107 protein-coding genes and 6 pseudogenes (2 of these 113 cut by a window edge) are annotated in these 111,464 nt (G+C 66.9%); 50 read left to right on the top strand and 63 right to left on the bottom strand.

The features are described 5' to 3' along the window. The 8 genes from DTA15_RS33445 to DTA15_RS33410 form a co-directional block, all read right to left on the bottom strand. Window positions 1-505 carry the 5' portion of a hypothetical protein gene (locus DTA15_RS33445; protein WP_006485363.1) on the bottom strand. Its footprint begins 95 nt before the window's first position, so 505 of the gene's 600 nt are visible here — the first part of the coding sequence; its start codon is at window positions 503-505; the stop codon falls past the left edge of the window. Beyond that, entirely contained in the window at window positions 502-1,113 is a 612-nt protein-coding gene (locus tag DTA15_RS33440; protein WP_006485414.1) for a transglycosylase SLT domain-containing protein, read from the bottom strand. Before DTA15_RS33440 ends, DTA15_RS33445 begins: the two co-directional genes overlap by 4 nt. A 2-nt stretch (window positions 1,114-1,115) precedes the next feature. Continuing rightward, a complete protein-coding gene (locus DTA15_RS33435; protein ID WP_006485400.1) occupies window positions 1,116-1,463 on the bottom strand; it encodes a putative holin in 348 nt (115 codons plus the stop codon). A gap of 66 nt (window positions 1,464-1,529) precedes the next feature. After that, complete coding sequence (locus DTA15_RS33430; RefSeq protein WP_006485403.1) at window positions 1,530-1,754, bottom strand: hypothetical protein; 225 nt, start codon at window positions 1,752-1,754, stop codon at window positions 1,530-1,532. A 64-nt stretch (window positions 1,755-1,818) separates the two neighbouring features. Then, entirely contained in the window at window positions 1,819-2,355 is a 537-nt protein-coding gene (locus tag DTA15_RS33425; RefSeq protein ID WP_006485413.1) for a hypothetical protein, read from the bottom strand. Then, window positions 2,336-2,524: a hypothetical protein gene (locus DTA15_RS33420; protein WP_006485386.1), complete on the bottom strand. Its 189-nt coding sequence runs from the start codon at window positions 2,522-2,524 to the stop codon at window positions 2,336-2,338. The genes DTA15_RS33425 and DTA15_RS33420 overlap by 20 nt, the downstream gene beginning before the upstream one ends. A gap of 72 nt (window positions 2,525-2,596) precedes the next feature. Next, entirely contained in the window at window positions 2,597-3,379 is a 783-nt protein-coding gene (locus DTA15_RS33415) for a hypothetical protein (protein ID WP_006485360.1), read from the bottom strand. Continuing rightward, a complete protein-coding gene (locus tag DTA15_RS33410; RefSeq protein WP_012493766.1) occupies window positions 3,376-3,792 on the bottom strand; it encodes a helix-turn-helix domain-containing protein in 417 nt (138 codons plus the stop codon). The genes DTA15_RS33415 and DTA15_RS33410 overlap by 4 nt, the downstream gene beginning before the upstream one ends. 127 nt (window positions 3,793-3,919) lie before the next feature. Between DTA15_RS33410 and DTA15_RS33405 the strand changes: the two genes are divergently transcribed. Beyond that, a complete protein-coding gene (locus DTA15_RS33405; protein ID WP_006485399.1) occupies window positions 3,920-4,162 on the top strand; it encodes a DNA-binding protein in 243 nt (80 codons plus the stop codon). A gap of 48 nt (window positions 4,163-4,210) precedes the next feature. Here the strand turns inward: DTA15_RS33405 and DTA15_RS33400 are convergent, their stop codons facing one another. Continuing rightward, the gene (locus DTA15_RS33400; protein WP_012493768.1) at window positions 4,211-4,447 is read right to left on the bottom strand and encodes a hypothetical protein; all 237 of its coding nucleotides are present in this window, start codon (window positions 4,445-4,447) and stop codon (window positions 4,211-4,213) included. A 120-nt stretch (window positions 4,448-4,567) separates the two neighbouring features. Here DTA15_RS33400 and DTA15_RS33395 point away from each other — a divergent pair, with 120 nt between their 5' ends. The 13 genes from DTA15_RS33395 (at window position 4,568) to DTA15_RS33335 (ending at window position 12,653) form a co-directional block, all read left to right on the top strand. Then, window positions 4,568-5,047, top strand: a complete 480-nt coding sequence (locus DTA15_RS33395; protein WP_012493770.1) for a hypothetical protein — start codon at window positions 4,568-4,570, stop codon at window positions 5,045-5,047. Further along, on the top strand, window positions 5,044-5,346 hold the full coding sequence (locus tag DTA15_RS33390; RefSeq protein ID WP_006485394.1) for a helix-turn-helix domain-containing protein: 303 nt from the start codon (window positions 5,044-5,046) through the stop codon (window positions 5,344-5,346). The genes DTA15_RS33395 and DTA15_RS33390 overlap by 4 nt, the downstream gene beginning before the upstream one ends. Window positions 5,347-5,356: 10 nt before the next feature. Beyond that, window positions 5,357-5,569, top strand: a complete 213-nt coding sequence (locus DTA15_RS33385; protein WP_012493771.1) for a hypothetical protein — start codon at window positions 5,357-5,359, stop codon at window positions 5,567-5,569. Window positions 5,570-5,579: 10 nt separating this feature from the next. Beyond that, the gene (locus DTA15_RS33380) at window positions 5,580-6,533 is read left to right on the top strand and encodes a hypothetical protein (protein WP_006485380.1); all 954 of its coding nucleotides are present in this window, start codon (window positions 5,580-5,582) and stop codon (window positions 6,531-6,533) included. Window positions 6,534-6,550: 17 nt separating this feature from the next. Continuing rightward, window positions 6,551-8,350, top strand: coding sequence for a DDE-type integrase/transposase/recombinase (locus DTA15_RS33375; RefSeq protein WP_006485354.1), 1,800 nt, complete (start codon window positions 6,551-6,553; stop codon window positions 8,348-8,350). Beyond that, window positions 8,347-9,561, top strand: coding sequence for an AAA family ATPase (locus DTA15_RS33370; protein ID WP_006485392.1), 1,215 nt, complete (start codon window positions 8,347-8,349; stop codon window positions 9,559-9,561). Before DTA15_RS33375 ends, DTA15_RS33370 begins: the two co-directional genes overlap by 4 nt. A 1-nt stretch (window position 9,562) precedes the next feature. Beyond that, complete coding sequence (locus tag DTA15_RS33365) at window positions 9,563-9,892, top strand: hypothetical protein (protein WP_006485359.1); 330 nt, start codon at window positions 9,563-9,565, stop codon at window positions 9,890-9,892. 68 nt (window positions 9,893-9,960) lie between these two features. Continuing rightward, on the top strand, window positions 9,961-10,350 hold the full coding sequence (locus DTA15_RS33360) for a nucleoside triphosphate pyrophosphohydrolase family protein (RefSeq protein WP_006485368.1): 390 nt from the start codon (window positions 9,961-9,963) through the stop codon (window positions 10,348-10,350). Window positions 10,351-10,472: 122 nt separating this feature from the next. Then, window positions 10,473-11,090: a DUF3164 family protein gene (locus tag DTA15_RS33355; protein ID WP_006485364.1), complete on the top strand. Its 618-nt coding sequence runs from the start codon at window positions 10,473-10,475 to the stop codon at window positions 11,088-11,090. A gap of 63 nt (window positions 11,091-11,153) precedes the next feature. Then, window positions 11,154-11,426 (top strand): HU family DNA-binding protein, encoded by a 273-nt coding sequence (locus tag DTA15_RS33350; protein ID WP_006485362.1) that lies wholly within the window; start codon window positions 11,154-11,156, stop codon window positions 11,424-11,426. A gap of 93 nt (window positions 11,427-11,519) precedes the next feature. Then, window positions 11,520-11,861 (top strand): DUF2528 family protein, encoded by a 342-nt coding sequence (locus DTA15_RS33345; RefSeq protein WP_012493773.1) that lies wholly within the window; start codon window positions 11,520-11,522, stop codon window positions 11,859-11,861. Further along, window positions 11,845-12,285: a gp16 family protein gene (locus tag DTA15_RS33340; RefSeq protein WP_006485388.1), complete on the top strand. Its 441-nt coding sequence runs from the start codon at window positions 11,845-11,847 to the stop codon at window positions 12,283-12,285. The genes DTA15_RS33345 and DTA15_RS33340 overlap by 17 nt, the downstream gene beginning before the upstream one ends. Beyond that, window positions 12,282-12,653: a Mor transcription activator family protein gene (locus DTA15_RS33335; RefSeq protein WP_006485401.1), complete on the top strand. Its 372-nt coding sequence runs from the start codon at window positions 12,282-12,284 to the stop codon at window positions 12,651-12,653. Before DTA15_RS33340 ends, DTA15_RS33335 begins: the two co-directional genes overlap by 4 nt. Window positions 12,654-13,009: 356 nt before the next feature. On the opposite strand, the pseudogene DTA15_RS33330 reads toward DTA15_RS33335, so the two are convergent. Then, window positions 13,010-15,169, bottom strand: a pseudogene (locus DTA15_RS33330) (ATP-binding protein); the annotation flags it as partial. A 398-nt stretch (window positions 15,170-15,567) separates the two neighbouring features. Here DTA15_RS33330 and DTA15_RS33325 point away from each other — a divergent pair. Beyond that, on the top strand, window positions 15,568-16,488 hold the full coding sequence (locus DTA15_RS33325; RefSeq protein WP_006485986.1) for a helix-turn-helix domain-containing protein: 921 nt from the start codon (window positions 15,568-15,570) through the stop codon (window positions 16,486-16,488). Window positions 16,489-16,512: 24 nt separating this feature from the next. Here the strand turns inward: DTA15_RS33325 and DTA15_RS33320 are convergent, their stop codons facing one another. After that, on the bottom strand, window positions 16,513-17,547 hold the full coding sequence (locus DTA15_RS33320; RefSeq protein WP_006485987.1) for an MBL fold metallo-hydrolase: 1,035 nt from the start codon (window positions 17,545-17,547) through the stop codon (window positions 16,513-16,515). Window positions 17,548-17,764: 217 nt separating this feature from the next. On the opposite strand from DTA15_RS33320, the gene DTA15_RS33315 reads away from it, so the two are divergent. After that, window positions 17,765-18,670 carry a LysR family transcriptional regulator gene (locus DTA15_RS33315; RefSeq protein WP_006485988.1) on the top strand — a complete coding sequence of 302 codons (906 nt, stop codon included), beginning with the start codon at window positions 17,765-17,767 and terminating at the stop codon, window positions 18,668-18,670. Between the two features lie 28 nt (window positions 18,671-18,698). On the opposite strand, the gene DTA15_RS33310 is transcribed toward DTA15_RS33315, so the two are convergent. The 6 genes and pseudogenes from DTA15_RS33310 to DTA15_RS33285 form a co-directional block, all read right to left on the bottom strand. Continuing rightward, window positions 18,699-20,156, bottom strand: a complete 1,458-nt coding sequence (locus DTA15_RS33310) for an alginate export family protein (RefSeq protein ID WP_012493774.1) — start codon at window positions 20,154-20,156, stop codon at window positions 18,699-18,701. Window positions 20,157-20,170: 14 nt separating this feature from the next. Next, window positions 20,171-21,124 (bottom strand): VOC family protein, encoded by a 954-nt coding sequence (locus DTA15_RS33305; protein ID WP_006483423.1) that lies wholly within the window; start codon window positions 21,122-21,124, stop codon window positions 20,171-20,173. Window positions 21,125-21,289: 165 nt separating this feature from the next. Next, window positions 21,290-21,571: pseudogene (locus DTA15_RS33300) on the bottom strand (DoxX family protein); the annotation flags it as partial. Between the two features lies 1 nt (window position 21,572). Then, on the bottom strand, window positions 21,573-23,462 hold the full coding sequence (locus DTA15_RS33295) for an amidohydrolase (protein WP_012493776.1): 1,890 nt from the start codon (window positions 23,460-23,462) through the stop codon (window positions 21,573-21,575). Between the two features lie 19 nt (window positions 23,463-23,481). Then, on the bottom strand, window positions 23,482-23,649 hold the full coding sequence (locus DTA15_RS33290) for a DUF1427 family protein (protein WP_006484386.1): 168 nt from the start codon (window positions 23,647-23,649) through the stop codon (window positions 23,482-23,484). 168 nt (window positions 23,650-23,817) lie between these two features. Then, window positions 23,818-24,504, bottom strand: a complete 687-nt coding sequence (locus DTA15_RS33285) for a hydrolase (protein ID WP_006498490.1) — start codon at window positions 24,502-24,504, stop codon at window positions 23,818-23,820. A gap of 306 nt (window positions 24,505-24,810) precedes the next feature. Here DTA15_RS33285 and DTA15_RS33280 point away from each other — a divergent pair, with 306 nt between their 5' ends. Next, entirely contained in the window at window positions 24,811-25,089 is a 279-nt protein-coding gene (locus tag DTA15_RS33280) for a XapX domain-containing protein (protein WP_006484374.1), read from the top strand. Between the two features lie 158 nt (window positions 25,090-25,247). Further along, window positions 25,248-25,903, top strand: a pseudogene (locus DTA15_RS39310) (LysR family transcriptional regulator). On the opposite strand, the gene DTA15_RS33270 reads toward DTA15_RS39310, so the two are convergent. After that, window positions 25,857-26,594 (bottom strand): YoaK family protein, encoded by a 738-nt coding sequence (locus DTA15_RS33270; RefSeq protein WP_006484378.1) that lies wholly within the window; start codon window positions 26,592-26,594, stop codon window positions 25,857-25,859. The pseudogene DTA15_RS39310 and the gene DTA15_RS33270 sit on opposite strands and share 47 nt — an antisense overlap. Further along, window positions 26,576-26,812 carry a DUF1427 family protein gene (locus DTA15_RS33265; RefSeq protein ID WP_006484380.1) on the bottom strand — a complete coding sequence of 79 codons (237 nt, stop codon included), beginning with the start codon at window positions 26,810-26,812 and terminating at the stop codon, window positions 26,576-26,578. Before DTA15_RS33265 ends, DTA15_RS33270 begins: the two co-directional genes overlap by 19 nt. A gap of 303 nt (window positions 26,813-27,115) precedes the next feature. On the opposite strand from DTA15_RS33265, the gene DTA15_RS33260 reads away from it, so the two are divergent. Continuing rightward, window positions 27,116-27,991, top strand: a complete 876-nt coding sequence (locus tag DTA15_RS33260; RefSeq protein ID WP_006484390.1) for an alpha/beta fold hydrolase — start codon at window positions 27,116-27,118, stop codon at window positions 27,989-27,991. 41 nt (window positions 27,992-28,032) lie between these two features. Beyond that, window positions 28,033-29,175 (top strand): FAD binding domain-containing protein, encoded by a 1,143-nt coding sequence (locus DTA15_RS33255; RefSeq protein ID WP_012493777.1) that lies wholly within the window; start codon window positions 28,033-28,035, stop codon window positions 29,173-29,175. Here DTA15_RS33255 and DTA15_RS33250 read toward each other — a convergent pair. From DTA15_RS33250 to DTA15_RS33225, 6 genes are all read right to left on the bottom strand, one after another. Next, complete coding sequence (locus tag DTA15_RS33250; RefSeq protein WP_012493778.1) at window positions 29,103-29,372, bottom strand: hypothetical protein; 270 nt, start codon at window positions 29,370-29,372, stop codon at window positions 29,103-29,105. The two genes, DTA15_RS33255 and DTA15_RS33250, sit on opposite strands and share 73 nt — an antisense overlap. Then, window positions 29,369-29,647 (bottom strand): DUF4148 domain-containing protein, encoded by a 279-nt coding sequence (locus DTA15_RS33245; protein ID WP_006484383.1) that lies wholly within the window; start codon window positions 29,645-29,647, stop codon window positions 29,369-29,371. The genes DTA15_RS33250 and DTA15_RS33245 overlap by 4 nt, the downstream gene beginning before the upstream one ends. 173 nt (window positions 29,648-29,820) lie before the next feature. Continuing rightward, entirely contained in the window at window positions 29,821-30,570 is a 750-nt protein-coding gene (locus tag DTA15_RS33240; protein WP_006493844.1) for an amino acid ABC transporter ATP-binding protein, read from the bottom strand. Then, the gene (locus DTA15_RS33235) at window positions 30,557-31,207 is read right to left on the bottom strand and encodes an amino acid ABC transporter permease (protein ID WP_006484388.1); all 651 of its coding nucleotides are present in this window, start codon (window positions 31,205-31,207) and stop codon (window positions 30,557-30,559) included. The genes DTA15_RS33240 and DTA15_RS33235 overlap by 14 nt, the downstream gene beginning before the upstream one ends. Continuing rightward, window positions 31,204-31,890 (bottom strand): amino acid ABC transporter permease, encoded by a 687-nt coding sequence (locus DTA15_RS33230; RefSeq protein WP_006484385.1) that lies wholly within the window; start codon window positions 31,888-31,890, stop codon window positions 31,204-31,206. The genes DTA15_RS33235 and DTA15_RS33230 overlap by 4 nt, the downstream gene beginning before the upstream one ends. Window positions 31,891-31,979: 89 nt before the next feature. Next, the gene (locus DTA15_RS33225) at window positions 31,980-32,786 is read right to left on the bottom strand and encodes a transporter substrate-binding domain-containing protein (protein WP_006484387.1); all 807 of its coding nucleotides are present in this window, start codon (window positions 32,784-32,786) and stop codon (window positions 31,980-31,982) included. A 471-nt stretch (window positions 32,787-33,257) separates the two neighbouring features. Between DTA15_RS33225 and ansP the strand changes: the two genes are divergently transcribed. Next, a complete protein-coding gene (gene ansP / locus DTA15_RS33220) occupies window positions 33,258-34,748 on the top strand; it encodes an L-asparagine permease (protein ID WP_012493779.1) in 1,491 nt (496 codons plus the stop codon). A 71-nt stretch (window positions 34,749-34,819) separates the two neighbouring features. Here the strand turns inward: ansP and DTA15_RS33215 are convergent, their stop codons facing one another. The 3 genes from DTA15_RS33215 to DTA15_RS33205 form a co-directional block, all read right to left on the bottom strand. After that, on the bottom strand, window positions 34,820-35,125 hold the full coding sequence (locus tag DTA15_RS33215; protein WP_006484373.1) for a DUF4148 domain-containing protein: 306 nt from the start codon (window positions 35,123-35,125) through the stop codon (window positions 34,820-34,822). A 180-nt stretch (window positions 35,126-35,305) separates the two neighbouring features. Further along, window positions 35,306-35,704, bottom strand: coding sequence for a type II toxin-antitoxin system VapC family toxin (locus DTA15_RS33210; RefSeq protein ID WP_006484379.1), 399 nt, complete (start codon window positions 35,702-35,704; stop codon window positions 35,306-35,308). After that, window positions 35,701-35,946, bottom strand: coding sequence for an AbrB/MazE/SpoVT family DNA-binding domain-containing protein (locus DTA15_RS33205; RefSeq protein WP_012493780.1), 246 nt, complete (start codon window positions 35,944-35,946; stop codon window positions 35,701-35,703). Before DTA15_RS33205 ends, DTA15_RS33210 begins: the two co-directional genes overlap by 4 nt. 208 nt (window positions 35,947-36,154) lie before the next feature. Here DTA15_RS33205 and DTA15_RS33200 point away from each other — a divergent pair, with 208 nt between their 5' ends. From DTA15_RS33200 to DTA15_RS33190, 3 genes are read left to right on the top strand one after another with little or no spacing between them, the layout of a single operon-like run. Continuing rightward, the gene (locus DTA15_RS33200; RefSeq protein WP_012493781.1) at window positions 36,155-39,394 is read left to right on the top strand and encodes an efflux RND transporter permease subunit; all 3,240 of its coding nucleotides are present in this window, start codon (window positions 36,155-36,157) and stop codon (window positions 39,392-39,394) included. A gap of 53 nt (window positions 39,395-39,447) precedes the next feature. After that, entirely contained in the window at window positions 39,448-40,866 is a 1,419-nt protein-coding gene (locus DTA15_RS33195) for an efflux RND transporter periplasmic adaptor subunit (RefSeq protein ID WP_012493782.1), read from the top strand. 31 nt (window positions 40,867-40,897) lie between these two features. Further along, window positions 40,898-42,439, top strand: a complete 1,542-nt coding sequence (locus DTA15_RS33190; RefSeq protein WP_006489714.1) for an efflux transporter outer membrane subunit — start codon at window positions 40,898-40,900, stop codon at window positions 42,437-42,439. On the opposite strand, the gene DTA15_RS33185 is transcribed toward DTA15_RS33190, so the two are convergent. From DTA15_RS33185 to prnD, 3 genes and pseudogenes are all read right to left on the bottom strand, one after another. Then, complete coding sequence (locus tag DTA15_RS33185; RefSeq protein WP_006489719.1) at window positions 42,417-43,877, bottom strand: heavy metal sensor histidine kinase; 1,461 nt, start codon at window positions 43,875-43,877, stop codon at window positions 42,417-42,419. The genes DTA15_RS33190 and DTA15_RS33185 overlap by 23 nt on opposite strands. Continuing rightward, window positions 43,874-44,551: a heavy metal response regulator transcription factor gene (locus DTA15_RS33180; RefSeq protein ID WP_006489720.1), complete on the bottom strand. Its 678-nt coding sequence runs from the start codon at window positions 44,549-44,551 to the stop codon at window positions 43,874-43,876. Before DTA15_RS33180 ends, DTA15_RS33185 begins: the two co-directional genes overlap by 4 nt. 256 nt (window positions 44,552-44,807) lie before the next feature. Then, window positions 44,808-45,223, bottom strand: a pseudogene (prnD, locus tag DTA15_RS33175) (aminopyrrolnitrin oxygenase PrnD); the annotation flags it as partial. A gap of 185 nt (window positions 45,224-45,408) precedes the next feature. Here prnD and DTA15_RS33170 point away from each other — a divergent pair. Continuing rightward, window positions 45,409-45,689: pseudogene (locus DTA15_RS33170) on the top strand (LysE family translocator); the annotation flags it as partial. 27 nt (window positions 45,690-45,716) lie between these two features. Here the strand turns inward: DTA15_RS33170 and DTA15_RS33165 are convergent. Beyond that, window positions 45,717-46,994 (bottom strand): ATP-binding protein, encoded by a 1,278-nt coding sequence (locus DTA15_RS33165; protein ID WP_006489729.1) that lies wholly within the window; start codon window positions 46,992-46,994, stop codon window positions 45,717-45,719. Continuing rightward, window positions 46,978-47,727: a response regulator gene (locus DTA15_RS33160; RefSeq protein WP_006489715.1), complete on the bottom strand. Its 750-nt coding sequence runs from the start codon at window positions 47,725-47,727 to the stop codon at window positions 46,978-46,980. The genes DTA15_RS33165 and DTA15_RS33160 overlap by 17 nt, the downstream gene beginning before the upstream one ends. A gap of 325 nt (window positions 47,728-48,052) precedes the next feature. Here DTA15_RS33160 and DTA15_RS33155 point away from each other — a divergent pair, with 325 nt between their 5' ends. The 6 genes from DTA15_RS33155 to DTA15_RS33130 all read left to right on the top strand — a co-directional run bounded on the left by DTA15_RS33155 (window position 48,053) and on the right by DTA15_RS33130 (window position 57,697). Continuing rightward, window positions 48,053-49,309 carry an efflux RND transporter periplasmic adaptor subunit gene (locus tag DTA15_RS33155; RefSeq protein ID WP_006489739.1) on the top strand — a complete coding sequence of 419 codons (1,257 nt, stop codon included), beginning with the start codon at window positions 48,053-48,055 and terminating at the stop codon, window positions 49,307-49,309. A 12-nt stretch (window positions 49,310-49,321) separates the two neighbouring features. Beyond that, on the top strand, window positions 49,322-52,519 hold the full coding sequence (locus tag DTA15_RS33150; RefSeq protein ID WP_006489726.1) for an efflux RND transporter permease subunit: 3,198 nt from the start codon (window positions 49,322-49,324) through the stop codon (window positions 52,517-52,519). Further along, on the top strand, window positions 52,516-53,943 hold the full coding sequence (locus DTA15_RS33145) for an efflux transporter outer membrane subunit (RefSeq protein WP_006489740.1): 1,428 nt from the start codon (window positions 52,516-52,518) through the stop codon (window positions 53,941-53,943). Before DTA15_RS33150 ends, DTA15_RS33145 begins: the two co-directional genes overlap by 4 nt. A 358-nt stretch (window positions 53,944-54,301) precedes the next feature. Continuing rightward, window positions 54,302-55,228 (top strand): ribokinase, encoded by a 927-nt coding sequence (gene rbsK / locus DTA15_RS33140; RefSeq protein WP_006489721.1) that lies wholly within the window; start codon window positions 54,302-54,304, stop codon window positions 55,226-55,228. A 40-nt stretch (window positions 55,229-55,268) separates the two neighbouring features. Next, window positions 55,269-56,642, top strand: coding sequence for an L-fucose:H+ symporter permease (fucP, locus tag DTA15_RS33135; RefSeq protein WP_006489743.1), 1,374 nt, complete (start codon window positions 55,269-55,271; stop codon window positions 56,640-56,642). A gap of 2 nt (window positions 56,643-56,644) precedes the next feature. Then, window positions 56,645-57,697 (top strand): aldose 1-epimerase family protein, encoded by a 1,053-nt coding sequence (locus DTA15_RS33130; RefSeq protein ID WP_006489722.1) that lies wholly within the window; start codon window positions 56,645-56,647, stop codon window positions 57,695-57,697. A gap of 70 nt (window positions 57,698-57,767) precedes the next feature. Here the strand turns inward: DTA15_RS33130 and deoR are convergent, their stop codons facing one another. Continuing rightward, on the bottom strand, window positions 57,768-58,538 hold the full coding sequence (deoR, locus tag DTA15_RS33125) for a DNA-binding transcriptional repressor DeoR (protein ID WP_006491525.1): 771 nt from the start codon (window positions 58,536-58,538) through the stop codon (window positions 57,768-57,770). A 146-nt stretch (window positions 58,539-58,684) separates the two neighbouring features. Between deoR and deoC the strand changes: the two genes are divergently transcribed. The 3 genes from deoC (at window position 58,685) to DTA15_RS33105 (ending at window position 61,761) form a co-directional block, all read left to right on the top strand. Further along, window positions 58,685-59,365, top strand: coding sequence for a deoxyribose-phosphate aldolase (gene deoC, locus DTA15_RS33120; protein ID WP_006489735.1), 681 nt, complete (start codon window positions 58,685-58,687; stop codon window positions 59,363-59,365). A 433-nt stretch (window positions 59,366-59,798) separates the two neighbouring features. Further along, the gene (locus tag DTA15_RS33110; RefSeq protein WP_006489741.1) at window positions 59,799-60,710 is read left to right on the top strand and encodes a phytanoyl-CoA dioxygenase family protein; all 912 of its coding nucleotides are present in this window, start codon (window positions 59,799-59,801) and stop codon (window positions 60,708-60,710) included. A 184-nt stretch (window positions 60,711-60,894) separates the two neighbouring features. Beyond that, complete coding sequence (locus DTA15_RS33105; protein WP_012493784.1) at window positions 60,895-61,761, top strand: DUF2071 domain-containing protein; 867 nt, start codon at window positions 60,895-60,897, stop codon at window positions 61,759-61,761. 8 nt (window positions 61,762-61,769) lie between these two features. Here DTA15_RS33105 and DTA15_RS33100 read toward each other — a convergent pair whose 3' ends face one another. Next, complete coding sequence (locus tag DTA15_RS33100; protein ID WP_408580150.1) at window positions 61,770-62,717, bottom strand: ATP-binding protein; 948 nt, start codon at window positions 62,715-62,717, stop codon at window positions 61,770-61,772. Between the two features lie 26 nt (window positions 62,718-62,743). After that, window positions 62,744-63,652 (bottom strand): DMT family transporter, encoded by a 909-nt coding sequence (locus tag DTA15_RS33095; RefSeq protein WP_006489731.1) that lies wholly within the window; start codon window positions 63,650-63,652, stop codon window positions 62,744-62,746. A 90-nt stretch (window positions 63,653-63,742) separates the two neighbouring features. Between DTA15_RS33095 and DTA15_RS33090 the strand changes: the two genes are divergently transcribed. After that, complete coding sequence (locus tag DTA15_RS33090) at window positions 63,743-64,543, top strand: AraC family transcriptional regulator (protein ID WP_006489734.1); 801 nt, start codon at window positions 63,743-63,745, stop codon at window positions 64,541-64,543. A gap of 14 nt (window positions 64,544-64,557) precedes the next feature. On the opposite strand, the gene DTA15_RS33085 is transcribed toward DTA15_RS33090, so the two are convergent. After that, complete coding sequence (locus tag DTA15_RS33085; protein WP_006489736.1) at window positions 64,558-65,043, bottom strand: anthrone oxygenase family protein; 486 nt, start codon at window positions 65,041-65,043, stop codon at window positions 64,558-64,560. A 2-nt stretch (window positions 65,044-65,045) separates the two neighbouring features. After that, window positions 65,046-65,870 (bottom strand): Rossmann-fold NAD(P)-binding domain-containing protein, encoded by an 825-nt coding sequence (locus tag DTA15_RS33080; RefSeq protein WP_006489730.1) that lies wholly within the window; start codon window positions 65,868-65,870, stop codon window positions 65,046-65,048. A gap of 94 nt (window positions 65,871-65,964) precedes the next feature. On the opposite strand from DTA15_RS33080, the gene DTA15_RS33075 reads away from it, so the two are divergent. Continuing rightward, window positions 65,965-66,630, top strand: coding sequence for a TetR/AcrR family transcriptional regulator (locus DTA15_RS33075; protein ID WP_006489724.1), 666 nt, complete (start codon window positions 65,965-65,967; stop codon window positions 66,628-66,630). 71 nt (window positions 66,631-66,701) lie between these two features. Here DTA15_RS33075 and DTA15_RS33070 read toward each other — a convergent pair whose 3' ends face one another. From DTA15_RS33070 to DTA15_RS33055, 4 genes are all read right to left on the bottom strand, one after another. Next, window positions 66,702-67,556: a 3-hydroxybutyryl-CoA dehydrogenase gene (locus tag DTA15_RS33070; RefSeq protein WP_006489742.1), complete on the bottom strand. Its 855-nt coding sequence runs from the start codon at window positions 67,554-67,556 to the stop codon at window positions 66,702-66,704. Between the two features lie 38 nt (window positions 67,557-67,594). After that, complete coding sequence (gene bktB / locus DTA15_RS33065) at window positions 67,595-68,788, bottom strand: beta-ketothiolase BktB (RefSeq protein ID WP_006481441.1); 1,194 nt, start codon at window positions 68,786-68,788, stop codon at window positions 67,595-67,597. 49 nt (window positions 68,789-68,837) lie between these two features. Further along, window positions 68,838-70,466 carry an electron transfer flavoprotein-ubiquinone oxidoreductase gene (locus DTA15_RS33060; RefSeq protein ID WP_077181413.1) on the bottom strand — a complete coding sequence of 543 codons (1,629 nt, stop codon included), beginning with the start codon at window positions 70,464-70,466 and terminating at the stop codon, window positions 68,838-68,840. Between the two features lie 81 nt (window positions 70,467-70,547). Beyond that, a complete protein-coding gene (locus DTA15_RS33055; RefSeq protein WP_006489733.1) occupies window positions 70,548-72,338 on the bottom strand; it encodes an acyl-CoA dehydrogenase in 1,791 nt (596 codons plus the stop codon). Window positions 72,339-72,541: 203 nt separating this feature from the next. Here DTA15_RS33055 and DTA15_RS33050 point away from each other — a divergent pair. Then, window positions 72,542-73,905, top strand: a protein-coding gene (locus DTA15_RS33050) for an IS3-like element ISBcen10 family transposase (protein ID WP_085964415.1) whose coding sequence is annotated in 2 segments (ribosomal slippage) — window positions 72,542-73,004 and window positions 73,004-73,905 — 1,365 coding nt in all. Because the reading frame shifts where the segments join, the coding sequence is not laid out codon by codon here. A gap of 88 nt (window positions 73,906-73,993) precedes the next feature. Here DTA15_RS33050 and DTA15_RS33045 read toward each other — a convergent pair. Continuing rightward, the gene (locus DTA15_RS33045) at window positions 73,994-74,830 is read right to left on the bottom strand and encodes an AraC family transcriptional regulator (protein ID WP_006483249.1); all 837 of its coding nucleotides are present in this window, start codon (window positions 74,828-74,830) and stop codon (window positions 73,994-73,996) included. 69 nt (window positions 74,831-74,899) lie between these two features. Here DTA15_RS33045 and DTA15_RS33040 point away from each other — a divergent pair, with 69 nt between their 5' ends. Then, window positions 74,900-76,141, top strand: coding sequence for an FAD-dependent oxidoreductase (locus DTA15_RS33040; RefSeq protein WP_227743127.1), 1,242 nt, complete (start codon window positions 74,900-74,902; stop codon window positions 76,139-76,141). 219 nt (window positions 76,142-76,360) lie between these two features. Here the strand turns inward: DTA15_RS33040 and DTA15_RS33035 are convergent, their stop codons facing one another. Continuing rightward, window positions 76,361-77,521: an AraC family transcriptional regulator gene (locus tag DTA15_RS33035; RefSeq protein WP_006498528.1), complete on the bottom strand. Its 1,161-nt coding sequence runs from the start codon at window positions 77,519-77,521 to the stop codon at window positions 76,361-76,363. Then, a complete protein-coding gene (locus DTA15_RS33030) occupies window positions 77,521-79,155 on the bottom strand; it encodes an AMP-binding protein (RefSeq protein ID WP_006484291.1) in 1,635 nt (544 codons plus the stop codon). The genes DTA15_RS33035 and DTA15_RS33030 overlap by 1 nt, the downstream gene beginning before the upstream one ends. A 289-nt stretch (window positions 79,156-79,444) precedes the next feature. On the opposite strand from DTA15_RS33030, the gene DTA15_RS33025 reads away from it, so the two are divergent. Together DTA15_RS33025 and DTA15_RS33020 are read left to right on the top strand one after the other, a co-directional pair. Further along, window positions 79,445-80,236, top strand: coding sequence for an HAD-IIB family hydrolase (locus DTA15_RS33025; RefSeq protein ID WP_006484297.1), 792 nt, complete (start codon window positions 79,445-79,447; stop codon window positions 80,234-80,236). Window positions 80,237-80,354: 118 nt separating this feature from the next. Beyond that, complete coding sequence (locus tag DTA15_RS33020; RefSeq protein WP_012493787.1) at window positions 80,355-81,446, top strand: AraC family transcriptional regulator; 1,092 nt, start codon at window positions 80,355-80,357, stop codon at window positions 81,444-81,446. A 16-nt stretch (window positions 81,447-81,462) separates the two neighbouring features. Here DTA15_RS33020 and DTA15_RS33015 read toward each other — a convergent pair whose 3' ends face one another. The 4 genes from DTA15_RS33015 to DTA15_RS33000 all read right to left on the bottom strand — a co-directional run bounded on the left by DTA15_RS33015 (window position 81,463) and on the right by DTA15_RS33000 (window position 85,806). After that, a complete protein-coding gene (locus DTA15_RS33015) occupies window positions 81,463-82,974 on the bottom strand; it encodes a sensor histidine kinase (protein WP_012493788.1) in 1,512 nt (503 codons plus the stop codon). Continuing rightward, window positions 82,974-83,693, bottom strand: a complete 720-nt coding sequence (locus tag DTA15_RS33010; protein ID WP_006484292.1) for a response regulator transcription factor — start codon at window positions 83,691-83,693, stop codon at window positions 82,974-82,976. Before DTA15_RS33010 ends, DTA15_RS33015 begins: the two co-directional genes overlap by 1 nt. A gap of 288 nt (window positions 83,694-83,981) precedes the next feature. After that, window positions 83,982-84,632 (bottom strand): hypothetical protein, encoded by a 651-nt coding sequence (locus tag DTA15_RS33005; protein WP_006484302.1) that lies wholly within the window; start codon window positions 84,630-84,632, stop codon window positions 83,982-83,984. Between the two features lie 286 nt (window positions 84,633-84,918). After that, entirely contained in the window at window positions 84,919-85,806 is an 888-nt protein-coding gene (locus DTA15_RS33000; protein ID WP_006484299.1) for a LysR family transcriptional regulator, read from the bottom strand. A 113-nt stretch (window positions 85,807-85,919) separates the two neighbouring features. Here DTA15_RS33000 and DTA15_RS32995 point away from each other — a divergent pair, with 113 nt between their 5' ends. After that, window positions 85,920-86,690, top strand: a complete 771-nt coding sequence (locus DTA15_RS32995; RefSeq protein ID WP_006484293.1) for an NAD(P)H-dependent oxidoreductase — start codon at window positions 85,920-85,922, stop codon at window positions 86,688-86,690. Between the two features lie 272 nt (window positions 86,691-86,962). On the opposite strand, the gene DTA15_RS32985 is transcribed toward DTA15_RS32995, so the two are convergent. From DTA15_RS32985 to DTA15_RS32970, 4 genes are all read right to left on the bottom strand, one after another. Next, entirely contained in the window at window positions 86,963-87,322 is a 360-nt protein-coding gene (locus DTA15_RS32985) for an avidin/streptavidin family protein (protein ID WP_006484296.1), read from the bottom strand. 628 nt (window positions 87,323-87,950) lie between these two features. After that, window positions 87,951-88,754 (bottom strand): hypothetical protein, encoded by an 804-nt coding sequence (locus DTA15_RS32980; protein ID WP_012493790.1) that lies wholly within the window; start codon window positions 88,752-88,754, stop codon window positions 87,951-87,953. Between the two features lie 131 nt (window positions 88,755-88,885). Further along, entirely contained in the window at window positions 88,886-89,713 is an 828-nt protein-coding gene (locus tag DTA15_RS32975; protein WP_012493791.1) for a hypothetical protein, read from the bottom strand. A gap of 122 nt (window positions 89,714-89,835) precedes the next feature. Next, window positions 89,836-90,423, bottom strand: coding sequence for a tetratricopeptide repeat protein (locus DTA15_RS32970; RefSeq protein ID WP_006491392.1), 588 nt, complete (start codon window positions 90,421-90,423; stop codon window positions 89,836-89,838). A 419-nt stretch (window positions 90,424-90,842) separates the two neighbouring features. Here DTA15_RS32970 and DTA15_RS32965 point away from each other — a divergent pair, with 419 nt between their 5' ends. The 3 genes from DTA15_RS32965 (at window position 90,843) to DTA15_RS32955 (ending at window position 93,399) form a co-directional block, all read left to right on the top strand. After that, window positions 90,843-91,445 carry a TetR/AcrR family transcriptional regulator gene (locus tag DTA15_RS32965; protein ID WP_006485824.1) on the top strand — a complete coding sequence of 201 codons (603 nt, stop codon included), beginning with the start codon at window positions 90,843-90,845 and terminating at the stop codon, window positions 91,443-91,445. A gap of 63 nt (window positions 91,446-91,508) precedes the next feature. Beyond that, window positions 91,509-92,024 carry a hypothetical protein gene (locus DTA15_RS32960; protein WP_006485828.1) on the top strand — a complete coding sequence of 172 codons (516 nt, stop codon included), beginning with the start codon at window positions 91,509-91,511 and terminating at the stop codon, window positions 92,022-92,024. An 82-nt stretch (window positions 92,025-92,106) separates the two neighbouring features. Next, a complete protein-coding gene (locus DTA15_RS32955) occupies window positions 92,107-93,399 on the top strand; it encodes an Nramp family divalent metal transporter (RefSeq protein ID WP_006485829.1) in 1,293 nt (430 codons plus the stop codon). 30 nt (window positions 93,400-93,429) lie between these two features. Here DTA15_RS32955 and DTA15_RS32950 read toward each other — a convergent pair whose 3' ends face one another. Both DTA15_RS32950 and DTA15_RS32945 read right to left on the bottom strand, forming a co-directional pair. Continuing rightward, a complete protein-coding gene (locus DTA15_RS32950) occupies window positions 93,430-94,434 on the bottom strand; it encodes a chemotaxis protein CheB (RefSeq protein ID WP_012493792.1) in 1,005 nt (334 codons plus the stop codon). Window positions 94,435-94,615: 181 nt separating this feature from the next. Next, on the bottom strand, window positions 94,616-98,758 hold the full coding sequence (locus DTA15_RS32945) for a CheR family methyltransferase (RefSeq protein ID WP_006485827.1): 4,143 nt from the start codon (window positions 98,756-98,758) through the stop codon (window positions 94,616-94,618). A gap of 629 nt (window positions 98,759-99,387) precedes the next feature. Between DTA15_RS32945 and DTA15_RS39480 the strand changes: the two genes are divergently transcribed. Further along, a complete protein-coding gene (locus DTA15_RS39480) occupies window positions 99,388-99,669 on the top strand; it encodes a hypothetical protein (protein ID WP_006485830.1) in 282 nt (93 codons plus the stop codon). Between the two features lie 95 nt (window positions 99,670-99,764). On the opposite strand, the gene DTA15_RS32935 is transcribed toward DTA15_RS39480, so the two are convergent. Further along, window positions 99,765-101,072 carry an Nramp family divalent metal transporter gene (locus tag DTA15_RS32935; protein ID WP_006485826.1) on the bottom strand — a complete coding sequence of 436 codons (1,308 nt, stop codon included), beginning with the start codon at window positions 101,070-101,072 and terminating at the stop codon, window positions 99,765-99,767. 486 nt (window positions 101,073-101,558) lie between these two features. On the opposite strand from DTA15_RS32935, the gene DTA15_RS32930 reads away from it, so the two are divergent. Then, window positions 101,559-102,464 carry a manganese catalase family protein gene (locus DTA15_RS32930; RefSeq protein ID WP_006491398.1) on the top strand — a complete coding sequence of 302 codons (906 nt, stop codon included), beginning with the start codon at window positions 101,559-101,561 and terminating at the stop codon, window positions 102,462-102,464. Between the two features lie 94 nt (window positions 102,465-102,558). Here the strand turns inward: DTA15_RS32930 and DTA15_RS32925 are convergent, their stop codons facing one another. From DTA15_RS32925 to DTA15_RS38895, 4 genes are all read right to left on the bottom strand, one after another. Further along, a complete protein-coding gene (locus DTA15_RS32925) occupies window positions 102,559-102,846 on the bottom strand; it encodes a hypothetical protein (protein ID WP_006482419.1) in 288 nt (95 codons plus the stop codon). 118 nt (window positions 102,847-102,964) lie between these two features. Beyond that, complete coding sequence (gene groL / locus DTA15_RS32920) at window positions 102,965-104,587, bottom strand: chaperonin GroEL (RefSeq protein ID WP_006482400.1); 1,623 nt, start codon at window positions 104,585-104,587, stop codon at window positions 102,965-102,967. A gap of 80 nt (window positions 104,588-104,667) precedes the next feature. After that, window positions 104,668-104,985: a co-chaperone GroES gene (locus DTA15_RS32915; protein WP_006482399.1), complete on the bottom strand. Its 318-nt coding sequence runs from the start codon at window positions 104,983-104,985 to the stop codon at window positions 104,668-104,670. A gap of 2 nt (window positions 104,986-104,987) precedes the next feature. Continuing rightward, a complete protein-coding gene (locus tag DTA15_RS38895) occupies window positions 104,988-105,308 on the bottom strand; it encodes a hypothetical protein (protein WP_143281452.1) in 321 nt (106 codons plus the stop codon). Window positions 105,309-105,429: 121 nt separating this feature from the next. Here DTA15_RS38895 and DTA15_RS32910 point away from each other — a divergent pair, with 121 nt between their 5' ends. After that, window positions 105,430-105,753 carry a hypothetical protein gene (locus DTA15_RS32910; protein ID WP_006482445.1) on the top strand — a complete coding sequence of 108 codons (324 nt, stop codon included), beginning with the start codon at window positions 105,430-105,432 and terminating at the stop codon, window positions 105,751-105,753. Next, window positions 105,747-106,028: a hypothetical protein gene (locus DTA15_RS32905; protein ID WP_006482396.1), complete on the top strand. Its 282-nt coding sequence runs from the start codon at window positions 105,747-105,749 to the stop codon at window positions 106,026-106,028. The genes DTA15_RS32910 and DTA15_RS32905 overlap by 7 nt, the downstream gene beginning before the upstream one ends. 228 nt (window positions 106,029-106,256) lie before the next feature. Here DTA15_RS32905 and DTA15_RS32900 read toward each other — a convergent pair whose 3' ends face one another. Next, window positions 106,257-108,224, bottom strand: a complete 1,968-nt coding sequence (locus DTA15_RS32900) for an acid phosphatase (RefSeq protein ID WP_006482447.1) — start codon at window positions 108,222-108,224, stop codon at window positions 106,257-106,259. Window positions 108,225-108,440: 216 nt separating this feature from the next. On the opposite strand from DTA15_RS32900, the pseudogene DTA15_RS39300 reads away from it, so the two are divergent. Beyond that, window positions 108,441-108,793 (top strand): annotated as a pseudogene (locus tag DTA15_RS39300) (3-hydroxybutyrate oligomer hydrolase family protein); the annotation flags it as partial. Between the two features lie 185 nt (window positions 108,794-108,978). On the opposite strand, the gene DTA15_RS39295 reads toward DTA15_RS39300, so the two are convergent. Together DTA15_RS39295 and DTA15_RS39290 are read right to left on the bottom strand one after the other, a co-directional pair. After that, window positions 108,979-110,367: an SDR family NAD(P)-dependent oxidoreductase gene (locus DTA15_RS39295; RefSeq protein ID WP_227743141.1), complete on the bottom strand. Its 1,389-nt coding sequence runs from the start codon at window positions 110,365-110,367 to the stop codon at window positions 108,979-108,981. Then, entirely contained in the window at window positions 110,310-110,489 is a 180-nt protein-coding gene (locus DTA15_RS39290) for a hypothetical protein (RefSeq protein ID WP_006482451.1), read from the bottom strand. The genes DTA15_RS39295 and DTA15_RS39290 overlap by 58 nt, the downstream gene beginning before the upstream one ends. Before the next feature lie 98 nt (window positions 110,490-110,587). On the opposite strand from DTA15_RS39290, the gene DTA15_RS39510 reads away from it, so the two are divergent. After that, window positions 110,588-111,464 carry the 5' portion of a LysR family transcriptional regulator gene (locus DTA15_RS39510; protein ID WP_425127196.1) on the top strand. 26 nt of this gene lie beyond the right edge of the window, so 877 of the gene's 903 nt are visible here — the first part of the coding sequence; it begins with the start codon at window positions 110,588-110,590; its stop codon lies beyond the right edge, outside the window.

Below are 111,464 nucleotides of genomic sequence, written 5' to 3'. Positions count from 1 at the left end.
TGTCGTCCTGGCGTACCCCGGAATCAAGGGCGTCATCGGCGCGGGCCGGCGCAACAGCTCCGGCGGCAGCACTGGTCGCGGGCACACCATCGGCGCCGGCGGCGGCGTTCCACACGCGGACAAAGCCGGCAGTGAACACGCAGCGAGGCAAATCCTGAAGAGGCGCATCCGGCGCCGGGCGGTATTGGCTCGTGACACTGGCAATTCTCCGTTTCAGTTCGTCGGATTCGAGCGCGTGCCGGGCTTTCTCGGCGAACAGGTCGCCGGCGAGCGCCGCCGCGCGCTGCGTCTCCGCGCGTTCCTTGATGCGCGCTTGTTCGACGGCATCGCGCGCGCCGTCTGCGTATTGGCGTTCGAGCTTGGCGACCTTCGCGTCGCCGGCAAGCGCACCGGCGTGATAGCCGCCGAAGAAAGCGACCGCGCCAGCCGCCAGTGCGCCGATCGCCGCAGCGCCGGCCGCCGCCGCGACACACTGGCCGCGCGAAAGCAGGGCAGGAAAGTTCATGAGCACGCTCCCGGCCCGAACCCGGCCTTGACGTAACGCGGCTCGAACGTGCGCAGAATCACGCGCGGGTAGCCGCGGTTCTCGCGGAAAGCGGCCGCGTGCCGGCCGGCGTTGAACCGCTCGACATGGCCGAACCAGCGTTGCCGATCGGCGCCGCCGGCAGCCGTCACGCGCTGATCGCGATAGACCCAGCCCAGGCCGCCGTTATAGGCCGACAGCGTCATCGCCATGCGCTCGCATGCACCGGCCGCCGTGATGCGCTCCCAGAGGTGCCGGTCGTACCGCACGAGCGCACGAATCGACCAGGACGGGTTGAACGGCTGCGCCTCGCCCAGCTCGGCCGGATAGGCGCCCGCGATCCAGTCGACGGTCGAGGGCATGAATTGAGACATCCCGCGCGCACCAACGACGCTGACGGCGTCCGCGCGCCAGCGGCTCTCCTGGTGGATTTGCGCCGCGAACGACGAGACTGGCGCATCCATGCCCCAGACGGCACGTGCGTTGCGCGTCAGCTCGGCGCGGTACGCCAGCGCCTCGGCGGGCACTTGCGCGGCCACGGGCGCGGCGGCGCCGAGCAACGCGACGACAAAGGCGATCAGGACGCGCATGGTCAGAGACCCAGCGCGACGCCGACTACGACGCCGAGGACGATCACCGCGCGGCGAAGCATGGCCGCGGCGAACACCAGCTCGTAGCCCTTGGCGACTCGATAGTCGGCTTCGGGCGTCAGTCCGTCCGGTCCATGCCGCCAGTCGGTTTCGAGATAGCTGTCCGGCCGCGCGTACGGGAAAAGCCCGCGATCGAGCCAGTACGCGACGACGGCCGCGAGGCTGACGAGACTCAGTTTGTAGAGGGCGACGGGCAGTTGCTGCGGCGAGAAAAGCGCGATGGCTGCAACGAGGATGATCGCGGCGACGAGCCAGCTCGTCAGCCGCGGGAAGCGCTTGATGAAGGGCATATGACCTCCCGTAGTGGATATGCCGTCATCTTGGACGGCATGTACGGGTAGGTCTTTTAATCGGCTTTAGCGGTCGGCTTGCGCGGCGTTCCTGCGATTCAGACCATCGCGATACAACAGCCCACCGATCCTTACGAGCGTACTGACATCGAATTCGTTAAGGCGTTCGAGCGACAGGTCGATCCAACCAGCGAGCAACGCGATTGCATCGTCGGAGTTCTCCTGGTCGCCAGTCACGTCGAGGATCTTGGCCTGATGTTCGAATGACGCAATGACGGGGTGAATGTTCATGGGATGACTCCAAGTCGGGAGTCATCCAGCATAGGCACAGGCACCGCCGACAGCAAGCCGAATTCTACGGCTTCGATGAGCGCAGCGCGTGCTCCTGAAAATCGAAGAGCTGGGAGAACATCCGCTGCCAGAAGCCGACCTTTGCGAGCTGATCGTCCGCGTATCCCATCGCCCGCATTTGCTCGTTGTGGCACATCACGTTGAGCACGTGTAGGACCGGCGGTTCCTCGGCCTCGATCGTCAGCCGTTCGCTGCGCACCGCCAGCAACACGCTTTCGTCCGGCACCGAAAGTGCCATGCGCTTTTCCAAGCCGATGAACTGGCGTGCGAAATCCGCATGCGCCCGCGCGCGCTGCGACGAACCCACGACCAGGTTGATCGCGGACAGCACCGTCACGAGCCCCGCAGCGACGAGCGCGACCGCCTTGTATTGCTGCTCAAGCACCCCGTAGACCGCCGTCGACCCGAAGATCACGGACAGCATGTTAGTCATCTGGTCGAGGCGATCGAAGAACGCGCGCCGGCGGTTGTGATACCGGATCGAGCGGCGAATGTCGAAGAGCTGGTTGTGCCACTGCAGGTCAAGATTGGTCGTTCCCATTGCTGTTATCCCGTGTCGGCAGCGGCGGAGGCGGCGGCAGCGTGTTGACCACTTCGAAACCCTTGTTGATATCGTTGTAGTCGCGCCGCTCACCGTAGTCGACGCTGTCACGCGTCGGCACGCCCTTGTTGGTGGAGTCGGAATTCGAATTGTTCTTCGGATTGGTCATTTTGCTGCCTGCCGTTACGGGAAGAAATTAATGCTCGTTCAAGCCTGCGCGACTGAATCGCCGGCCGGCTCGTCAGTGCTTGCGTCGTGCGCTGAGATCGCGCCATACACCGGGCTTGCCGTCCGACGTCACAACACACTCAATATCGGGCGCTTCGGAGTTGTCGATGATGCTGCCGACCGCGTACGTTTTCCCCGCATACTGGCAGCCGCCGAATGCTGCCTGGAGTTGGTCGATTGTTTGATGACTGGACCAGCCGTAGTAGCCGAGGATGACGCCGCCCAAGAGTGCCGCGAACAACGTGACTTTCAGCATCGTTCGGGTGGATGCGAGCCGCTCCTGGGTGAGCTGGAGTTGCGTCGTCAGGTCAGGGCGTGAGTCTTCGCAAACGTTGTCCCGAGCGGGCGTAGATTGGGCGGCGCTTGGTGCGGTGGACTTGATCGCTACGCGGTTCAGCCAGGACGTCAGGTATTGCTCGATATCGACGTATCTATCGCTGCGAATCCATTTGACCCGCTTGGCACCGGCGCGAGCCAATACGGCCCGGGAAATCTTGAGAACATCATTTCCCGTCGCGTCGGCGATCTGCCCGACCAGCTCCATGATCACACCCTTCTGATGGTTGGTCACGAACTCGACTTCTTCGGGCTCCTTCGGGCCGAACTGGAGGTTCACGACATTGCTGTTCGAGAACGGTACGCCGTGGTTGACGTTGACGATGTCGCGACCAGCAACGCTCCCGATTGAGCCGGCCCGGATATTCACCGAGCGATCAGCGATGTTTGCTTCACCGGCCTGTATGGCTTGCCCGACCGGCTTGTTGAACTCCTGTTTCCCGTTAGCGTCATTGGTCATTTTCTTTTCTTGCCTTTACCGAAAAAACTAATCCCCTGCTGATCGAGGTTTCCCTCGACCTTTACGGCCTGTCCTACGGATCCGTGAAAGACCTGCTCCTGGCGCGTCGTGCTTGCGGCCGCCAGCGCGCCAATCGCAGCGGCTTTCACCTCAAGCGACGCGGACCGGTACCGCGAAACGAGTTCTTGTTCATCGGGTGCCAACGCCATCGACGATCGTATCGCCCCGACGATGTACTGGACGTCCGCCCCGACACGCATGATTGCCGCGAGGTAGCTGGCGTCCGGCGAACGCTCGCCTTTCTCGTACTTGATCTGCGATTGCTTGGTCACCTCCGCCAGCGCCCCGAATGCCGTCTGGCTATACCCCAACCGCTCACGCTCCTCGCGCAGGCGCTCGCCTATTGAATCCATACGATTACCCAAATGGCGCTTGACAGGTAATCAAACGCATACCATACTTCATTCACACCGTCCCACCACGAACGGCAACCTAGTCGGCACTTTCCACGGTGCCGACAGCCCCTTAACAGGAGCTTCAATGAAACTGCGTACCGCCGCTGAAGCCCGCGCGGAGCTTCAATCGAAAGGTATCTCGATCACCCAGTGGGCGATCGCGAACAAATTCTCTCCCAATCTCGTATTCGAGGTTCTGGGCGGCCGGAAAAAATGTGTCCGCGGCCAGGCGCACGAAATCGCCGTCAAGCTGGGGCTCAAGGCTGGCGAAATCTGCGCCGACCCGGCAAAAGCGCTCGCATTGCCTCGACACCGCGTCGCAGCGTGAAAGACCTCATGCGCTGCAACTGTTTCGGCCACCACGTCGACAGCCCGGTCATCGGCGAGACCTCGCTTCGTCAAGCATCTGCACCATCTGCAGGACAACTTCGCCGCCCCGTGCCTGTATCGGATCGGGCAGTTGGCGACGAGCAGCGCCGAAACGACGCAGCGCCTGCGAAAAGCGTACGCCGTCGACGCAGCCCTGTTCCTCCAGGTGGCCGATAAGTCGAAGCATCGTCTGCCCGACAGCGTCCACACGTGCCGCTAACTCACTGAAATCCGAATCCGTCATGGAACATTTTCCCCGTAAGAGTAACCGCTTTTCATTCTACGAGTCGCAACGTTGTTGCATAGGCGCAAAACGGGAATTTGTTTGGAATCGGCCGGAAACCGTTTTGAATGGGGCTTCCCAATGAGCCGCCGCAATTGGAAACGTATTCAGCCGCATAGCCTTCGGCACGCGCTTGAACTCTGTAAAGAGCATGCGCGCGAGCGGCGCAATCTCAGCGTCGAACGCATCTCTGAACACATGGGGCTCGCCGATCACTGGACTCTCTACAAATGGTTCCAGTCAGGCCGTATGCCGATCTCTCTGATCCGGCCGTTCGAGGACGCGTGCGGTGCCGATTTCGTCACTCGCTGGGTGGCGGCAAGCGCCGGTCGGCTGATCATCGACATCCCGACCGGCCGCGACGCGACGGCCGAAGACATGCAGATCTTGCAACGCACGCTCAACGCCGCAGTCGGGCAATTGCTCGACTTCTACGCTGGCTCGGCCAATGCAGACGAAACGATCGCGACGATCCAGCAAGCAATGGAAGGGCTTGCATGGCATCGCGGCAACGTCGAGCGCCATGTACAGCCCGAACTCGACCTTGGAGCAGCCGAATGACCGCGAACGCAACCACGAAGTCCGCTGAGAAGGTCCTGGAGGTTCTCAACGTTCTGCTCGGTCATTTCGCGCATGGCCTGACGCCCGGCGAACTCACCAAGGCGACGAACCTCTCGCCGTCGAACATCACGCGGTATGTCGCGACGCTTGAGGCGATGGGGTTCGCGGAGCGTATTCCCGAAACGGGCCGCATCCGTCCATCCGTGAAGCTGGGGCGCCACGCCGTCGCCATCCTCCGTAGCCTCGACGCCGCCCGCGAGCGCCTCGACAGCATTCAAACCCGCCTGACGAATCAGTAAAGGAGCAACCGTGTCAGCCAATTTCACCACGTACACCGCTTGCGTGTACCCGCCTGGGGATTCCTTCAACCGCGTGGTAATCACCGGCCTGGAGTGCGCCGAGCACGAAGTCGCAGCAACCGCCAAAGAGTACGCAGAGAAATCGTTGCGCGCTCTCCAGGCGGTGCCCGCCGAGTCCTGGCGCGTTCAGATTCTGGACCGCGCCGAAGTAACCGATTTGTGAGAGCGAAATCATGACGAAAGGTCGAAAGCCGAGCAGCACCAACAACGTCGCGACGACCGTGACCGACGCCGATGTTCCGGGCATGCCCGCAATGGTCGACGCAGCGAATCAGCTCGCCGTGCTTGATCAAGAACGAGACTCGACAGTCCGAGCCGTCGCTACACAGCTCGGGTACCAGTTGCCGGCCGATTGCACCGACCCGGACCTGATTCAACGCGACATTGCGGCGAACATGCGTCGTAGTGTGGAAGCGTGCCTGGAGGTTGGTCGTGGCCTTCGAGTACTGAAGGAGGCATGTGAGCACGGCCAATTTGGTGCGCGTCTTGATGTTCTGGGGATTGAGCCGCGTGTAGCTCAACGGTTCATGGCGTCGGCGACCAAGTTTTCAAAAGCGGCGTTAACGCCGCTTTTGAAGGCGGCCGGAAATCAGACCAAGCTTTTTGAAATGCTGGTCCTCGACGACGAACAGATCGAAGAGCTGGAGCTGACCGGCCAAACCGGCGAGCTGAAGCTCGACGATATCGCCACCATGAGCGTGAAGGAACTGCGTGGTGCGCTTCGGGAAGCACGTGAACAAGCCGCCGCGCAAACGCGTCTGCTGTCCGACAAGAACGCGAAGATCGACGAGCTGGCCGCGAAGAAGACGCGCGTCAAGAAGGTCACGCCGGACGAAGAAGGAGCGGAAATCCGCAAGGAAACCAGCGCGATCGCCTTCGAGGCGGAGTCGGTTATTCGCGGCAACCTGCGTGCCGCCTTCGAAACCTTGGCGCAGCACGCCGAGACGCACGGCGCGCCGCACGACGACTTCATGGCTGGCGTCCTCGGGCAAATCCAGTTGTCGCTCAACCAGCTTCGAAGCGAGTTCGGCGTCAAGGCCGCTGCGGACGGAGACGACGTCCCGCAATGGCTGCGTGATACGTCGGCCGGGTCAGCGGATGCCGACTTCTCACGCGCCGCTAACTGATTCGGGGGCTCGCGACGATGAGTGCCGTCTTGAACGAACGCATTGTGGCTGTCGCCCAGGCAGCGCGCGCGGCCGGCCACGGCAAAAAAGGTGCGATCTACGACGCGGCCTGCCGCGAGCTGGGCCTGTCTTTCACCACCCTGATGCGCAAACTGAAGGAAGCCACCGTGACCACGCAACGCAAACGCCGTGTCGACGCCGGTCAAAGCTCGTTGACGCGCGACGAAGCGATGCTGATTTCAGCAACGCTCATGGAGTCGACGCGTAAGAACGGCAAGCGCCTGTATACGGTCGGTGACGCGGCGGAGATTTTGCGCGCGAATGGCATGATCCGGGCTGAATTTCTCGACGAGTCCACCGGCGAGCTGCGGCCGTTGTCCGATAGCGCGATTCAACGCGCGCTACGCATGTATGGCGTCCATCCCGACCAACTGCTCGCACCGGCCCCAGTGACTGAACTGGCAAGCCTGCATCCGAATCACGTGTGGCAGATCGACGCGAGCCTGTGCGTGCTGTACTACCTGAAGCCGGTAGCCGATGCCCGTGCGAACGGCCTGCGCGTGATGGATCACGCTGAGTTCTACAAGAACAAGCCAAAGAACCTCGCCCGGATCGCGGCCGATCGTGTGTGGAGCTACGAAATCTCCGACCACGCGAGCGACTGGATTTACACCGAGTACGTCATGGGTGCGGAATCGGGCGAGAACCTCTGCTCGACGCTCATCAACGCTATGCAGGAGCGCGGCGGGGCCGACCTGCTGCACGGTGTGCCACGCATTCTGATGCTCGACGCCGGATCGGCGAACACGGCGTCCATGACGCGCAACCTGTGCCGCTCGCTCGGAATCGAGCTGATTGTCCACAAGGTTGGCAACGCCCGTGCCACCGGACAGGTTGAGAACGCGCGGAACCTCATCGAGCGCAAGTTCGAACCGGGCCTCAAGTTTCAGCCGGTGAACAGCCTCGACGAGCTGAACGCGCTTGCGAAACGCTGGCGTATGCACTTCAACGCCACTGAAACGCACAGCCGGCATGGTGCGACGCGTAGTGAGGCATGGATGCGCATTACCGCCCAGCAACTCATCAAGGCGCCGTCGATCGATGTGTGCCGCGAATTGGCGGTTGCCTCGCCGGAAAGTCGGAAGGTCACGCCGAAGCTGCGCGTGTCGTTCCGTGGCGAGGAATACGACGTGTCGTCGGTGCCGGGCGTCATGGTCGGCGAGAAGCTGATGATCACGCGCAATCCGTGGCGTGACGATGCCGCCCAGGTGGTCCTGACTGGCGAGGACGGGCGCGAGACGTACTTCGTCGTTCCGCTCATCGTACGTGGCGATTTCGGCTATGCCGAGACTGCCGCAGTGATCGGCGAAAGCTACCGGCGGCACGCCGATACGCCAGCGCAGCATGCGCTTCGAGAGATCGAGCAGCTCGTGACAGGTACGTCGACTCCTGCCGACGCTGAAGCCGCTCGCAAGGGCAAGGCACTGCCGTTCGGCGGCCGTCTCGACCCGTACAAGCACCTCGACAAAGCCGATCTTCCGACGTACCTGCCGCGCCGCGGCACGGAACACGACCTCGTTGCGCCGCGCGTCGAACTCGCGCCGCTCTCGCTGATCGAGGCGGCAAAGCAGATCAAGGCCGCTGTCGAAGCTGCCGGCGTCGACTGGAGCGCGGACCGGTTCCGCTGGCTGCAACAGCGCTATCCGGACGGCGTACCGCAAGAGCAGCTCGACGCGATCGTCGCCGAGCTTACCGGCCCGCGAGCGGGTCAACAGCAACCGCTGCAGCTCGTTCGCGCAGCGGCAGGAGGTCAATGATGTTGGTCCTGAAAAGCGTTCTGCAACGCGCCTCTATCAAGCAGGCCGAACTTGCGGAACACCTGAATCTGTCGCAGGCGGCGGTCGCTCAGATCGTGAATCACGGCGTATGGCCGCGCAGCCTCGACGACCTCGACCTGCGGGAGCGAATTCTCGACTACCTGGAAAACAAAGGGGTGTCGGACGCAGGCCCAGGTGTTTTTGATGAAGTGCAAAAGGTGGGTGGCCCGACCGATGTCTTGGCGGATACGACGGGCCACCCGGTCTCCCAGCCGAACAGCAATACCGATCTCAACCAGGAGGAATCCATGTTACTGCGCAAACAGGTTCTCGCACCAGCCACCCGTAAGCACTTCGGCCTGTTCCGTGACCCGTTCGCGGATGACATCCAGTCGCACGAAGACATGTTCGTCAGCCCCGATATTCGCTACGTGCGCGAGGCAATGTTCCAGACTGCGAAGCATGGCGGGCTCCTGGCCGTCGTCGCGGAATCGGGCGGCGGCAAGACGACGCTGATGCGCGACCTCGAAGACCGCGTGATGCGCGAGAGTCATCCGATCATCGTCATCAAGCCGTACGTGCTGGCGATGGAGGACAACGACCAGAAAGGCAAGACGCTGAAGGCGACGCACATCGCGGAAGCAATCATGGCCGCCGTGGCCCCGCTGGAGAAGGTCAAGAGCAGCCCGGAAGCCCGCTTCGCGCAGCTCCACAAGGCCCTGAAGGAAAGCCACGCGGCGGGCTACCAGCATTGCCTCGTGATCGACGAAGCGCACGCGCTGCCGATCGCGACGCTCAAGCACCTGAAGCGCTTCTTCGAGTTGGAGATGGGATTTAAGAAGCTGCTGTCCATCATCCTGATCGGCCAGCCGGAGCTGAAGGTCAAGCTGTCCGAGCGCAACCAGGACGTCCGGGAAGTCGTGCAGCGATGCGAAATGGTCGAGCTGGCCCCGCTCGACGGCCCGCGCCTGGACGAATACCTCCGGTTCAAGTTCGGCCGTCTCGACAAGCCGGTCGGCGACGTGATCGACGCAAGCGGCGTCGACGCGCTGCGCACTCGGCTCACGATGACCAGCACGCGACGCGATCGTGCCGAAACGGTGTCGCTGCTGTACCCGCTCGCGGTCGGAAACCTCCTGACGGCCGCGATGAATCTCGCCGCGGGCCTGGGCGTGCCGGTCGTCACCGCCGACGTGATCAAGGGAGTCTGACATGGGCGCCATCGTGCAAATGAACCTGCCCGCACCGCGAAGTCTGCTGCCTGACGGCACGCGGGTTTTCGACGCGGAGTGCGTCTCGCGTCTCACGTTGCTGAACGCTTGCGCGCGGGCGCTGCGCGGCCTGGGCTACCGCGTGCTGGCCGAAGAGATCTCGCCGCGCGACGGCGGCCGGCCGACGATCCAGATCGGCCCGTACCTCGCGAAGTCGTCCGACGTGCTGCGCGAGCGTGCGGGCGGCGTCACTGTCCAGCGGCAAGGCAATCGTCAGTTTGCCTACGTCGTTTTCATGAGCGTCCGAGTGACATGGGAGGTAGCTGGATAAGTCGGTTTCTCGGATGGTTCCTGATTCAACGACTCATGCCTTACCCACCGATTTTCAAGGAGCACAACATGCAAGCGAGTAACGAACACCTTCTGCACGCAGCTCAGGCACTTACGGATTGCTGCTTCGGCGCATCGTTTCAGTCTGGGTGGTGGACGGACCTGAAGACCGGCACCGACCTGCGAGCCGCGAACAACGTACCAGAGAAGCTGATGTTGATCGTTTCCGAAGTCGCCGAGGCAATGGAAGGTCATCGAAAGGGTTTGATGGACGACAAGCTTCCCCATCGCCCGATGATCGAAGTCGAACTCGCGGACGCGGTGATTCGGATATTCGACCTGGCCGGCGCGAAGCAATACGACGTAGCTGGCGCGATCGTTGAGAAACTGGCCTTCAATGCGCAGCGTCCGGACCACAAGCCCGAAAACCGACTCGCTGAAGGCGGCAAAGCCTACTGATATGAGCGACGCCGTCGTTATCGCCATCGGAATCGTCTTTCTCGTCTGCCTCTGCCGCAAGGAAATACGCCGCTGGTGGACCCGCTAACGAGCTTTCAATACCTCATCGAGAGGAGCACCACATGGAACAGAAACAGATTCCGAACGGTTACTGGCAGGACGCGAAAGGCTGCCTGATTCCGGAAACCATGATCAAGCCGATCGACCGTGAGCGCGATCGCCTCGTTCGCGAGCTGGCGGACGAAGCCAAAACGAGATCGAAGGGGCTGGTCGAGCTGAAAGCCCGAATTTTCGGTGATATCTCGGCCTTCATCGACCTTTCGGCCGAGGAGTATGGCTCGAAGGTTGGCGGCAAGAAGGGCAACGTCACCCTGTACTCGTTCGACGGCCGCTACCGCATCCAGCGTGCCATCCAAGACCGCATCGCGTTCGATGAACGCTTGCAGGCCGCGAAGTCGATGATCGACGAGTGCCTTCGCGATTGGACGACGGACGCACGCCCCGAAATCCAGGCGATCGTCACGCAGGCGTTTGCGACCGACAAGGAAGGCCAGATCAACACCGGCCGCGTGCTCGCGCTGCGCCGATTGGACATCACCGATCCGCGCTGGCTGGAGGCAATGCGAGCCATCGGCGAAGCACTGCAGGTGATCGGTAGCAAGTCGTACGTCCGCGTCTACGAGCGCGTCGGCGACACGGACCAATACGTACAGATTCCGCTCGACATCGCCAACGCGTAACCGCGACATCGAGCACTTTCGCTGGCCGCGAGCGTCTCGCGGTATCCACCATACGGAGCATTTATGAACAAATCGGACCTGATCAATCACGTGGCGGCAGAAACGGGCATGACGAAAACCGACTCCGGCTTTGCGCTGGAAGCCGTTCTCGAAGGCATCACGAAGTCGCTGCGCAAGGGCGACACGGTGACGCTGACGGGATTCGGCGTATTCAGCGTGGGCGCGCGGGCCGCCCGTACCGGACGGAATCCCGCCACCGGCGAAGAAATCAAGATTCCAGCGTCGAAAGCCCCGAAGTTCAAGGCCGGCAAGGGGCTGAAGGACGCCGTCAAGTAATCGTCGAGCTGCGCGGCGACGCCCGATGCGATGGGCGTCGACCCGTGCGGCGATCGACCAGGACACGAAAGCAATCGCACTGCGAGGGACGACATGACGAACATAAAAAAATACGTGCTGACGCACGACTTCAGCTACGAAATCGTGGTGGATGTCGATCACAACATCCTGACCGAAGAGAAGCTCTGCGAGCTGGTTCGATTCTGGTCTGAGGGTGATGCAGACATCGAGCGGCACGGCCCGCTCCAGGCGTTTCTGAAGCTGTTTGCTGCGCGCTTCCTCGCGGCCACCGTTGAGGAGATTTCTCCGCAGGATGCGTTTAACGCCGGCCGCATCGAGGGGTTCCCGCCGGTAGATGGATCGAGCGGCCTGCGCGTCGTTGAATACGACGAATTTTCCTTCGAAGCGGACGACATCGATGTACTCGAAATCTGATCGCGGGCCTCAGGCTCGGCAAAAGCTCATCCGCCTGATTCACGTCGCAAAGCGTGATCTTGCGATGCCCGATGACAGCTACCGCGCTGTTCTGATGCAGATTGGAAAGAAGGAATCCGCGGCCGACCTGACCGTTCCAGAACTGGAAAGGGTTCTGGAACACCTGAAGCGTTGCGGCTTTAAAGTGCGTTCCAAAAAGGGCGCGCGCAGTCAGGCGGACGACGAGCAATCGAAGATGATTCGCGGCATCTGGCTTGAGCTGGCGGATCGGGGCGTCGTGCAAAACCGGTCTGAGGAAGCGCTTGGCGCTTTCGTAAAGCGCATGACGCACGTCGACGCGCTCGAATGGCTCAGTTCCGCCCAGGCATCCCGTGTGATTGAGCACCTCAAAAAATGGCGTGACAGGACGACGGAGGCCGTATGAAGGACGAAACGTTCAAAAGCAAAGGGCCGGAGCTTCTGGTCGACTTGTCTCTGCAGGTCGCCCAGGCACTGATCGAGCTGGCCGACATCGGCGCCGACCAGGCGAACCAGCTCGGGCGCGAGATTGCCGACCGCATGGCCGGCCACTGGGGCGGACAGAACATCTACTTTCCGATGGGTGTGTCGTACCGGCTGTCCCAGCGAGATCGGCAGATTTTCGACGAATTCCGCGGCGACAACCATGCCGAGCTGGCACGGAAGTTCGGCGTGTCACTCCAGTGGATTTACAAGATCATCAAGGCGGTCCGGCGCGAGGAGATCGCCGCTCGCCAACGCGACCTGTTCGCGAGCCCCACTTCTACCGATTGAGCCCGAGGAGGCTGCCTTGACAGGTAGGTAACCGCCCCTCAGACTTCTCCGCAGCCGTCGATGTAATGCCGCAGAATCGGTCCGCAGGGGTCGTCGTAGATCCCGCGTCCGCCAGTGGACAACGGTGTTGCCCCCACCACAAGGGCGGGGACAACCGCTACGCGGTTCCACCGTTGACCACTGTCTCCTCGCGAGCCTTGCCTTCGGCCTGACGCGGCCCTCGCGGGCCTTGCCCCAGAGAGATATATTTCTGTTTCAACCTACGCAAGTGGTTTGCAAGCGCCGTTCCGTGTGATCCCGTTCCGTCCCGCCTCATACCGGAAATATCGCGCGTTCTCCCTTGGAAATATCTCACCTCTCTTCACATGCTCGACCGCTTGCGCGGCGACGCGCATCGCGTGTTCCGGCTCGCCCTGCATCCAGAGCAGACGGATCAGCATCGTGCGCCCCAGCGTCGCCATGTCGACGCCCAGTGCGGCCTGCGCGCACGGCGGTTCGCCCGCGTCGGCCAGCTCGGCCGTCGCCGCTTCCAGCCGCTCGCGCGCCTGCGCATGCTCGCCGAAGTAATGCAGCGACGTCGCGACCATCGTGTTGGCCAGCAACCGCTGCGACCGGTCGCCGCGCCGCTCGGCCGCCCGCTCGAAGCGCGTCGCGTAGCGCAGCGATTCGTGAATGTCCGACAGCGTCAGCATCGTGTTCCACAGCCCGACCAGCGCGCGCGCGTCGAACGCATCGTCGCCGATGTGCGTGGCGAGACCGAGCGTACGGTCCCACATCGCGGCGGCGGCCAGTGCGTCGCCGTCGGTATGCAGCAGCGCCGACGCGCAGGCCGCCCGCAGCCGCATCTCGCGCGCGACGTCGACCGGGCCCGTGGCGTCCGTGTCCAGCCCGTCGAGTACCTGGCGCGCCCGCGCCGTGCACGCGCGCATCCGCGACGGCTCCAGCAGCGCGCGCGCCAGCCGGTCGGGCTCGGGCACGCCCGCGGCTTCGGCGGCGTCCGCCGGTTCGTCCACGGCCGGCGCGGGCGCATCGGCGGGCTGCACGTCGGCGAGCATCACGGGCGCCGCGGGACGCGCATGGGCCCGTTCCCGCTCGTACTCCGCATGGCGCGCGACGATGCGCTCGAACTCGCCCTCGTTGTGCAGTTTTTCCAGCGCGTACGCGCGCGTCGATTCGGTCAGCCGGTAGCGCGCATATGCCCCATCGAATTCGACGGTCACCAGCGATTTCGCCACCAGCTCGCCAAGCACCGCGATCATGTCCGCGGCCGAGGTGCCGGGCTCGGTCGCGACCGCGCGCGCGGCATCGAACGAAAACGGCCCGATGAAGCATCCCATCCGGCGAAACAGCGCGCGCGCGGCCCGGTCGAGCAGCACATAGCTCCAGTCGAACGTCGCGCGCAGCGTCTGATGACGCGGCAGCGCCGAGCGCAGCCCGCCCGTCAGCAGATTCAGCCGGTCGTCGAGGCGCGACGCGACGACCGCAAGCCCGAGCGTCGCCACGCGCGCCGCCGCCAGTTCGATCGCGAGCGGCAGCCCGTCGAGGCGCCGGCAGATGTCGCCGATCAGCCGCACGCCGGCTTCGTCGACCGCGCAATCCGGCGCGGCCGCGCGCACGCGTTCCAGGAACAGCTCGACGGCCGAACAACGCACGATTTCCGCGGCGGAGGCATTGCCGTCCGGCACCGCGAGCGGGCTCATGCGCAGCACCGCTTCGGCCGAGATGTGCAGCGGCTCGCGGCTCGTCACGAGCACGCGCAGCGAGCCGGCGCTCGACGTCAGTGTTTCGACGAGGCTCGCCACCAGATCGACGATGTGCTCCGCGTTGTCGAGCACGAGCAGGCAGCGCGACGTCGCGAACGCGTCGCCGATGCGGTCGATGGCGGGCACGCCGGACGTATCGAGGCCGAGTTCGGCGGCGAGCGCGATCAGCATGTCGTCGCGCGTCGACGCGCGCGCCAGTTCCACGAACAGCACGCGCTCGTGCGCGCGGCTGCGCACGCCGTGCGCGACGCGCACCGCAAGACTCGTCTTGCCGATGCCGCCCGCGCCGACGAGCGTGATGACCGGCGTGCGTTCGAGCATGTCGACGATCTGCGCGATTTCGGCGTCGCGCCCGACCAGCGGCGCGAGCAGCGACGACGCGCAGGCATCCGGCAGCGCCGCGACGGCCGACGGTACGGAGACGGCCGGCGCTTCGGCCGCGGGCACGAGATCCGGGCCGGGCGACGCGCTCGCAACCAGCAGGTAGCCGCGCCCGGGCACCGTCTTGATCAGATCGCGGCTCGCGCCGAGCGCCTTGCGCAGCGTGGCCACATGCACCTGAAGCCGGTTTTCCTCGACGATCAGGCCCGGCCAGACCGCATCCATGATGTCGTCTTTCGACACGACCGAACCGCTCGCGCGGTGCAGGACTTCGAGAATGTCGAGCGCACGCGCGCCGATGCGCAGCGACGCGCCGTGGCGGCGAATGTCGCGTTGCTCGAAGTCCACCGACAAAGTTCCGATCTGGATCATGGCCGCCTCCGGGTTCCTCGGGATGGCTGGCGAATGAACGCGGCAGTTCACCCGTCAGGAAGTCCGCGTCCGGCGCACCCTTGCACCGGACGAAAATGTCGAATTCCGGACCGAGTGTAAACGGGCATGCCGTGAAAATCTTGAAGGAAAATGCGCTGCCAGCGCATTTCGCGCGGACGCGATCGGCACGATCACTTGCGTGTAAAAGTAGGGCGCTATACTCTGCCGGGCCGCGCGCGCAGGCCCTGCGCGGGGGTATGCACTCACCGCGCACACGCATTGAAAGCAATCTGTCAGGATGACGAGCGGACGTTTATGCAAATTCATTTTGAACGTTCGCGCGCGCATCTAAACTGGACTCGTCATTTCACGCTCCGAGTCCCTCGCTGGGGAATTCCATGTCAGACACCGTCATCGCCGCGCCGGTGGCAACGCCTTCGCGGCGGCCGAAAGACACGCTCGGCTGCGTGTCGAGCCTGCTGGCGAAGGATGTCGAGACGACATCCGGCGGCCTGAAGCTCCACCGCAAATGCATGCGCGAAGCGCACGTCGAACGCATCGAGATGCCCGCGTGCGACCGCGGCTTCCTGGTCGGCGTGTCGCTGAACGGCGGCCACCGCCGCACGCTCTACGGGCGTGCCGGCGCGAGCGAGCGCCGGTTCCAGCACCACTCGATCTACATTCGCGATTTTTCCCGTCATTTCCACGCCGACCTGTACGGCAACTTCGACTTCGTGCTGGTCGAGCTGCCGCATGCGTATCTGGCGCGCATCGGCCCCGAGCACGGCGGCAGCCCGGTCGACGGCCTCACGTGCCGCGTCGATGCGCGCGACCCGGTGCTCGGGCATCTCGCGCACGCGGTGGCCGACAGCCTCGACACACCCGGCCCGCTGAACGCGCTGTTCATCGAACAGGTCGGGCTCGCGATGGGCGCGCATCTCGTGCGCCGCTACGGCAACGCGCGCACGCGCGAACTCGAGCACAAGGGCGTGCTGTCTCCCGCGAAGGTCGCGCTCGCCAAGGAGCTGTTGATGGAAAAGGCGGACCTCGGCGTGTCGATCGAGGAAGTGGCGAACGAATGCGACCTGTCGCGCGGGTATTTCATCCGCGCGTTCTCGCGCACCACCGGCCGCACGCCGCACCAGTGGCTGCTCGAACAGCGCGTGATGCGCGCTCGCGAGCTGATCGAGACCTCCGACATGACGCTGGCCGACATCGCGGTCGCGTGCGGCTTCGCCGACCAGAGCCATCTGAACCGCCTGTTCGCCCGGATCGTCGGTCATCCGCCCGGCGCGTGGCGGCGCGCACGGTCGCGCTGACCGGCATGGGCGCACGCCTGGCCGTCACCGCACCGGTGTCGCGTCATAGTTGACCGGCACCCAGTCGTACTGCGCACCGTCGCGGCGCAAATGCCCGAGCCCGGGAAACGCGATATGCGCGGCACCGACGAGATAGCGTCGAGCCGCGACGCGCTTCAGCGTGTCGCGCCGCGTGCGGCGGGCCGTGCCGGCATCGCTGTCGTACTGGACCGTCGCGTCGACGTCGCGCAACTGGATCGCCGCCACGTGCACGATGTCGCCCCACGCGAGCAGGCCCGCGTTCCCGCTCTCGATCAGATAGGCCGTATGGCCCGGCGTATGGCCGGGCATCGGCACCGCGCGAATGCCGGGCGCGAGCGTCGCATCGCCGCGAAACGTCTTGAAGCGGCCGGCCGCGACGTAAGGCGCGACCGCCGCGGCGGCCGCATCGAAGAACGACGCGAGGAACGCCGGCGCGTGCGCCTTGTTGGCCGGATCGAGCCAGTACGCGGCCTCGACCGCGTTCACCCGCACGACGGCATTCGGAAACGTCATCGCGCCATTCGACGCAATGCCGCCGACATGGTCCTTGTGCAGGTGCGTGAGCAGCACTTCGTCGATCTGCGCGGGCGCGTAGCCGGCCGCGCGCAGGTCGTCGAGCAGCTTGCCGCAGCAGTCGCCGTACAGCGCGCCGGCGCCCGCATCGACGAGAATCCGCTTCGATCCGGTATCGACCAGGAACGCGTTGATCGACCCTTGCACGGGCGGCTCCAGGAAGGCGCGATCGAGATCGCGCCGGATCTCGTCCTTCGAGATGTCGCGGAACACCGTGTCGACCGGAAACGGATGAGTGCCGTCGGACAGCGCGATCACCGTGAAGTCGCCGATCTTCTGCCGATAGAAGCCGGGGGGCTGCCGGCCCGCGGCGGGCACGGGAGCGTCGGGCGGCACACCGGACGCCGCGTCGGACGGCACGCCGGCTTGCGCAAATGCCGCAGGCGCCAACAGGCCCGCGCACCCGGCCACGATCAGCAAACGCGCCGCCTGCGCGACGCACGCGTGCCGGAACAGGGTCTTCATGTCTTCTCCGTGACGAACCGTACGCGCGCCCGGCCACGAATGGAACGGCCCGCGCGACACGCGATGTCGCGCAGCTTATCGGGCGCCATGGCGAAAATCCTGAGCGCTGCCTGAATTGTCCTGAAGACGCAGCGCACGCACGGGGCTGCCGCGCGACCCGGCGCTAGAATGCGATCCGCATGCAATGCGACGTTGCAACCCGCCCAAGGACGACCCCATGGACAAATTCTCCGCGCTGCGCGCCTTCGTCGAAGTCGCGGAAGCCGGCGGCTTCTCGAGCGCGGGGCGCCGGCTCGATCTCGCCGCTTCGTCGGTCGTGCGCGCGGTAGACGCGCTCGAAGCGTCGCTCGGCACCGTGCTGCTGAATCGCACGACGCGGCAGGTCACGCTGTCCGATGCGGGCGCCGTCTACTATGCGCGAGCGAAACGCGTGCTCGGCGAACTCGCCGATGCCGACGCGCTGGTGGCCGACCGCGGCGACGCGCCGTCCGGCCCGCTGCGCGTGTCGGTCCCGGTCGCCTACGGGCTGCGCCGCCTCGCGCCGCACGTCGCCGCGTTCGTCGCCCGCCATCCGAAGCTCGACCTCGACCTGCAACTCACCGACGAACGCGTCGATCTCGTATCCGCGCGAATCGACGTCGCGATCCGGCTCGGTGACGCCGCGCCGACCGCGGAAGTCGTCGCGCGCCCGCTCGGCACGTTCCGGCGCTACGTGGTCGCGAGCCGCGCCTACCTCGACGCGCACGGCACGCCCGCGACGCCGGCCGAACTGGTCGATCACGCATGCCTGCGCTTTCATTTCGGCGTCGACCAGCAGACGTGGACGTTCGTGGGCGCGCCACGCACGACGCAGGTCGTCGTCACCGGGCGGCTGAAATCGAACCACAGCGAAGTGCTGCGCGAGGCCGCGCTCGACGGCGCCGGCATCGCGCTGCTGCCCGACTGGCTGGTCGATACGGACCTCGAAGCCGGCCGCCTGCAACGGCTGTTCGATCAATACGACGTGACGCCGGGCTCGGCGCGCGCGGTGATCACCGCGCTGTACCTGCCGAACCAGCGCGGCTCGAAGCGCGTGACCGCGTTCATCGATTTCGTCGAATCGCTCGCTCGCGCGCAGCCCTGAGACGGGCGGCACGGAGCGATGCCATGCGTCACCAGCCGAACTTCGCTTCCATCCCGACGTAGTCGGCGTTGCGCGCGCCGAGTGCGCGAATCGACGAGCCGAGCTGGAAGTGCACGGCCTCCAGCGCGAGCGCGACGTTCGCGTTCACGAGCCAGTCGACGCGCGCCTGCGCGTACATCCCCGTCCATGCGCCGCCCTTGCCCGCCGTGCCCGGCACCGCCGACATCCCCTGCCCGTAGATCGCGTCGGCCGTCGTCTGCCGCCACTGGAAGCCGACGGCGGTGAGCACCGTCACCGAGCTGGCCGGCTTGAAGGTCAGCGACGGCTTCACGTGGATCAGGTTGCTGTACCCGGTATAGCCGGCGAGCGTGAAGTAATAGCCGTTCGGAAACATCGGGTTGAACGTGCCGACGCGCCGGTCGCCCGGATGCGCGTCGCCCGATGCACCGTCGACCTGGATGCCGATGCGCGGCGTGCCGGCCGTCTTCGCGAACGTGTAGCCGCCCAGCGCGCCGAACGCCCACGCGCCGACCGTGTCCTGTCCGACGTGGCCCGTCTGCAGCATCGCCTCGACGTCCCAGTCGAGCCCGTCGGCCTTGCCCGCGTAACGCATGTCGAACACGTCGCGCCGTTCGGTGCCGGACGCATCCGGATAGCGCGCGTTGTCGCGCGTGTAGCGCGACCAGTACGCGGACAGATCGCCGGGCCCCGTGCCGGTGCGCTCGACGCGCACGCCGTCGAATCGCAGGTGGCGGTTCGACACGTCGTCGAACGCGGCCGCATTGCGATACTGCACCGGGCGCGTCACGTAGCCGATCAGCCGCCATTTGCCGATTTCGTAATCGGTCCACAGCCCGTCGAATGCCTGCCGCACGTTCGGGCCGTCGCGCACCGACACGAAGCGCTGCAAGTCGAACGCCATCTCCTGCCGGCCGATCCGCGTCTTGAACGTGCCCGGCCCCAGTCGATCGACGTACGCGACGAACGCCTGCTCGAGGTCGAGCTGATCCTTGTCGACCGGGCCGACCGTGTCCTTGCCGAACGGCCGCGCATCGACGAACTGCACGAACGCCTGGAAGTGCCCGCGATAGCGCAGGTCCGCGTGCACGTTCGCGCGCTGGATCACGTAATTGTCGTCGTGCGCGGCGCCGAGGCCGAACAGCGGCGCGTTGTTCAGTTCGAAGCGCTCGCGCAGGTTCGCGCCGAGCGACAGGTAGGTCGACGGATCGTCGCCGAGCGGCACGTATTTCAGCGCGTCGAACGGCTTGCGCGGCACGCACGGATTCGCGAGCACCGACCAGTCCTCCTGCCAGCGGTTGAACAGCACCGTCGGGCGTTTCGCGGTGCACGACGCCGCGGCGGCAGCCGGCGACGCGGCCGCGCCGCCCGCCGCCTCGGCATCGGCGCCGACGGCCGAACCCGCATGCAACGCGGCGCCGCCCGCCAGCACGACGCACGGCAGCGCGCCGCGCCACGATCGCTTCATCGGCCGGCGCACCGTCATTTCGACCGCGCGTGGATTTCGGCGACGTAGCCGCCCGGGAACTGCACGAGCGCCGCGTCGCGGCCGTCCGATTTGAACGGCGGCACCAGCACCGTCACGCCCGCGGCTTCGGCCTGCTTCAGCGTCGCGGCGAGATCGGCCACTTCGTAGCCCGTCATTTCACGCCCGAACGGGTACGGCAGGTGACCGTCGGTCGCGAGCACGGTCATCTTGCCGAAGCCCGATTCGATGCGAATGCGGCGGTACGTATCGTTCGGCCGGCCGATCTCGATGCCCGGCGCATGGCGCACGTCCGACACGATCTTGCCGTGCGAGAACGCGGCGAAGTTGCGTGCGAGCTTGCTCGCGCTTTCCGGCGACACGTACACGCGATTCTCCGGCACCGTCTGCAGCGCGTCGTAGTTCGGCGCCTGCGTATGCCAGTACAGCTGCATGTTCACGCCGCCCGGCCAGCGAACGATCGCGTCGCGTCCGATCGGGTCGGGAAACGTCGATACGACGATGTCCGCGCCATGCGCGCGCGCCGACTTCACCGCGACGTCCATGTCGGTGACGAGATAGCCGGTGCGTTCCTCGCAGAACGGGTACGGGATCGGCGTCTTGAAGCCGAACACCGAGATCGTGCCGACCGGCGTCAGCACGAGCTGCGACATCGTCTGGCTCGGCGTCGGCGTGACCTGGAACACGCCCTGCTTCGACTTCTTGCCGCCGAAGGTCGCGACGAAGCTGTCGGTGAAGCGGTCGAAGTCTTCGGGGGCGACGCACACGTGCGTCGTGTCGTACTGCGGGCCGACCGCAATGGCTGGCGACCGCGCCGCGGCGGCCGGCGATGCGATGTCGTCGAGGTGGGTTTCGTCGGCGAGCGCCGGCGCGCCGGCCAGCAGCGCGACGAGCACGGCCGACGATGCGGCGGTCATGCGCAGCATGTCGCGCAGGTTCAATGAATTCATCGGTTTTCTCCTTGATGGTGATGCGCGCGGCTCGGCGCCGCGCGCGGATTCGGATTCAGCGGGATACAGGCCACTCGTCCGGGCGGCCCGGACGCGCACCGCGCGCGGGAGACGGCGCAGACTCGTCGTTTCGACACGGTCGTCGCAACGTCACCGAATGGCGGGAACGCTGCCAGCCCGGTCTCGCCTATCGTTGCGCACGGTGACGAGGACGAGCCCGCCGATCTCGACCACGATCGCCAGCGCCGCCCACAGCGCGGCCGGCTGCAGGCCGAAATGCGCCTGCTCCGCCACCGCGCCGTGAAAATCCAGCGCCTTCGCGACGCCGCCGATCAGATACGCGGACACCAGCGCGAGCCGCGCGAGCGGCAGCACCCCCGGCTGCGCGAGCAGCGCGCGGACCCACGCCGGATTGCCGGCGCCGCCGCGGTGGGTCGGGGCCGCCATGTCAGACCGCCCAGCACGAACAGCCGAACGCACCCCAGAAGCCCTTCGCGTCGGACGTCGGCAACGCGTTTGCCCATGCGTCCGCGTGCGCATGCTGGTGAACGTTGCATTCGTTCGCGCAGCCGCACATCGCGGCGGCGGCCGCGCGTTGCAACGGTGCGCCGTTGCGCTGCGTCGCGCCCCAGCCGCCATAGCCCCCGAACTCGCGAACGGGCGACCAGTCCGGCATCGCCGGCGGGATCGGCGCGTCGTGCGACGCGAACGGCCCCGCGCCCCATACGATCTTCCCGTCGACCACCGTCAGCAACGCGGTCGTGCCGGCGATATCGTCCTCCGCGCACGCGAAGAAATCGCGGTCCGGGACGATCAGGTCGGCCAGTTGCCCGACCGCGATGCGCCCTTTCTTGCCCTCCTCGTTCGAGAACCACGTCACGTACTCGGTCCACATCCGCAGCGCGGTTTCGCGATCGAGCAGGTTGCGCTGCGGATACATTCTGAGGCCACCGACCGTCTTGCCCGTCACGAGCCATGCAAGCGACACCCACGGGTTGTACGACGCGACGCGTGTCGCGTCCGTGCCGGCCGACACCTTGAGCCCCTTGGCGAGCATCTTCGCGACAGGCGGCGTCGCCTCCGCGGCTTGCGCGCCGTAGCGCTCGACGAAGTATTCGCCCTGGTACGCCATCCGGTGCTGCACCGCGATACCGCCGCCGAGCGCGGCGATCCGGTCCATCGATTGCTCGGTGATCGTTTCTGCGTGATCGAAGAACCAGTTCAGCCCTTCGAGCGGGATGTCTTCGTTGACCTTCTCGAACACGTCGAGCGCGCGGCTGATCGTTTCGTCATAGGTCGCGTGCATGCGCCACGGCCAACGGTTTTCCGCCAGCACGCGCACGACACCTTCGAGGTCATCCTCCATCTGCGCGGGCAGATCCGGCCGCGCCACGCGGAAGTCTTCGAAGTCGGCCGCGGAAAACGCCAGCATCTCGCCCGCGCCGTTATTGCGGAAGTAGTCGGTGCCGTCGTGGTACTTGACGCTCTTCGTCCAGTTCACGAAGTCTTCCTTCTCCGCGTTCGGCTTCTGCGTGAACAGGTTGTACGCGATCCGGATCGTCATCTCGCCCGTGTCGTGCAGCTTGCGGATCACTTCGTAATCGTCGGGATAATTCTGCGACCCGCCGCCCGCGTCGATCACACCCGTCACGCCCAACCGGTTCAGCTCGCGCATGAAGTGGCGCGTCGAATTGTATTGATACTCGAACGGCAGCTTCGGGCCTTTCGCGAGTGTCGCGTAGAGGATCGTCGCGTTCGGGTTCGCGAGCAGCAGGCCGGTGGGATTGCCTGCGGCATCGCGCAGGATCGTGCCGCCCGGCGGCTCCGGCGTGTCCTTCGTGTAGCCGACCACCCGCAGCGCCGCCGCATTCAGCAACGCGCGATCGTACAAATGCAGGATGAACACGGGCGTATCGGGCGCGACTGCATTGAGTTCGGCGATCGTCGGCAGCCGTTTCTCGACGAACTGATGTTCGGTGAAGCCGCCGACCACGCGCACCCACTGCGGCGCCGGCGTGATCGCGACCTGCTGCTTGAGCATCTCCATCGCGATCGCGAGCGACGGCACGCCGTCCCAGCGCAGTTCCATGTTGTAGTTCAGTCCGCCACGAATCACGTGGCAGTGGTTGTCGATCAGACCCGGCAGCACGCCGCGGCCGCCGAGATCGACGACCTTTGTCGCGCGGCCCGCGAGCGGCATCACGTCCGCTTCGCTGCCGACGGCAACGAATCGTCCGGCGGCAATCGCGACCGCCGTCGCGACGGGGTTCGTGCGATCGAGCGTCGTGAATCGTCCGTTATGCAGGATCAGATCCGGTTGGGTCACGGTTGCGGTCATATGCATCATCTCTTGTTGATCAGAAGCCAAAGAGTTGTTTCACGGGGGGTAAGGCTTGTACGCCGATCAGCATGCCGAGCAGCCCGACCAGCGCAATCAGCGGCGGTGCGGGAGAGCGAACCTTGATGGCGCTGTAAATCACACCGATCAGCACACCCGCGCCAAGGGAAACCAGATAAGGTTCCATGCAATAAATCTCCCGGACAATTTCAAATGCAGGGGCTGTATTTCGACCCGCATGCCGCGGGCGGCATTCGTGTTTCGGTCACGTCCGCCGCCCGCGGCAATGGAGCCCATGCGACGCGTTCACATCGAACCCGCCGCACCGGCATCAGCGGTCGCCGGTCGTCCGCGCTTACTTCGCCGGAACGGCCGGAATCGACTCGTGCGGCGTCGCGGTGCGTTGCGGCGCCTTGTGGAGCATCGTGTACGCGTAGTCCACACCCATCCCGTATGCGCCCGAATGCTCCTTCGCGATCGCCATCACCGCGTCATACGTCTCGCGGTGCGCCCAGTCGCGCTGCCACTCGAGCAGGACCTGCTGCCACGTGACCGGCACCACGCCGGCCTGCACCATGCGCTGCATCGCGAAATCGTGCGCGGCCTGCGTCGTGCCGCCCGATGCGTCGGCGACCATGTAGATTTCGTAGTCGCCTTCGAGCATCGCGCAGAGCGCGAACGTCGTATTGCAGACTTCGGTCCACAGACCCGACACGACCACCTTCTTGCGGCCGTTCGCGGCCAGCGCGTCGCGCACCTTCTGGTCGTCCCACGAGTTCATCGACGTGCGTTCGAGCGTCTTCTGGTTCGGGAACACGTCGAGCAGCTCGGGATAGGTGTGGCCCGAGAAGCTCTCGCTTTCGACCGTCGTGATCGTGGTGGGGATGTTGAAGACCTTCGCGGCCTTCGCGAGCCCGACGACGTTGTTCTTCAGCGTCTGACGATCGATCGACTGCACGCCGAACGCCATCTGCGGCTGCTGGTCGATGAAGATCAGCTGGCTGTTGTGCGGAGTAAGTACTTCAAGCTTCGGATTGCTCATGGTGGTGATGTCCTTTGACGCGGAGAAAAATGAGGCTTGCCCGGCCGACGCATCCGCGAGGCATCCAATGCGCCATGTCGGAAGCGTCGGCAGTCGGCCTGCGTCATTCAATACGCGAAATTTCGACCGCACCAGTTAATTGTTCTGATTCTCACCGCGCTCTGAATTCAGACTGAAAAGATCTGAATTTCATTGAATCGGCTAACGATGAACACGCAGACCTGATAGGCTGGCCCAAGACTTTCGGATCGACGCCAGACCGGTATTTATCCATATTTTTAACGGCCGTCATTCCATCCTATATCTATGAAACCGTACATTGCTTCGCTTCTCGCCGGCATCCTCGCCGGCGTCGTCTACGCGCTGATCGGCGTGCAATCGCCGGCGCCGCCCGCCGTTGCCCTGGCTGGCCTGCTCGGCATTCTGGTCGGCGAACAGATTCTTCCCGTGGTGCGGCGGATGTTCGATGGCATCCGCCTGAGAACCGCATGGCGCGACGCGAAGTGCAGCCAGCACATGTTCGGCGCGCTGCCCGGCGCGCACGCCGATGCTTCCGCGAAGCACCGCGAATCGACACCGACGTGACAGGCAGACGTCGAGCGAATGCGGCGGCGGCCCGGCCGTCGGCACACATGCGTGCGTGCCTCGGTACATCGGACAACGAACCATTGTGAACAACATTGGGTTCAGCATTGCTCGACGGCGCGACACCGCCTGATACCCTTGTCGTAGCAAAATTCGTCATGAAGCTGCCTTTCGAAGCACTCGATGCACTGGACGCGATCGACCGCACCGGTAGGTTTTCTGACGCCGCAGTTGGTGCACCGCGTGCCGTCCGCATTGACATATCTCGTACAAAAGCGCGAGCGCGATCTCGACGTCGCGTTGTTCGATCGCAGCGGGCGTCGGGCGAAGCTCACGCGCGCGGGCCGCGTCGTCGTCGAGGAAGGCCGTTGTCTGCTTCATGCCGCCGAGCAGCCTGAACGGAAGGCGCAGCGCGCGCAGCAAGGTCGGGAAACCGAGGTCCGCGTCTGCATCGCCGCGATACTGCCATTCGACATGATGTGGTCATACGCCCACGCGTTCTACATGCGAAGGACTCGCGGTGGGTACGCTCCCGGACTGCATCGCGGCACCCGCGATCGCGCAAGGCAGGCTTGTCGCGCGAAAAGTCACCGGCATGCGCGGCACGACCCATTGCTATATCGCGTGGCGCGCCGACGAAGCCGGGCGCGCGTTACGCTGGTGGGTCGAACAGCTCGGTCACCCGGACCTCGTCGACCGGTTCACCACTGCTGCGCTTTCTGTAGCCGCCCGCCGCGTGCGCGACGAACGCCGTGCGGAACCGGCGCTCAGCGCGACGCGGAGGGTTCGCCGGTCCGGCCGGCGCGCCAGGTAAGGAAACAAAGCAGCGCGAGCGGCAGCGCCAGTGCCCAGAACGCGGCGTACAGGTAGGCGCTCGCCCCGGCGCCCGCGCCGAGCGCGAAACCGGCGACCGGCGGCAACGTGCGTCGCAGCCGCGCGCGTGCGGCTTCCCGTTCGGCCGGCGCGGCGATCGGCACCAGCCAGTCGAATGCATCGATGACCGCCTGCGTGACGTTGCCGGTCATCACGGTGTTCGCGACGACGGTGCGCGCGGTCAGCCGGCCGTGCGCGTTCTGCACACCCATTGCCGCGGCACCCAGCAGCCCGCAGACGATCGTCGCGGGCGCATCGGCGCTGCCGATCGGCGACGCCGCGACGCCCGCGAGCATGAATCCGGCCAGCAGGATCGTCTGCAGTGCGTACAGCGAGCGCGCCCGCACGCCATGCCCCCGCACGCGCATCCGGTGATCGAGCACGCGGGCGGCCACGATGCCCGCGATGAATGCCGGAAACGCGAGCCACTTGATCACGAGGCCCTGGCCGACCCCGGCGAGGCCCGAGCCGATCAGGATGAAGTTGCCGGTGACGTGCGCGGTAAAGAGCCCGAACAGCGCGACGAAGCCGAGCGTGTCGACGTAGCCGGCGATCGAGGCGAGAAACACGTCCTCGCCGCGCACGCGATCGGGGGCCGCCGCGCCCGCTGCCGTTACTTGCGCGGGCTGCATGTCGTGGCTTCCGCGGTTTTGTCGATGGGGTCCGCATCGCGAGCCTGCGCGGCGAGCGCACGCAACGGCGCCGGCACGAGCGGGATCGCATGCTCGCGGACGACGATGCCGAACAGGCGCGCCAGCGCGATCAGCGGCGGCGCGGGCGACTGCACGCGCACGAGGGGGTGCAGGAGGCCGATTGCGACGCCGGCTCCCGGTGAGATCAGGTAAGGCATGGTCCGTTCCGGTTGTGCCGCCGGCCGGGCCGGCCGAAGGGCTTCGGCCTCGTGCGGCGGCTCTAGAACAAGACTACGGAAGGCGGCCCTGAAAGTCACGGCGGCGAACTGAATCGTTCTGAACGCGCGGTGCGGCGCGGTGACGCATGCGCGCGACGACCGCAGACGAGCCAGCCGCCACGCCACCGCCTCACACCGGGATTCAGAACGATTCAGCCACGACGTTCGTCGCGTGGCCTATGCTCGGACAGCATCGGACGCGACCGTATCGCGCACCGTCCGCATCGAACCGGGATTCTCACCATGACGACCGACACGCTCGCACTCACCCATCACACCGTTACGGCGAACGGCATCCGCCAGCACGTCATCGATGCCGGCGCGGGGCCCGTCGTCGTGCTGCTGCACGGCTTCCCCGAAACCAGTTTTGCATGGCGTTTCCAGATTCCGGTGCTCGCGCGGCACTATCGCGTGATCGTGCCCGACCTGCGCGGCTACGGCGAAACCGACAAACCCGCGGCCGGCTACGACAAGCGCAACATGGCGCGCGATCTCGCCGCGCTGCTCGATGCGCTCGGCATCGAGCGCATCGCGCTCGTCGGGCACGATCGCGGCGCACGCGTCGCGACGCGTTTCGCGAAGGACTTCCCCGAACGCGTCGAGCGGCTCGTCGTGATGGACAACGTGCCGACGCGCATCGTCGCGCAGAACATGACCGCGCAAACGGCGCGCGCGTACTGGTTCTTCCTGTTCCACCAGGTGCCCGACCTGCCGGAGGCGCTGATCGCCGGCAAGGAAGCCGAATGGCTCAGCTACTTTTTCGCCGACTGGTGCTACAACCCGCACGCGATCTCGGGCGATGCGTTCGACACGTACGTGCGTGCGTATCGGCGCCCGGGGGCCGTGCGCGGCGCGCTGGCCGACTATCGTGCGAACGCGGAAGACGTGCAGCAGGACCTCGTCGATGCGGACGTCAGGATCGCGTGCCCGACCATGGCGATCTGGGGCGAGGATTTCTACGCGGTCGGCAAGATGTTCGACATGAAGGCCGTATGGGAAGGCATGGCGACCCACCTGCGTGCCGAGCCGATCGCGCAGTGTGGGCATCTGCCGCACGAGGAGCAGCCCGAGCGCGTGAACGCGCTGCTGCTCGATTTCCTGCGCGGCTGGGCCGGCTGACGCCACGCGCGCCGCACACGGCATCATCGGGGGAACATCGGATGGAACACGGAGCGGGCCGCAAGGCCGTCATCGCCGGCGGATCGGTCGGCGGGCTGTTCGCGGCGACCGCGCTGCGCGCGGCCGGCTGGGACGTCCGCGTCTTCGAGCAATCGCCGCACGCACTCGACAGCCGCGGCGGCGGCATCGTGCTGCAACCGCCGATCGAGCGCGCGTTCGCGTTCGGCGGTGTGCCGCTGCCGCGCGAGGCAAGCGTCGATTCGATCGACCGGATCTACGTCGATGCGCACGACCGGATCGTGCAGCGCTTCGCGATGCCGCAGACGCAGACGGGCTGGAACGTGATCTACACGGCGCTCAAGCGTGCACTGCCCGCCGGCGTCATCCACGCGGGCGACGCGTTCGAGCGGTTCGAACCGGACGGCGAGCGGATCGTCGCGCATTTCGCGAGCGGCCGCGCCGAGATCGCCGACCTGCTGATCGGCGCGGACGGCGGCCGCTCGACCGTACGCGCGCAATTGCTGCCGGACGTGCGGCCGACGTATGCGGGCTATGTCGCGTGGCGCGGGCTCGTCGACGAACGCACGCTGCCTGAGCAGGTGCTGGTTCTGCTGCGCGAACGCTTCACGTTCCAGCAAGGCGACCGGCACCTGTTCCTGACCTATCTGGTGCCCGGCGCCGACGGCACGATCGAACCGGGCAAACGGCGCGTGAACTGGGTGTGGTACCGGCGTCTCGCATCCGACCGGATGCCGTCGCTGTTCGTTGCGCGCGACGGCACGCAACGCGACGGGTCGCTGCCACCCGGCGCGATGCGCGACGACCACCGCGCGGAACTCGTCGACGCCGCCGACCGGATGCTCGCGCCGACGCTCGCCGCGCTCGTCGATGCAACCACCGCGCCGTTCGCGCAGGCGATCCTCGATCTCGCGGTCGAGCGGATGGCTTTCGGGCGCGCGGTGCTGCTCGGCGATGCCGCCTGCATCGTGCGCCCGCACACGGCGGCGGGCGCCGCGAAAGCGGCGGAGGACGCGGTCGGCCTCGCCGAAGCAGTGCGCAAAGTCACACGCGGCGCCGCGTTCGATGCCGCGCTGGCGGGCTGGGACGCCCGTCAGCGCGCCGCCAGCGCATCGATCGCCGCGCGCGGGATCGCACTCGGCGCGCGGCTGATGGGCGCGGCGTGAACATGCGCCGGCCGGGGGTCGACTGCATGGCGCTGCGGATCGAATCCGGGATTCAGTGCGCGCAGCACGCTGGCGCGCCCGCCGTCGTCATCGGGCAGCTGCGGCTGCCCGCGCGCGAAAACCGGGGTCGCGACCGCCGCGAGCCACGCGGCGATCGCCAGCCCCGTCACGCGTCTCGATACGGCGCCCCGCTTCATTGCGCGCTCGCGGTCGATACGGTGGCCGACGTCGCGGTCATTGCCGAGTACCGGCCGCCATGCGCGATCGCATACAGCTCGCGATTGCGCGCGATCGTCTGCGCGCTCGGCGGATAGTCCGTGTTCAACGTCGGCAGCGACCCGTCGCGCTCCGCCCGAATCAGGTCGGCGCACACGTCGGCCCGCGTGACCGGATGGCCGGTGGTCTGCGCAAATGCGACGATCGGTGCGCTCAGCGCACAGGAAAGCAATGCTGCACGAATCAGGTGGTTCATGATGTTCACCTCTCGAAGATAGCGTGTTAGCGTCCGCAGATCAGGCCGGACATCCGCTCCGCATCGATGCGATGAGGAGTGGTGTCCATTCTGCGATTCGCGCGCTGTCCGGAAGGTGAGGCTTCGATTACGGTCCTGTCATCTATCGCGGCCGGGCCACACGGCGGCGTCGGTCAGCGCGTCACGGTTTCCGTGTTTCGCACGCTGCCCAGAAACCGCGTCAACTCCACCGTCTGCGGCCGCTCGAAGATCTCGTCGGCCGTCCCGCTCTCCCACACGCGCCCCTGATGCATGAACACGATCCGGTCGCTCACCGCACGCGCGAAGTTCATCTCGTGCGTCACCATGATCAGCGTCATGTCCTCGCGCGCGAGTTGCTCGACCACGCCCAGCACCTCGCCGACGAGCTCCGGATCGAGCGCGGACGTGATTTCGTCGCACAGCAGCACGCTCGGCTTCATCGCGAGCGCCCGCGCGATCGCGACGCGCTGCTGCTGGCCGCCCGACAGCTGTTCCGGAAACGCGTCGAACTTGTCGCCGAGGCCGACGCGCTCGAGCATCAGTTCCGCGATCGCGCGTGCCTGCTGGCGGTGCGCCTTCTTCACCACCGACTGCGCGAGCATCACGTTCTGCCCCGCGCTCAGGTGCGGAAACAGGTTGTACTGCTGGAACACCATGCCGACCTTCAGCCGCAGCGCACGCAGGTCCGCGTGCCGTGCATCGACGCGTTCGCCGTCGACCGAGATCGTGCCCGCGTCGATGCTCTCGAGCCCGTTGAGCGTGCGCAGCAGCGTGCTCTTGCCCGAGCCGCTGCGCCCGATGATCGAGACGACCTGCCCGCGCTCGACGGAGAAATCGATGCCCTTGAGCACATGATGGGTGCCGAAATTCTTTTCGAGACCCCGGGTTTCAACGAGCGGCATGCCATCTCCTTTGCAACGTGCGCGCATAACGGGTAAGCGGATAACAGAGCGCGAAATAGATCAGCGCGACGAGGCCATACACGACGAACGGCCGGAACGTCGCGTTCGAGATCGCGATGCCGACCTTCGTCAACTCGGTGAAGCCGATGATCGACACCAGCGCCGTGTCCTTCACGGCCTGCACGCCGAAACCGACCGTCGGCGCGATCGCGATGCGCGCGGCCTGCGGCAGGATCACGTGACGCAATTGCTCGACGTAGCTCATCGCCAGGCTGGCCGACGCCTCCCACTGCCCTTTCGGCACGGCCTCGACACAGCCGCGCCAGATCTCGGCCAGATACGCGCTGGTGAAGAACGTGAGCCCGGCCGTGGCCGCGACCCACGGCGGCACGTCGAGCCCGACGAGCGGCAGGCCGAAGAACACGATGAACAGCTGCATCAGCAACGGGGTGCCCTGGAACACCTCGATATAGAGCTTCGCGACGCCGCGCAGCACCGTCGAGCCCGATACGCGCATCACGAGCAAGCCGAGGCCGACCAGGCCGCCCGTCACGAACGACACGATCGACAGCACGATCGTCCAGCGCGCGGCCAGCAGCAGGTTCGCGAGAATCTGGCCCAACGTGAAATCGGTCATCGCGCACCTCGCACGCGACGGGTGAACAGGCGGCGGCCCATCGCGCCGAGCGTGGCGCGCAGCAGCAGCGCCATCGCCAGATACGCGAGCGTGATCACGAAGTACGTCTCGAAGGCGCGGAAGTTGCGCGACTGGATGTAGCTGGCCGCATAGGTCAGATCGGCCACCGAGATCTGCGACACGACGGCCGAGCCGAGCATCGTGATCACGATCTGGCTCGACAGCGCGGGAAACACCTTGGCGAGCGCCTGCGGCAACACGACATGACGCAGCATCTGCGCGCGCGACATCGCCAGCGCGGACGCGGCCTCCAGGTGCCCTTTCGGCACGGCGGCCACGCCGGCGCGCACGATCTCGACCGAGTACGCGCCGAGATTGAGCGTCATCGCGAGGATCGCGGCCGTGTACTCGTCGATGTGCACGCCGAGCGCCGGCAAGCCGAAGAAGATGAAGAACAGCTGGACGACGAACGGCGTATTGCGAATCGCCTCGACGTACGCGCCGATCAGCGGGCGCAGCCGCACGGCCGCGCGCGCGTCGGCACTGTACGCGGCCGCGCCGAGCACGCCGACGGCGACACCCAGCACGGTCGCGACCGCGGTCAGCGCGAGCGTGATCGCCGCGCCGCTCGCGAACACGCCGACGTACTCGGCGAGTTCGCCGAATTGAAGCTGGTAGCTCATGGGAAGGGGATAAATTCAGGTTCGGACAACGACACGCACCACGCCGGGCACCCCGGCCGCGGCGACGTATCAGGCGACACGGCGATGCGTCACAGTCCGGCCGGCAACGGCTGGCCGAGCCACTTGCGCGACATCTCGCCCAGCGAGCCGTCCTGCTTCGCATGCGCGATCGCATCGTCGATCTTCGCGAGCAGGCGTGGTTCGTTCTTGTTGACGCCGACGAAGCACGGCGAATTCTTGATCACGAACTTGACCTCGGGGCGGCGCGGCGGATTCTTCGCGAGAATCGCCGCCGCGACGATGTTGCCGGCCGCGATCAACTGGACCTGCCCCGACAGGAACGCCTGGATCGTCGCGTTGTTGTCCTCGAAGCGCTTGATCGTCGCGTTCGGCGCGAGCTGCGACAGCGCGATCTCCTCGAGCGCGCCGCGCGTGGCGCCGACCGTCTTGCCGGTGAGGTCGGCCGGCGCGCTCACCTTCACGTCGGACGGCCCGAACACGCCCTGGAAATACGGTGCGTACGCGCTCGAGAAGTCGATGACCTTCTCGCGCTCCGGGGTCTTGCCGAGCGACGAGATCACCATGTCGACCTTGTTGGTCGTCAGGTACGGAATCCGGTTCGCGCTGTTTACGGGCACCAGTTTCAGCTTGACGCCGAGCGCCTTGGCGAGGAGTCCTGCCATGTCGATGTCGTAGCCCTGCGGCTGCATGTCCGTGCCGACCGAACCGAAGGGCGGATAGTCCTCGGGCACCGCGACGCGCAGCGTGCCGTTTTTCGCGATGGTGTCGAGCGCATCGGCATGGGCCGGCGCGGCGGCGAACAGCGCGATCACGGGGGCGGCGAGCAGCGCAGCCAGCCAGGTGCGTCGGGGGAACGGTCGGGTCGTCGGGCTCACGGTGAATCTTCCTTGTCTGGTATGTCGTCGGGCAGCGCGCAACGATTGCGCGGTCCACACCACTCCAGCAAAAACCGGGCCATTGCCGTCAAACGCTTGCCACGCCGGCACGAGACGGAAATTTCAGCGAACCGCTCGGCGTGCCGAATTCCTCATTTCGGTGCACGAACCGGCGCCATCGGTAACGGTTGCCCTCGCAGCGCGCGCCGGCGCACCAAATTACCTATCTGGTTCACCCGTCGCCGCGGCCCTATGCACGGATTCGAACAGGCCCAGTTCAAATTTGCATTCCGTTTGTGACGGAAATTACGGCTGAATACGTTCGCGACGTACCGTGCCTTTCGTCACGTCCGACGAATCGCGATCAGGACGGGCGTGCTCGATTCGGTGCGCTGCTCCTCCGGTACCGGTGGTCCCGATCGTCCCGCGATCGGGGCGAATCCAATCCCATCCGCGCGCAAGGATACCGTCATGGCATCGATTCCCGACCCGTCGACAACCGGCGAAACCGACAAACGCAGCTGGCTCGAATCGCACGAAGCCGGCTATCACCAGACCCTCGGCAATCGACAGGTGCAGATGATCGCGATCGGCGGGGCCATCGGCACCGGGCTGTTTCTCGGCGCGGGCGCGCGGCTGCAGGCCGCCGGCCCGGCGCTCGCGATCGTCTATCTGGTGTGCGGCGCGTTTTCGTTCCTGATCCTGCGCGCACTCGGCGAACTCGTGATGCATCGCCCCAGCAGCGGCAGCTTCGTGTCGTACGCGCGCGAGTTCCTCGGCGAAAAGGCCTCGTTCGTCGCCGGCTGGATGTACTTCCTGAACTGGGCGATGACCGGCATCGTCGACATCACCGCCGTCGCGCTCTACATGCATTACTGGGCGCCGTTCGCGGCCGTGCCGCAGTGGATCTTCGCGCTCGTCGCGCTGTGCATCGTCGCGACGATGAACCTGATCGGCGTGAAGTGGTTCGCGGAAATGGAGTTCTGGTTCGCGCTGATCAAGGTCGCTGCGATCGTGCTGTTTCTCGTGATCGGCGCGGCGATCCTCGGCACGGGCATGCCGGTCGCCGGTCATGGCACCGGCATGCATCTGATCACCGACAACGGCGGGTTCTTTCCGCACGGGCTGATGCCGGCACTGGTGCTGGTGCAGGGCGTGGTGTTCGCGTTCGCGGGCGTCGAACTGGTCGGTACGGCCGCCGGCGAATGCAAGGATGCGCGCAAGGTGCTGCCGCGCGCGATCAACAACGTGATCTGGCGCATCGCGATCTTCTACGTCGCATCGGTCGTGCTGCTGGTCTGCCTGCTGCCGTGGAGCGCGTACAAGGCGGGCCAGAGCCCGTTCGTCACGTTCTTCGGCGCGCTCGGCGTGCCGGGCATCGGCTCGGTGATGAACCTGGTGGTGCTCACGGCCGCGCTGTCGAGCCTCAACTCCGGCCTGTATTCGACGGGGCGCGTGTTGCGTTCGCTGTCGATGGGCGGCTCCGCCCCCGCGTTCCTCGCGCGAATGAGCGGGCAATCCGTCCCGTACGCGGGCATTCTGGTGACGGTCGCGATCTACGTGGTCGGCGTGCTGCTCAACTATCTCGTGCCGTCGAGCGTGTTCGAGATCGTGCTGAACATCGCGTCGCTGGGCATCATCAGCACCTGGGGCTTCATCGTCGTGTGCCAGATGAAGTTCCGCGCCGCGGTCAGGCGCGGCGACGTGGAAGACGTGTCGTTCAGGATGCCGGGCGCGCCCGTGACGTCTTGGCTCACGTTGCTGTTCCTGCTCGGCGTGCTGGTGTTGATGGCCTTCGACTACCCGAACGGGACGTGGACGATCGCCTTGATCCCGCTGGTCGCGCTGCTGCTCGTGGCCGGCTGGAAGTGGCTGAGCCGTCGCGCGCGCCGCGCGTTGCTCAAGCCGACGATTCCATCGATCACGCTCACGCAGAACGTGCTCGAGAAGGGCGAGAGCTGACTCGCGGCGGCATGCGCGCCGTCCGTTGAAGGAACCGCCGCCGGGCTGCCGACGGCGGTCGCCAACCGCGTTCAGTGATGCTCGTACAACGGCTGCGTGTCGAGCGACGCGAGCGACGACGTCGCCGCCCTTGCCGCGTCGGCCGGCCGTGCGGCAACCGATTGCGCTTGCTGCGCGGCGACCTTCGCCTCCGCGGCCTGGATGTCCTCCGGATAGTACGGATCGGTGCCGATGGGACGATAACCGGCCTTTTCGACGCGGACGAGATCGGCACGCACCTCGGCGCGGGTAACCGCATGGTCGGTAGTTTGCGCAAATGCGACGATCGGTGCGCTCAGTGCGCAGGACAGCAGGACTGCACGAATCAGGTTGTTCATGATGTTCACCTCTCAAAGATGGCGTGTTCGCGTCCGCAGATCAGGCCGGACCTCCGCTCCCCATCGATGCGATGAAGAGTTGAGTCCATTCTGCGATTCGCGCGCTTTCCTGAAGGTGAGGCTTCGATTACGGTTTTGTTATCTGATCGCCCGTTCTTCTATCGTCGGCTTGCGCCGTGATTACTTTATCAACCGCATGCCAGCGACCTTTGAGGCGGCCACGTCGAAGGTTGCTGTGTACTCGCACCCGACGACGTGTGCCGACCGCTCGATCAGGCAATCCGCAAAATCCGCCTTCGGTGATGCCGCGAAAACGCGAAGTGCCTTTCGCACCGTGTCAGCGCCTTCAACGGCCAGTTCCTTCGTAGCGGTCATTGAGTCGATGATGTCTGTTATCTGTTCGCGCTCTACGCCGTAGCAACGTCCCAGCACCCAGACGACCTCGACCAGCGCCACCTGCGAAACGTACCCCGGACGCTCCGCCGACAACGACTCCATCAGCGCGGTCGCCCTCTTTGATTGCACGGCATCGTCTTGAGCGAAATAGCGGACCAGCACGTTCGTATCCAGTCCTATCATCGCGCGGACGCTCCCTGTTCGGCGATGGCCCGATTCATGTCCTCGATTGACACCGATTTCTCGGGCTTTTTCACGATGCCCTTGAGCGAGGCGAGCGAGCGCGTGGCCGGGTAGATCTCATACCGGCCCGTTGCCTCGTTGAAGCTGAATTCGATCCGGTCTCCGGACTCCAGGCCTAGTTGATTGCGTACATCCACCGGAATGGTCACCTGACCCTTTGAAGTAATAGTAGCTGCTGTCATTTGCGGCACCTCCAATATTCCTTACTTTATGGTAAGGAATATGAAAAAGCAAGGGCGAGCTACCGGCGACCACCGCCGACGCTGCAGTGCGCCCGCACAGATAACGGTTTCGTAATCCTCGAGTCAGGGTCGGGTCAACGCCGCGCGGGCAGACTGCGTGCTCGTCGCATCGAATGCGCATCCGAGCCCTGCTTCGAGGAGCACCATCATGTGGATCGTCCGGCTGGCGTTACGCAGGCCCTACACGTTCGTCGTACTCGCGCTGCTGATCTTCATCGCGGGGCCGCTGGCACTGCTGCGCACGCCGACCGACATCTTTCCGAACATCGACATTCCGGTCGTCAGCATCGTCTGGTCGTACAACGGCTTCTCCGCCGAGGACATGGCCAAGCGGATCACGTCGAACTACGAACGCGCGCTCACGTCCGACGTCGACGACATCGAGCACATCGAGTCGCAATCGCTGAACGGCGTGTCGGTCGTGAAGGTGTTCTTCCACCCGGGCGCCGACATCAATCGCGCGATCGCGCAAGCCGCGAGCAACGCCGCGTCGATCCTGCGCATCCTGCCGCCCGGCACGCTGCCGCCGAACATCATCACGTACAACGCGTCGACGGTGCCGATCCTGCAGCTCGGGCTGTCGAGCGACACGCTCGCCGAGCAGCAGCTGTACGACCTCGGCAACAGCTTCATCCGCACGCAGCTCGCGACCGTCCAGGGCGCGGCGGTGCCGCTGCCGTTCGGCGGCAAGATCCGCCAGATCGTCGTCGATCTCGATACGCGCGCGCTGCAGGCGAAGGGGCTCGCGCCGATCGACGTCGTGAACGCGATCAACGCGCAGAACCTGATCCTGCCGGGCGGCACCGCGAAAATAGGCACGCACGAATACAACGTGCAGATGAACGGCAGCACGCAGACGGTCGCCGCGCTGAACGACCTGCCGGTGAAGACGATCGGCGGCAACGTCGTGTACGTGCGCGACGTCGCGCACGTTCGCGACGGCTACGCGCCGCAGACCAACATCGTGCGGGTGGACGGCAAGCGCGCGGCGCTGCTGACGGTCGAGAAGACCGGCAGCGCATCGACGCTGACGATCATCGACCAGGTGAAGGCGATGCTGCCGAAGATCGCGGCCGGGTTGCCGAACACGCTGCGCATCGCGCCGCTCGACGATCAGTCCGTATTCGTGAAGGCGGCGGTCCAGGGCGTCGTGCGCGAAGCGCTGATCGCCGCGTGCCTGACCGCGCTGATGATCCTGCTGTTCCTCGGCAGCTGGCGCGCGACGCTGATCATCGCGATCACGATCCCGCTCGCGGTGCTCACGTCGCTGCTCGCGCTGTCCGTGCTCGGGCAGACCATCAACATCATGACGCTGGGCGGGCTCGCGCTCGCGGTCGGCATTCTCGTCGACGACGCGACCGTCGCGATCGAGAACATCACGCATCATCTCGAGCTCGGCGCGCCGCTCGAGGAGGCCATCCTGACCGGCGCGGGCGAAATCGCGGTGCCGACCTTCGTGTCGACGCTGTCGATCTGCATCGTGTTCGTGCCAATGTTCCTGCTCACGGGTGTCGCGCGCTATCTGTTCGTGCCGCTCGCCGAAGCCGTGATCTTCGCGATGATCGCGTCGTACTTCTTCTCGCGCACGCTGGTGCCGACGCTTGCGATGGCGCTGATGCGCGCCAAAGGCAGCGGCCGGCCGCCGCGCGGCGCATTCGCACGCATCGCGCGGTTCCAGGCCGCGTTCGAGCATCGCTTCGAGGCCGTGCGGCTGCGCTATCGCGCGCTGCTGTCGGCGGCGATCGCGCGGCGGCGCCGCTTCGCGGCCGCGTTCCTGCTCGCCTGCGTCGCATCGACGGGCCTCTACGCGTTCGCCGGGCAGGACTTCTTTCCGTCGGTCGACACCGGCGAGATTCGCCTGCATCTGCGCGCGCCGACCGGCACGCGGATCGAGGAAACCGCGCGGCTCACCGACGAAGTGGAAGCGAAGATCCGCAGCGTGATTCCGGCGAACCAGCTCGCGGGCGTGCTCGACAACATCGGCGTGCCGGTGAGCGGGATCAACCTCACGTACGACTCGTCGGACCCGATCGGCACCGAGGACGCCGACGTGCTCGTCACGCTGAAGCCGGATCACGCGTCGACCGCCGCGTACGTCGCGAAGCTGCGCAACGTGCTCGCGCAGGCGTTCCCCGGCGTGACGTTCGCGTTCCTGCCGGCCGACATCGTCAGCCAGATCCTCAACTTCGGGCTGCCCGCGCCGATCGACATCCAGATCGTCGGCAACAAGCTCGACCAGAACCGCGCGGTCGCGAACGCGCTGCTCGCGAAGCTGCGCGGCGTGCGCGGGCTCGTCGACGCGCGCATCCAGCAGCCCGGCGACGAACCCGCTATCAACGTGAACGTCGATCGTACGAAGGCGATCCAGGCCGGTCTCGACCAGCGCGACGTCGCGCAGAACCTGCTGATCGCGCTGTCCGGCAGCTCGCAGACGACGCCGAACTTCTGGCTCGATCCGCGCAACGGCGTCAGCTACCCGGTGCTCGTGCAGACGCCGCAGTACACGGTGAATTCGCTGCAGTCGCTCGCGAACGTGCCGCTGCCCGCCGGCACCGCCCGCTCGCCGCAGACGCCGGCCGGCGGCCCGGCCGCGGGCGCGCCCGCGCAGAACCTGCTCGGCGCGCTCGGCACGTTCTCGCGCGCGACGCAGCAGGCCGTGGTGTCGCACTACAACGTGCAGCCGGTGCTCGACATCTTCGCGTCGGTGCAGGGGCGCGACCTCGGCGGCGTCACGGCCGACGTGACCCAGCTCGTCGACGCCGCGCGCGCGCAACTGCCGCCCGGCGCGTCGATCGTGCTGCGCGGCCAGGTGCAGGCGATGCACGAGTCGTTCGCGGGGCTGCTCGGCGGCCTCGCGCTCGCGATCTCGCTGGTCTACCTGCTGATGGTCGTGAACTTCCAGTCGTGGCTCGATCCGCTCGTGATCGTCGGCGGGCTGCCGGCATCGCTCGCCGGCATCGCGTGGATGCTGTTCGTCACGCGCACCACGCTGTCGGTGCCCGCGCTGACCGGCACGATCCTGTGCATCGGCATCGCGACCGCGAACAGCATTCTCGTCGTGAACGCAGCGCGCGAGTTGCTCGCGGCCGGCGCGCCGCCATGGCAAGCGGCGCTCGACGCGGGCTTCAACCGCTTCCGGCCCGTCGTGATGACCGCGCTCGCGATGCTGATCGGCATGTTGCCGATGGCACTCGGCCTCGGCGACGGCGGCGAGCAGAACGCCCCGCTCGGCCGCGCGGTGATCGGCGGCCTCGCGTTCGGCACGGTGTCGACGCTGCTGTTCGTGCCGGTGCTGTTCGGCTTCGTCCATGCGTGGCTCGCCCGGCGTCGCGACGCCGCGGCCGCCCGGCACGCGCCGCACGCGCCCGACACGCCGGCGCTGCGTTGAGCGTGAACGCCCGCCCCTTCTCATCCTTCGATTCGCCCGACCCCGGACCCATCATGAACGACTCGATCGAACCCGTCGCGCCGCCGCCCGCCGCCGAAGCGGCCACCGTGGCCGCAGCCGTGCCGCCCGCCGCGCGCGGCGCCGCCTCCGATACGCCGCCGCCCCGCCGCGGCCGCAAGCTGGCCGTGCCGCTCGCGGCCGTCGCGCTCGCCGCCGCGCTGCTCGCGCTCGGCATCGTGCCGCGTATCGACGCACGCGCCGCGCAGCGCGCGCAGGTCGCCGCGCAGCAGGCGCTGCCGGTGTCGGTCGTCGTGCCCGGCGCGGCGCCGGCCGACCAGACACTGACGTTGCCCGGCTCGGTGATGCCGTATGCGGACGCGTCGATCTATGCGCGCACGAGCGGCTATATCGCGCACTGGAGCGCCGATCTCGGCGCGCGCGTGAAGGCCGGCCAGACGCTCGCGCAGATCTCGGCGCCCGATCTCGATGCGCAGCTGCGCCAGGCGCGTGCGGACGAAGCGAGCGCGCAGGCGAACTACGACTATGCGAAATCGACCGCGCAGCGCTGGCAGGACATGCTGAAAACGCAATCGGTGTCGCAGCAGGACACCGACACGAAGGTCGCGGACATGAACGCGAAGCGCGCGATGCTCGCGTCCGCGCAGGCGAACGTCGCGCATCTTGCCGAACTCGTGTCGTACGAGTCGGTCACCGCGCCGTTCGACGGCGTGATCACCGCACGCAACGTCGACGTCGGCACGCTCGTGACCGCGGGCGGCACGCCGGGCAGCCCGGGCCTGTCCGGCGAACTGTTCCATCTCGAACAGACGAACACGCTGCGCGTGTTCGTCGACGTGCCACAGGACAGCGCGACCGGCGTGTCGGCCGGCACGTCCGTCTACCTGACGACGCCACAGTATCCGGGCCGGCACTTTGCCGCGCAGGTCGCGCGCAGCGCGGGCGCGATCGATCCCGTCACGCGCACGCTGCGTGTCGAGATCGACGTCGACAACCGCGACGGCGCGCTGATGCCCGGCGCGTATGCGCAGGCGCATCTCGTCGTGCCGAGCGCGGCGCCGGCGCTTGAACTGCCGGTCAGCGCGCTGCTGTTCCGCCCGAACGGCGTGCAGGTCGCCACCGTCGGTGCGAACGGACGTACGGCGCTGAAGACCGTGCAGATCGGGCGGGATTTCGGCACGCGCGTGGAGATCGTCGCGGGGCTCGCGGCGGCCGATCGCGTGATCGACAACCCGGGCGATGCGATCACGGTCGGGGAAGCCGTGAAGGTCGTGTCGACTTCGCACGATGCGGCGCCGGTTGCGGCTTCGTCCGCTTCGTCCGCTTCGTCTGCTTCGTCTGCTCCGCCCGCGCAACCGGCCTCCGCGGTCAGTGCACGCGACGTGCCGCCGGTGCACGCGGCCGGTGCCGCGCCGGCTGCGTCGACACTCGCTCCCGCGCCCGCCCACGGCTGACCCATCGACGACCACCCACGAGATGCCTGCCATGCGTCTTCCTCATCCGCTCCCGTTCGCTCGCCGCATCGTCGCGCTCGGCGCCGTCGCCGCACTGACCGCCTGCTCGACGCTGCCGCGCTATTCGCCGCCCGCCGTCGCGGTGCCCGCGCACTATGCAGGCGCACCGGCAGCACCTGCCGAACAAACCGGCTGGCACGTCGCGATGCCGGCCGACGCCGCCGCGCGCGGCGCCTGGTGGACTGTCTTCGACGATGCCGATCTGAACGCGCTCGAAGCGCGCGTCGACGTGTCGAACCAGACGGTGAAGAAAGCCGTCGCCGATCTGCAGCAAGCCCGCGCGATGGTCGACTATCAGCACGCCGGGTTCCTGCCGACGATCACGGCCGGTGCCGCGCAGAGCCGGGCGCGCGTGTCGCAGAACCGGCTCGGCTCGTCGCTCGCCGGCAAGACGACGCCCGACTACCAGGTCGGCGTGGCCGCGAGCTGGGAGCCCGACCTGTTCGGCCGCGTGCGCGACGCGGTGACCGGCGCGCAGGCGAACGCCGCCGCGAGCGCGGCCGACCTGCAGGCCGTGAAGCTGTCGGTCACGGCCGAACTCGCGACCGACTATTTCGCGCTGCGCTCGCTCGACACGCAGAAGCAACTGCTCGACGACACGGTGCATGCGTACGCGGACGCGCTGACGCTGCTCAAGCAGCAACTCGCGGCCGGTGCGATCGACGCGTCGGCGGTCGCGCAAGCCGAGACGCAGCTCGAATCGACCCGCACGCAGGACACCGACATCGATGCGTCGCGTGCGCAGTTGCAGCACGCGATCGCGACGCTCGTCGGCGAAAGCGCGTCGACGTTCGCGCTGCCGCCGCACGTACAGCCGTTCCACGTGCCGGCCATTCCGGCCGGCGTGCCGTCGCAACTGCTGGAGCGGCGGCCCGACATCGCGGCGGCCGAGCGTCGCGTCGCGGCCGCGAACGCGCAGATCGGCGAGGCGCGGGCCGCGTTCTTCCCGGATCTCGTGCTGTCGGCGAGCGCCGGCCTCGAAAGTTCGTTCTTCGCGCCGTGGCTCGCCGCGCCGAGCCTGTTCTGGTCGCTCGGCCCGCAACTCGCCGGCACGCTGTTCGACGGCGGCCGCCGCAGCGCGTCGCTGCGCGGCGCGCATGCGCAATACGACGGTGCGGTCGCCGACTACCGGCAAACCGTGCTCGTCGCGTTCCAGCAGGTCGAGGATCAGTTGTCCGCGCTCGATGCGCTCGCGTCCGAGGCCGGCAGCCAGCAGCGCGCGACCGACGCGGCCGACCTGTCACTGCGGCTGACGACGAATCGCTTCAACGCGGGCGCCGTCAGCTATCTGGACGTGGTGACCGCGCAGACGATCGCGCTGACGAACCGGCGCACGGCCGATCAGATCGACGCGCGCCGGATCGAGGCCGAAGTCGGGTTGCTGAAGGCGCTGGGTGGTGGCTGGCAGGTAAGCGTAAGCGCCGGCTCAGACGCGGAATCGAACACCGACACGCACGAACACGCGGCCGCCGCGCGCCACGAACCCGCCGTCACGCAGCCGGCGGCCGGTTGAACGTGAGCACGAAGCGCGTGCCGCGCGCATCGCTTTCGACCTGCGCGCTGCCGCCGTGCAGCTCCATCACCGAGCGCACGATCGCGAGGCCGAGCCCGGCCGTGCCGCCCGGCGCACCGCCGCTGCGCGCGGGGTCGCCGCGCACGAACCGGTCGAAGATCCGCGGCAGCAGCGCGGGATCGATCGGCTCGCCCGGATTCGCGACGACGACGCGCACCGCATCGGCCGTTTCATCGACGCTCAGCGTGATGACGCCGCCGGCAGGCGCGTATCGCAGCGCGTTCGCGAGCAGATTGCCGACGGCGCGGCGGAACAGCTCGACATCGGCCGTCAGCTGCCCGTGCCCGTCGACGCGCAACGTCGAGCCCGCTTCGTCGGCGAGCCCCTCGAAATACTCCGCGATGCGCTCGAGTTCGTCGCGCACGTCGAACGCGCGCTGCCGCGTGACGAAACTCGGATGCTCGGCGCGCGCGAGAAACAGGACGTTCTCGATCATCCGCGCGAGACGGTCGTATTCCTCGAGATTCGATTCGAGCAGCGTCTGGTACTCGTCGACCGACCGCGGCCGCGCGAGCGCGACTTCCGTGGCGCCGCGCATGTTGTTCAGCGGCGTGCGCAGGTCGTGCGCGAGATCGGCGCTGAATTGCGACAGATGCGCGAATGCCTGCTGCAGGCGGCCGAGCATCGCGTTCTGCGCGTCGACCAGCGCGCGCAGCTCGGGCGGCGCGCGCGACGCGTCGAGCCGCGTGTCGAGCTTGTCGACCGTGATCCGGCCGGTGTTGTCGACGATCTCGCGCAACGGCGCGAGCGCCGTGCGGATCAGCCAATAGCCGAGCAGCAGCGCGAACAGCGCGCCGAGCCCGCCGGCGAGCTTGAGCCGGTCGCGGTAGCCGTCGAGCAGATCGGCCCGGTCGCGCATGTTGCGCGCGATCGCGATGCGGATCGGCGTGCGGTCGCCGAGCGCGGCCTCGATCACGACGCCGCGCATCGGCGTGCCGCCGTCGGCGGTCCACGTGACGAGCCGGTCGTCCGTGATCCGGTCGTTCGCCGGAACCGGCACCGCGCGTGGCGCAAAGAGCTGCGCGTCGGCCAGCGGCGCCGACGCGGCTGCCGGCGCGTCGTCGAGTGCGGCGAGCCGGACGTTGTGGCGCGCGAGCACGTCGCCCCCCGCATCGACGACGACCATCGACAGCGCCTCGTTGCCCAGCACCTGGCTCGTCAGCCGCTCCGCGTGCGAGCGAACCGCGTCGAGCGACTCGAGTTCGCCCGCGAGCCGGCGCGTGTGGCGCGCGGCCAGCACGATGTCGAGATCGTCCTGGGTGTTCACCTGCCGCTCGAGGCCCGCATACACGTACGCGCCGACGAGCGCGAACGCGGCCAGCGTGGTCGCGGCGAACGCGAGCGCGAGCGTCGCGGCCAGCGAGCGCGGCCGCGTCATGCGTCGTCCTTCGGTTCGAGCACGTAGCCGACGCCGCGCACGGTATGGATCAGCTTGACCGGGAACGCGTCGTCGATCTTCGCGCGCAGGCGCCGGATCGCGACCTCGACGACGTTGGTGTCGCTGTCGAAATTCATGTCCCACACGTACGACGCGATCTGCGTGCGGCTCAGCACCTCGCCCTGGCGGCGCGCGAGCAGCTGCAGCAGCGAGAATTCCCGCGGCGTCAGGTCGATCCGCGTGGCGCCGCGCTTCACGCGGCGGCGCACCACGTCGATGTCCAGATCGCCGACCGCCAGATGCTCGGTCTCGCGCGGCGGCCCGCGACGCGCGAGCGTGCGGATCCGGGCGAGCAGCTCGACGAACGCGAACGGCTTCACGAGGTAGTCGTCCGCGCCGAGTTCGAGGCCGTGCACGCGGTCCTGCACGTCGTCGCGCGCGGTCAGGAACAGCACCGGCGTCGTGTGCGTGTCGCGCAGCCGCTTGAGCACGCCCCAGCCGTCGAGCACGGGCAGCATCACGTCGAGCACGATCACGTCGTAACGCTCTTCCTGCGCGAGCATCAGCCCTTCGCCGCCGTCCTTCGCGAGATCGACGCTGAAACCCGATTCCTCGAGCCCCTTCTTCAGGTACGCGCCCGTCTTCGGTTCGTCTTCGACTATCAGGATGCGCATCGCCGGCTCCGTCGCATTCGTGGGGACATGCGGCGATGTTACCGGGAAACGGCGACGCGGCGCCGCTGCGTGCAAGCGCGAATGGCGTAGATGACAAAACCGTAATCAGCCGGTCAGCCTGGCGTGCGGTTGCACGAAAACAGGGACACATTGACATCGCGGACGGGTTCGGCCGCGTGCGCCAACGCCGGCCGTCCATGCGGTTCACCGCTGTTCGCGCGCGCCGGACGGAACGGCGCGGCCGGCGCCGGTCAGGCTAACGCCGCCGGCTCGCGCAGGGCGGCTCGCTCACCCCGACGCGGGCGACCCAGCCGCGGTAGAACGCGCGGTACTTCAGCACGAGCTTGTCGTACCGGCTGTACGCACCGCCGCCGTCCGGCTTCATCCCGTTCCAGATCCTGACGTCGTACCCCGCCGCCTGCCGGGTCTGGAGCCCGAACAGCAGGTAGTCGATCGCGCGCCGCGGCACGCCGCGGCCTTCCTGATCGAGATCAGCATGTGCATGACGTTCTTGCCGTCGCTCACCGGCGTCACGCACTGGAGCAGCTTGTATTTGACGTCTGCGTCCAGCGCGACGGTCATCACGCATCCGCCCGGGTAGCCGTCGAAGTGCAGGTTCATCTGCGACATGTTCATGCCAAGCGCGCGCGACAGCATGCCGAACGGCCCGAAGAGATCAGGCGCGCCGCGAGCGCGTGGATCGTCACCGCGGTGTTCTCGAGCCCGCGGGAGAACAGAAAGGCCATGAAGACGAGCACATTCACGGAAGCGCGAATCGCATTCGCGCTGAAACACTTCAACGGCGTGCCAGCGCTGGCCGGCCGCGAACCGCGACACTGACGAATCGGGGAGGCCGCGTGCCCATCCAGGAAGCCTTGCTGAAGATGTCGATGTACGTGTCGCTGGTGCCGATCGTGCCGGGGCCGACCAATACGCTGCTGCTGTCGTCCGGCTTGAAGGTCCGCTTGCGTGGCACCTGGCCGCTGATCGTCGCCGAGGCGCTCGCTACGCGATCGCGATTGCCGGATGGGGATTCTTCCTGTCCGCGCTCGCTGCGGGCCGGCCCTGGCTTTATGACGCGGTCAAGCTCGCGAGTTCCATCTACATCTTTTTCCTCGCGCTGAAGATGTGGACGCGTAAAGCAAGCTGGGCGGCGCGCGGCGCTTCATTGCGCGACGCCGCGCTTCGGAAACCGCATCGCTATGACGAGCCCGCCGTCGGCCGCGTTGGCAATTTGCAGCGTGCCGCCGTGATGGCGAACGAGGCGGTGAACGATCGCCAGGCCCAAACCGCTGTGCGAGGTGCCGCCGCGAGCGGGATCGAGCCGGACAAACGGACGCAGCACGCGATCCAGATCAGGCTCGGATACGCCGGGCCCGTGGTCTCGCACCACGAGTTCGTAGTGCTCGCCATGCGCTCGCGTGGTGATCTCCACGGGCGGCTCGCCGTAGGTCAGCGCATTTTCGACGAGGTTCGAGAGCGTGCGGTCGATGTCGACCGCGGGTAGCATGAAGTCGGGCCCCGCGTGAAGATCAAGCGTGACGAGCGCATCCCGGTGCGCCTCGCCGCTCGGACCCAGCGCGTCGGTGTAATCGCGACGGCAATGCGTGTCCACGCTGATCCGCGGCGAGCCTTCGGGGATCTCGCGCGCAAAGTCGAGAAACTGCGTGATGACACGCGACATGGATTCGGTATCGCGCAGAAAACCCTCGCGATCGCCACGATCGGTCAGCAGGTCTGCCCGCACCTGCATGCGTGTGATCGGTGTGCGCAGGTCGTGCGCGATACTCGCCAGCATCACGGCGCGCTCGCGCTCGGCCACGGCCAGCTCGCCGGTCATGTCGTTGAAGTCGCCGATCAGCTCGCGCAATTCGCGCGGCCCGCGCTTGCGCACCATGTTCAGATGGTGGCCGGTGCGATGTTCGCGCGCGGCTGCGGCAAGATCGCGAATGGGGCGATTCAATTGCCACGCAAGCACGACGGCAACCACGATGGCGAACATCAGCGTCAACGCCAGCGCCCCGGTGAAACGGCTCAGCGGCACCTCGGCTTGCGGCAGCACGATGCCACGCGTGCTGCCCGCGGGGAGCACGCGCAGCGTGCCGTCGTCGTCCATTGCCACGTGAGTGCCCGGCGGCAGCACGTGCCGCAATTGCCGTTCGATGGGCCCGTTCGTGTCGTCGCGAAAGCGCCGCGCGTCGGCGGCCGGCAGTTGCTTCAGGTCCACGAACGAAATACCGAGGATGTCCGCCCCGGACCGCTCGCCGTCGCCGCCCCGCCCGTCCATGCCGGCGGCAACCTCCACGACGCGCGAAATATGGAAGGCGGCGAGGCTCGCGCGCGTTCGCTCGATCAACAGCAGCGACGTGAGATGAACCAGCATCAGCAGGCCCACCGTGGTGATGACGAGCCGGCCGAACATCGTATCAAGTGGATTCTTCATCGGCCGGGTGGTCGGGAATGAACATGTAGCCGATCCCGCGCACGGTTTGCAGCCGTCGGGGATTGGACGGGTCGTCCTCGATCAGGCGGCGCAGGCGCCATACCGGCACGTCGATGCCGCGCTCGGTCACTTCGGCATCCGGACCGTGGAGCAATTCGATGAGCCGCGTACGCGAAAGCGTTTCCATGGGGTGCGAGGCCAGCACCTCGAGCAGCGCGTACTCGCCGCCGGTGAGCTTCACGGGCGTGCCTTCGCACAGCAGCGTGCGCGTCGCGAAATCCAGTTCGAAGCGGCCGAACCTGAACGGGGCGGGCTTCTCCTGCACCGCTGTCGTCCGCGGTGGCCCTTGGCGGCGCAGCACTGCCTGGATGCGCGCGAGCAGTTCCTGTGGCATGAACGGCTTGCCCAGATAGTCGTCCGCCCCGAGTTCGAGCCCGAGCACGCGGTCAATGCCTTCGGCGCGCGCGGTCAGCATGATGACGGGAATCGTGTCGCCGCTCGCGCGCAGCTGCTTGAGCGCGGTGAGGCCATCCACGCCCGGCATCATGAGGTCCAGCACGATGATGGCCGGCCGTTCGCGCTCCAGCCGCCGCGCGAGATTCGTTGCATCGTGCAGAACGGAGAACTCGATGCCGCGCTGCTGGAAGAACCTGCGCAGCAGGTCGCGCAGTTCCGCATCGTCGTCGACGAGCAGGACTTGCGGCGCGGAGCCGGGGATGGAAGGTGGGTGCATTTCAGGTATTCAGGGCGGCGTGAGGACGAAATGATGGTAGCCCGGATACGATCTGACTGGCTTTCGAAATATTACTGTGATTTGCGATTCCTAACGGAACCGGCACAAGGGTCGGGCCGCGAGGGTATTACGTATGCCGAAATCCCGATTCTCTTCCCCCTCTCCAGGCGCGTCACTGGACAGTAAGTTTCCGTAAGCACAAAAAAATGCGCCGTCGGTAGCGTTACGCCTTGTCCAGCACCGGCACCGCCCAGGTCCCCCTGAAGCGTCCGGAGCCGTCCCGTTCTCGCATCGCGCGACATCGCGATGTCCAAACAGGTCAAAGATGAAGACGCCCATTCTCGCGAACCACGCGCACCACCCCATGACGTACAGGCCGCGCCAGCTGTTTGCCGCACTCTCGATCCTTGCGATAGTCGGAACCGCCGGCTGCAACAGGCAAACCGGCGCACCGCCCGGCGGCTTCGCCACGCAGACCGCCCAGGTGGGCGTGCTCTCGCTCGCGCCGCAGCGGATCGTCGAAACGACCGAACTTTCCGGCCGCCTTTCCGCGCAGAAGGTCTCCGACGTACGACCGCAGGTGAGCGGCATCATCCTCAAGCGCTTGTTCGTGGAAGGCAGTGACGTGAAGGCGGGCCAGGTGCTCTACCAGATCGATCCGGCCACCTACCAGGCTGCCTACGACCAGGCACGCGGCACGCTGGAAAACGCCCGCGCCACGCTGGCTTCGGCGAAGACGAAAGCGGACCGCTTCACCGAACTCGTGAAGATCAACGCCGTGAGCAAGCAGGACTACGACGACGCCGTCGCCGCGGTTCGCGCAGACGCCGCGAGCGTCACGGCCGACGAGGCAGCGCTCGAATCCGCGCGCGTGAACCTCGAATACACGCACGTGCGTGCGCCCATCTCCGGACGCATCGGCGCATCGACCGTGACGGAAGGCGCGCTCGTGACCTCGAACCAGACCACCGCGCTCGCCACCATCCAGGCGTTCGACCGGATGTACCTCGACGTCACGCGCCCCAGCACGGAATGGCTGAGGCTTCGCAAGGCCTTCGCTTCCGGGCGCCTGAAGAAAACGGGCAGCGACAGCGCCGCCGTCACGCTCGTGATGGAAGACGGCACCGAATACGCCCACCCCGGCGCGCTGCAGTTCTCCGGCGTCACGGTGGACGCCACCACCGGGTCGGTCACGCTGCGCAGCACGTTCCCGAACCCCGAACGCGAATTGCTTCCCGGCATGTTCGTGCGCGCCCGCCTGGAAGAAGGCGAGAACGACAACGCGATACTCGTGCCGCAGATGGCCGTGACGCGCGCGTCGGACGGCAAGGCGAGCGTCTACGTCGTGGATGCGGCCGGCAACGCGCGGCAAGTGCAAGTCACGGCCGACAACGCATTCCGGGACCAATGGATCGTGACCTCGGGCCTGCACGCCGGCGACCGCGTGATCGTGAGCGGCCTGCAGAGCGTGCATGCGGGCGCGCCGGTCAAGGTGGCGGCCGATACGCCGCAGACGCAGGCGAACGCGGCATCCGCGGCACCCGCGACGGACACCGCCTCGACCGTGTCGGCACGACGCTAGGCGGAGAACGGCATGGCAGAGTTCTTCATCAAGCGCCCCATTCTCGCGTGGGTCATGGCCATCGTCATCATGCTGGTGGGCGCGGCGGCGGTCACGAGTCTTCCCGTCGCGCAGTACCCCACCATCGCGCCGCCCTCCGTGCAGGTGACGGCCACTTACCCCGGCGCCTCCGCCGACACCGTCGCGGCAACCGTGACCCAGGTGATCGAGCAGAAGCTGAGCGGCATCGACAACGTGCTGTACATGTCGTCCACGAGCAGTTCCGCCGGGCAAGCCACCATCACGCTGACGTTCAATCCCGGAACGAATCCCGACATCGCGCAGGTACAGGTGCAGAACAAGGTGACGCAGGCCACGCCTACCCTGCCCCAAACGGTGCAGGAGCAAGGTGTGCAGGTCGCGAAGGCGTCGACGAGCTTCCTCATGATCGTCGCGCTCTCGTCGCCGGGCGGCACCTGGAATTCGGTGGATCTCGGCAACATCATCGCGACCCGGATCGAAGATCCGCTCGCGCAGTTGAACGGCGTGGGCGACGTGACGCTGTTCGGCGCGCAGCACGCGATGCGCATCTGGCTCAACCCGGTGAAGCTGCGCAGTTTCGGACTCGCGCCCTCCGACGTGACCACGGCCATCACGAACCAGAACGTCGAGCTTTCCACGGGGCAGGTCGGCGGCTCGCCGGCAACGGATTCGCAGGCCATCAACGCGACCATCCGCTCGTCGAGTCTGCTGACGAGCGCCGACCAGTTCGCCGACATCCTGCTGCGCGTGAACAGCGACGGCTCGCGCGTGCTGCTGAAGGACGTGGCGCGCGTCGAGGTGGGAGGCGACAGCTACGACACCGCGTCTCGTCTGAACGGCAAGCCGGCATCCGCGCTCGCCATCAAGCTCGCCACCGGCGCCAACGCGCTGGACGCGGCCAACGCCGTGCGCGCGAAGCTCGCCGAGATCCAGCTGCAATTGCCGAAGGACGTCGCGATCAGTTACCCGTACGACACCACGCCGTTCGTTCGCATCTCGATCGAAGAGGTCGTGAAGACGCTGTTCGAAGCGGTCGTACTGGTCTTCCTCGTGATGTACCTGTTCCTGCAGAACGTGCGCGCCACGCTGATTCCGACCCTCGTGGTGCCCGTTGCGCTGCTCGGCACGTTCGGCGTGATGTCGATGATCGGTTTTTCGATCAACGTACTCTCGATGTTCGCGATGGTGCTCGCCATCGGCCTGCTCGTGGACGACGCCATCGTGGTGGTGGAAAACGTCGAGCGCATCATGAGCGAGGAGAAGCTCGGCCCGAAGGAAGCCACGCACAAGGCGATGGGGCAGATTACCGGCGCCCTGGTCGGCGTGACCACCGTGCTCACCGCCGTCTTCATTCCGATGGCGTTCTTCGGGGGCTCCACGGGCGCGATCTACCGGCAGTTCTCCATCACCATCGTCTCGGCGATGCTGCTGTCGGTCATGCTCGCGCTTACGCTCACGCCGGCGCTGTGCGCCACGCTGCTCAAGCGCGCCGACGTGGAGCACCACGCAAAGCGCGGCTTCTTCGGCTGGTTCAACCGGTGGTTCGCCAAGCGCAACGCGGGCTACAGTTCCTCGCTCGCACGCGTGGTCGCGCGACCCGCGCGTTACATGCTGCTCTACGGCGCGATCGCCGGCGTCGTGGCGTTGCTCTACGTCACGTTGCCCTCCTCGTTCCTGCCTGACGAAGACCAGGGCTACTTCATCGTGTCGATCAGCGCGCCCGCGGGCACGCCGGCCTCGCGTACGCTGAAGACGGTGGAGGCCGTGGAGCAGTACGTGCTGAAGGACGAGCCGGGCGTCAAGCAGGTCATCGCCATCAACGGCTTCAGCTTCAACGGCCAGGGGCAGAACAACGCCATCGCGTTCGTGACGCTCAAGGACTGGAGCCTGCGCGGTTCGCGCGACAGCGTGTCGGCCATCATCGCGCGCGCCAACCAGCATTTCGCCGGCAATCGCGACGCGCGCATCTTCGTGCTGAACCCGCCCGCCATTCAGGAACTGGGTACGCAAAGCGGCCTCGACTTCGAGATAGAAGATCGCGGTGGCGCAGGCCACGACAAGCTGCTCGCGGTGCGCAACCAGTTTCTCGGCATGGCGTCGAAGGAGCCGACGCTCGCGATGGTGCGCCCGGCCGGCCTTGAAGACACGCCGCAGCTGCAGGTGGACATCGACCGCGAAAAAGCCAACGCGCTGGGGCTTTCCATCTCCGACGTCAACGCGACGCTGCAGACCGCGTTCGGTTCGTCCTACGTGAACAACTACATCGACACGGGGCGCGTGCAGAAAGTCTATGTGCAGTCGGACGCGCCGTATCGCATGATGCCCGCCGACCTTGGCGACTGGTATGTGAAGGCAAGCAGCAGTGCGTCGAGTTCGTCGTCGTCCTCGTCCTCGAGCACCACCACGAGCACGACAGGCTACGACTCCACGATGGTGCCCTTCTCGTCGTTCGCAAAGAGCCACTGGACGTTCGGGCCGCCACAGATCGAGCGCTACAACCGGCAGCTCGCCACCGGCATTTCGGCCGCCACGCGGCCCGGCGTGAGCACCGGCGAGGCAATGACGGCAGTCGAACAGCTTGCACGCAAACTGCCGCCCGGCTTCGCCGTGGAATGGACGGGCCAGTCGTATCAGGAGAAGCAGGCCGGCTCGCAAGCCACGGTGCTCTATGCGATCTCGCTCGTCGTCGTGTTCCTGTGCCTGGCGGGCCTCTACGAAAGCTGGTCGATTCCGCTTGCGGTGCTGCTCGTCGTGCCGCTCGGTGTGCTGGGCGCGTTACTTGCCGCTCATGGGCGCGGGCTTTCGAACGACATCTATTTCAAGGTGGGGCTGCTGGCCACTATCGGTCTGTCCACGAAGAACGCCATCTTGATCGTCGAGTTCGCGAAGGATCTGCAAGCGCAGGGACGCAGCCTCGTGGACGCCGTACTCGAAGCCGCCCACATGCGGCTGCGCCCCATTCTCATGACTTCGCTCGCGTTCGTGTTCGGCGTGCTGCCGCTCGTCATCAGTACGGGTGCCGGCGCCGGCGCACGCCACGCCATCGGCACGGGCGTGACGGGCGGCATGATCGCGGCCACGGTGCTCGCCATCTTCTTCGTACCGGTCTTCTTCGTCGTGGTGCGCAGACTGTTCAACGAACACGGTCACACGACGGACTCCGCCGACATCAACGAGGGCAACGCATGAAACGCACACTGATCGCCCTTGTCTGCACGGGCATGCTGGCAGGCTGCACGCTGGACCCGACGTACCAAAGGCCGGCCGCACCGGTCGACAATACCTGGTCCACCGTGCCCTCGCGGTCGCAGCCGAAGGCCGCGCAGAGCACGGCTGCGGCACCGCTGGGAGCCGACCTCGGCTGGCGCGACTTCTTCAAGGATCCGCAACTGCAAAAGCTGATCGAACTCGCGCTCGTGAACAACCGCGACATGCGCGTGGCCGCGCTCAACGTGGCGCAGTACGAAGCGCAGTACCGCATTGCGCGCGCCAACGTCGGACCGGCCATCAACGCATCCGGCTCGATCACGCGCGAACGCGTGGCCGGCTCCACGGGCGCATACGGTTCGAGCAGCGCGAGCGTGGGCCTCACATCGTGGGAAATCGACTTCTTCGGCCGCCTGCGCAGCCTCAAGCGCCAGGCGCTGGAGCAGTACCTCGCCACGGACGCCGCGCGCACCAGCACGCAGATCAGCCTGATCGCGACCGTCGCCACCGACTATCTGCAACTGCGCTCCGACGAGACTTCGTTGCAGATCGCGCAGAACACCGTGGATGCGGACCAGCACACCTACGATCTCACGGTGAACATGATGAAAATGGGCAGCGCGTCGCTGCAGGACGTGCGCCAGGCCGAAAATTCGCTGGCGAGCGCGCGGTCGAGTCTCGCCTCGTACACGCGTGCGGTCGCGCAGGACCGCAACAACCTGGTGGCCGAAATCGGTGCGCCGCTGCCCGACGATCTGCCGCAGGGCCCTTCGCTGATGGAAAGCGAGCACACGTTCGCGGACATTGGCGAAGGCGTGCCGTCGGATCTGCTCGCGCGCCGGCCCGACATCGTCGAAGCCGAGCACACGCTGAAGGCCGCCAACGCCAACATCGGTGCGGCGCGCGCCGCGTTCTTTCCGAAGATCGAGCTGACGGCTTCCGCGGGCACCACGAGCGGCAGCCTCTCGAACCTGTTCAAGGCGGGCACGGGGGCGTGGACGTTTGCGCCGACCCTCTCGGTGCCGCTCTTCGATTTCGGCTACAACCGCGCCACGCTGGACGTGGCGAAAGTCGAGAAGGACATCGACGTCGCCAACTATGAAAAGGCCATCCAGACGGCGTTCAAGGAGGTGTCGAATGCACTCGCGGGACGCACCACGTACGTCACCCAGGTCGCCGCGGATCGCGACTACGTCGAGTCCGCGCGGCAATACTACGACCTCGCGCAGGCACGCTACCGCAGCGGCACCGACAGCTTCCTGACCCTGCTCGACGCGCAGCGCACGCTCTACGCCGCGCAACAGCAACTGGTCACGGACATGCTCGCCAAGCAGTCCAATCTCATCACGCTGTACAAGGTGCTGGGCGGCGGCTGGCGGGAAACGAGCGCGGTGGCGCAGCGGTAGCCTCCGTACGCCCGTGACCGACGCGCTTTCGCACATCACGGGCGTCTTGCCATCGATGCCTCGTTCCCCCGCAGGAACGGACTGCTAAAAACAGCGATGCGCACGACGGATCGCGCGCGGTTCTCGCGAAAGCCCATCTTTCTGGCCCATCCTCGCCCGGCCCTCCCACGTGCAATCTTTTTGCATGCCGACAGCGGCATGCGGGCGTCTCGTCCGCCTGGCCAGCGACCGAAAAGTGACCCTCCTAACATCATAGGATTGCATTTTCACATTTAATGTGATTTTATTATCACCTGTCGCGAGCGGCCGCCGACCATGCGCGCGCCGCGGCGCATCCCATACCAAGGAAGAGACGCAGATGGAGACAATCGCCGTCATCGGCAGCAACATGGTCGACCTCGTGACCTATGTCGCGCGCATGCCCGCCCGGGGCGAGACGCTGGAGGCCCCGAACTTCGAGCTCGGCTGCGGCGGCAAGGGCGCGAACCAGGCCGTCGCGGCCGCGCGCCTCGGCGCGCGCGTCGTGATGGTCACGAAAGTCGGCGACGACGTGTTCGCCGACAACACGATCCGCAACTTCGAGCGCGAAGGCATCGACACCACGCACGTGCGCAAGGTCGCCGGCGTGCCGAGCGGCGTCGCGCCGATCTTCGTCGAACCCGATTCGAGCAACAGCATCCTGATCGTCAAGGGCGCGAACCGCCACCTGCGGCCGGCCGACATCGACGCGGCCGCGCCGATGCTCGCCGAATGCGCGCTGATCGTGCTGCAGCTCGAGATCGAGCTCGACACCGTCTATCACGCGATCGAATTCGGCGCGCGGCACGGCATTCCGGTGCTGCTGAATCCCGCACCGGCGGTCGCCGACCTCGATTTCGAACGCATCCGTTCCGTCGAATTCTTCGTGCCGAACGAAACCGAGCTCGCGATCGTGTCGGGTATGCCGGTCGATTCGCGCGAAAGTGCGACCCGCGCCGCCGAAGCGCTGGTCGCGCGCGGGCTCAAGCACGTGCTCGTCACGCTCGGTAGCAACGGTTCGCTGCTGGTGTCGCGCGACGGCGTGCGGCACGTGCCGGGCGTGCCGGTCGACGCGCGCGACACGACGGGGGCGGGCGATGCCTATATCGGTTGCTTCGCACGCTGCTATGCGGCGTCGCGCGACGCGATCGATGCGATGCGTTACGCATCCGCGTACGCCGCGCATTCGGTCACGGGCCTCGGCACGCAAAAGTCGTACGCCGACGCCGCGACGTTCGAACGCTTTCTCCGCGACGCCGGCTTCTGACCGGCGCCTTCATCGACGAGACATTGGGAAGGAGACACCCATGAGCCGAACCCGGATCGAACACGCCCCCGACGGCTATTACCTGAATCGCACGCCGCTCTTCGCGTTCACGCTGCTGTGCTGCCTGTTCGCGCTGTGGGGCACCGCCGCGAACCTGAACGACGTGCTGATCGCGCAGTTCAAGAAATCGTTCTTCCTGTCCGATTTCGAATCGGCGTTCGTGCAGTCCGCGTTCTATCTCGGCTACTTCTTCCTTGCGATTCCGGCCGCGACCGTCGTGAAGAAGTTCAGCTACAAGACGACGATCCTCGTCGGCCTGCTGCTCTACACAACCGGCTGCCTGCTGTTCTTCCCGGCCGCGTCGATGGCGAAGTACGGAATGTTCCTCGTCGCGCTGTTCGTGATCGCCGCGGGCCTGTCGTTCCTCGAAACGGCGTCGAACTCGTATTCGACGCTGATGGGCCCGCGCGGCACCAGCACCCGGCGCCTGAACATCTCGCAGACGTTCTATCCGTTCGGCGCGATGGCCGGCGTCTACATGGGCAGCTTCCTGATCTTCAAGGAAGGCGACGCGTCGCATGCGCAGCTCGCGGCGATGTCGGCCGCCGACGCGCACACGCATCAGCTCGCGATGATCCAGGCGACGCTCGAGCCGTACAAGTGGCTGATCGTCGTGCTCGTCGCGGTGTTCATCGTGTTTGCGCTCACGCCGTACCCGGCCTGCAAGGGCAACGGCACGGGCGCGGTCACGCACCGGATCGACGCGCGCGGCACGCTCGCGCGGCTGCTCGGCAACCGGCGCTTCGTCGCGGGAGTCGTCGCGCAATTCCTGTACGTCGGCGCGCAGGTCGGCGTATGGAGCTTCACGATCCGGCTCGCGATGCAGATCGGCGGCCTCACCGAGCGCGGCGCGTCGCGCTACCTGCTCGCGACCTTCTTCGCGTTCTTCGTCGGCAAGCTGGTCGCGACGCTCGTGATGAAACGCGTCGGGCCGGCCAAGGTGCTGATCGTCTACGGCATCCTGTGCATCGCGCTGCTCGCGTACACGATCAGCGTGCACAACATCACGGCCGTCTATGCGGCCGTGTGCGTGAGCGTCTTCCTCGGCCCGTGCTGGCCGACGATCTACGGGCTGACGATCGACGGCCTCGGCAAGGACACCGAATACGGCGGCTCGATCCTCGTGATGAGCATCGTCGGCGGCGCGGTCGTGCCGCTGATCCAGGGGCTGATCTCGGATCACACCGGCGGCAACATGCAGCTCGCGTTCGTCGTGCCGCTCGTCTGCTTCGTCGTGATCGTCTACTACGGCTTCTACTGCCTGCGTCACCTGCCGGCGGCGACGCCCGACGCGGCGGCCGACGGCCACGCGTCCACGCGCTACGCCGCGACGCGCAACACGTCGGGAGCCTGACGATGCGGGGCGAGATCGAACTGCGGCGCGACGACTTCCGCGAAACACCGCGCACGCTGTACCGCACCGACGGCCTCACCGTGATCGCGTTCGCGTATCCGTCCGGCGTCGAGGCGCTGAAGCTCGCGAACCGTCGCGGCCATCTCGTCGTGCTGCCGTATCTCGGCCAGATGATCTGGGCGGCCGAATTCGACGGCCGCGACCTGACGATGAAGCACATGTTCCGGCAGCCGAAGCGCGTGGCGTCGATCATCGACACCTACGGCTGCTTCATGTTCCACAGCGGACTGCTGCGCAACGGCTGCCCGGGGCCGGACGACACGCACGCGCTGCACGGCGAGATGCCGTGCGCGCCGATGGACCGCGCGAGCCTCGTCGTCGGCGCGGATGCGCGCGGCGCGACGGTCGAGGTGACCGGCGAGTACGAATACGTGCAGGGCTTCGGCAGCCACTACGTCGCGCGTCCGTCGGTGCGGCTGGCCGAGCACGATGCGCGGATGACGATCGCGATGGACGTGACGAACCTCGGCGGCGCGCCGATGGACCTGATGTACATGGCCCACCTGAACTACGCGTACGTGCCGGGCGGCCGCTTCGAGCAGTCGCTCCCGCCTGGCGGCATGCGGCTGCGCGACAGCGTGCCCGCGCACGTGAAGCCGACCGCCGCGTGGCGCGACTACACGGCCACGCTCGCGCGCGATCCGGCGCGGCTCGCGACGCTCGATGCGCCCGCGCTGTACGACCCCGAGATCGTGTTCTTCATGAACGAGGTTGAAACGGACGGCGACGGCGTCGCGCATTTCCGGCTCGCGCATCCGGACGGCGGCGCGTTCCACACCGCGTACCGCCCCGCGCAATTCCCGCATGCGACGCGCTGGATCCTGCACAACGCGGACCAGCAGGTCGCCGCGTTCGCGTTGCCGTCGACCTGCGAGCCCGAAGGTTACGAAGCCGAACGCCGCAAGGGCCACGTCGCGGCGCTGGCGCCGGGCGCGTCGCGCCGCTTCGACGTGGTCACCGGCTACCTGAGCGCGGCGGAAGCGCGCGATGCGTGATGTGATGGAAAACGTGATGAAAACCGCGACGAAAAGCGCGACGCCCCGCGCGCCGCACGCCCGCGCCGCCTCACGTCACGAGCGCGATCCCGTGCTCGCGGATCGCGGTTTCGTAGCGACGGCTCAGTTGTCCGTCGGAGATCACGTAGTTGAAATCGGTCAGTTCCGCGAAATAGGCCGCGCGCACTTCGTCGAACTTCGTGTGGTCGACCAGCAGGAAGCGGTTCTGCGCGCGCGCCATCACCTTCTTCTTCGCATCGACTTCGTGGAAGTTGAAGCACGTGACGCCGCAGCGGTCGCTCACGCCAGCGGCCGAGATGAACGCCTTCGACACGCGCACCGAATCGAGGATGCCCGTTTCGGCAACCGATTCGAACACCATGTTCTGGCGGTGATACGCGCCGCCGCACAGGATCACGTTGCAATGCGGCTTCTGCTGCAGCTTCGCGAACACGTTCAGCGAATTGCAGACCGCCGTGAATTCGAGGTCGTCGGCAATGAAATCGACGATGAACGGCGTGGTCGACCCGCAGTCGACGAAGATCGTGTCGCCGGTCGTCACGAATTGCGCGGCCAGCTTGCCGATGCGGCGCTTTTCCTCGGTCTGCCGGTTGTTCTCGGCGCTGATCAGGTATTCGCCGATGTCGCTGCGCTGCGCGGCGAAATGGCGCGTCACGTAGCCGCCGATCAGGCTGAGGCCGTGCGGGTTGTCCGCGAGATCGCGGCGGATCGTCATTTCGGACACGCCGAACAACTCGGCGACTTCCTTCAGATGAATCGCGTTCTGCCCTTGCAGCACGTTCATCAATGTCTTGATCCGCTCGCCCTTCTTTGTTTCCATGCCTGTATCCTGCGTGCCCGCCGCGTGAGTCGCTCGTCGTGCCGGGCGCGCGGGCCCGGCCGGAATGTCGTATTTGTAACAAACCGATGTGAAAACATCAACTTTCCGTGTGCCCTTTCCGCACACGATCCGTGGAGTCCTGACACATGCCGCTTTCCAACGCCCAACTCGCCCAAACCATCGATCACACGCTGCTCGCGCCCGACGCGAGCGACGCGCAGATCCGCGAACTCTGCCGCCAGGCGGCCGAGCATCGCTTTTACTCGGTCTGCGTGAATTCGGCGAACGTGCCGCTCGCCGCGCGCGAGCTGGCCGATACCGGCGTGCTCGTGTGTGCCGTGGTCGGCTTTCCGCTCGGCGCGGGGCTGTCCGCCACGAAGGCATTCGAAGCCACCGCCGCGATCGCGGCGGGCGCCGGCGAGATCGACATGGTGATCAACATCGGCGCGCTGAAAAGCGGCCGCGCCGACGACGTGAAGGCCGACATCGACGCCGTGCATCGCGCGTGCGGCACGGTGCCGCTCAAGGTGATCCTCGAAACGGGGTTGCTGACCGACGGCGAGAAGGTGCGCGTGTGCGAGATGTGCCGCGATCTCGGCGTCGCGTTCGTGAAGACGTCGACCGGGTTCGGCCACGGCGGCGCGACGCTCGCCGACGTCGCGCTGATGCGCCGCACGGTCGGACCGACGCTCGGCGTGAAGGCGTCGGGCGGCGTGCGCGACCGCGCGGCCGCGCTCGCGATGCTCGAAGCGGGCGCGACGCGGCTCGGTACGAGCTCAGGGGTGGCGATCGTCAGCGATCAGGCGGGCGGCGGATCGGGATACTGACGCGCGAACGGCCGGCCTTCGCACGCGTGCATCACGCGTCAAGACTGGCCGTCGAAACGCCTCGCGCAGGTTCCGGCCGGCCCCGGTCCGACGTCGGACGCACGCCAGGCGACGACCGATGCGGCACACGCCATCGACGGCCAGCACGGCGATGCTGCGATCGGTGGTGCACACATCGGCTGCACCACCGCTACGGCGGCGCCGGCCGGGTACTGCGCTCGCCCGGCACGTGGCGGCATCGCGACGTCCACGTTGCCCCGCCCGCGCCATTCACGACCCGATAGCCCTTGTCGCAGAACGCGTCGGGCTGCTCGGCCGTCGGCAACCAACGTAAGGTATCGAACAGAAGCGTCCCTCGCGAAAATACGAAAATCGAAAGATCAGAGGCCGTCTGCATCGCTTCGCGATCCGTGAACTCATCGTCAAGGCTCCAATGCAAGCCAATCTTCGGTCCCGGTTCCATCACGACGGCTTTGCGGTCATCAACGGGCTGATCGACACCGCGGAGATCGAGGACTTGCGCGAAATCGGCCATCGTCTGCTCGGCAGTCGCACGGGCTACGCCCAGGGCCTGATGTTCGATTTCTATCCCGAGTCGAACGGGGGCGATTCCGGGCCTCAACTTCTCCAACTTCACTGGGCGTCCTATTTCGAGCGTCGGCTAGCGAAACTCCGTATCCGCTGCGCCGCGTTCGATATCGCCAAGGCGCTGCTCGGCCCGAATGTTCGTTTTGCCGGCGACAGCTTTTTCCTGAAGCAGTCGCGTACGGACACCGTGACGCCATGGCATCAGGACGACGCGTTTACCGACGCGCGCATCGACCATCGCGAAGTCAACTTCTGGATTCCGTTGCAAGCCGTGTCGGTCGACAACGGGTGCATGCGGTTCATCCCCGGGTCTCACCTGTACGACGTCCTTCCGCACGTACCGCTCGGGGGCGACGTGACCGCCCATGGACTCGAGTGTGTCGGCGGATTCGATCCGGCGCGCGCCGTGACGTGTCCGTTGATGCCGGGAGACTGCACCGTGCATGCGGGGCGCACGCTGCACGCCGCGGGGGCAAACTTCTCGGATCGGCCGCGGTACGCGTATGCGCTGAATTTCCGGTTACCACGACGGTGCTCGAGTACGACGACGAACTTTCCCTGGCACGACACGTGGCGCCCCTCGCGCATCGAGCGCTCGCACGCGTCCCGGAATCTACGTGGGTGCTGGCCGTCCCTTCTGCACGAACTGTACACGTTCGATTTTCGCAATCCGTTCGAGTGGCGACTCGCGGGCGGCAGGATCGCGCGTTGGCTGAACGCGCCGCGGCAACCGATGCGCGAACCCGAGCCGGAATGAATCGCGGCGGGATCGGTGGAGCGCCGCCCCATCTCCCGTACGCGCGGGTCGGCGGAAATTTTCCATCGATTCCGGCGCGATCCGTCGCACGAGCGTGCATCATGCGGGCGGCGTCCGGCAAATGCACGGCGTTCGGCCAAGGACGCTGGCTCGCCTCTTCCGCACACACGACAACCCCGGCACAATGCCGCCCATGCGCTACGACAATACCTTCGTCTACCCGTCCTCCGGCTTCGCCGGCCGGCTCGCCAACCGGATCGTCGCGAGCGGCCCGCTGCTGCGCGCACGCCGCGCGCTGCTGTCGCGGCTGCCGTTCCTGCAGCTCGCGAGCGACGTCGAGCACGTCGTGTATTGCACGTGGGTCGTCGATGTCGCGGCCGTCGCGCCGCTCGTGCCGCGCGGCGTCACGCTCGCGAGCCGTGGCGGCCGCACGCTGTTCACGACGCTCACCTACCGGCACCGCCACTTCGGCCCGCGGCTCGCCGGCCCGCTGCGGCGCGTGTTTCCGTCGCCGCTGCAAAGCAACTGGCGGCTCTACGTCGACGCGCTGCCGGACGGCGCGCCGGCCGGGCGCACCGTGCTGTTCGTGAAGAACGTGTTCGACCACCCGCTCTATGCACTCGGCAGCCGGCTGTTCAGCGACGCGCTGCCGTCGCATCTCGCGCGGCCCTTCACGCATGCGGCGCGCGACGGACGCTACGACACGCTGCTGGCCGCGAGCGGCGGCAGCGCGCCCGACTTCCGCTGCACGGCCGAAGCGTCGCACGACCGCACGCTGCCCGACGCCTTCGCGCCGTTCTTCGACGACTGGCGCGCGGCGGTCGCCGCGCTGTCGCTGCAGCACGCGGCCGTCGCCCATGTGGCAGACTGCGATCGCCTCGCGCATGCGTCGATCGACCTGCCGATCGACGTCGACGCGGTGCGGCCGCTCAAGACGATCGGCCCCGCAGGCGGCGGCGACTTCCTCGCCCGCATCGGCGCGACCGGCGAGCCACTGTGCTTCGTCGTGCCGGACGTCGCATTCCGCGTCCTGTCCGAGCGGCTGCTGTAGCGCGCGGCTCAGGCGCGCCGGCGCCCCGGCGGGCGTTCGTCCGCACCGCTTTCGTCCGCGAGCCGTCCCGCGTAATCGCGCGCGAACTGCACCGCGATGCGGCCCGAACGCGCGCCGCGTTCGAGCGCCCACTGCAGCGCGGGCTCGCGGGCCGCGCGAATCTGCGCGTCATCGAAACCGGCCGCGCCGAGCCGGCTCTCGACGACGGCCAGGTACTCGTCCTGCGTGAAGCCGTAGAACGTGACCCAGATCCCGAAGCGCTCGGACAGCGAAATCCGCTCCTCGACCGCGTCGCCCGGGTGCAGCTCGCCGTTCTCCGCACGCGTCACGTTCGCGTTGTCGCTCGCCTGCTCGGGCATCAGGTGGCGGCGATTCGACGTCGCGTACACGAGCACGTTCGACAGGTCGCTCGCGACCGAGCCGTCGAGCACCGTCTTGAGCCCCTTGTAGCCGGTCTCGCCGGCCTCGAACGACAGGTCGTCGCAAAACACGAGGTAGCGCTCGGGCCGCGCGCGCACCAGCTCGACGATCGCCGGCAGATCGTTCAACCCTTCCTTGCTGACCTCGATCAACCGCAGGCCGTGCGCCGCGAACGCATGCAGGCACGCCTTCACGATCGACGACTTGCCGGTACCGCGCGCGCCGGTCAGCAACACGTGATTGGCCGCGAACCCGTGCACGAACTGGCGCGTGTTCCGCTCGACGATCGCCGCCTGCCGGCCGACGTTGCGCAGCGCGTCGAACCCGACGAGCGCGGGCGTGGCGATCGGTTCGAGCGGCGCCGTTCGATGGCCGCCGCCGACACCGCACCAGCGAAACGCAATGGCCGCATCGAAATCGATCGCGGCCGGCTGGCGGATGCCCGCCAACGCCTCGAGCGCGGTCGCGATCCGTTCGAGCTGGCGCGCGAGCGCCGGCGCGGCACCGGGCGCGCATTCGTCCGGCAGCATGGCCATCAGGTCCTGGAGGTCCGCATGCGCGCTCATTGGCGGGCTCCTTGCGATGCACCGGCTTGAAACGGAAACCGCTGCGCGAGCGCGACGCCGAGCAGCGCGACACCGCCGCCGATCAGGTGATACAGCCGCAGCGATTCGCCGAGCAGCACGATCGCGCCGCCGGCCGTCATCACGGGCAGCAGGTTCATGAACATCGCGCAGCGGCTCGGGCCGAGCAGCCGCACGCCCTGCATCCACAGATACGGGAGCACCACCGACGCCAGCACGCCGGCATACAGGATCAGCGGCACGCTCGCGCGCGTCGGCCATGCGGCCTGCGCAGGCAGCCGCAGCAGCATCGGCGCCATGAACACGAGCGCGGCCAGCGCCTGCACGTAAGTCGACTGCCACGCGGGCAGCGCGCCGATGCGCCAGCGCTTGAGCAGCACGCCGTACAGCGCGTACGCGGCCGACGCGGCCAGCATCAGCAGGTCGCCCAGCTGCACGCCGCGCGCGGCGATCGCCGTCGGGTGCCCTTCGGCGATCAGGTAGACGACGCCCGCGAGCGACAGCACGCCGCCGCCGATCATGCCGGCGCCCGGCGGATCGCCGAGCAGCAGCGAGCTCAGCAGCATCGTCATCAGCGGCACGAGCGCGGTGATGATCGCCATGTTGGTCGCGCTGGTCGTTTTCGCGGCCTCGTAGGACAGGCTCTGGAACAGCGCCATCGCGAGAAAGCCGAGCACCGCGAGCTTCGGCAGGTGCGCGACGAGCACCGCGCGATTGCGCCACGCGGGGCGCAGCGTGAAGACGCTCATCAGCGCGACGGCGAGCAGCAACCGGTAGAACGTGATGGCCGACGGGTCGATCGTCGACGCGGACAGCTTCGAGACGACGACGTTGCCGGCCCACAGCGCGATCGCGCAGAAGGGGAGCAGAAAAGGAGACTTGTTCATCGCGTTGGACGGATTAATATCGTGACAGGGAGGCTGGCGTGAATCGGAACGCCATCGTGCCCGCCCGCCCACTGCCTGTCTCACGCCAAAATGTCACGACTTGTCGCCAATCGGACACGCGAGTCCACCCCGCCGTTTGCGCACCTGCGCTACGAATCGACGCCGATGCCCGTGTCGGCAATGGCGGCCACCTACGTGCACGGCACGTCGATCGCGCCGCACCGCCATCGGCGCGCGCAACTGCTCTATGCGATCGAGGGCGTGATGCACGTCGAATCCGAAGGTGCATCGTGGGTCGTGCCGCCGACGCGCGGCGTATGGCTCGAAGCCGGGCTCGACCATACGGTGCAGATGAGCGGCGACGTGCAGATGCGCACGGTGTTCGTCGAGCCGGGCGCGGTCGAGCACCTGCCCGCGCGCAGTTGCGTCGTCGAAGTGCATCCGCTGCTGCGCGAGCTGATCCTCGCCGCGGTCGACGTGCCGCTCGATTACGCGCCGGGCTCGCGCCACGATCACCTGATGCACCTGCTGCTTGCGGAAGTGACCGTCGCGCCGCTGCTGCCGCTGTACCTGCCGTGGCCGCACGACGCGCGCCTGCGGACGATCTGCGACACGCTGGTCGCCACGCCCGACGACCTGCGCACGATCGCCGAGTGGGCCGACCTGCTCGGCCTGTCGGTCCGCACGCTGCATCGTGCGTTCCGGCGCGAGACGGGACTCAGCTTCCGCCGCTGGCGCGAGCAGGCGCGGCTGCTGCTCGCACTCAAGCGTCTGGCGCACGGCGAAAAAGTGCTGACCGTCGCGATGGATCACGGCTACAGCAGCCAGAGCGCGTTCTCCGCGATGTTCAAGCGGCACTTCGGGATGTCGCCGTCGGCGTTTTACGCGTAACGGCGGCGCTGCCGCTAGCGCGCCGCGATTGCCGCGATGAAGCATGCGCATGCGGCGGCCGATGCCACCGTGCGCACGTGATTCCACCTCGTCCAGTCGTGCAGGTAGCGCGTCCACAGCGCCGCGCCTTGCGCCGTGGCCGGATCGGCCGCGGTGAGCGCATCGTTGAGCGGCACGTTGACGGCCAGCGTCACCGCGAACATGCCGAACACGTACAGCACGCCGCCGGCGAGCGCCGCCATCGCGCCCGGCGAATCGCGATCGAACAGCGCGATCACGACGAGCGCGAGCGCCATCAGCGTCGTGACGAGAAACAGCGGCATGAACGGCGAACGCACGATGTCGACGTTGATCGCGTTCATCGCGGCCGCGCCGGCCGGCGGCGCGAGCCGTCCGAGCGACGTCATCACGAACGTCGAGAACGCGAAGTACACGCCGGCCATCAGCCCGCAGCCGATGGCCGAACCCCACAGCAACGCTGACGTCACGAACGCGATCATGGTCAGGCGCTCCATACGCCGGTCGCGGCGACCGCGCGCGCATAGTCGGCGAAATCGCGCGCCGGGCGCCCGAGCGTGGCCTCGACGCCGTGCGTCACCGCGCTGTTGCGCCCGTCGAGCACCCCGTCGAACAGGTCGTCGAGCAACGCGACGACCGGCTCCGGCACGCCGACCTCGCTCAGCCCCGCGACGAATGCATCGTGCGGAATCTCGCGGTAGGCGATCGGCCGCCCGGCGGCCCGCGCGATTTCGTCGATCGCTTCGGCGAACGTCAGTGCGCGCGGGCCGGTGACCTCGATCACGCGGCTCGCGAAGCGCGCATCGGTGAGCGCGGCCACGGCCACGTCCGCGATGTCGTCCGCATCGACGAACGGCTCGCGCACCGCGCCGGCGGGCAGCGCGACTTCGCCGGCCAGCACGCCGTCGAGCAGATAGCCTTCGGAGAAGTTCTGGTTGAACCAGCTTGCCCGCACGACACCCCAGCCCACACCCGACGCCTGCAACGCAGCCTCGGCGGCCTGTGCGCGCGGCTCGCCGCGCCCAGACAGCAGCACCACGCGCTCGACGCCGCGGTCCCGCGCGAGCCGCGCGAATCGGGCGATCGCGTCCACCGCGCCTTCGACGGCCAGATCGGGCTGGTAGGTCACATAGGCGGCCGACACGCCATCGAGCGCGGCCGGCCACGTTTCGGGCGCCGTCCAGTCGAAGCGGACGGCCGACGTGCGCGATACCGGCCGTGTCGCATGGCCGCGCGCACGCAGCCGGGCATCGACGCGGGCGCCCGTCTTGCCCGAACCGCCGACGATGAGGAGGGGAAGTGCCGACATGTGCGTCTCCTTTTGGAAAAACACGAGAATCTCTCGCGTTTCAAAAACACGATAGACTCTCGCATTAGCAACGTCAAGCTTTTGGGGAGACGGCATGGGCCGACAAAAATCGGGGCAGAGCGACGAGCCCGACGCGGCGGCAGCGGACGCGCCGGCGCGCGCGCGGCTGGTACCGACGCAGCAGCGCAGCCGCGAGCGGTTCGAGCGCATCCTCGCGTGCGCGTCGGAAGTGATGATCGAAAAAGGCTGCGACGCGTTCCGGATGAGCGACATCGTCGAACGCACGGGCATCTCGTTCGGTTCGCTGTACCAGTACTTTCCGGACAAGGCCGCGGTGATCGGCACGCTCGCGGAGCGCTACAACGCCGTCGGCCACGACTGCGTGCGGCGCGACCTCGCGGGAATGAAGACGATCGACGATCTGCACGCCACGCTCGCGCGCATCACGGACAGCTACTACCGGATGTTCGTCGACGAGCCGCTGATGCGCGACATCTGGCGCGCGACGCAGGCCGATCGCGCGCTGCAGGCACTGGATCGCGCGGACGGCGAATTCCTGGCCGGACTGTTCGCGGATGCGCTGGCGGAAGTCGCGCCCGACACGACGCGCGCACAGCGCAGCGCATTCGCGGAACTGATGATGATCCAGATCGCGGCGGCCGTGCGCCACGCGATCACGCTGCCGCCGAAGGCGGCGCGGCACATGCTGGCGATGTTCAAGCGCGCGCTGCCGCGCGACCTGTCGGTGCTCGACGCGTAATCGCGCCGCGCGCGCCGCACCATGCACGCGGCCGCCCGAAGGCGGCCGTGCGAAGTGGCATGACGCGCCGCTTACTTGCTGTAGTCGTACACGCCGCGCCCGGTCTTGCGCCCGAGCCGCCCGGCCGACACCATCTCGCGCAGCAGCGGGCACGCGCGATACTTCGGATCGCCGAAGTCCTTCACGAACACGTCCATCACCGCGAGGCACACGTCGAGGCCCACGAGGTCGGCCAGCGCGAGCGGCCCGATCGGGTGGTTCGCGCCGAGCTTCATCCCCGCGTCGATCTCCTCGGCCGACGCGATGCCTTCGGCCAGCACGAAGAACGCTTCGTTGATCATCGGCACCAGGATCCGGTTCACGACGAAGCCCGGCGAATTGCGCACGCCGATCGGCGACTTGTCGAAACGCTCGGTCAGCGCGCGCACGGCCGACGCGGTCGCGTCGCTCGTCTGCAGCCCGCGGATGATCTCGACGAGCGGCATCAGCGGCACCGGGTTGAAGAAGTGCATGCCGAGAAAACGCGACGGATCGGCGAGCGGCGCCGCGAGCGCGGTGATCGAGATCGACGACGTGTTGGTCGCGATGATCGCGTCCGGGCGTGCGACGGCCTCGATCTGCTTCAGGATGCGGCCCTTCAGCTCGACGTTCTCGGTCGCGGCTTCGATCACGATGTCGACGGCGGCGAGCTTCGCGTAGTCGGTCGACGTCGTGATGCGCGCGAGCGCCGCATCGCGTGCGGCCGCGTCGAGCTTGTCCTTCGACACGAGCCGCTCGAGGCTGCCCTTCAGCGTCGCGAGACCCTTGTCGAGCGCGGCGTCGCTGACGTCAATCATCACGACGTTCAGTCCTGCAACGGCCGCCGTTTGCGCAATGCCGTTACCCATGGTTCCGGCGCCCACGACGCCGACGGTTTCGATGGCCATGAAATGTCCTGTGTGTTCGGATGCTGAGCGGTCGATTATCAGATGTTCTCGAAGATCGCCGCAATCCCCTGGCCGCCGCCGATGCACATCGTCACGAGCGCGTAACGCCCGCCGATGCGCTTCAGCTCGTACAGCGCCTTCACCGTGATCAGCGCGCCGGTCGCACCGATCGGGTGACCGAGCGAGATGCCCGAACCGTTCGGGTTGACCTTGGCCGGATCGAGGCCGAGCTCCTGCGTGACCGCGCACGCCTGGGCCGCGAATGCCTCGTTGGCTTCGATCACGTCGAGATCGCTGATCTTCAGGCCCGCGCGTTCGAGCGCCTTCTGCGTGGCCGGCACCGGGCCGATACCCATGTACGCCGGATCGACGCCCGCGTGCGCATACGCGACGAGGCGGGCGAGCGGCTTCACGCCCTGCGCGCGCGCGGCGTCCGCGCTCATCATCAGCACGGCGGCGGCGGCGTCGTTGATGCCCGACGCGTTGCCGGCCGTCACGGTGCCGTTCTCCTTCGCGAACACCGGCTTGAGTTTCGTGAAATCGTCCGCGCTCGCGTCGTGGCGCACGTGCTCGTCGGTATCGAACGCGACTTCGCCCTTCTTGGTGCGGATCGAGATCGGCAGGATCTGGTCCTTGAAGCGCCCTTCCGCGATCGCGCGCGCCGCGCGGCGATGCGATTCGAGCGCCAGCGCGTCCTGCGCGTCACGCGAGATGTCGTATTTCTTCGCGACGTTCTCGGCCGTCACGCCCATGTGGATCGTCTGGAACGGGTCGTGCAGCGCGCCGAGCATCATGTCGACGAGCTTGCCGTCGCCCATGCGCTGGCCGAAGCGCGCGGCCGGCACGGTGTACGGCGCGCGGCTCATGCTCTCCGAGCCGCCGCCGATCGCGACGTCGGCATCGCCGAGCATGATCGTCTGCGCGGCCGACACGATCGCCTGCAGGCCCGAGCCGCACAGGCGGTTCACGGTCAACGCCGGCGTGTGCTGCGCGACGCCGCCGTTGATCGCCGCGACGCGCGCGAGATACATGTCCTTCGGCTCGGTGTTCACGACGTGGCCGAACACGACGTGCCCGACCGCGTCGCCCGGCACGTTCGCGCGCGACAGCACTTCGGCGACCACCTTCGCGCCGAGGTCGGTCGGCGAGAAATCCTTCAGGCTGCCGCCGAAATCACCGATCGCGGTACGGACACCGCTCACCACCACGACTTCCTTCGCTGCATTGCTCATCGTCTCACTCCGGTTCGTTCGCGCCCGCGGGGCGCGGGGATGCGTTGCGTTACATGTTCGGGTAATTCGGCCCACCGCCGCCTTCCGGCGTGACCCACACGATGTTCTGCGTCGGGTCCTTGATGTCGCAGGTCTTGCAGTGCACGCAGTTCTGCGCGTTGATCACGAGGCGCTCGCCGCCGTCGTCGTTCTTCACGAACTCGTACACCGCCGCCGGGCAGAAGCGCGCCTCCGGCCCCGCGTACGTGCGCAGGTTCACGTTCACCGGCACGCTCGCGTCCTTCAGCGTCAGGTGCGCCGGCTGGTTCTCCTCGTGGTTCGTGTTCGAGATGAACACCGACGACAGCCGGTCGAACGTCAGCTTGCCGTCCGGCTTCGGATACGCGATCGGCTCGCACTGCGACGCCGGCTTCAGCATCTCGTGGTCCGCATGCTGGTGATGCAGCGTCCACGGCACGTTGCCGCCCATCACCTTCTGCTCGAGCCCGACCATCAGCGTGCCCAGATACAGGCCCTTGGCCATCCACTGCTTGAAGTTGCGCGCGCGGTACAGCTCCGTGTACAGCCACGATTGCTTGAACGCATCCGGATACGCATTGAGCTCGTCCGACTGACGGCCGGCTTGCACCGCGTCGAATGCCGCATCAGCCGCCAGCATGCCGGTCTTGATCGCAGCGTGGCTGCCCTTGATCCGCGACGCGTTCAGGAAACCCGCGTCGTCGCCGATCAGCGCGCCGCCCGGGAACACCGTCTTCGGCAGCGACAGCAGGCCGCCGGCCGTGATCGCCCGCGCGCCGTACGACACGCGCTTGCCGCCTTCGAGGAATGCGCGGATCGACGGGTGCGTCTTGTAGCGCTGGAATTCCTCGAACGGCGACAGGTACGGGTTCGTGTAGCCCAGGCCCACCACGAAGCCGACCACGACCTGGTTGTTGTCCATGTGATACAGGAACGAGCCGCCGTACGTATCGGACTTCAGCGGCCAGCCGGCCGTGTGGATCACGAGGCCGGGCTTGTGCTTGGCCGGATCGATTTCCCACAGTTCCTTGATGCCGATCCCGTACGCCTGCGGATCGGCGTTCGCGTCGAGCTTGAATTTCGAGATCAGCTGGCGGCCGAGATGGCCGCGGCAGCCTTCGGCGAACAGCGTGTACTTCGCGTGCAGCTCCATGCCGAGCTGGAAGTTCTCGGTCGGCTCGCCGTCCTTGCCCACGCCCATGTTGCCGGTCGCGACGCCTTTGACCGAGCCGTCGTCGTTGTAGAGAATCTCCGCGGCGGGGAAGCCGGGGAAGATCTCGACGCCCAAGGCTTCCGCCTGCTGGCCCAGCCAGCGCGTGACGTTGCCCAGCGAGATCACGTAGTTGCCGTGATTCTTGAAGTTGTCGGGCAGCGCCCAGTTCGGCGTCGTGACCGCGCTCTTCTCGGACAGGAACAGGAAGCGGTCTTCCGTCACCTCGACGTCGAGCGGCGCGCCGCGCTCCTTCCAGTCGGGAAACAGCTCGGTGATCGCGCGCGGGTCCATCACCGCGCCCGACAGGATGTGCGCGCCGATCTCGGAACCCTTCTCGAGCACGCACACGCCGATCTCGGCGCCTTTCTCGGCGGCCAGCTGCTTGAGCCGGATCGCCGCCGACAGCCCGGCGGGGCCGCCGCCGACGATCACGACGTCGTATTCCATCGATTCGCGCGGGCCGTATTGCGCGAGCAAGTCCTGTGTGGTCAAAATCCTGTCTCCTGCTGCGTCCCGACCGTCAGTGGGTCAGAACTGGTCTTCCGTCAACGCGAGCACGCTCTCGTTGCCCTTCGCGCCGACGATCGACGCTTCGAGCGCACCCGCCTGTACCAGCACGTGCTCCGCATAGCATTGCGCGATCGCGATCTTCGCGTCGAAGAACGCCGGGTCGCTCGCACGGTTCGCGTGCGCGGCCACCAGCGCGCGCGCCATCTGCCAGCCGCACAGCACCACGCCCGCCAGCTTCAGGTACGGCACGCTGCCCGCGAACACCGCGTTCGGGTCCTGCTTCACGTTCGCGAGCACGTAGTCCACCACCGCCGCCAGCGAGCGCGCGCCCTTCTCCAGCTGCGCCTTCATCGACGCGGCCGCCGCACCGTCCAGCTTGCCGAGCGCCGTCACCGTGTCGCCGATTTCCGCGAGCAGCGCCTTCGCCACCGCGCCGCCGTCGCGCAGCGTCTTGCGGCCCACCAGGTCGTTCGCCTGGATCGCCGTCGTCCCTTCGTAGATCGCCAGGATCCGCGCATCGCGGTAGTACTGCGCCGCGCCCGTCTCCTCGATGAACCCCATCCCGCCGTGCACCTGCACGCCCAGGCTCGCGACGTCGTTCACCATCTCCGTGCTCCAGCCCTTCACGACCGGCACCAGATACTCGTAGATTGCCTGATGACGCGCGCGCGTCGCCTCGTCCGAATGGCGGTGGGCAATGTCGCTGTGCGCGGCAGCCACGTAGGCCAGCGCCCGCGCGCCTTCGGTCAGCGCACGCATCGTGCCCAGCATCCGGCGCACGTCCGGGTGATGGATGATCGTCACCGACTGCTTGGCCGAGCCGTCCACCGGGCGGCTTTGCACGCGTTCCTTCGCGAATTCGGCCGCCTTCTGGTACGCGCGGTCGGCCACGCCGATCCCCTGCATCCCGACCCCGAAGCGCGCCGCGTTCATCATGATGAACATGTATTCGAGGCCGCGGTTCTCCTCGCCCACCAGATAGCCGATCGCGCCGCCGTGATCGCCATACTGCAGCACCGCCGTCGGGCTCGCCTTGATCCCGAGCTTGTGCTCGATCGACACGCAGTGCACGTCGTTGCGCGCACCGAGCGAGCCGTCGTCGTTGACCATGAACTTCGGCACGATGAACAGCGAGATGCCCTTCACGCCTTCCGGCGCGTTCGGCGTGCGCGCGAGCACCAGGTGGACGATGTTGTCCGCCATGTCGTGCTCGCCCCACGTGATGAAGATCTTGGTGCCGAACACCTTGTAGGTGCCGTCGCCCTGCGGCTCGGCGCGCGAGCGCACCAGCGCGAGGTCGGAGCCCGCCTGCGGCTCGGTCAGGTTCATCGTGCCGGTCCATTCGCCCGAGATCAGCTTCGGCACGTAGCGCTGCTTCTGCTCGTCGGTGCCGGCCGTCAGCAGCGCCTCGATCGCGCCGTCGGTGAGCAGCGGACACAGCGCGAACGACAGGTTCGACGCGTTCAGCATCTCGATGCACGGCGTCGCGATCAGCTTCGGCAGCCCCTGGCCGTCGTACTCGGCCGGATGCTGCAGCCCCTGCCAGCCGCCTTCGACGAACTGGCGGAACGCTTCGCCGAAGCCCGGCGTCGCGGTCACGACACCGTCCTTCCAGCTGCTCGGATTGCGGTCGCCTTCGACGTTCAGCGGCGCCAGTACCTCGCCGCAGAATTTCGCGGACTCGTCGAGCACGGCCTGCGCCGTGTCGTAACCCGCATCCTCGAAGCCCGGCAACTGCGCGACGGCGTCGATGCCCGCGAGTTCCTTCAGCACGAACAGCATGTCCTTGACGGGGGCGTTATAGCTCATGGTCGATGTTCCAATCAGGCGGTGAATAGGGCGTGACGCGGGCCCGGTACGGCAAAACCGGCCAGCGCCGCGACGTGATGGGCCATCCTAACGCCGGGACTCCCGATTCCGATTGTCATATCCGGCCCACATGGTGACAAAACCGGCCACGTCTGAGCTGCACCCCAAAAGTTGGACTAGATCCAACCTTTGGGGTGTTTTTCATGACGAAGTACGACGAACGTTTTCGGCGTCGAGTGGTTCAGGCGTACCTGGCTGGAGAGGCCGGCACCAAGACACTTGCTCACCGTTACGGAGTGGGCAGGACAATGGTGCGACGTTGGGTGGCGAGCTATCGCGAGCATGGTGAACAGGGGCTGCGCAAGAAGCACAGCCACTACGACGCGCGATTCAAGTTGTCAGTCCTTCAGCGGATGCGGCGCGATGAACTGTCGTATGCGCAGGTGGCAGCGCTGTTCGGCATCCGCAATGAACGAAGCATCCCGATCTGGGAGCGTCTGTATCATGAGGGCGGTATAGATGCGTTGGCGCCTCGTCGCCGAGGGCGCCCTCCGAAAATGACCACCTCACCACCACCGAAATCCCCCGACGATACCGTGCAGAAAGAGCCGAGCCGCGAGGAACTGCTCAAGGAAATCGTGTATTTGCGCGCGGAGGTGGCATACCTAAAAAAGCTCGATGCGCTGCTGCAATCCAAGAAGCAGGCAGCGCCCAGGAAAAAGCGCAAATAGTGCGTGAGCTCAGGCAGTGTCATCCGGTAGCTGCGCTCCTGAAGGCGGCAGGCCTGGCGCGCAGCACGTTCTATTACCAGCTCAAGGCATTGGCTGCCGGCGATCGGTATGCGGATCTCAAAGCGAAGATCCAGACCGTATACGACCACCACAAGGGCCGTTACGGCTATCGGCGAATCACGGCGGCGATCCGGCAGACCGGAGATGCGATCAACCACAAGACCGTGCAACGGTTGATGGGACAGCTGCAATTGAAATCTCTGGTACGCCCAAAGAGATATCGTTCCTGGCGAGGCGAAGTCGGCCGCGTTGCCCCGAATCTACTGCGGCGTCAGTTTGATGCTGAACGCCCGAATCAGAAGTGGGTGACCGACGTGACCGAATTCAATGTAGAGGGCCAAAAGCTCTATCTATCGCCGGTGATGGACTTGTACAACGGGGAGATCGTCGCTTACCAAATGGATGAGCGCCCGAGCTTCGAGTTGGTCAGCTGCATGTTGAAGAAGGCGTTGGCCAAGCTCGATGATGAAGGACGGCCGTTACTGCATTCGGATCAAGGCTGGCAGTATCAGATGCCCGCCTACCGTCGGCTGTTGAAGCAGCATGCGCTCACCCAGAGCATGTCGCGCAGAGGCAACTGCCTTGATAACGCAGCCATGGAGAGCTTCTTCGGCACGCTGAAATCCGAGTGCTATCGGCTGACGCGCTTTGCGAGCGTGGAGCAGTTGCGAGATGCGTTGAGCCGCTACATCCACTACTACAACCACGAACGCATCAAGCTGAAATTAAATGGGCTGAGTCCCGTGCAATACAGGACTCAGCCCTTGGCCGCTTAGCTTTTAACCGTCCAACTTCGTGGGGTCAGTTCAGTCGCGCGCCGGCGGCGGCCGTCGCATCTGGCCGCGAAAGCCCGTCTGGCGGGCGTCAGCGCCCGTCCGGCTGCCGTTCCGGCCGGGTGGCGAAATAGTGCGCGGGCGAATCGCCGAGCGCCTTTCGGAACATCGCGATGAAGTTGCTGGGCGATGCGTAACCCAGCAGGTCCGACACCTCGGCCACCGGACAGCCGCGGGCGAGCAGGTCGAGGCCGCGCGCGAGCCGGGCCTGCTGGCGCCATTGCGCGAAGCTCAACCCGGTTTCGGCCGACATGAGCCGCCGCAACGTGCGCGGCGACATCGCACCGAACGCCGCCCATGCATCGAGCGTGCGCCGGCTGCCGGGATCGTCGAGAAGCGCCCGTGCCACCCGCGCGAGCCGCGGATCGGCGGGCATCGGCACGTGCAACGCCTCGCGCGGCGTGCGACGGATTTCGTCGTGAATGACCGCAGCCATCCTCGCGTGCTCCGGCGCCAGCGGCGCGTGCTTGTTCCATTCGATCGCACGATGCGCGAGCGAGCGCAGCACCGCGCTGATGCCGATCACGCACGGTTCGTCCGGCAGGCCCGCGCAGAACGGCGGCGCGGCCAGCAGCACCCAGCCACCGGGCGCGCCGCTCACCCGCACCTTGTGCGGCATGCCGGGCGGCACCCAGCCCGCACGATGCGGCGGCAGCAGCCACGCACCGCGCGGCGTATGAACGTGGATCAACCCCGCCTCGACACACAGCACCTGACCGCGCGCATGCGCGTGCCAGTCATAGTCGCGTGTGCCGAGCCGATACGCGCTGGCCGGATCGTCATTGCCGCGCAGCGCGATCAGCGCGGGGCCGTCCAGCCATTCGCTGTAGTCGGGAAGCGCCAGGTCGGCGGCGGTACGGTTATCCATATTGGCCAGTCTACGGCATTGAACGGCCAGATGCCGTTATCCGCCCACCCGTGACGCACGGAACAATGCATGCCGGACCGCGCGCCCCGCGCGGCTAACGGAGAACGTTCCATGCATGACATTCACGTCGCCATCGTCGGTGCAGGTCTCGGCGGCCTGGCCCTCGCCCAGGCCTTGAAACAGGCCGGCATCGCGTTCGATGTCTACGAGCGCGACCCGGCCCTCGACAGCCGGAGGCAGGGCTACCGCATCCGGATCGACGCGACCGGCCAGCGCGCGCTGGCGGCCTGCCTGCCGGCCGGGCCGGCGGCATTGTTCCGGGCATCGGCGTCGCAGGGCACTGGCGCCGTGCGGCTCGCGACGCCCCGGCTCACGCCGGCCCACGGACATGCGCCCGCCGGCTGGCACACCGCACCGGACACGGCGGACCTGAGCGTGAACCGGCTGACCCTGCGGGAGATCCTGATGGCCGGCATCGAGGATCGCGTGCATGTCGGCCACGCGGTCGACCGCTATCGAGTACTGCCCGACGGCCGCGCACACGTGACGTTCGCGAGCGGCACGTCGGGGTCCGTTACGTGCGACGTGCTGGTCGGCGCGGACGGCATCCATTCGCCCCTCCGCGCGCAGCTCGTTCCGGCGGCCGCGCCGGTCAGGACCGGCGCCCTGTGCGTCTACGGCAGGACCCGGCTGCCGACCGACGATCCCGCGTTCCCCGAAGCCGCCGGGTTGCGCGCCGCCACCACGGTGATCGTGGCCGACGGGTGCGCGGCGGTCCTCGAGGACATGCGGTTCCGCACCGACCTGCGGGCGCTCGCGGCCCATGCGCTGCCGTGCAGCCGGTTCACGCCGCCGGACGACTATTTCTACTGGGCCGCGATCGGACCGTCGAGCCGCTTCGGGCTGGATGACGCCGACCCGACGGCTGCGCTCGCGGCTCGAATCCCGGCCGCGCTCCGGCATGTCGTGCGGGACTGGCACCCGGTGCTGCGCCGCCTGCTGCTCGACACACCGTCCGACGCCGTCACCGCGCTGCCCGTGCGTCGCGGACGCCCCGACGTAGCGCTGCCGGCCGGCCCGGTCACGCTACTGGGCGACGCGATCCATGCAATGAGTCCCGCCGGCGGCGCGGGCGCCAATACGGCGCTCAGGGATGCCGCCGCGCTGGCGGCGCGGCTGGCCGGGCAGACCGCCAACGATGGCGATATCCGGCACGCGCTGACGCGATATGCGGAAGACATGCGCGTGTGGGCGACCGACGCGGTGATCGCGTCCGATCGCGCGGCCGCGCGGCTGTTTGCCGGGAATTGAGCGGAATGTGTCCGTCGATCGGAAATCCAGATCGCCGATTGCGGCGACGCACGCCAAAGGAAACGATCGGCCGAGTGCGCGCCTGCACGGCCCGAGCGGTGAAGGTCGCCGGTTATGGGAATGTCTGCCGAAAACCGGCCGTGGAAACCGCAAAAGGAGCCGGTTATGGGATTCAATCCGCGAACCCGCGCATCCGCGCCACTCAGCGTCGCGCCCGCGTCACGCCCGCCGCCGATACGTCCCCGGCGTACTCCCGGTCCAGTGCCGGAACGCGCGATGAAACGCGCTCGGATCGTCGAAGCCGATATCGGCGCCGATCGCCGCGATCGTGTCGGGCGTATCGGTCAGCCGCTGGATCGCGATATCGCGCCGCAGCTCGTCCTTCAGCACCTGGAACGTCGTCCCTTCCGCCGCCAGGTGACGGCTCAGCGTCCGCACCGAACAATGCAGATGCTCGGCCGCCTGGTCGATCACGGGCAGATCCGGCAGCGCCGCCGACAGGTATTGCCGCACGCGATGGCACACGAGCTGTTCGCTGAACGATTCGAAGATCCAGTCGCCGGGCGCGCGCGCGAGGAACTTGCGCAGGTTGCGCTTGCTCTGCCGGATCGGCGCGTCGAGGTAGTCGGCGCTGAAGCGCATCAGCGTGCGCTCGCAGTCGAACTGCACGGCGCCGGTGAAGAAGTACAGGTGATCGACCGCATGGCGCGGCCGCGGGCACGCGAACTCGATCTGCAGCAGCGGAATCTTCTGCCCGATCAGCCACGAGCACACGCCGTGCACGAGCTTGAGCATCAGCTCCTGGCCGAGCGCGCCGATCGGCCCGATGGCGTCGTTCGGACGCAGCAGCACCTGCGCGACGAGATCGTCGCGCTTCGATTCGACGAAGAAGTCGTCGAGCAGGATATGGAAAAATTGGCCGAAACGGTGCAGCGCCGTTTCGAGATTGCGCGCGTCGAGCAGGCTCAGGCACAGGTACTTCAGCGTGCCGCCGCGCAACGGGCGCGAGAAGATGCCGGGCATCTCGTCGTCGAGGTCGATCGCGAGCGTGCGGTACAGCGTCGAGAACTGCTCCTCCGTCACGCGCGCGTGCGGCTCGCCGAGCAGCTCGATCGGAATGCCGGCGCCGCGCAGGTAGCGCTCGACCACGTCGCGCTGCACGCCCGCGCTCGCGAGAAAGCCGTTGACGAGCGAGATCGGCACCGTCGCGCTCGGCGACGGCAGCGCACGCCCGGGCCGGGCGGAAAGTGAATCTGAGCCGGTCATCGCGTCCCCGTCGATCGAACCGACCGCATTGTACTTGAGCGGCCCGCGCGCCCCCTTCGGCGTGGCCGGCGCGCCGGGCCGCGCCGCCGCGGCCGCGCGGCGCGTCGTGCCCATCAGTCGGTGCGGCTGAGTTCCCGGCGCAGGATCTTGCCGACCGTCGACTTCGGCAGCCGCTCGACGAAACGGACGAGCTTCGGCACCTTGTACGCGGCCAGGCTCGCGCGGCAATGCGCGACGAGTTGCGCCTCCGTCACGTCGGCGTCCGCCGCGAGCACCACGAACAGCTTGACGGCCTCGCCCGTGCGCGGATCCGGCACGCCGATGCACGCGCATTCGGCGACGCCCGGCAGCGCGGTCGCGACCGCTTCCACCTCGTTCGGGTACACGTTGAAACCGGACACGATGATCATGTCCTTCTTGCGATCGACGATCCGCAGGAAGCCGGCCGCGTCGAACACGCCGACGTCGCCGGTACGGAAATAGCCGTCCGCGGTGAACGCGGCCGCGTTCGCGTCCGGCTTCTGCCAGTAGCCGCTCATCACCTGCGGCCCCTTCACGCAGATCTCGCCCGCCTCGCCGATCGCCACCTCGCGATCCTGGTCGTCGAGCAGCTTCACGTCGGTCGACGGCAGCGGCAGGCCCGTGGTGCCCGTGAACCGGTCGATCGACTGCGGGTTGAACGACACGACCGGCGACGTTTCCGACAGCCCGTAGCCTTCGCGGATGAAATTGCCCGTCACCGCCTTCCAGCGCGACGAGATCACGTCGATCACCGCCGCCCCGCCGCCGGCCGACAGCTTCAGCCGCGACCAGTCGACCTCCTTCAGGCGCGGATGGCCGGCGAGCCCCGCGTACAGCGTGTTCACACCGACGAACACCGTCGGCCGCGCGGCCTTCAGCACGTCGATGAACCCGTCCATGTCGCGCGGGTTCGCGATCAGCCAGTTCTGCGCGCCGATCGCGAAGTAGGACAGGAAGTTCACCGTCAGCGCGAAGATGTGATACAGCGGGATCGCCGTGACGACGACCTCCTCGCCCGGCCGGCGCGCATCCGGCACGATCGCCGCGAACTGCGCGATGTTCGCGACGAGGTTGCGATGCGACAGCGCCGCGCCCTTCGACAGGCCGGTCGTGCCGCCCGTGTATTGCAGCAGCAACAGGTCCGCGCCGCTCAGCGCCACCGGCTCGCATGCGAGCGATTCGCCGGCGGCGATCGCCTGCGCGAGCGCGGTCGAACCGGGCGGCAGCGCGTCGCAGGTGCCGGCCGGCGCATCGACGACGCCGAGATCCTCGCGCCCCACGCTCAGCACGGTGCGCACGCGCGTGCCGCCGACCACGTCCGCGAACGTGCCCATCGACCCGCCGCAGACGATCGCCACCTCGACTCCCGCGTCGTTGAGCTGATGCTCGAGCTCGCGCGCGGTGTAGTGCGGATTCACGTTGACCTGGATCGCGCCGATCCTCGCGACCGCGACGAACACGACCGGGAACGCGAGCACGTTGGGCAGCATCACCGCCACGCGATCGCCCTTGCGCACGCCGACGACCTGCTGCAGATACGCGGCCAGCGCGGTCGACAGGCGCTCGACGTCGGCATAGGTGAGCGTGCGGCCGAACGCATGGAACGCCGGACGGTCGGCGAAGCGGCGCATCGCGTCGTCCAGCAGCGCGCTGACGGAAGGATGGCGATCGGCGTCGATCTCGGCGGGGATCGAGCCATACGACCCGGTCCAGTGTCTCTTCGTCATGTCTCACTCCTCTTTGGACGGCACGCCAGCATGCGTACCGTTCGCACGGGGCCTGCACGCCGGAGGGACGCGGGCCGCCGCCTGACCGGCGACTATCGCCCGCGCGACGCGCTTTGCAAATGATCCGGGCGGCCGAAAACATGATCGAAACGGACATGCGTGCTCGCTCCCTGTCCAGGCAACTCGGCCGCGCGCATATTCCCCGGCGCGAATTGCAAAGCAGCAAGCGGCATGGCGCGGCGTGTCGCCGTTCTTCATAATCGACGACCGTCCCTCATCCGCCGAGACCATGCAGCCGCTCGCCCTGGCCCCCGCCGACACCTTCTCGTCCGTTCGCTTCCTGCTGACCGACATGGACGAGACCCTCACGCATCGCGGCCGCCTCGCCGCGCAGACCTATGCGGCGCTCGAGCGGCTGCAAGCGCGCGGCATCCGCGTGATCCCGGTCACCGCCGCGCCGGCCGGCTGGTGTGACCAGATGGCGCGGATGTGGCCGGTCGACGGCGTGATCGCGGAGAACGGCGGACTCTTCATCCGGCGCAGCCCGGACGGGCACGGCGCCGAACGCCGCTATTGGCATGCGGACGATGCGCTCGACGGCGCACGCGACGCGCTCCGGCGCATCGCGCAGCATGTCGCGACGGCCGTCCCGCCCGCCCGCCGCGCGGACGACCAGGACTTCCGGCTGACGTCGCTCGCGTACGCACGCACCGGCGGCGACCAGGACGACCGGATACTCGACGCGCTGATCGAGGCCGGTGCCGACGCAACCATCAACAATCTGTGGGTGATCGGCTGGGTCGGCGGGTACGACAAGCTGTCGATGTCGCTGCGCGTGCTGGCGGATACGTTCGGCGTCGATGCCGGCGCCGCGCCCGGGTGCGTCGCCTATTCGGGCGATTCCACGAACGACGCGCCGATGTTCGGCTATTTCACGCATACGGCCGGCATGAGCACCGTTATCGAGTATCTGCCGCAGTTGTCCGCGCTGCCGCGATGGATCACGCAAGGCCCGGGCGGCCTCGGCTTCGTCGAGTTCGTCGACGCGATCCTGCGCGCGCAGCCCGGCGATCGGGGCTGACTACCCGCGCGGCGGGGTGGCGCCGGCGTATATCAGGGTGAACCCGGTGGCGGATGGGATCGTTCCCGCGCAGAATTGCGTGCCGTCAACGATATCGATTCGGACGCAGGATCCCGTCATGCCGCGCAGTGCGCTCTTGAAACCGACCGACGCCCGGCTGCCGGACGCCGCTTCCGCGCACGCGTTGCGCGAGCAGCGCTTCACGCCGGCCAAGCTGGCCGTGCTGGTCGACGTGGCCGCGCAAGCCGGCCTCGATCCGGCCGCCGTGCTCGCCGGCACCGGCCTCGCGCCGGCCGACGTCGCGGACCCGTTCACGCTCACGTCGCCGCTGCAGTTCCTGACGGCCGCGCGCAACGCGGTCGCCCGCTACGACGGCCCCGACCTCGGCGTGCGCGTCGGCCGCCGGCTGCGCGCGTCGAGCTACGGGATGTACGGCTACGCGATGCTGTGCTCGGAATCGCTCGCGCACGCGTTCGATTCCGCCGTCAAATATCACCGGCTCGCGAACGGCATGCTCCCGATCCGCTGGGTCGAACAAGGCGATACCGCCTCGTGGCTGTTTCCGGACCGCCACGAAGTCGCGCTGCCCGATCTCGACGAGCCGCTGTACCGTTTCCTGATCGACATGCAGTTCGCGCTGCACGTGACGATCATCAAGGACGTGATGGGCGGATGGTGCGTGCCGGCGCGCGCGCAGTTCGCGCAGCCGCAGCCGCCGCACTGTGCGCTGCTGGCCGACGCGCTCGAATGCCCGATCGCGTTCGACCAGCCGCACCACGTGCTCAGCTATCCGGCGGCCTGGCTCACGCGCGCGCCGCAGCTCGCGAATCCGATCACCGCTGCGCAGGTGTCGTCGCACTGCGCGAGCCTGCTCGACGAAATGCGCAGCCAGGCCGGCGTCACGCGGCGCGTATACCAGGAACTCACGCGCACGCCCGGGCAGTTTCCGGACATCGACGCGATCGCCGAGATCCTGTGCATGACCTCGCGCACGCTGCGCCGCAAGCTCGAAGCCGAAGGCACGTCGTACAGCGAACTGCTGACGAGCGTGCGCAAGGCGCTCGCGATCGACTACCTCAGCACGACCACGCTCAGCACCGAGGACATCGCGCTGACGCTCGGCTTCAGCGACGCGGTGGGATTTCGCCACGCGTTCAAGCGCTGGACCGGCACGACGCCGAGCGACGTGCGACGCAAGCGCGGCGGCTGACGCCGCCGATCGAAGCTCAGCGTGCGTCGCCCGCCGCCGGCGACGCGACCGCCAGCGCAAACTCGAACACCGCGCCGCGCCCGGCCCGGTCGACGAGCCGGATGCCGCTGCCGTTGAGCGCCAGCATCCGGTGCACGATCAACAGGCCGAGCCCGCCGCTCGTCGCGGTGCCGCCGCTCATCGGCCGCTGCGGCCGCTGGAACAGCCCTTCGCGCCGCGCCGCCGGAATCCCTGCCCCGGTATCCGACACGGTCACGACCACGCGGTCGCCGTGCGGCGCCAGCGCGATCTCGACCTCGCCGTGCGCGGGCGTGTGCCGCAGCGCGTTGTCGAGCAGGTTGGTCAGCACGCGCTCGATCATCCCGAGATCGGCCGACACGACCGGCACGCGCGGCGGAATCCGCGCATGCAGCGCGACGCCGCGCGATTGCGCGCTCAGCTCGAACTTCTGGAATACGTCCTGCACGAGATCGACCAGCGAGAACGGCTCGCGCTCGGCCTGCACGCCGCCCGATTCGAGCCGCGCGAGCTCGAACAGCGCCTGCGCGAGCCGCCCGACCTTCGCGCTCTGCGCGAGCGCGATCGACAGGTAGCGCCGCCGTTCGGGCTCGGCCAGCGTGTCGGCCTTCAGCGACAGCGTCTCCAGATAGCCGTGCAGCGACGTGAGCGGCGTGCGCAGGTCGTGCGAGATGTTCGTGATCAGTTCGCGCCGCTGCTGGTCCTGGCGCGTCAATGCGCGCCACTGGTCGCCGATCCGGTCGGCCATCTGCGCGAACGCGGATTCGAGCACCGCGATGTCGTCGCCACGACGGCCCGGCGGCAAACGCAGCACCGGCGGCTGCACATCAGCCGCGCCCGGCGCGCCGGGCGCACCGTTCGCGTCGAAGTCGCGCATCGCGGCCGTCAGCCGGCGCAGCGGGCGCGTGATGAAGCTGAATGCGGTAAGGCCCGCGAGCAGACCGAGCAGCGCGACGATCGCCATCGACCACAGCGTCGTGCGCAGCACGTTGCCGGCGTCGACGCGCGCGGCGAGCCGGTCGTGCGCCTCGCCGAGCAGCACCACGTAGATGTAGCCCGACGGCGGCTGCCCTGGCCGCTGCAGCGGCGCGGCGCTGAACACCTTGCGCGCGTCCGGGCTGCGCGGATCGTCGCCGAGGATCGGCAGCGGCTGGCCCGCGATGAAGCGCTGCACCGGCGCGAGATCGACGCGGTCGCGCTTCACGTGGCCGGGCGGCGCATCGTCGCCCTTGATGCGCCCCGCGTTGTCGAGCAGGTACACCTCGACGCTCGGGTTCACGCCCATCAACTGGCCGAACAACGTGCGCACGGCGTCGGGGCGCAACCCGTTCGCGTCCATCAGCGGCGCGCTGCCGGCGATGTTGGTGGCCAGGTCGCGCGACAGCGCCTGCACGACTTCCTTCTCGCGCATGTCGTTCGCGCGGATCTGCAGCCACGCCGACGCACCCGAGCACGCGAGCAGCAGGATCGAGAACACGAGCGACAGCCGCCGGGTGAGCGTGAGCTTCATCATGCGTCCCGCTGACCCGGCGCGGCGAGCTTGTAGCCGCGCCCCCACACGGTGAGGATTCGCACGGGCTCGGCCGGATCGGCCTCGATCTTCGCGCGCAGCCGGTTGATGTGGGTGTTGACCGTATGTTCGTAGCCTTCGTGCTGATAGCCCCACACCGCATTGAGCAGGTCCATCCGCGAGAACACCTTGCCCGGATGCCGCGCGAAGAAATACAGCAGGTCGAATTCGCGCGGCGTGAGGTCGATGCGTGCGCCGTCGACGCTCGCTTCGCGCGCGATCGGGTCGATCGCCAGCCCGGCGACGTCGAGCGTGCCCGCGTCGAGCCGCGAATCGCGCGCGAGCGCATCGACGCGCCGCAGCAGCGCCTTCACGCGCGCGACGAGTTCGAGCACCGAGAACGGCTTCGCGAGGTAGTCGTCGGCGCCGAGTTCGAGGCCGAGGATCCTGTGCACCTCGCTCGATCGCGCGCTCGTGATGATGATCGGCGTGTAGCGCGTCATCGCGCGCGCCCGCCGACAGATCTCGAGGCCGTCGACGCCCGGCAGCATCAGGTCCAGGATCAGCGCGTCCCAGCCGCCCTGTTCGAGCAGGCGCAGCCCTTCGGCGCCGTCCGCGCTGTGCACGACTTCGTAGCGCTCGTCGCGCAGGTGCAGGCTCAGCACGTCGGCGATGTCGGCATCGTCCTCGACGATCAGGATACGTTTCGGTTGGTCCATGGCGGTGGGCGGCGGCACGTCGGAGCGGGGCTCGGTCACGGTTGTCGGGCGGCGATCGGAGCCGGCGCGAAGCACGGCGGAAGGCCGCGCTGCCGTCATTGTGCAAAATTTTGCGGCGGCAAGGGATCACATTTCGTTTATGTTTGCGCCGCGCGTGCACCGTCAGCCCACGCCGTCAAGGGCGGGCGCGGCAATCTGGCCCCTGAAACGCGATGTCGGACACGCCGGGCGGCACGCTCGATCGACAGCGCACGGTTCGCCAGCCGACGGATCGGCGTCGCCCGTCCCTCAACCTCTCGATTCCCGCGGCACGATCCGGGCATGGGCCGCCCGCGACGCGCCTCTGCGTTCCGCGTCGCGCATGAGCTTCGTGAGTTCGCGCAATCGCTCGGCAGAAATTTCGTCGCGTTCCAACCCTTCGCGGCCGTCCACCCCGGCGCGACTCCCGAACGTCGAGCGACGCGGTCCGGTCGACGCAATGTCGGACGCCATCCCACCCACGATCGACTTCAAATTCGATGTCGAAGAAGAAGCGTTGTCGATGCCGTCCGTTTGCATCCGTGCGATCCACTCGATCGTCATCGCATCGTCTTCGCTCACGCCTTCCATGCGAAAAATGCCGGGCGCACTTGGCGAGCGATCGGCTCGGCGCAGCACCGTACGCAGGAATCCCTTCGCGAATCCTATGCGGCTGAATTGCCAGTCGGCATCATGCTCGACAAGGTCATCGTTGACGGTCTGCTGCATCGAGATGTGGTCGGTGTATCCCGCATAGCCTTTCGGCTCGCCGGGAAAGTACTGAAAATCCAGCGAAGGCGATGCGTCCGACCGCGGTACGCGTGGTGCCGCCTGCTTTTGCCTGCTGTTGTTCACTGCCGCCACGAACGCCAGCAGACCGGCGCACGCGCCGACCAGGATGGCAAGGACAGTGTGTTTCATCGTTCGTCTGACGCGCTAGCGGCAGGTGTCGTTGCCTGGCGCTTCCGGGGCCGCGATCAGGCGCGGGTCCAGTTCGGTCAAACCGTCTTCGAGTCATGTCCGTGCCCGCCGTCGAAGGACGCTGCCAACGTCAGCGGTCGGCGCGACACAGGCGCTGCCGTCGCCGAAGGTGCATGCGTGCGTCGATGCGATGAGCGCGAGGCTCGGGGAAATGCGGCCGGCCGCACCGCCAAGGACGACGCGGGCGCAACGCTTCGCAGGCCGAAGCATTCGGCCCGCGGGTCCGTCAGCGATGCGCGTCACCTGCGAGCCGCGCGTGCAAGGCCTCGATCGACGTTGCGACGAACGACGAGAACGCGCGAATCCGCGCGGTGTCGCGCAGGTCCGGATGAGTCAGCAGCCACAGGTCGGTCGCCAGTTCGTCGATCCGGCCGCCCAGCCGCACCAGATCGCGCTCGTCGTCGGCCAGGTAGCACGGCAACACGGCTGCACCGATGCCGGCGCGTGCCGCGGCGAACAGGCCGAGCAGCGTATCCACCCGATACCCGCAACGCGCATCGGCGCCGTGGGCATGCATCCATCGCTCGAGCGGCCGGTAACCCATCCGCCGGTCCGGCCCGACCCACGCAAGATCGTCGGCGCGCTCGCGCCACCCGGGTGCCGCATAGACGGCCTGTGCGATCGTACCGACCCGGCGGCCGATCAGCACCTCAGGCGGCGACGACGACGGGCGGATCGCGACATCGGCCTCGCGCTTCGACAGGTCGAAGACCGCGTTCGATACGGACACTTCCAGCGTGATCTCCGGGCAGGCATGCCGGAACGCGGCGAACACCGGCGACAGCAAGCCCGACAGCAGCGTGTCGGTCGTCGTCACGCGCACGGTGCCCGATGGCCGCACGTCGCGACCGGCCACGCGCCGCTCGACGCCATGCACCTCGTCCTGGATCCGTTCGGCGGCAGCGGCGGCGTCCTCGCCGGCCGGCGTCGGCGCATAACCGGCGCGGGTGCGCTCGAACAACTTGACGCCCAGTTCGGCCTCGATTGCCGCGAGGCGGCGAAACACCGTCGCGTGGCTGATGCCGAGCCGCCGCGCCGCGCCCGCGAGCGAACCGGCCTGAGCCACCGCCAGCACGAGCCGCAGATCGTCCCATGACAGCCGCTGTTCTTTCATGCAAACCTCGTTTGCGAAACTGGCCAATTCCCGTTCATTCTCGCAACGCGTACCGTATCAGGCAAATCCCGGCGCAAGCCGCCTTCACCGGCACACCATGAGGAACGCCGCCCATGCACACGCTGATCGTTCATTGCCATCCCGAACCCCGCTCGTTCAACGCCGCGCTACGCGACACCGCCGCGCGGACGATGCGCGCGCTCGGCCATGACGTCGAGGTGTCGGATCTCTACGCGGACGGGTTCGATCCGGTCGAGGCGCCGCGCCACTACCCGTGTCGCGCGAACGCCGACGTGTTCTCGGCGCTGGTCGAACAGCGCCACGCGAGCACGCATGCCACGCTGCCCGCCGACGTGCGCCGGGAGATCGCCCGGCTCGAGCAGGCCGACCTCGTGGTGTTCCAGTTTCCGGTCTGGTGGCATGCGGCGCCCGCGATGCTGAAGGGCTGGTTCGATCGCGTGTTCGTGAACGGCGGCCTGTACACGGGCAGCCGCCGCTACGATCGCGGCCACTTCCGCGGCCGGCGGGCGATCTGCTCGGTCACGACCGGTGCGCCGGCCGCGACGTTCGGCCCGGGCGGGCGCAGCGGCGACATCAGCCTGCTGCTGTGGCCGATTCATTACTCGCTGCATTACATGGGATACGACGTGCTGTCGCCGGTGCTCGCGCATGGCGTGCAGGACGCGCACGGCGGTTACGCGTATCAGGACGATGCGGCGCTGGCGGGCGAACTGGCCGCGCATCGCGACACGCTCGCGCGCCGGCTCGCGAACTGGCAGACGGACCGGCCGTTGCGATTTCCGGGTTGGGATGACTGGGACGAGCACGGGACGCTCAAACCGGGAATCGTCGGGTACGACCGATACGTGCGCGGGTGTGCATGAGCCCCTCACGGGAAATTCCGTGATGCTGCGTCGAATTGACTTGCGCCCGGACGGGAGGAAAGGCTGCGGGTAAGGCTGGCCCGACCTGTTCGACGCGCAGCGCGTTCGGGGCCCTGCACGGCAGCTCGCCGATGCGCGAGACCGCCCAGGCGCGGCGAGACCGGTGACGACGTTCGGCACGAACCTGCATGCCGCCCGCCTGGCCACGCCGTTCAGGTCAGCAACGGGCATCGCACCTTGCAATCGATCCGGACCACGAGTTTGCAGATGCGTTACCCCGCGACTCTCTCGAACGTATCCGCATTGGTCTGGACGGCATGTGCCCATCCAGACTCCGATGATCGCGAGCCTTGCCGAGGCGCCTGGCTGGTAACGACATGCCATACCGTCTGCAGCTTGCCGTCACGCAGCATGCCCGTGAAAGAACAGATCACGGTAACCCGGTCATTCGATATGCCGAAAGCGAAGTTGATGCAATCGCCGAACCAGACGCCCGAGACAGGCAGATCGTGACCGAAGAAGGCGCTGTCCTGCAACGCGGTGCTGAATACGCCACGAATGGCGCCCTCCTTGTCGTCGGTGATGGAAAGTGTGGAGCCGTATTGATTACGCCACGTACCGATCCAGTTCATAACGCACCTCCGGAGCACGCGATCACGCGCCAATGGGCCGAGCGTTCCAGGCGCCGGCGCCTTCTCGCGGCAATCGGGCTCGCAAAGCCGGCGCCGCGCATGGGCGAGCACCGTCGTGACAGAAAATCCTGGCGCGAATCCAGCAATAGTGATGCATCACCAGCGCCCACGGCGCCGGCATGACGATCAAAAAGTATAGACGCTCGTCGGATGATATGAGGCGGTGCATGTGACGATCCGGCCAGTGCGGACGCTTGTGTTCCCCCACTTTGTTGACCACACGATGCCGTCCGGCACGAAGGCTCGCCTGCGTCGACATGAGCCGATCAAGGGGCCCGCACGTTTTCCCATTGCTGCTGCGGTCGCCACGACGGCGTCGGGAAGATGTCGAGCAACTTTCTCGCCTGAACCGCTTGGGGTTTCTGGATGAGATTCACGCGGCTCGCTCTTGCAACGCCCCGTCGTTGCGACGGCTATCTCGACGGCGGACAACAGAGCGCGCCGTCACGTTCCTGCCAGTCGGAAAATCGGGCCGGCGCCCGCGTGACGACGTGACCTGCTGCATGCCGCCACGCAGCATCGTCAACCACGGGCGCGCGACCAATCCCCGCCCGCCGTCCATGCATACTCAGTATGACTTGCCGCCCACCGTCGCCGATTCCAGTTCGCGCGTGATGATCTGCGTGCCGCCCACATCGGCGATCGACTTGACCATGCCGACACCCGGCGCGAGCCAGTCGTCCGCGATCGTCTTGCTGGTCAAGGCCGGGTTGGTGAAGGTCTCCGTCGTGTGATAGTGGCATGCATTCGCGAAGACCTTGCCGTTCCGGAGGCTGACCGTTTCGCGCGCGACGTAGGTCCGCTGGATCGAGACGGACGTTTGCGCGCCGCCGGACGGAAAGACGGGCGTATCGACATAATTCACCGTCTCGCTTCCCGTGAGCCCGATCGTCTCGACATAGGGCGGCGAGTTCACATCGCGCAACGCGAGCGTGCTGCCGCTGTAGACCTCGCCGCCGTAGTTCGTGCGCACGCCGTTGCCGACAAGATAGTAGTGGTTGGTCTGAATCGGCGAGCCGGTCGTGGTTTCGGCCTGCTGCGTGAGCGCCACGCCCTCGAACGTCGCCGGCGCGAAGGTCCGCGTGTACACGCCGTTGTCGACCGCCGGGCTCTGCGCCGTCGCTTGCGTGTACATGTGCAGTTGCACGATATCGCCTTGCTGGTAGACCGGATCGCACTCGACGTTCGAGGCGGTCGGCGAACCCGAATTGCCATCGGATGTGCCCGTCGTTGGCGTGCCGCCCGTCCCGCCGCTGCCGCCGTTGTTGGTCGTGCCCGATCCGCCGGACGCCGCGGGCGAGGAATTGTCGTCGCCACCGCCGCAAGCGGTCAGCGCCAGGCAGGTCAATGCAATCAGTGCAACGGCTTTCATCGGGATCACCTTCGGAACGAACAGGACGAACGCAGCCGCTGCGCGCGCATCGTGCCGCACGCACCGACCCTCACGAATCGGACATCAGGAATCAAGGCAATCGGCCGGCGGCCCTCGCCGGCCCGGCGACGTCAGTTGACCTGCAGCTGGCCACCGCGGCCCAGCCCGCCCTTGACGTCCTGCGCCTTGTAGCTGCGCAGCGCGACGACCATCTTGTTGTACGCATCGATGAACGCGACGACCGTCGCCTTGCCTTCCGGCGTCGCCGAGAAACCCGCCAGCGCGCCGCCCACGCCGCCGCCGAACCCACCCAGCGCCGCGCCGTAGTTGGTCGCCGTCGAGCTGCCCTCCGACGCCGCGATCTGCACCGCCGAGCGCACGTCGAACAGCGTCAGCGTCACGACCGACGCCTTCGTCTGCAGGTGGCCCGCCACCGCCGCCACCGCGCTGTTGCCGATCAGCCCGCCGATCATGCTGCCGATCCCGCCGATCGGCGAATCGTTGATCACGATCTGCGGCTCCATGTAGTAGTCGGCCGCGACACGCTGGCCCTTCTGCTGCTTCGAGCCCGCGCGGTATTCGCCCGAGTTGCGCTGCAGCTGCGTGATGCGCGACAGGCGCGCGTCGCTCTTCTGGTTGCCGATCGACGTGATCACGAAGCAGTTCGACTGCTGCACCGCCAGGCGCAGCAGCGGGTCGATCGTGGTCATCTTGGTCGCGCTGCCGAACGGGCCCCACCAGTCGGCATTGCGGCCGTCGTCGACCGCGATCGTGCCGAGCGGCGACGTGCAGCGCTGCAGTTGCGAATCGGCGCCGGCGCTCGCGCCGCCAGCCGCGGCGCCCGTCACGCCGGCGTTCTGCCCGCCGGGCGTCACCACGCCGCCGCAACCCGCGACGGACGCGCCAAGCGCTGCAACCAGCGCACCTTGAGTGAGACGTTGGAGAAGGTTGGTCTTCATTGTCGTTGTCGATCGATTAGAGTCGTTGTTCGGCTTATGTGTCCATGCGAACTTCGATAAGCCCCCCGGCGTGGCGCGCGATGGTGGTCTCCCCGCGGCTGCCCCCGTTGCTCGATGCCCGGTCAGTAGTACCAGTACGTCTGCTGCCAGACGCCGTAGTACGGATAGCCCGAGTACCAGTAGCCGTAATAGACGTCACGCCATTGCGTGCGCCATTTCCAGTCTTCCTCGTCTTCCTTCTTGGCCTTGCGCGCGAGATCGAGCAGCTTTTTCGATTCCTTGTCGCCGCGGCCGGCCGCGATCGACAGCCACTTCTCCGCTTCGCGCGCATCCGAGCCCATTTCCTCGAGGCCGAACAGGTAGAAACTGCCGAGCGCCTTCTGCGCGTTCAGGTCGCCGCGTTCGGCGGCCTCGCGCATCCACTTGAGCGCCTGGTAGCTGTCCTGGCGCACGCCGTCGCCGCGGAAATAGCGCAGGCCGAGGTCGTAGGCGGCCTTCGGCTGGGTCTTCGCGGTCTGCTTGAGCGCGGCGATGCGCGGCTCTTCGCGGTCTTCCGCCTCGTCCCTTTTTTGATAGGAGACCTGATCTTTAGGGCGATCGGAACAACCTGTGTCGTCGCAGATCCGTACCGTGTTCCCGGTGACGGACGGATCCTGCGCGCACGCGGCCAACAGCAACAGCAGCCCCGGTGCGAGTAAACGGCGATACATGGGTATTTTCCTCACGTTTCATTGGCGCCGTATTGCTTCGCGCGCTCGCCCGCGAGCATGCCCCCGGCCGGTGCGGGGCGCGGCGAACATCGTCCGCGGGCCCGCGTGCCAAGGCTCTCTCAGGTTCTCTTTTCGGCTTGAAACATCGTTGCAGCGTCTGACACGGCAGAAAACGGCACGCGGTAAACCCGCTCTTGTTCTGTCTCTTTAATCCACGCAATATCGATCGCTGCTTACTGGCTTCAAATGATACATATCGGTCTATCTAATAGTCAAGACGACTTGATAACTGGCTCGACAAGCGAAAGATTGTCGGGGCGGAACGGCCATCAGACAGCGCCAGGAGGCCGATTTCATCGGCCGGCATGATGCTAGAATAATCGGTCTATGCTGTTGAAATATCGAGGAGGAAGCCGTTCGTGCGAGCCAACAAACGCCAGCTGGTGGTAGACAAAGCGACCGAACTGTTCTCCAGGCATGGATTCCACCCGGTGGGCGTCGACTGGATCATCGACGATTCCGGTGTCGCCCGAATGACGCTGTACCGGCATTTTGCGAGCAAGGACGAGCTCATCCGCGAAGTGCTGGTCCAGCGCTACGACCTGATCGTCGGCAGCATCGACGCGCAGTTGCAGCACGTCGTCGATCCGGTCGAGCGCGTCAAGACCGTCTTCGACTGGTATGAAGCGTGGTTCCGCACACCCGAATTTGCCGGCTGCCTGTTCGAGCGTGCGCTGGCCGAATTCGGCACCGCTTATGCGCCGATCTCGGATGTCGCGATCCGCTATCGCCGCAAGATGGTCGAATGGATGGCCGAACTGATCGAAGCCGTCGTGCCGGCCGAAACCGCCAACCGGCTGGCGACCGTCTTCATGATGCTGTTGGACGGCGCCACGGTCGAAGCGCGGGCGTTCAACGATTCCGCGGCGGCCCAGCGCGCATGGCAAGCCGCGCATGCGCTGCTCGAACAGGCGATGCACGCGCCGGTCTCGCCTGCCGAAGGTGCCGGTCGCCCGACGTAACGCAACGTCGCGCGCCGTCGTATTGCAAGCAAACCGAGGTCGGAGGGTGCCGGGGAGGACGACATGCATGATCGGATGCGCTGGATCGGTTTCGCGATGGGTCTGGCGATCGCGTGTACCGGCTGCAAATCGGTGAATGTCAGCCGATATGAAATCCAGAACCGCGATCGAAACGGTCTCACGATCGTTGCGTTCACCACGGAAGACCTGGCATCGCTCGACCGAACGCTGTGGGCCGACCACGTCTACCTCCGCTACACCGTCACGCCGCTCACCATCCGCAAGCGATTCGATACGGGTGAAATCGCGCTCGACGACTATCCGTTTGCTGCGCGGCGGCTCGCCATCCGCGCCCCGTGTCCGGTCCCCACGTCGGACTTCTGTTCGTCCTGGTTCATTCCGTTCCACGATCGCGCGGGGCTGCACGGCCTGGACTATGTGTCGGGGCTCGATGCCAACGAACCCGCGCGCCTGACGTTGCGCATCGGCGGCGGGAGCATGGTCGGGGCCCGGCTGGTATCGAAGGAACACGCGATCGACGTCGACGTGGGCGACAGGGCGAAGCCGACCGGACCGTGAGGCCCGCCCAGGCTGCCGGCGCGGGAAACCGCCCGGGCGGGCACGGCCATTGCACCTGCCGGACCCCGGGAGGCCCGCGATCATGAACGACAACGATTTGCTCCAGCCCGAGCCGACGGAACCGAACCCGAACGCGGTCCCGTGGGTCCGGCGTCTCGGCCCCGGCCTGATCACCGGCGCCGCCGACGACGATCCTTCCGGCATCGGGACATACTCGCAGGCGGGGGCGCAATTCGGCTTCGAACTGCTGTGGTCGCTGCTGCTCACGTATCCGCTGATGACGGCGATCCAGCTGGTCAGCGCGCGAATCGGCCGCGTGACGGGCAAGGGCCTCGCGTCGAACATGCGCAAGCACTATCCGCCATGGCTGCTGTACGGAACGGTCGTACTGCTGATCACGGCCAACGTGATCAACATCGCGGCCGATCTGTCGGCCATGGGCGCGGCCGTCAATTTGCTGCTGCCCGGCCCGCAACAGCTCTACATCGTGTGCCTCGGCGGCGTATCGGTCGTACTGCAGGTTTTCGTCCCGTACGACCGCTATTCACGATTGCTGAAATGGACGGCGTTGACGCTGCTCGCCTATGTCGCGGTCGCCGTCATCGTGCCGGTCGACTGGGCCGACGTCGGTCGCGCGATCGTGCGGCCCCATGCGCAACTGAGCGCCGCCTACCTGACCACGGTCGTCGCCGTGCTCGGTACGACCATCAGCCCGTATCTGTTTTTCTGGCAGGCGTCCCAGGAAGTCGAAGAGTTGCGCTCCGTGCCGAACCAGCGGCCGCTGCGGCGCGTACCGCATCAGGCGCCCGCCCAGTTGCGCCGCATCAGCTTCGACACGTGGTTCGGCATGGGCGTGTCGAACGTGATCGCCTTCTTCATCGTGCTGACGGCGGCGGCCACGCTCAACGCGCATCACATCGACGTCAAGACGTCGGCCGATGCCGCGCGGGCGCTCGAGCCGCTTGCCGGTCACTTCGCATACGTGCTGTTCGCGCTCGGCATCGTCGGCACCGGCCTGCTGGCGCTGCCGGTGCTCGCGGGATCGGCCGCCTATGCGGCCGCGGGCACGTTCCGCTGGCGCAACAGCCTCGCGCTGCAGTTGGGCGTCGCGCCCGAGTTCTATGCGGTGATCGTCTTGGCGATCGTCGGCGGGATCGCGTTCACGTTCATGCATTTCGACCCGATCCGCGCGCTTTACTGGAGCGCCGTCATCAACGGCGTGAGCGCCGTTCCGATCATGGTCGTGATGATGCTGATGGCGAGAAGCAAACGGGTCATGGGCGAGTTTGCCGTCAGAGGCGCGCTTGCATGGGGCGGATGGATCGCGACGCTCGCGATGGCAATCGCGGCGATGGGCGTGTTCGTGCCGGGATGAAACCGGCAGCGCGAATGCCGCGGCTCGCGCTCACTCCAGTTCGCCCGTACTCAGTGCGGCGCCGACCGCACGACGCAGCACGTCCGCGAGCCGCTGGTTTTCGTCGATGCGGGCCTGTTCGATCGCGACGTCCTCGGCGTTGCCCGTGCGGCGCGCCCATTCCTGGCGCTCGCGCGCAAAAATCATGCGCTCGTGAACCGCGCGGATCGCCCCCCATATCGCATCCTCCGCTTTCTGGGCTTCCGCGTCGTCGAGGGAAAGCGCGGAGAACGCATGCCCGGTATGGCAACGGTATCGCAACGGACGATCGTCGCGCATGCGCCAGAGCACGCCGTTGCAACTGGGGCACGTGAGGGCGGAACGCGTGCCGATTTTGTCAAGCAGTCCCGGATCGACGAGGCCGCCCTCGGCAATCCGGCTCTCATGGTCGAGGTCGCGCAAATCTGCCATTTTTCGCTGCTCCTTCGCACGTGCGCCGTAGACCGCTGCATGAAGGGTCCGCGGCAGTTCTTCCGCCGTCGCGACCGCATCGGCTCCCGCCGCGGCCAGTGCGCTGCGCGGCATCGACGGCGCTTCGCATTCATCGGGGTCCTGAACGATGCCGTAGCCGCCCCGTGCGCGAATGGCCGCCAGGCCGGCCGCGCCGTCATCGAGGTCGCCGCTGAGCACCACGCCGATCGCACCGGCGCCATATTCGCGTGCGGCGGAGCGAAACAGCGGGTCGGCGGCCGGGCGGGCGAAGTTCTCGGCGGCCGTATCGAGCAGCCACAGGTCGCCGCCGCGCACGATCATGTGCCGGTCGGGCGGCGCCACGTAAATTCTGCCCGCCTCCGGCGATTCCCCGTGTAGCGCCTCGCTTGCATCGAGCCTGCCCCATCGCGACAACAACTCGGGCAGGATCGTCCGATGTCGACCAATGTGCTGCACGATGCAAATCGGCACCGGAAAATCCGCGGCAATGCCGGCCACCAACGTCCGGAGGACCGGGAGACCGCCTCGGGACGACGCAATTACCACGATATCTCGACGATCCATAGCGCCCCCTTTGCGGATAGCGCCGCAAATCGGGTTCCTGAGCCGAAATTCCGTCACGGGCGGTAGCAGACGAGGCAATGCGGGTCGGATGGCGGTTGATGCAACCCGCCGACGGGAACGCGTGGCGCGAACCGCGGCGCAAACGACCCGCGACGCACGCGCGGGTCGTCACCGGGCGGGTTTAATGCGTGTCGCCGAGCGCCGCGAGCAACATCCCGAAATCCAGCGGTTTGGACAGGTGAGTGTCGAAGCCGGCCTCCGCCGCGGCCCGGACATCGTCCTGGCGATTACGGCCCGTCAGCGCAACGGTCCGGAGCGTGGCCCAGCGGGGATCGGCCTTGATGTGGCGAATCAACTCATAGCCGTCCATGTCGGGCAGCCCGATGTCGGACACGATGGCGTCGACAGGCGTCTCCGGCAACCTCTCCAGTGCCTCGGCCCCGCTTTTCGCGGCCGTGACCGTTGCCCCCGCGAGTTCCAGCAGCGCCGTGAGCGACAGCGCCGTCTCCTGATCGTCCTCGACCAGCAGCACGCGAAGGCCCGCGATACTCCCCTCCGCCGCGCCGTTGCCGGAAGACACGACGCGCTCGTCGGATGCGGCCGGCAGCCATACCGTCATCGTGGTCCCCCTTCCCTGGCCGTCGGATGCCGCGGCGATCCGGCCGCCGTGCATTTCCACGAGTTGCCGAACGAGCGCCAGCCCGATTCCGAGCCCGCCGCGGGTCCGGTCGCGCGGCGCCTGCCGGAACATGTCGAACACATGCGGCAGCGTATCGCCGTCGATCCCCTGCCCGTCGTCGATCACGTCGACACGCAGCATCCGCCCTTCATGCGCGAGACGCACGACGATCTCGCCATGCGATTGCGTGAACTTGAGCGCGTTGGACATCAGGTTCCAGAAGATCTGCTCGCAACGCACCGGATCGGCGAGCGCGATGGCCGGCTCCGTCGGCAACTCCGTTTTCAGGACCAGGCCGCGCGCGTGCACGTCGCGCTCGCAGGTATCGGCGATACCGCGCAACATCGCCGTCAGGTCGACGCGGCCCAGCTCGAGCGCGAGCTTGCCGGTCTGGATGCGCGACAGATCGAGCAGGTCGTCGATGATCTGCGCCTGCGCGCGCACGGCTTGCCGAATCGAATCCGCGGCTTCGCGCACGGCGGGAATGTCGCGCGTCTCCGGCAGGCGCGGCAGCATTTCCGACTTGACGCCGATCAGGTTGAGCGGATGCCGCAGCTCGTGCGACAGCACGGCGATGAACTCGTCCTTTAGCTGATTCGAACTGAGCGCCTGCTCGCGGGCCGCCTGCTCCCGCGCAAGCGCTTCGCGGTTCGCGTCGTCGCTCTGCTTGCGCAGCGTCATGTCGCGCACGATCTTCGCGAATCCGTTGAACGACGTATCGGAAATCGGCGTAACGACGCCGCTGCAGAAAATCCGGCGCCCGTCCTTGGTCCGGTGCCAGCGCTCGTCGTCCGCGCGGCCTTCCCGGGTCGCGACTTCGCGCTCGCGCATCGGCACGAGCGCCTGTCGATCGTTGGGTTCGTAGATCAACTCCACGTCCTGGCCGATCATCTCTTCTTCCGTATAGCCGAAGATGCGTTCCGCCCCGGCGTTCCAGCTCACGATCGCGCCGTTGCCGTCCTGGATGATGATCGCGTAGTCCTTGGTCGACTGCGCGACCAGGCGCAGGCGCTGCTCGCCCGCGCGAGCCGCCTCTTCCGCATGATGCCGGTCGGTGATGTCGATCAGCGTGATCACCGCGCCGTCGATGTGGTCGTCCGCCGTGCGGTAGGGCAGCAACCGCATCAGATACCACCGGCCGGCCTCGCTCTCGATCTCGCGCTCGATCAACCGCAGCGACTGAAACGACTGCCGGACATCGTCGGCCAGCGTCGGATACCGCAACGCGTGGGTAATGTGGAACAGCGACCGGCCCAGGTCCGTATCGATCAGATTGAAAATGGCCGTCGCGTTCGGCGTAAACCGCTTGACCCGGATTTCCTTGTCGACGAACACGGTCGCGATCTCGCTCGACGCGATGATGTTGTGGAGGTCGTCGTTCGCCTTCGCGGTGTCTTCGATCCTTGCCTGCATTTCGGCGTTGGCCGTGGTCAACTCCTCGTTGACCGATTGCAGTTCCTCCTTGCTGCTTTCGAGCTCCTCGCTCGTGGAGCGCAATTCTTCGTTGATCGCCTGCAGTTCCTCGTTCGACGCCTTCAGTTCCTCGACGGACGTTTCGTACTGCTCGATGATCGTCGCCAGTTGCTCGCGGCTGTGCTGCAGCTCCTGTTCGAGCTGCGCGAGCACCGGATCCTGCCCGCTCGTCTCGGCCTGATCCTCCTCGGTCATGCGGCCGGCCACCTCGTCGAACACGACGAGGAGGAATTCCGCATTCGCGACCTTGTCGTGGAACGGCCGGACCGTCATGTTGATCCACGATACGCGCGTGTCGTGCGCCCACTTGACCCGGCGCGCTTCCACGCTCGTACCCGTTTGTAGCGCGCGGAAAATCGCGGTGCGCAAATCGAGCCGCAGATCCGGCAGCACCAGCGTCATGATGTTGCTGGACAGCTCGCCGCCGACATGCCTGAGGAACCGGCCGGCGTTATCCGACAGATGAACGACGTTCGATTCCTTGTCGATGATGACGCTCGGCGGCGAATACGTTTCGAGCGCGCGCTGGTGCAGTTCCGCATAGGAGAAATTGCGCTGTGCCGGGCTGGTCGGCACCCGCAGCGGGGGCTGCGGCGCGGCCCGCTCGTCGGATGCACCGGACTCGACCTGGAACAGCGGCGGAAAGCCCGTGACCGGCTTCGCGCGATGCGTGACGACGCGGGCGCGGTAAATCCGGCGCTTCTTGTCCACGACGGCAAACAGATCGTCCGCCGCGTCGGCCGATTCCGCGGTGCCGAGGAACAGGTAGCCGTTCGGACGCAGCGCGAAATGAAACAGCTCGAGGATTTGCCGCTGCACCGCCCGCTCCAGATAGATCAGCACGTTGCGGCACGAGATCAGGTCGAGATGCGAGAACGGCGGATCGCGCAGCAGGCTGTGCGCGGCGAACAGAATGCGCTCGCGCACCGCCTTGGCGATCACGTAATGTGCGCCGTCCCGCGTGAAATACCGCTGCAGCAGCGCGGCGGGCACGTCGCTCGCGATCGAAAGCGGGTAGGAGCCGGTGCGCGCGCGGACGATCGCCGCCTCATCGATATCGGTCGCGAATACCTGGATGGCCTGGCTCGACATCGCGGCCTCGCGCGCCCGCGCCAGCAACAGCGAGATCGAGTACGCCTCTTCCCCGGTCGCGCATCCGGCTACCCACACGCGCACCTGCTCCTCGCCGGATTCCGACGCGAACAACGAGCCGATCACTTCCTGTTCGAGGAAATCGAACGCTTCGCGATCGCGGAAGAACTGGGTCACGCCGATCAGCATGTCCGCCAGCAGCGCGTTTGCTTCCTCCGGCGCGGCACGCAGGAAATCCCGGTACGCGAGGAGATCGCGCTGGCCGTTGACCTGCATGCGCCGTTCGATACGCCGCAGCACGGTCGCCCGCTTGTACAGCCGGAAATCGTGGCCGGTGCGTACCCGCAGGTGCATCAGAATGTCGGAAAGCGCCCGCTCCGGATCGTTGACCGTCGGCCGATCGACGTGGTGCAGCGATTGCGCGAATTCGACGCTTTGCTGCTCGATGCGGCGCGCATTCGACCAGAGTTCGAGCAACCGTTGCGGCATGTCGGCCACCGGCAGCACGATATCGACGCGCGCCATGGCAATCGCGTGCTGCGGCATCTCCGCATACTCGGCGTCATCCGGCGTCTGCGCAAGCGTGATGCCGCCCGCCTCCTTGATGCGGCTCAAGCCCGCCGCGCCGTCGGAGCCGGTGCCCGACATCACGATGCCGATCGCGCGCCAGTCGTGCGCGTCCGCCAGCGTCCGAAAGAAGTGGTCGATCGTGAATGGGGCATCATCGGACCGGCCCCGGCTATGACAGCGAAGACAGCCGTCCGACATCTCGAGTTGCAGGCCCGGCGCGATCACGTAGATGTGGTTCTTTTCGATCGGCACCGTGGACGTCACCTGATGCACCGGCATGCCCGTCGTGCGCTGCAGGACCGTGTCCATGTGGCTGACCTGTTCCGGCGCGAGATGGACGACGACGACGAACGCCATGTCCATGCCCGTCGGCGCGCTCTCGAAAAAGGTCTGCAAGGCCGTCGTACCGCCTGCCGATGCGCCGATGCCCACGACCGGAAACGACAGATCGCTCTTCAACGTGGCGGGCGATGAAAGCCGCTCCTTGCGCGCAGGCGCTTGCCGTGCCATTGAATTCTCCTGATGGTGTTGTGGGGCATCGTGTGCCGACCGCCGATCGATACCGGGTCGCATCGCCCTCGTCCGGGTCGGGGCGTCCCACGCTCCTCCGTGATGCTTCCCCTGCGCCTCCGTGCGCATTGTACGGCACCGGCAAGCGCCGGACCGCCCCTGACTAAGGGCTTGCGATCTCCCATGCGGCGGATCACCGACGGCGTGTGCGCGCGGGACAGCGGGAACCGGAACGATGAAACGGCTGCACCTGCTCGGCTCCGTCCCGCAGCGATGCCTCGCCCGCTTTCATCTCGCCTGCGATGTCGCCAACACCGCCGTCAGAATGCCGTGCACGACCGCCGCGCCTGCGCGCAGGCGTGTCACCGGAACGTCATTCGTGCCGACATACCATCCCCATCGGTCCGCAAGACGCGATGCCGCTCCACGACCGCGAGCGGGAACTAATCGTGCTCATCCGTCGACGGCGCGGACCTAATTTATTTTCTTTGACGAATTCCGTATTACCAGCGAATATTCGCGTCGATCAAGCTGTTAGTACCGCTGACAACACAACGACACGATGCTCGCTCATGCAGTCGGGGACATTACGCTGCTTCGCCAACAGATACTGGATCGAAGGGGAAGAAATGACGCCGTTTTCGCAGGATGTGAGCATCAAGCAAACTGCCGCCGTAGCCAGGGCAGCCACTCCATCGCCCGTTTTCTGGAAGGCGGGGCCGCTCGTCGAAGCCGTTCCGCCCGAGCCGAAATCGACGACCCCGGACCTGCGCGATTTCTTTGCCGCCGCCGCGCTGCAGGGCTTGCTGTCGCGCGACGCCGGACGCAACGTGTCGACGATCGCCGACTACGAATCGAAGCGCGCGGTCAGCGCCTACCGGCTCGCCGACGAAATGCTGAAAGCGCGCTGAACCCGCACGCCGGCGCGCCGGCCGTCATCCGGCTCGCGCGGCGTCGCGGGCAACCTGGGCCGCCACGTTCGCCCGGGCGCTAACGCACCGGCCGTTCAGTTGCCGCCCAACCGTGCAACGATTGCGCCGACCGGCCGCGCCAGCAGAACGACATTCAGCACGACGACGACCGCAGTCGCGCCGCGCGCTGCGCAGCGCGCGATGCGCCCGCTCGTGAACGCGCCCATGACGTCACGTCGGCCGCAGAAGTACACCAGCGCCAGCATCGGTACCGGCAATACGACGGACAGCACGACCTGGCTGATCACGAGCGCCTGCATCGAATCCACGCCCATCCCGACGACGACGAACGCGGGCGCCATCGTGACGAGCCGGCGCAGCCAGACCGGAATCCGGAACCCCACGAAGCCCTGCATGATCATCTGTCCGGCCATCGTGCCGACGACGGAACTCGAGATGCCGGCGCTCATCAGCGACACGAGGAAACAGGTCGCGGCGGCCGGGCCGAGCAACGGCGTCAGCATCCGGTACGCGGTTTCGATCTCCGCGACATCGCGATGGCCAGCATGAAACGCCGCGCTCGCCATCACGATCATCGCCATGTTGATCGCGCCGGCGACGGACAGCGCGACGACCACCTCCCGATCCGAGAACCGCACCATCATCCGGCGCCGCGCGCGATCGAGCCCCGACGCGCGTCGCTGCGTGAGCCCGGAGTGCAGAAACAGCGCATGCGGCATGATCGTCGCGCCGACGATGCCGACCGACACCGTCAACGCGTCGCCGCGCGGCCATTCCGGCACGACGGCATGCCAGCCGACTTCGGCCCACGCGACCGGCGCAATGAACATCTCGGCGAGATAGCAGAGACCGGTCACGCCGACGAACACGCTCACGGCGATTTCCATCGGCCGGAACCCGTTCCGGTCGGCCAGCAGGATGGCGTAGGTCGCGAGCGCCATCACGAACATTCCGGCGAAGGTCGGCAGGTCGAACAGCAGCGACAGCGCGATCGCGCCGCCGAGAAATTCGGCCAGCTCGGTCGCCATCGCGGCCAGCTCGCTCGCGACCCACATGCCGACGACCACCGGCCGCGGGAAATGCAGGCGGCAGAGCTCCGCGAGATTGCGACCGGTGACGATGCCGAGCCTCGCGGACAGCGACTGGAACAACATCGCGATGCCGTTCGCCATCAGCACGACCCAGAGCAGCGTGTAACCGAACTGCGCGCCGGCCCGGATGTTCGTCGCGAAATTGCCGGGGTCCATATACGCGACCGACGCGACGACCGCCGGCCCCGCGAACGACAGCGCCGCCAGCGGCCCGCGCCGCCGGCCGGCCAACCCCTCGCGCATGTCCGTCGCGGTGCGCTCCGTCGCCACGTTCCTGTCGAGCGTCGCCATCCGTACTCCTTCACGAAAGCGGCATCGTGCGCCCCCCGCGCGATCCATCCCGCGTACCGCCGACACACCGTGCCGCACCGCCTCCGTGCCGGCGCGACACGGGCCATGCAGCCGAAATGACAACCGCTTGAAAATCCGGCGACGAGGGGGGCGGGCTACGCGACGCGTGCTCGCGCCGCCGCCGTCTCGGCCCTTGTCGCATGCCGCGCCGTTGCGTCGGCGGCCGGCCGCCGCGCCCGCGGAAAGCAGCCCCGCCGCGAGCCGATCGCGGTTCCGTCGCGCCGCGCCGGCCGATGCCGGACAGACCGATGCCCGTTGCCCGACGCACGCGTGTCGTGCAGCGAACGATGCCGTCACCCGCGGCATGCCGCTCGCGCACAGCCCGCACCGGACAGCATCGCGCATGCCCGGGATCGTCGGCCGTGGGATCGAATCGTGCTGATTCGAGCCGGCGAATGTCGCGCAACCCTTTTCCACGGAGATGCCATGTTCATCCACAACACACGGCTTCAGTACACGGTGCGCGTGGGCGCGCCGAATCCCGGGCTCGCCAACCTGCTGCTCGAGCAGTTCGGCGGCCCGCAGGGCGAACTTGCCGCCGCGATGCGCTATTTCACGCAGGCGATCACCGAGGAAGATCCGGGCCGCAAGGACATGCTCCTCGACATCGCCACCGAGGAGCTGAGCCATCTCGAAGTGATCGGCTCGATGGCCGCGATGCTCAACCGCGGCGCCAAGGGCGAACTGGCCGAAGCGGTCGACGAACAGGCGGAGCTGTACCGCAAGCTGCACGGCGCCGGCAACGACAGCCACGTGACGCAGGTGCTGTACGGCGCGGGCGCGCCATTGACCAATTCGGGCGGCGTGCCGTGGTCGGCCGCGTACATCGACACGATCGGCGAGCCGACCGCCGACCTGCGCTCGAACATCGCGGCCGAAGCACGCGCGAAGATCATCTATGAACGGCTGATCAACGTCACCGACGATCCGGACATTCGCGACGCGCTCGGCTTCCTGATGACGCGCGAGGTGTCGCACCAGATGTCGTTCGAGAAGGCGCTGTATGCGATCACCGCGAATTTCCCGCCGGGCAAGCTGCCGCCCAAGACGCCGTATGACCACGTGTACTTCCGGATGCAGCCGGACGCGGCGCCGCTGGTCGGACCGTGGAACCACGGCGGCGAACTCGAGATCCGGCCCGGCGAGCCGGCGGTCGATGGCGGCAGCGGTATTCCGGAAGGCATGCTCGACGCGCAGCAGGCGGACGCCATCGAAGCCATGGCGCAGCGACTCGCCTCCGATCCGAACAGCGACCCGGTGACGGGCGCCGAACTCGGCGCGGGGCCGCCGGCGCCTCAGGGCCGCAAGCCGGGCAAGCCGGACGGCGCGTGAGCAGGGGCGCGCTGGCGCGCGATCGGGATTCCGGCGCGCCGGCGAAGCGACATGACGCGCGCGCCGGATGCATCGCCGCACGTGCGGCCGCGCGTCAGGCGCCGGCTTCGTCGGGCTCGGTCTGGTCGCCCTGGTCGGCCATCAGGTACTGGATGACCAGCGTCGGATCGGCAATGTCGAGGATCAGGCGGCGCATCACGCGCTTGCGCATATGGTCGTCATCCAGCGTCCACGGCCCGGCCGCGTCGCCGAGGTAGCGGCCGATCGCGCCGCGATTGTCGCCGTCGAGCGGCAGGCCGAGCCGCGCGGCGAGCAGGCCGGCGATGACGTCGTCAAGTTCGACGTGCAGCGGCCTGGAATCGATCGAAAGTTCGAGTTTCATGGTCGGTCTCGCAAACACGAAAAAAGCGGCGCGACGCGCCCCCCGCTGTCGCGCGCGCCGGGCAAAGCCGCTCCGGCCAGCGGCTGTTCGACGATCGCAGGCGAGCCCGCGACGCAGGTCAGTAGCCGAGGTCGGGCGCGGCGGCCGGCTCGGCGCCGTCCTCTTTCGGCGCTTGCGCGACGGTCGCATCGGTCGTCAGCACCAGGCTCGCGATCGATGCCGCGTTCTGCAGCGCGGTCCGCGTGACCTTGGTCGGATCGACCACGCCCGCATCGACCAGATCGCCGTACTCACCGGTCGCCGCGTTGTAGCCGAAGTTCCCTTTGCCTTCGAGCACCTTCGAGATCACGACCGACGGTTCGTCGCCCGCGTTGGCCGCGATGACGCGCAGCGGCGCTTCCAGCGCACGCAGCACGATCCGGATGCCGGCATCCTGGTCCGCATTCGCGCCCCGGATGTCGGACAGCGCCGCGCGCGCACGCAGCAGCGCGACGCCACCGCCCGGCACGATGCCCTCCTCGACCGCGGCACGCGTCGCATGCAGCGCATCGTCGACGCGGTCCTTCTTCTCCTTCATTTCCACTTCGGTGACGGCGCCGACCTTGATCACCGCCACGCCGCCCGCGAGCTTCGCGACACGCTCCTGCAGCTTCTCGCGATCGTAGTCGCTCGTCGCTTCGTCGATCTGCGCGCGAATCGCCTTCACGCGCGCGTCGATGCGCGCCGCATCGCCTGCGCCGTCGATGATGATCGTATCGTCCTTGCGCACCTCGACGCGCTTCGCACTGCCAAGATCCTCCAGCGTGGCCTTGTCGAGCTGCTTGCCGGTTTCCTCCGAGATGACCGTCGCGCCGGTCAGGATCGCGAGATCTTCCAGCATCGCCTTGCGCCGGTCGCCGAAGCCCGGCGCCTTGACGGCGGCGACCTTCAGGATGCCGCGCATCGAATTCACGACGAGTGTCGCGAGCGCTTCGGCCTCGACGTCCTCGGCGACGATCAGCAGCGGCTTGCCGGCCTTGGACGCCGCTTCGAGGATCGGCAGCAGATCGCGGACACTGGAGATCTTCTTGTCATGCAGCAGAATCAGCGCATCGTCGAGATAGGCAGCCTGCTTGGCGGGATCGTTGATGAAATACGGGCTCACGTAACCGCGATCGAACTGCATGCCCTCGACCACGTCGAGTTCGTTCTCCATCGACTTGCCGTCCTCGACGGTGATCACGCCGTCCTTGCCGACCTTCTCCATCGCATCGGCGATGATCTTGCCGATCGCGTCGTCCGAGTTCGCGGAAATCGCGCCGACCTGCGCGATTTCCTTGTGGGTCGAAATCGGTCGGGACAGCTTGCGCAACTCGTCGAGTACCGCGCCGACGGCCTTGTCGATGCCGCGCTTCAGATCCATCGGGTTCATGCCGGCCGCGACGTGCTTCATGCCTTCCTGCACGATCGCCTGCGCGAGCACGGTGGCGGTGGTGGTCCCGTCGCCGGCCACGTCGGCCGTCTTCGACGCGACCTGCTTGACGATCTGCGCGCCCATGTTCTCGAAGCGGTCCTTCAGCTCGATTTCCTTCGCGACCGACACGCCGTCCTTCGTGATCACGGGCGCGCCGAAGCCGCGCTCGATCACGACGTTGCGGCCCTTCGGACCGAGCGTCACCTTCACCGCATCGGCCAGCACGTTCACGCCCTTGACGATCTGCTGGCGCGCGCCGTCGCGGAATTTCACGTCTTTTGCAGTCATTTTGTTGCTCCGGATACAGTCGTTGAACGGGATGCCGCGCGCACCGGGTACACACCCGTGCGACGCGGTCGAATCGGCATTCAGGCCGCTTTCCTGGCGGCCGGTGATTCGGGTTCGAGTACGCCCATGACGTCCTCTTCGCGCATCACGAGCAGTTCCTCGCCGTTCACCTTCACGGTCTGGCCTGCATATTTGCCGAAGAGAACCTGGTCGCCGACCTGGAGCTGCAGCGGGCGCTGCGAGCCGTCCTGCAGCAGCCGGCCGCTGCCGACTGCAATCACTTCACCCTGCTCGGGCCGTTCGGCGGCCGAATCGGGAATCACGATGCCGGAGGCCGTCGTCCGCTGCTGTTCGATTCGCTTGACGATAACCCGGTCGTAGAGGGGACGAATCTGCATTTTCATCTCCTGAGCGATGAGATCACCTGGAAAAGGGAATCCGCCGGCGCCTGTACGCGCAAAGCCCGCGATGCGCCGGCGTGCCATCGATTGGCGAAAAGCGAAATAGTGGCGTGGGGAGCGCGCTTCAAGAGGGTGACGCGCGCCCAATATGTAACAAAATGTTTCATCGCGAAACCGGCGCGCGCACGACCGGCGGCTGTCTCCCGACGCTCCGTCGCGAGCGGCAACACGACCTCGACGACCGCCGCTCCGGGCCGCGCGAATCGTCGTGCAACGATGCTTGAAATCCGCGCGTCCCATCCTATTTTGGTATCGCTCAAGCAGCCGCGGCTTACGCGCTGCGTGTTTCGATTTGTTTGTCAGCGAGATCTTTCGCGGATCGACGAACTGGAGCGCGTGGTCCGGTTCGTCCTCCGTGCGAGGTCCAACCGGGAGCGAATCATGAACGATCCTTTCTTCATCTTCGATCGGCTGCCGGAGGTCGGCCGCCGACCACGACGCGTCGCCCGCGTCGTCAAGGGTTTGCCGACCGGCCTATGGATAGCGCGCAACGGCACCGGTCGCTTCGCGTCGATCGGCGCGTGGGTACGCGGCGCGCGCAAGCCATTCGCGTTGCGTCGCGCGGCCCAACCCGCCGCGATCGGCCGACCGAAGCCGCCGCGCCGCCGCGTCGCCACGCCAGGACGGGTGCTGCACCACATTTCATTTTTCGGCGTTGCGCCCGCGCGTGGCGGTTTCGTGCGCGACGGGAGGCGGCCATGCTGAGCCCGCATGAATTCGCGACGCTGATGCTGGTGTGCCAGGCACCAGATCAACTCGACATGAACCGCGCCGAACTTGATGCGTTGCTCGAACGACAACTCGTCATGCTCGAACATGGCGCACCCGGCCGCCGGCGCGCGTACCTGACGAAGAAGGGCCGATCGATTCTCCACGCGCTCGGGGCCGACATCGCTTCCCGCGGGCGTCGTCACGAGGCCGCGGCAGCGCGCGACCATCCATACGACGCGCCCGTCGCGCTGTCGGACGACGCCGGGTGACCCGGCGTTCGAATCAGTGCCGCGGCTACCGACGTGCGTGCGTGATCATGCTCAATGCACGCGGTATCCGCGCAAGCGCGCCGCCAATACTGAAGCTCGCGTTTCGTCGACGACCCTGGCGGCGGTCGTCGAACCCGCAGCCGACAGCCGCGGCCAACGACGAAGGCGCGATGCATGCTCCGGCGGACAACCGCCGTCCGGATCACTGCATCGATGCGCCGCCCGCCCCTACTTGTCGATACGAACCGATATGCCCGATGCGCTGTAAAGCGCGGTGGCGTTGTACCCGTCCACGACCACCGAATCGAAGCGCCCCTGAAGTTGGCTGCTGTCGACGAGCGAAACGACGTCACCGACCTGCGGCGCGAGACCCGCGGCGAACCGGACGTGCAGCGTGCCGCCGGCAAGCGTCGTCATCCCTGCCACCGCGAGTCGTCCGGCGTCGCCGGCGCCACGGTCGAGTTCCAGCGTACCGCCCTTCAACTGCGTGTAGCGGCCGTTGATGTTCGCGCGCGCCGCGGCCTTGATCGCCACCGTGCCGCCGCCGACATAGACGTCGCCGGCACCGAACGCCTGCGGCGATCCCGCCGCGAGCGTTCCGCCCCGCACTTCCGTGCCGCCGCGATAGGTGTTCGCGCCGGTAAGCGTCAGCGCGCCCGTGCCGGCGAACGTCAGCTTGCCGTCGCCGCCGATATCGTTGCGCCAGGTATCGGCTGCATTGAATCCGCCGAGCGAAGCATCCATCGTCACACTGACGTCGCCGGCAAAATTCGCGTACCCGTCCGCGGCGGCGAACAGGTTGAGCCGGCCCCATCCCTCGGCGTCGTCGAGCAGCGGATAACCGGACGTCAGCGCCGTCGTCTTCAGCACGACGCGTCGCTGGTCGGCGCTCAGATACGGCAGACGCGTCTCGAGCAGCACTTCGGCCCCCTTCGGCACGACTGCGCCGTTGGTGGTGGTGCCGATCGGCGCGAAGCCGAACGTGAGTCGGCGCGCGTAATTGGCCCGATTGGCGGCCGGGTCGGCAAAGCGGTCGCTCGACGCCGTACCGGCATGCGCGGCGGCCAGGAACGTGGCCGGCGTGGTGCGGGTCAGCGAATACAGCGTTGCATGCGCCTGCTGGAAGGCCGTCTGCTTGAGCGTCGCGTTGGCCGGATCGACGAGGTTCGCCGCCACCACCGCCTGGGCAAGTATCCGGCCGCCGATCACGTCGAGCGGCGAATGCATGCCGGCGAGGATGCGGTTCTCGCCGAGTTCGAGCCCGCGGCTGATCATTTCCTGGAAACGTTCGGGAATCACGTACGCCATCGCGAGCGCGTCACGCATGCCTTCCGCGGAATGCCCGCTCGGAAAACCGCCGTCCGTGGCCGGCGTGGTGCTTTCTGCCGGTACGAGCGTCGGCGCGACGATGACGCTCGTACTCCACCGATACGGACGCGCATATTTGTAGAAGCGTTTCGCCGGCTCCGTCGAGCCGTTGTTTCCCATCGTATTGATGAAATCGACGACGGAACCGAACCCGGCATTCGCGCTGCCGCCGACGCCGGTGTTGTTGCCCGTATCGTTGTAGAGCTTCGTCGTCGCGTCGGCCGGCACCGACGTGATGCTCGTCGTCTGCTGCGCCGCGCCGCGCCACGCGTCGGTAAGCGGCCCCATGCCGTCCGACACGCTATAGCCCTTGCCGCGGCGGTCGTCGTAGTACGCGGCCTCGGCCTGCGCGGCGGTACGCTGCGACGTCGCGTCGACCACATACTGGACATTCGCGTTCAGCACGGCCGGGTTCAGCGCCGTCCCGCCTGGCGTACCGTCGTTCGGAAGACCGGTCCACAGCGACGGCGCCACCGCCGGAAAACCGTCGGCCGCAGGTGCGCTCGTCCCGGCATCGACGAGGTCGGTCAGCGGCTGCCACAGCGCACGGAAGCCGTTCAAGACGCGCACGCCGGCGTTCGTGCTCATCGTGGCGTAACGCGCATCGCCGCGCTGGTTGGTCGCCGCGTTGTCGACGAACGCCGGCACCGATGCCTGAACCGGGGCGCTGTCCACGAAACCGGGGTCCGCGGGTGCTGCCGGCAGTTGCGCGACAACCGACGGTGGCTGGTTGCTGTCGACGTCGTCTCCGCCGCAAGCCGCGACAACGAAGGCTGCCGAAACGGCGATAGCGAAGGTGTGCAAGGCAATCCGGCGATGCGCTGACATGACTGGGCGGTTCCCGTGGAGTGTCGAGAAAGCGCGTACGATATAGTTAGTTTGTGAAAGATATGAGAAAGAGCCGAGAAAGTTCGGGGGAAGGCGACGTCGCGCCACCGTCCCGCATCACGGACAGTTGCCGAGCACGTGATACCCGGCCGACGTCACCACCCGGCGTGTTCGAATAAAAGACGTTGTCCAGCCCCATGCTCCGGTTCGCTCCGTTCGCATGCGTCGCGCGCCTACCTTCCGCAGAACAGCCTCGCCGACGCTGCACGCAGCCAGTTGTCGTTCTACGAAATCACGAACGGTCAGCACTTCGACGTATTCCTGTCCGTGGATGGTTTCGATACGCGCTTCATCCCGGTTCGCTACTACTATCTGCAGGCGCTCGACCGGAGGATCACCTGACGCGCGTGAAGCCGTTGCCGCCGTCGCAGGTGGTCTGCACTGCGCCGCGTGGTGGTGTAGCCGGGCAGATGCCGCAACTCACCGTGGCGAATCCTCCACCGATCGCAAGCGCGCCCGCCGCGAATGCGATCCAGGTCGCGAACAGCATCGTCGATATCCCGCGCTGACGGGGCAACGCTGCGGCCGGCCGCCTGTCGCGCATCCCCCGGGATGCAACGCACAGGCGACCGGTACGGGTTCGATCCGGCATCCTCGCCGGCGCAGGTCTCAGCCGAGCCGATAGACGCGCGGCACGATGCCGCGAAACAGCGTGCGCGCTCGCTCGGGCGCGCGTGCGCGACAACCCTGAGCATCAATCCGGCGCCCATCGCGGTCGATTCGGATCCGGCATCGCGCGCTGCGTGCCGCTCTCGTCGCGCCGGCGGCAGCAAATCGTCCCTAGTCCGGAAAATCTGCGCGCTTCGTCGTCTCCACCCATGCGCCGAAGTTGTCGCGCAACGCATCGAGCCGCGCCAGCGCGTCCTTCAGCGCGGCGCTTTCCCGCCGTTTCCGTGTAGTCGTCGATCCGCGTCGCGGATTCGACCATCGACCGCCCCGACCAGTCGGTACGAAACGCGCCCGGCTCACCGATCGTCACGCGAATGCCGAGCGGCGAAACTTCATGAGACAGCGATTCGGACAGCGCCTCGACCGCGAATTTCGTCGCGTGGTAGTAGCCGGTCGCGGCGAACGCGACGAGCCCGCCGAGCGACGACATGTTGAAGATGTGGCCGCGGCGCTGCTGCCGCATACCGGGAAGAATCCGCTGCGTCAGCGCGTTGAGGCCGAACACGTTAACCTCGAACTGCGCGCGGATCTCGCGGTCCTCGCCTTCCTCGATCGCGGCAAGATAGCCGTAGCCGGCGCTGTTGACGAGCACGGCGCTAGCGATCGAAGCCGGGGCGGCGATGTCGAGCGGCAGCGGCAACGCGCGCGCCGTACCGGCGCGTGAGATCCGACAGGCTGTCGGGCCGGCGTGCGGTGACCACCGTGCGCCAGCCACGGTCGAGCACGGCTTCGGCGAGCGCATGGCGAGGCCGGGCGATGCACCGGAAATGAGCCACGCGGGAGATCGATCGTTCATCGGTTGCTCCTCGAGGAAATGGCGCTTCAGCTGGTCTGGCCCGTCGGCCGGACCGTGGGTTCGTTCATGCTGACGCTCGCCGGCGACTCGATCACGTGGCGCACCACGCGCCCGATATCCGCCGGTTGCAGCGCGATCGCGCGATACTCGCGCATGAACGCTTGGGTCGGTGCGTGGGTGATCGTGTCGGCCAGTTCGCTTTCGACCACACCGGGATTGACGCAGGTGATCCGCAGCGCCGGATGCTCCTGACGCGGACCGTCCGACAACGCGCGCACCGCGAACTTCGTCGCGCAGTAGACGGCCGCACAACCGACAGCGCGCCGATCGAAGCGATGTTGGCAATCTGCTCGGCGCCGCGCAGTCCATGTGCGACAGCACGGCCGCGACGTTCCACAAGACGCCCTTGAGGTTGACGTCGATCATGCGGTTCCATTCGTCGTGATGGCCGGCGACGAGCGGCGACAGCGGCATGACGCCCGCGTTGTTCACCAGTACGTCGATCTGCCTCCGCGCGTCCAGCGCCGCATCAGCAAACGCTTGCGCCGAGTGGCGGTCGGTCACGTCGAGCGCGCAGGTTTCGACTGCAGTGCCCGCCACCCGGAGATCGCGCGCGATGCCATCGAGCCGGTCCGTGCGCCGCGCCCCAGCATGAACTTCGCGCCCGGTGCGGCCAGCGCGCGTGCGATGCCTTCGCCGATTCCGCTCGATGCGCCCTTGATGAGAATGACTTTGTCCATGACACCTCCTGTTTCGATGACAGGACGATATCGCCACTTCTCTGTCGCTTGTAGATGGTGAATACTGAATGGGCTCGTTAGCATCACTGGACAATGATATGAACCCGAATCTTCCGCCGCTGCTCCTCGCCGTCGCCAAGGAACGGAAGTTCCGCGCGGCGGCCGACCGGATGGGCGTCACCCGTTCCGCAGTCAGCCAGGATATCCGGCGGCTCAAGGACACGCTCGGCGTCGCGCTGGTGGTGCGCACCACGCGGTCGGTTCAACTGACCGACGCGGGTACGCAGTTGGTGCAGTCGCTGGAGGGGCCGCTCGTCGACATCAGCAGCGCGCTCGATGCAACGGGCACGAGCGACGCGCCGCGCGGCCACCTTCGGCTCACGGCCACGTCGATTGCCGAGCCCTTCCTGTTGGGCCCGTTGCTGGCGAGCTTTGCGGAGCGTTATCCCGACGTGACCGTCACGGACGAAGAATTCGATATCGTCGAGCGCGGATTCGATGCCGGGATCCGGTTGGGACAGGTCATCGAGAAGGACATGATTGCCGTGCCGCTGGGCGGCGAGCAACGCGAACGCGCGGCGGCCGCCCGGTTACGTCGAAAAGTACGGCGCGCCCGGTCACCCCGACGAGCTCGTCCGGCACTGCTGTATCAGCTGGCGGCTGTCGCCAGAGCTGACGCCTTACCGCTGGGAGTTCGTGGAAGACGGCTGCCCGTTCGACGTCGCGGTCGAGCCGCAACTGACGACGAACGATTTGCGCCTGATGCTGCGTCTTGCGCTGGCGGGCGCCGGCATCACGTTCGCGCCCGAGGATTGCCTGCGCGCACATTTCGACGACGGCTCGCTCGTGCCGCTGCTGGAGGCATTCCTGCCACCGTTTTCAGGCTTCTTTCTCTGCTTTCCGCAGCGGCGCAACATGGTGCCGAAGCTGCGTGCGTTGATCGATTATATGCGGCAATGGCAGGCGCCGTCCGCT

Source organism: Burkholderia cenocepacia, assembly GCF_900446215.1.
GTDB lineage: Bacteria > Pseudomonadota > Gammaproteobacteria > Burkholderiales > Burkholderiaceae > Burkholderia > Burkholderia cenocepacia.
This window is presented reverse-complemented; position numbering and strand designations above follow the sequence as displayed.

What these genes read in the sequence shown, in the direction of transcription:
- DTA15_RS33440 (WP_006485414.1), bottom strand. Translation starts at nt 1,113, where the DNA reads ATGCGCGTCCTGATCGCCTTTGTCGTCGCGTTGCTCGGCGCCGCCGCG.
- DTA15_RS33435 (WP_006485400.1), bottom strand. Translation starts at nt 1,463, where the DNA reads ATGCCCTTCATCAAGCGCTTCCCGCGGCTGACGAGCTGGCTCGTCGCC.
- DTA15_RS33430 (WP_006485403.1), bottom strand. Translation starts at nt 1,754, where the DNA reads ATGAACATTCACCCCGTCATTGCGTCATTCGAACATCAGGCCAAGATC.
- DTA15_RS33425 (WP_006485413.1), bottom strand. Translation starts at nt 2,355, where the DNA reads ATGGGAACGACCAATCTTGACCTGCAGTGGCACAACCAGCTCTTCGAC.
- DTA15_RS33420 (WP_006485386.1), bottom strand. Translation starts at nt 2,524, where the DNA reads ATGACCAATCCGAAGAACAATTCGAATTCCGACTCCACCAACAAGGGC.
- DTA15_RS33415 (WP_006485360.1), bottom strand. Translation starts at nt 3,379, where the DNA reads ATGACCAATGACGCTAACGGGAAACAGGAGTTCAACAAGCCGGTCGGG.
- DTA15_RS33410 (WP_012493766.1), bottom strand. Translation starts at nt 3,792, where the DNA reads ATGGATTCAATAGGCGAGCGCCTGCGCGAGGAGCGTGAGCGGTTGGGG.
- DTA15_RS33405 (WP_006485399.1), top strand. Translation starts at nt 3,920, where the DNA reads ATGAAACTGCGTACCGCCGCTGAAGCCCGCGCGGAGCTTCAATCGAAA.
- DTA15_RS33400 (WP_012493768.1), bottom strand. Translation starts at nt 4,447, where the DNA reads ATGACGGATTCGGATTTCAGTGAGTTAGCGGCACGTGTGGACGCTGTC.
- DTA15_RS33395 (WP_012493770.1), top strand. Translation starts at nt 4,568, where the DNA reads ATGAGCCGCCGCAATTGGAAACGTATTCAGCCGCATAGCCTTCGGCAC.
- DTA15_RS33390 (WP_006485394.1), top strand. Translation starts at nt 5,044, where the DNA reads ATGACCGCGAACGCAACCACGAAGTCCGCTGAGAAGGTCCTGGAGGTT.
- DTA15_RS33380 (WP_006485380.1), top strand. Translation starts at nt 5,580, where the DNA reads ATGACGAAAGGTCGAAAGCCGAGCAGCACCAACAACGTCGCGACGACC.
- DTA15_RS33375 (WP_006485354.1), top strand. Translation starts at nt 6,551, where the DNA reads ATGAGTGCCGTCTTGAACGAACGCATTGTGGCTGTCGCCCAGGCAGCG.
- DTA15_RS33370 (WP_006485392.1), top strand. Translation starts at nt 8,347, where the DNA reads ATGATGTTGGTCCTGAAAAGCGTTCTGCAACGCGCCTCTATCAAGCAG.
- DTA15_RS33365 (WP_006485359.1), top strand. Translation starts at nt 9,563, where the DNA reads ATGGGCGCCATCGTGCAAATGAACCTGCCCGCACCGCGAAGTCTGCTG.
- DTA15_RS33360 (WP_006485368.1), top strand. Translation starts at nt 9,961, where the DNA reads ATGCAAGCGAGTAACGAACACCTTCTGCACGCAGCTCAGGCACTTACG.
- DTA15_RS33355 (WP_006485364.1), top strand. Translation starts at nt 10,473, where the DNA reads ATGGAACAGAAACAGATTCCGAACGGTTACTGGCAGGACGCGAAAGGC.
- DTA15_RS33350 (WP_006485362.1), top strand. Translation starts at nt 11,154, where the DNA reads ATGAACAAATCGGACCTGATCAATCACGTGGCGGCAGAAACGGGCATG.
- DTA15_RS33345 (WP_012493773.1), top strand. Translation starts at nt 11,520, where the DNA reads ATGACGAACATAAAAAAATACGTGCTGACGCACGACTTCAGCTACGAA.
- DTA15_RS33340 (WP_006485388.1), top strand. Translation starts at nt 11,845, where the DNA reads ATGTACTCGAAATCTGATCGCGGGCCTCAGGCTCGGCAAAAGCTCATC.
- DTA15_RS33335 (WP_006485401.1), top strand. Translation starts at nt 12,282, where the DNA reads ATGAAGGACGAAACGTTCAAAAGCAAAGGGCCGGAGCTTCTGGTCGAC.
- DTA15_RS33325 (WP_006485986.1), top strand. Translation starts at nt 15,568, where the DNA reads ATGTCAGACACCGTCATCGCCGCGCCGGTGGCAACGCCTTCGCGGCGG.
- DTA15_RS33320 (WP_006485987.1), bottom strand. Translation starts at nt 17,547, where the DNA reads ATGAAGACCCTGTTCCGGCACGCGTGCGTCGCGCAGGCGGCGCGTTTG.
- DTA15_RS33315 (WP_006485988.1), top strand. Translation starts at nt 17,765, where the DNA reads ATGGACAAATTCTCCGCGCTGCGCGCCTTCGTCGAAGTCGCGGAAGCC.
- DTA15_RS33310 (WP_012493774.1), bottom strand. Translation starts at nt 20,156, where the DNA reads ATGAAGCGATCGTGGCGCGGCGCGCTGCCGTGCGTCGTGCTGGCGGGC.
- DTA15_RS33305 (WP_006483423.1), bottom strand. Translation starts at nt 21,124, where the DNA reads ATGAATTCATTGAACCTGCGCGACATGCTGCGCATGACCGCCGCATCG.
- DTA15_RS33295 (WP_012493776.1), bottom strand. Translation starts at nt 23,462, where the DNA reads ATGACCGCAACCGTGACCCAACCGGATCTGATCCTGCATAACGGACGA.
- DTA15_RS33290 (WP_006484386.1), bottom strand. Translation starts at nt 23,649, where the DNA reads ATGGAACCTTATCTGGTTTCCCTTGGCGCGGGTGTGCTGATCGGTGTG.
- DTA15_RS33285 (WP_006498490.1), bottom strand. Translation starts at nt 24,504, where the DNA reads ATGAGCAATCCGAAGCTTGAAGTACTTACTCCGCACAACAGCCAGCTG.
- DTA15_RS33280 (WP_006484374.1), top strand. Translation starts at nt 24,811, where the DNA reads ATGAAACCGTACATTGCTTCGCTTCTCGCCGGCATCCTCGCCGGCGTC.
- DTA15_RS33270 (WP_006484378.1), bottom strand. Translation starts at nt 26,594, where the DNA reads ATGCAGCCCGCGCAAGTAACGGCAGCGGGCGCGGCGGCCCCCGATCGC.
- DTA15_RS33265 (WP_006484380.1), bottom strand. Translation starts at nt 26,812, where the DNA reads ATGCCTTACCTGATCTCACCGGGAGCCGGCGTCGCAATCGGCCTCCTG.
- DTA15_RS33260 (WP_006484390.1), top strand. Translation starts at nt 27,116, where the DNA reads ATGACGACCGACACGCTCGCACTCACCCATCACACCGTTACGGCGAAC.
- DTA15_RS33255 (WP_012493777.1), top strand. Translation starts at nt 28,033, where the DNA reads ATGGAACACGGAGCGGGCCGCAAGGCCGTCATCGCCGGCGGATCGGTC.
- DTA15_RS33250 (WP_012493778.1), bottom strand. Translation starts at nt 29,372, where the DNA reads ATGAAGCGGGGCGCCGTATCGAGACGCGTGACGGGGCTGGCGATCGCC.
- DTA15_RS33245 (WP_006484383.1), bottom strand. Translation starts at nt 29,647, where the DNA reads ATGAACCACCTGATTCGTGCAGCATTGCTTTCCTGTGCGCTGAGCGCA.
- DTA15_RS33240 (WP_006493844.1), bottom strand. Translation starts at nt 30,570, where the DNA reads ATGCCGCTCGTTGAAACCCGGGGTCTCGAAAAGAATTTCGGCACCCAT.
- DTA15_RS33235 (WP_006484388.1), bottom strand. Translation starts at nt 31,207, where the DNA reads ATGACCGATTTCACGTTGGGCCAGATTCTCGCGAACCTGCTGCTGGCC.
- DTA15_RS33230 (WP_006484385.1), bottom strand. Translation starts at nt 31,890, where the DNA reads ATGAGCTACCAGCTTCAATTCGGCGAACTCGCCGAGTACGTCGGCGTG.
- ansP (WP_012493779.1), top strand. Translation starts at nt 33,258, where the DNA reads ATGGCATCGATTCCCGACCCGTCGACAACCGGCGAAACCGACAAACGC.
- DTA15_RS33215 (WP_006484373.1), bottom strand. Translation starts at nt 35,125, where the DNA reads ATGAACAACCTGATTCGTGCAGTCCTGCTGTCCTGCGCACTGAGCGCA.
- DTA15_RS33210 (WP_006484379.1), bottom strand. Translation starts at nt 35,704, where the DNA reads ATGATAGGACTGGATACGAACGTGCTGGTCCGCTATTTCGCTCAAGAC.
- DTA15_RS33205 (WP_012493780.1), bottom strand. Translation starts at nt 35,946, where the DNA reads ATGACAGCAGCTACTATTACTTCAAAGGGTCAGGTGACCATTCCGGTG.
- DTA15_RS33200 (WP_012493781.1), top strand. Translation starts at nt 36,155, where the DNA reads ATGTGGATCGTCCGGCTGGCGTTACGCAGGCCCTACACGTTCGTCGTA.
- DTA15_RS33195 (WP_012493782.1), top strand. Translation starts at nt 39,448, where the DNA reads ATGAACGACTCGATCGAACCCGTCGCGCCGCCGCCCGCCGCCGAAGCG.
- DTA15_RS33190 (WP_006489714.1), top strand. Translation starts at nt 40,898, where the DNA reads ATGCGTCTTCCTCATCCGCTCCCGTTCGCTCGCCGCATCGTCGCGCTC.
- DTA15_RS33185 (WP_006489719.1), bottom strand. Translation starts at nt 43,877, where the DNA reads ATGACGCGGCCGCGCTCGCTGGCCGCGACGCTCGCGCTCGCGTTCGCC.
- DTA15_RS33180 (WP_006489720.1), bottom strand. Translation starts at nt 44,551, where the DNA reads ATGCGCATCCTGATAGTCGAAGACGAACCGAAGACGGGCGCGTACCTG.
- DTA15_RS33165 (WP_006489729.1), bottom strand. Translation starts at nt 46,994, where the DNA reads ATGAAGAATCCACTTGATACGATGTTCGGCCGGCTCGTCATCACCACG.
- DTA15_RS33160 (WP_006489715.1), bottom strand. Translation starts at nt 47,727, where the DNA reads ATGCACCCACCTTCCATCCCCGGCTCCGCGCCGCAAGTCCTGCTCGTC.
- DTA15_RS33155 (WP_006489739.1), top strand. Translation starts at nt 48,053, where the DNA reads ATGAAGACGCCCATTCTCGCGAACCACGCGCACCACCCCATGACGTAC.
- DTA15_RS33150 (WP_006489726.1), top strand. Translation starts at nt 49,322, where the DNA reads ATGGCAGAGTTCTTCATCAAGCGCCCCATTCTCGCGTGGGTCATGGCC.
- DTA15_RS33145 (WP_006489740.1), top strand. Translation starts at nt 52,516, where the DNA reads ATGAAACGCACACTGATCGCCCTTGTCTGCACGGGCATGCTGGCAGGC.
- rbsK (WP_006489721.1), top strand. Translation starts at nt 54,302, where the DNA reads ATGGAGACAATCGCCGTCATCGGCAGCAACATGGTCGACCTCGTGACC.
- fucP (WP_006489743.1), top strand. Translation starts at nt 55,269, where the DNA reads ATGAGCCGAACCCGGATCGAACACGCCCCCGACGGCTATTACCTGAAT.
- DTA15_RS33130 (WP_006489722.1), top strand. Translation starts at nt 56,645, where the DNA reads ATGCGGGGCGAGATCGAACTGCGGCGCGACGACTTCCGCGAAACACCG.
- deoR (WP_006491525.1), bottom strand. Translation starts at nt 58,538, where the DNA reads ATGGAAACAAAGAAGGGCGAGCGGATCAAGACATTGATGAACGTGCTG.
- deoC (WP_006489735.1), top strand. Translation starts at nt 58,685, where the DNA reads ATGCCGCTTTCCAACGCCCAACTCGCCCAAACCATCGATCACACGCTG.
- DTA15_RS33110 (WP_006489741.1), top strand. Translation starts at nt 59,799, where the DNA reads ATGCAAGCCAATCTTCGGTCCCGGTTCCATCACGACGGCTTTGCGGTC.
- DTA15_RS33105 (WP_012493784.1), top strand. Translation starts at nt 60,895, where the DNA reads ATGCCGCCCATGCGCTACGACAATACCTTCGTCTACCCGTCCTCCGGC.
- DTA15_RS33100 (WP_408580150.1), bottom strand. Translation starts at nt 62,717, where the DNA reads ATGGCCATGCTGCCGGACGAATGCGCGCCCGGTGCCGCGCCGGCGCTC.
- DTA15_RS33095 (WP_006489731.1), bottom strand. Translation starts at nt 63,652, where the DNA reads ATGAACAAGTCTCCTTTTCTGCTCCCCTTCTGCGCGATCGCGCTGTGG.
- DTA15_RS33090 (WP_006489734.1), top strand. Translation starts at nt 63,743, where the DNA reads ATGTCACGACTTGTCGCCAATCGGACACGCGAGTCCACCCCGCCGTTT.
- DTA15_RS33085 (WP_006489736.1), bottom strand. Translation starts at nt 65,043, where the DNA reads ATGATCGCGTTCGTGACGTCAGCGTTGCTGTGGGGTTCGGCCATCGGC.
- DTA15_RS33080 (WP_006489730.1), bottom strand. Translation starts at nt 65,870, where the DNA reads ATGTCGGCACTTCCCCTCCTCATCGTCGGCGGTTCGGGCAAGACGGGC.
- DTA15_RS33075 (WP_006489724.1), top strand. Translation starts at nt 65,965, where the DNA reads ATGGGCCGACAAAAATCGGGGCAGAGCGACGAGCCCGACGCGGCGGCA.
- DTA15_RS33070 (WP_006489742.1), bottom strand. Translation starts at nt 67,556, where the DNA reads ATGGCCATCGAAACCGTCGGCGTCGTGGGCGCCGGAACCATGGGTAAC.
- bktB (WP_006481441.1), bottom strand. Translation starts at nt 68,788, where the DNA reads ATGAGCAATGCAGCGAAGGAAGTCGTGGTGGTGAGCGGTGTCCGTACC.
- DTA15_RS33060 (WP_077181413.1), bottom strand. Translation starts at nt 70,466, where the DNA reads ATGGAATACGACGTCGTGATCGTCGGCGGCGGCCCCGCCGGGCTGTCG.
- DTA15_RS33055 (WP_006489733.1), bottom strand. Translation starts at nt 72,338, where the DNA reads ATGAGCTATAACGCCCCCGTCAAGGACATGCTGTTCGTGCTGAAGGAA.
- DTA15_RS33045 (WP_006483249.1), bottom strand. Translation starts at nt 74,830, where the DNA reads ATGGATAACCGTACCGCCGCCGACCTGGCGCTTCCCGACTACAGCGAA.
- DTA15_RS33040 (WP_227743127.1), top strand. Translation starts at nt 74,900, where the DNA reads ATGCCGGACCGCGCGCCCCGCGCGGCTAACGGAGAACGTTCCATGCAT.
- DTA15_RS33035 (WP_006498528.1), bottom strand. Translation starts at nt 77,521, where the DNA reads ATGGGCACGACGCGCCGCGCGGCCGCGGCGGCGCGGCCCGGCGCGCCG.
- DTA15_RS33030 (WP_006484291.1), bottom strand. Translation starts at nt 79,155, where the DNA reads ATGACGAAGAGACACTGGACCGGGTCGTATGGCTCGATCCCCGCCGAG.
- DTA15_RS33025 (WP_006484297.1), top strand. Translation starts at nt 79,445, where the DNA reads ATGCAGCCGCTCGCCCTGGCCCCCGCCGACACCTTCTCGTCCGTTCGC.
- DTA15_RS33020 (WP_012493787.1), top strand. Translation starts at nt 80,355, where the DNA reads ATGCCGCGCAGTGCGCTCTTGAAACCGACCGACGCCCGGCTGCCGGAC.
- DTA15_RS33015 (WP_012493788.1), bottom strand. Translation starts at nt 82,974, where the DNA reads ATGAAGCTCACGCTCACCCGGCGGCTGTCGCTCGTGTTCTCGATCCTG.
- DTA15_RS33010 (WP_006484292.1), bottom strand. Translation starts at nt 83,693, where the DNA reads ATGGACCAACCGAAACGTATCCTGATCGTCGAGGACGATGCCGACATC.
- DTA15_RS33005 (WP_006484302.1), bottom strand. Translation starts at nt 84,632, where the DNA reads ATGAAACACACTGTCCTTGCCATCCTGGTCGGCGCGTGCGCCGGTCTG.
- DTA15_RS33000 (WP_006484299.1), bottom strand. Translation starts at nt 85,806, where the DNA reads ATGAAAGAACAGCGGCTGTCATGGGACGATCTGCGGCTCGTGCTGGCG.
- DTA15_RS32995 (WP_006484293.1), top strand. Translation starts at nt 85,920, where the DNA reads ATGCACACGCTGATCGTTCATTGCCATCCCGAACCCCGCTCGTTCAAC.
- DTA15_RS32985 (WP_006484296.1), bottom strand. Translation starts at nt 87,322, where the DNA reads ATGAACTGGATCGGTACGTGGCGTAATCAATACGGCTCCACACTTTCC.
- DTA15_RS32980 (WP_012493790.1), bottom strand. Translation starts at nt 88,754, where the DNA reads ATGAAAGCCGTTGCACTGATTGCATTGACCTGCCTGGCGCTGACCGCT.
- DTA15_RS32975 (WP_012493791.1), bottom strand. Translation starts at nt 89,713, where the DNA reads ATGAAGACCAACCTTCTCCAACGTCTCACTCAAGGTGCGCTGGTTGCA.
- DTA15_RS32970 (WP_006491392.1), bottom strand. Translation starts at nt 90,423, where the DNA reads ATGTATCGCCGTTTACTCGCACCGGGGCTGCTGTTGCTGTTGGCCGCG.
- DTA15_RS32960 (WP_006485828.1), top strand. Translation starts at nt 91,509, where the DNA reads ATGCATGATCGGATGCGCTGGATCGGTTTCGCGATGGGTCTGGCGATC.
- DTA15_RS32955 (WP_006485829.1), top strand. Translation starts at nt 92,107, where the DNA reads ATGAACGACAACGATTTGCTCCAGCCCGAGCCGACGGAACCGAACCCG.
- DTA15_RS32950 (WP_012493792.1), bottom strand. Translation starts at nt 94,434, where the DNA reads ATGGATCGTCGAGATATCGTGGTAATTGCGTCGTCCCGAGGCGGTCTC.
- DTA15_RS32945 (WP_006485827.1), bottom strand. Translation starts at nt 98,758, where the DNA reads ATGGCACGGCAAGCGCCTGCGCGCAAGGAGCGGCTTTCATCGCCCGCC.
- DTA15_RS39480 (WP_006485830.1), top strand. Translation starts at nt 99,388, where the DNA reads ATGACGCCGTTTTCGCAGGATGTGAGCATCAAGCAAACTGCCGCCGTA.
- DTA15_RS32935 (WP_006485826.1), bottom strand. Translation starts at nt 101,072, where the DNA reads ATGGCGACGCTCGACAGGAACGTGGCGACGGAGCGCACCGCGACGGAC.
- DTA15_RS32930 (WP_006491398.1), top strand. Translation starts at nt 101,559, where the DNA reads ATGTTCATCCACAACACACGGCTTCAGTACACGGTGCGCGTGGGCGCG.
- DTA15_RS32925 (WP_006482419.1), bottom strand. Translation starts at nt 102,846, where the DNA reads ATGAAACTCGAACTTTCGATCGATTCCAGGCCGCTGCACGTCGAACTT.
- groL (WP_006482400.1), bottom strand. Translation starts at nt 104,587, where the DNA reads ATGACTGCAAAAGACGTGAAATTCCGCGACGGCGCGCGCCAGCAGATC.
- DTA15_RS32915 (WP_006482399.1), bottom strand. Translation starts at nt 104,985, where the DNA reads ATGCAGATTCGTCCCCTCTACGACCGGGTTATCGTCAAGCGAATCGAA.
- DTA15_RS32910 (WP_006482445.1), top strand. Translation starts at nt 105,430, where the DNA reads ATGAACGATCCTTTCTTCATCTTCGATCGGCTGCCGGAGGTCGGCCGC.
- DTA15_RS32905 (WP_006482396.1), top strand. Translation starts at nt 105,747, where the DNA reads ATGCTGAGCCCGCATGAATTCGCGACGCTGATGCTGGTGTGCCAGGCA.
- DTA15_RS32900 (WP_006482447.1), bottom strand. Translation starts at nt 108,224, where the DNA reads ATGTCAGCGCATCGCCGGATTGCCTTGCACACCTTCGCTATCGCCGTT.
- DTA15_RS39290 (WP_006482451.1), bottom strand. Translation starts at nt 110,489, where the DNA reads ATGGACAAAGTCATTCTCATCAAGGGCGCATCGAGCGGAATCGGCGAA.